The 115,343-nt window shown below is 71.3% G+C and carries 77 protein-coding genes and 4 pseudogenes (1 of these 81 running past the window's edge); 25 read left to right on the top strand and 56 right to left on the bottom strand.

The window, feature by feature from the left end; genetic code table 11:
• Positions 1-2,393 carry the 3' portion of an AfsR/SARP family transcriptional regulator gene (locus tag JQN84_RS24210; protein WP_204960856.1) on the top strand. 757 nt of this gene lie to the left of the window's left edge, so only the last 2,393 of its 3,150 coding nucleotides appear in the window; its start codon lies off the left edge, out of view; the stop codon is at positions 2,391-2,393.
• A gap of 17 nt (positions 2,394-2,410) precedes the next feature.
• Here the strand turns inward: JQN84_RS24210 and JQN84_RS24205 are convergent, their stop codons facing one another.
• From JQN84_RS24205 to JQN84_RS24165, 9 genes are all read right to left on the bottom strand, one after another.
• The gene (locus JQN84_RS24205; RefSeq protein WP_307821432.1) at positions 2,411-2,932 is read right to left on the bottom strand and encodes a nucleotidyltransferase family protein; all 522 of its coding nucleotides are present in this window, start codon (positions 2,930-2,932) and stop codon (positions 2,411-2,413) included.
• A gap of 139 nt (positions 2,933-3,071) precedes the next feature.
• Positions 3,072-4,058, bottom strand: a complete 987-nt coding sequence (locus tag JQN84_RS24200) for an XdhC family protein (RefSeq protein WP_204960854.1) — start codon at positions 4,056-4,058, stop codon at positions 3,072-3,074.
• Positions 4,048-6,162, bottom strand: coding sequence for a xanthine dehydrogenase family protein molybdopterin-binding subunit (locus JQN84_RS24195; RefSeq protein ID WP_204960853.1), 2,115 nt, complete (start codon positions 6,160-6,162; stop codon positions 4,048-4,050). The genes JQN84_RS24200 and JQN84_RS24195 overlap by 11 nt, the downstream gene beginning before the upstream one ends.
• Positions 6,159-7,154 carry an FAD binding domain-containing protein gene (locus tag JQN84_RS24190; RefSeq protein ID WP_204960852.1) on the bottom strand — a complete coding sequence of 332 codons (996 nt, stop codon included), beginning with the start codon at positions 7,152-7,154 and terminating at the stop codon, positions 6,159-6,161. Before JQN84_RS24190 ends, JQN84_RS24195 begins: the two co-directional genes overlap by 4 nt.
• A complete protein-coding gene (locus JQN84_RS24185; protein ID WP_204960851.1) occupies positions 7,151-7,690 on the bottom strand; it encodes a 2Fe-2S iron-sulfur cluster-binding protein in 540 nt (179 codons plus the stop codon). Before JQN84_RS24185 ends, JQN84_RS24190 begins: the two co-directional genes overlap by 4 nt.
• A gap of 62 nt (positions 7,691-7,752) precedes the next feature.
• Positions 7,753-9,030 carry a low temperature requirement protein A gene (locus JQN84_RS24180; RefSeq protein WP_204960850.1) on the bottom strand — a complete coding sequence of 426 codons (1,278 nt, stop codon included), beginning with the start codon at positions 9,028-9,030 and terminating at the stop codon, positions 7,753-7,755.
• A gap of 28 nt (positions 9,031-9,058) precedes the next feature.
• Complete coding sequence (locus JQN84_RS24175) at positions 9,059-9,688, bottom strand: class I SAM-dependent methyltransferase (protein ID WP_204960849.1); 630 nt, start codon at positions 9,686-9,688, stop codon at positions 9,059-9,061.
• Positions 9,685-10,674 carry an alpha/beta hydrolase gene (locus JQN84_RS24170; RefSeq protein ID WP_239486093.1) on the bottom strand — a complete coding sequence of 330 codons (990 nt, stop codon included), beginning with the start codon at positions 10,672-10,674 and terminating at the stop codon, positions 9,685-9,687. The genes JQN84_RS24175 and JQN84_RS24170 overlap by 4 nt, the downstream gene beginning before the upstream one ends.
• 53 nt (positions 10,675-10,727) lie before the next feature.
• On the bottom strand, positions 10,728-11,033 hold the full coding sequence (locus JQN84_RS24165) for a putative quinol monooxygenase (protein ID WP_204960848.1): 306 nt from the start codon (positions 11,031-11,033) through the stop codon (positions 10,728-10,730).
• A 330-nt stretch (positions 11,034-11,363) separates the two neighbouring features.
• Between JQN84_RS24165 and JQN84_RS24160 the strand changes: the two genes are divergently transcribed.
• Positions 11,364-11,966 carry a ferritin-like domain-containing protein gene (locus JQN84_RS24160; RefSeq protein ID WP_204960847.1) on the top strand — a complete coding sequence of 201 codons (603 nt, stop codon included), beginning with the start codon at positions 11,364-11,366 and terminating at the stop codon, positions 11,964-11,966.
• Here JQN84_RS24160 and JQN84_RS24155 read toward each other — a convergent pair.
• The 3 genes from JQN84_RS24155 to JQN84_RS24145 form a co-directional block, all read right to left on the bottom strand.
• Positions 11,902-14,667, bottom strand: coding sequence for an ATP-binding protein (locus JQN84_RS24155; RefSeq protein WP_204960846.1), 2,766 nt, complete (start codon positions 14,665-14,667; stop codon positions 11,902-11,904). The genes JQN84_RS24160 and JQN84_RS24155 overlap by 65 nt on opposite strands.
• Before the next feature lie 139 nt (positions 14,668-14,806).
• Positions 14,807-15,724, bottom strand: coding sequence for an AraC family transcriptional regulator (locus JQN84_RS24150; protein WP_239486092.1), 918 nt, complete (start codon positions 15,722-15,724; stop codon positions 14,807-14,809).
• Between the two features lie 140 nt (positions 15,725-15,864).
• Positions 15,865-16,713: a helix-turn-helix transcriptional regulator gene (locus tag JQN84_RS24145; RefSeq protein ID WP_204960845.1), complete on the bottom strand. Its 849-nt coding sequence runs from the start codon at positions 16,711-16,713 to the stop codon at positions 15,865-15,867.
• 129 nt (positions 16,714-16,842) lie between these two features.
• Between JQN84_RS24145 and JQN84_RS24140 the strand changes: the two genes are divergently transcribed.
• The 4 genes from JQN84_RS24140 (at position 16,843) to JQN84_RS24125 (ending at position 19,999) form a co-directional block, all read left to right on the top strand.
• Positions 16,843-17,829 carry an aldo/keto reductase gene (locus JQN84_RS24140; protein ID WP_204960844.1) on the top strand — a complete coding sequence of 329 codons (987 nt, stop codon included), beginning with the start codon at positions 16,843-16,845 and terminating at the stop codon, positions 17,827-17,829.
• Between the two features lie 55 nt (positions 17,830-17,884).
• Positions 17,885-18,574, top strand: coding sequence for a TetR/AcrR family transcriptional regulator (locus JQN84_RS24135; protein WP_307821418.1), 690 nt, complete (start codon positions 17,885-17,887; stop codon positions 18,572-18,574).
• Positions 18,571-19,485 (top strand): alpha/beta fold hydrolase, encoded by a 915-nt coding sequence (locus JQN84_RS24130; protein ID WP_204960843.1) that lies wholly within the window; start codon positions 18,571-18,573, stop codon positions 19,483-19,485. The genes JQN84_RS24135 and JQN84_RS24130 overlap by 4 nt, the downstream gene beginning before the upstream one ends.
• A gap of 97 nt (positions 19,486-19,582) precedes the next feature.
• Positions 19,583-19,999: a hypothetical protein gene (locus JQN84_RS24125; protein ID WP_204960842.1), complete on the top strand. Its 417-nt coding sequence runs from the start codon at positions 19,583-19,585 to the stop codon at positions 19,997-19,999.
• 23 nt (positions 20,000-20,022) lie between these two features.
• On the opposite strand, the gene JQN84_RS24120 is transcribed toward JQN84_RS24125, so the two are convergent.
• Complete coding sequence (locus JQN84_RS24120) at positions 20,023-20,667, bottom strand: O-methyltransferase (protein ID WP_204960841.1); 645 nt, start codon at positions 20,665-20,667, stop codon at positions 20,023-20,025.
• Positions 20,668-20,764: 97 nt separating this feature from the next.
• Between JQN84_RS24120 and JQN84_RS24115 the strand changes: the two genes are divergently transcribed.
• Entirely contained in the window at positions 20,765-21,382 is a 618-nt protein-coding gene (locus JQN84_RS24115) for a TetR/AcrR family transcriptional regulator (RefSeq protein ID WP_204960840.1), read from the top strand.
• Positions 21,383-21,623: 241 nt separating this feature from the next.
• Positions 21,624-22,889: a prolyl oligopeptidase family serine peptidase gene (locus JQN84_RS24110; protein ID WP_204960839.1), complete on the top strand. Its 1,266-nt coding sequence runs from the start codon at positions 21,624-21,626 to the stop codon at positions 22,887-22,889.
• Between the two features lie 79 nt (positions 22,890-22,968).
• Here the strand turns inward: JQN84_RS24110 and JQN84_RS24105 are convergent, their stop codons facing one another.
• Entirely contained in the window at positions 22,969-23,907 is a 939-nt protein-coding gene (locus JQN84_RS24105) for a LysR substrate-binding domain-containing protein (protein WP_307821417.1), read from the bottom strand.
• A 109-nt stretch (positions 23,908-24,016) separates the two neighbouring features.
• On the opposite strand from JQN84_RS24105, the gene JQN84_RS24100 reads away from it, so the two are divergent.
• From JQN84_RS24100 to JQN84_RS24090, 3 genes are all read left to right on the top strand, one after another.
• Positions 24,017-24,934, top strand: coding sequence for an NAD(P)H-binding protein (locus JQN84_RS24100; RefSeq protein WP_204960837.1), 918 nt, complete (start codon positions 24,017-24,019; stop codon positions 24,932-24,934).
• Complete coding sequence (locus JQN84_RS24095) at positions 24,924-25,289, top strand: darcynin family protein (RefSeq protein WP_204960836.1); 366 nt, start codon at positions 24,924-24,926, stop codon at positions 25,287-25,289. Before JQN84_RS24100 ends, JQN84_RS24095 begins: the two co-directional genes overlap by 11 nt.
• Positions 25,290-25,809: 520 nt before the next feature.
• The gene (locus JQN84_RS24090; protein WP_204960835.1) at positions 25,810-28,449 is read left to right on the top strand and encodes an IPT/TIG domain-containing protein; all 2,640 of its coding nucleotides are present in this window, start codon (positions 25,810-25,812) and stop codon (positions 28,447-28,449) included.
• Positions 28,450-28,548: 99 nt separating this feature from the next.
• On the opposite strand, the gene JQN84_RS24085 is transcribed toward JQN84_RS24090, so the two are convergent.
• From JQN84_RS24085 to JQN84_RS24070, 4 genes are read right to left on the bottom strand one after another with little or no spacing between them, the layout of a single operon-like run.
• The gene (locus tag JQN84_RS24085) at positions 28,549-29,274 is read right to left on the bottom strand and encodes a glycosyltransferase family 2 protein (RefSeq protein WP_204960834.1); all 726 of its coding nucleotides are present in this window, start codon (positions 29,272-29,274) and stop codon (positions 28,549-28,551) included.
• Between the two features lie 5 nt (positions 29,275-29,279).
• The gene (locus JQN84_RS24080) at positions 29,280-29,906 is read right to left on the bottom strand and encodes a class I SAM-dependent DNA methyltransferase (RefSeq protein WP_204960833.1); all 627 of its coding nucleotides are present in this window, start codon (positions 29,904-29,906) and stop codon (positions 29,280-29,282) included.
• Positions 29,903-30,640 (bottom strand): PIG-L deacetylase family protein, encoded by a 738-nt coding sequence (locus JQN84_RS24075; RefSeq protein ID WP_204960832.1) that lies wholly within the window; start codon positions 30,638-30,640, stop codon positions 29,903-29,905. Before JQN84_RS24075 ends, JQN84_RS24080 begins: the two co-directional genes overlap by 4 nt.
• On the bottom strand, positions 30,634-31,593 hold the full coding sequence (locus JQN84_RS24070) for an acyl-CoA dehydrogenase family protein (RefSeq protein ID WP_307821415.1): 960 nt from the start codon (positions 31,591-31,593) through the stop codon (positions 30,634-30,636). Before JQN84_RS24070 ends, JQN84_RS24075 begins: the two co-directional genes overlap by 7 nt.
• A gap of 322 nt (positions 31,594-31,915) precedes the next feature.
• On the opposite strand from JQN84_RS24070, the gene JQN84_RS24065 reads away from it, so the two are divergent.
• The 3 genes from JQN84_RS24065 (at position 31,916) to JQN84_RS24055 (ending at position 38,656) form a co-directional block, all read left to right on the top strand.
• Complete coding sequence (locus tag JQN84_RS24065) at positions 31,916-33,382, top strand: hypothetical protein (RefSeq protein WP_204960831.1); 1,467 nt, start codon at positions 31,916-31,918, stop codon at positions 33,380-33,382.
• 276 nt (positions 33,383-33,658) lie between these two features.
• The gene (locus JQN84_RS24060) at positions 33,659-36,499 is read left to right on the top strand and encodes a PQQ-dependent sugar dehydrogenase (RefSeq protein WP_204960830.1); all 2,841 of its coding nucleotides are present in this window, start codon (positions 33,659-33,661) and stop codon (positions 36,497-36,499) included.
• Positions 36,500-36,550: 51 nt separating this feature from the next.
• Positions 36,551-38,656, top strand: a complete 2,106-nt coding sequence (locus JQN84_RS24055; RefSeq protein WP_204960829.1) for a ThuA domain-containing protein — start codon at positions 36,551-36,553, stop codon at positions 38,654-38,656.
• A 174-nt stretch (positions 38,657-38,830) separates the two neighbouring features.
• On the opposite strand, the gene JQN84_RS24050 is transcribed toward JQN84_RS24055, so the two are convergent.
• From JQN84_RS24050 to JQN84_RS24040, 3 genes are all read right to left on the bottom strand, one after another.
• Positions 38,831-40,423 (bottom strand): MFS transporter, encoded by a 1,593-nt coding sequence (locus JQN84_RS24050; RefSeq protein WP_204960828.1) that lies wholly within the window; start codon positions 40,421-40,423, stop codon positions 38,831-38,833.
• A 79-nt stretch (positions 40,424-40,502) separates the two neighbouring features.
• The gene (locus JQN84_RS24045) at positions 40,503-41,141 is read right to left on the bottom strand and encodes a class I SAM-dependent methyltransferase (protein ID WP_204960827.1); all 639 of its coding nucleotides are present in this window, start codon (positions 41,139-41,141) and stop codon (positions 40,503-40,505) included.
• Positions 41,138-42,097 carry an NAD(P)/FAD-dependent oxidoreductase gene (locus tag JQN84_RS24040; RefSeq protein ID WP_204960826.1) on the bottom strand — a complete coding sequence of 320 codons (960 nt, stop codon included), beginning with the start codon at positions 42,095-42,097 and terminating at the stop codon, positions 41,138-41,140. The genes JQN84_RS24045 and JQN84_RS24040 overlap by 4 nt, the downstream gene beginning before the upstream one ends.
• Positions 42,098-42,195: 98 nt before the next feature.
• Between JQN84_RS24040 and JQN84_RS24035 the strand changes: the two genes are divergently transcribed.
• Positions 42,196-42,792 carry a helix-turn-helix domain-containing protein gene (locus tag JQN84_RS24035; protein ID WP_204960825.1) on the top strand — a complete coding sequence of 199 codons (597 nt, stop codon included), beginning with the start codon at positions 42,196-42,198 and terminating at the stop codon, positions 42,790-42,792.
• Positions 42,793-42,950: 158 nt separating this feature from the next.
• On the opposite strand, the pseudogene JQN84_RS24030 reads toward JQN84_RS24035, so the two are convergent.
• The 27 genes and pseudogenes from JQN84_RS24030 to JQN84_RS23900 form a co-directional block, all read right to left on the bottom strand.
• Positions 42,951-43,241 (bottom strand): annotated as a pseudogene (locus JQN84_RS24030) (helix-turn-helix domain-containing protein); the annotation flags it as partial.
• A 521-nt stretch (positions 43,242-43,762) separates the two neighbouring features.
• A complete protein-coding gene (locus tag JQN84_RS24025) occupies positions 43,763-50,206 on the bottom strand; it encodes a polymorphic toxin-type HINT domain-containing protein (protein ID WP_204960824.1) in 6,444 nt (2,147 codons plus the stop codon).
• 449 nt (positions 50,207-50,655) lie between these two features.
• On the bottom strand, positions 50,656-53,457 hold the full coding sequence (locus JQN84_RS24020) for a LamG-like jellyroll fold domain-containing protein (RefSeq protein WP_204960823.1): 2,802 nt from the start codon (positions 53,455-53,457) through the stop codon (positions 50,656-50,658).
• A gap of 638 nt (positions 53,458-54,095) precedes the next feature.
• The gene (locus JQN84_RS24015; RefSeq protein WP_204960821.1) at positions 54,096-55,325 is read right to left on the bottom strand and encodes an MFS transporter; all 1,230 of its coding nucleotides are present in this window, start codon (positions 55,323-55,325) and stop codon (positions 54,096-54,098) included.
• A gap of 1 nt (position 55,326) precedes the next feature.
• On the bottom strand, positions 55,327-56,688 hold the full coding sequence (locus JQN84_RS24010; protein WP_204960819.1) for a condensation domain-containing protein: 1,362 nt from the start codon (positions 56,686-56,688) through the stop codon (positions 55,327-55,329).
• Between the two features lie 5 nt (positions 56,689-56,693).
• Entirely contained in the window at positions 56,694-59,156 is a 2,463-nt protein-coding gene (locus tag JQN84_RS24005; RefSeq protein ID WP_204960817.1) for a tetratricopeptide repeat protein, read from the bottom strand.
• 1,782 nt (positions 59,157-60,938) lie between these two features.
• A pseudogene (locus tag JQN84_RS31640) lies at positions 60,939-61,316 on the bottom strand (AAA family ATPase); the annotation flags it as partial.
• Between the two features lie 96 nt (positions 61,317-61,412).
• A complete protein-coding gene (locus JQN84_RS23995; RefSeq protein WP_204960814.1) occupies positions 61,413-61,724 on the bottom strand; it encodes a hypothetical protein in 312 nt (103 codons plus the stop codon).
• 142 nt (positions 61,725-61,866) lie between these two features.
• Positions 61,867-62,532, bottom strand: coding sequence for a hypothetical protein (locus JQN84_RS23990; protein WP_204960813.1), 666 nt, complete (start codon positions 62,530-62,532; stop codon positions 61,867-61,869).
• A gap of 128 nt (positions 62,533-62,660) precedes the next feature.
• Complete coding sequence (locus tag JQN84_RS32615) at positions 62,661-62,900, bottom strand: helix-turn-helix domain-containing protein (RefSeq protein WP_204960812.1); 240 nt, start codon at positions 62,898-62,900, stop codon at positions 62,661-62,663.
• A gap of 27 nt (positions 62,901-62,927) precedes the next feature.
• The gene (locus tag JQN84_RS23980; RefSeq protein WP_204960811.1) at positions 62,928-66,599 is read right to left on the bottom strand and encodes a hypothetical protein; all 3,672 of its coding nucleotides are present in this window, start codon (positions 66,597-66,599) and stop codon (positions 62,928-62,930) included.
• Between the two features lie 5 nt (positions 66,600-66,604).
• Positions 66,605-69,346 carry a hypothetical protein gene (locus tag JQN84_RS23975; RefSeq protein WP_204960810.1) on the bottom strand — a complete coding sequence of 914 codons (2,742 nt, stop codon included), beginning with the start codon at positions 69,344-69,346 and terminating at the stop codon, positions 66,605-66,607.
• A 40-nt stretch (positions 69,347-69,386) separates the two neighbouring features.
• Positions 69,387-73,958, bottom strand: coding sequence for a DUF6603 domain-containing protein (locus tag JQN84_RS23970; protein ID WP_204960809.1), 4,572 nt, complete (start codon positions 73,956-73,958; stop codon positions 69,387-69,389).
• Positions 73,959-74,001: 43 nt separating this feature from the next.
• Complete coding sequence (locus JQN84_RS23965; RefSeq protein WP_204960807.1) at positions 74,002-75,675, bottom strand: ComEC/Rec2 family competence protein; 1,674 nt, start codon at positions 75,673-75,675, stop codon at positions 74,002-74,004.
• 533 nt (positions 75,676-76,208) lie between these two features.
• Positions 76,209-77,354 carry a hypothetical protein gene (locus JQN84_RS23960; protein ID WP_204960806.1) on the bottom strand — a complete coding sequence of 382 codons (1,146 nt, stop codon included), beginning with the start codon at positions 77,352-77,354 and terminating at the stop codon, positions 76,209-76,211.
• A gap of 257 nt (positions 77,355-77,611) precedes the next feature.
• On the bottom strand, positions 77,612-78,877 hold the full coding sequence (locus tag JQN84_RS23955; RefSeq protein WP_239486091.1) for a S8 family peptidase: 1,266 nt from the start codon (positions 78,875-78,877) through the stop codon (positions 77,612-77,614).
• Between the two features lie 415 nt (positions 78,878-79,292).
• Entirely contained in the window at positions 79,293-79,571 is a 279-nt protein-coding gene (locus JQN84_RS23950; protein ID WP_204960805.1) for an AMP-binding protein, read from the bottom strand.
• A 150-nt stretch (positions 79,572-79,721) separates the two neighbouring features.
• Positions 79,722-80,429 carry a VOC family protein gene (locus JQN84_RS32375; protein ID WP_204960804.1) on the bottom strand — a complete coding sequence of 236 codons (708 nt, stop codon included), beginning with the start codon at positions 80,427-80,429 and terminating at the stop codon, positions 79,722-79,724.
• 26 nt (positions 80,430-80,455) lie between these two features.
• Positions 80,456-82,243, bottom strand: coding sequence for a putative bifunctional diguanylate cyclase/phosphodiesterase (locus JQN84_RS23940; protein ID WP_204960803.1), 1,788 nt, complete (start codon positions 82,241-82,243; stop codon positions 80,456-80,458).
• A 286-nt stretch (positions 82,244-82,529) separates the two neighbouring features.
• The gene (locus JQN84_RS23935) at positions 82,530-82,868 is read right to left on the bottom strand and encodes a PadR family transcriptional regulator (RefSeq protein ID WP_204960802.1); all 339 of its coding nucleotides are present in this window, start codon (positions 82,866-82,868) and stop codon (positions 82,530-82,532) included.
• A 7-nt stretch (positions 82,869-82,875) separates the two neighbouring features.
• Positions 82,876-83,367 carry a hypothetical protein gene (locus JQN84_RS23930; RefSeq protein ID WP_204960801.1) on the bottom strand — a complete coding sequence of 164 codons (492 nt, stop codon included), beginning with the start codon at positions 83,365-83,367 and terminating at the stop codon, positions 82,876-82,878.
• A 21-nt stretch (positions 83,368-83,388) separates the two neighbouring features.
• The gene (locus tag JQN84_RS23925; RefSeq protein ID WP_204960800.1) at positions 83,389-83,658 is read right to left on the bottom strand and encodes an alpha/beta hydrolase family protein; all 270 of its coding nucleotides are present in this window, start codon (positions 83,656-83,658) and stop codon (positions 83,389-83,391) included.
• A gap of 158 nt (positions 83,659-83,816) precedes the next feature.
• Positions 83,817-86,588 carry a cellulose binding domain-containing protein gene (locus tag JQN84_RS23920; RefSeq protein WP_204960799.1) on the bottom strand — a complete coding sequence of 924 codons (2,772 nt, stop codon included), beginning with the start codon at positions 86,586-86,588 and terminating at the stop codon, positions 83,817-83,819.
• Between the two features lie 90 nt (positions 86,589-86,678).
• Positions 86,679-87,962, bottom strand: coding sequence for a CE1 family esterase (locus JQN84_RS23915; RefSeq protein ID WP_204960798.1), 1,284 nt, complete (start codon positions 87,960-87,962; stop codon positions 86,679-86,681).
• Between the two features lie 112 nt (positions 87,963-88,074).
• Positions 88,075-89,397: a CE1 family esterase gene (locus JQN84_RS23910; protein ID WP_204960797.1), complete on the bottom strand. Its 1,323-nt coding sequence runs from the start codon at positions 89,395-89,397 to the stop codon at positions 88,075-88,077.
• Between the two features lie 79 nt (positions 89,398-89,476).
• On the bottom strand, positions 89,477-90,841 hold the full coding sequence (locus tag JQN84_RS23905; protein WP_204960796.1) for a glycoside hydrolase family 43 protein: 1,365 nt from the start codon (positions 90,839-90,841) through the stop codon (positions 89,477-89,479).
• A 14-nt stretch (positions 90,842-90,855) separates the two neighbouring features.
• On the bottom strand, positions 90,856-92,265 hold the full coding sequence (locus JQN84_RS23900; RefSeq protein ID WP_239486090.1) for a glycoside hydrolase family 43 protein: 1,410 nt from the start codon (positions 92,263-92,265) through the stop codon (positions 90,856-90,858).
• A gap of 576 nt (positions 92,266-92,841) precedes the next feature.
• Between JQN84_RS23900 and JQN84_RS23895 the strand changes: the two genes are divergently transcribed.
• The 3 genes from JQN84_RS23895 (at position 92,842) to JQN84_RS23885 (ending at position 98,164) form a co-directional block, all read left to right on the top strand.
• Positions 92,842-93,900: a LacI family DNA-binding transcriptional regulator gene (locus JQN84_RS23895; RefSeq protein WP_204960795.1), complete on the top strand. Its 1,059-nt coding sequence runs from the start codon at positions 92,842-92,844 to the stop codon at positions 93,898-93,900.
• Between the two features lie 854 nt (positions 93,901-94,754).
• Positions 94,755-96,224 carry an arabinofuranosidase catalytic domain-containing protein gene (locus tag JQN84_RS23890; RefSeq protein WP_204960794.1) on the top strand — a complete coding sequence of 490 codons (1,470 nt, stop codon included), beginning with the start codon at positions 94,755-94,757 and terminating at the stop codon, positions 96,222-96,224.
• A gap of 50 nt (positions 96,225-96,274) precedes the next feature.
• Entirely contained in the window at positions 96,275-98,164 is a 1,890-nt protein-coding gene (locus JQN84_RS23885; RefSeq protein WP_239486089.1) for an alpha-L-fucosidase, read from the top strand.
• 221 nt (positions 98,165-98,385) lie between these two features.
• Here the strand turns inward: JQN84_RS23885 and JQN84_RS31625 are convergent, their stop codons facing one another.
• Both JQN84_RS31625 and JQN84_RS31620 read right to left on the bottom strand, forming a co-directional pair.
• Positions 98,386-98,583 carry a hypothetical protein gene (locus tag JQN84_RS31625; protein WP_239486208.1) on the bottom strand — a complete coding sequence of 66 codons (198 nt, stop codon included), beginning with the start codon at positions 98,581-98,583 and terminating at the stop codon, positions 98,386-98,388.
• Between the two features lie 31 nt (positions 98,584-98,614).
• Positions 98,615-98,932 (bottom strand): annotated as a pseudogene (locus JQN84_RS31620) (methyltransferase); the annotation flags it as partial.
• Between the two features lie 242 nt (positions 98,933-99,174).
• Between JQN84_RS31620 and JQN84_RS32610 the strand changes: the two are divergent.
• Together JQN84_RS32610 and JQN84_RS23870 are read left to right on the top strand one after the other, a co-directional pair.
• Positions 99,175-99,219: pseudogene (locus JQN84_RS32610) on the top strand (hypothetical protein); the annotation flags it as partial.
• A gap of 412 nt (positions 99,220-99,631) precedes the next feature.
• The gene (locus JQN84_RS23870) at positions 99,632-100,762 is read left to right on the top strand and encodes an FAD-dependent oxidoreductase (protein WP_204960792.1); all 1,131 of its coding nucleotides are present in this window, start codon (positions 99,632-99,634) and stop codon (positions 100,760-100,762) included.
• A gap of 74 nt (positions 100,763-100,836) precedes the next feature.
• Here JQN84_RS23870 and JQN84_RS23865 read toward each other — a convergent pair whose 3' ends face one another.
• On the bottom strand, positions 100,837-104,079 hold the full coding sequence (locus tag JQN84_RS23865) for an AfsR/SARP family transcriptional regulator (protein ID WP_204960791.1): 3,243 nt from the start codon (positions 104,077-104,079) through the stop codon (positions 100,837-100,839).
• A 121-nt stretch (positions 104,080-104,200) separates the two neighbouring features.
• On the opposite strand from JQN84_RS23865, the gene JQN84_RS23860 reads away from it, so the two are divergent.
• Both JQN84_RS23860 and JQN84_RS23855 read left to right on the top strand, forming a co-directional pair.
• Entirely contained in the window at positions 104,201-104,845 is a 645-nt protein-coding gene (locus JQN84_RS23860) for a DUF998 domain-containing protein (RefSeq protein ID WP_204960790.1), read from the top strand.
• A 166-nt stretch (positions 104,846-105,011) separates the two neighbouring features.
• Positions 105,012-105,455 carry an ester cyclase gene (locus tag JQN84_RS23855; RefSeq protein ID WP_204960789.1) on the top strand — a complete coding sequence of 148 codons (444 nt, stop codon included), beginning with the start codon at positions 105,012-105,014 and terminating at the stop codon, positions 105,453-105,455.
• 58 nt (positions 105,456-105,513) lie between these two features.
• Here the strand turns inward: JQN84_RS23855 and JQN84_RS23850 are convergent, their stop codons facing one another.
• Entirely contained in the window at positions 105,514-108,216 is a 2,703-nt protein-coding gene (locus JQN84_RS23850; RefSeq protein WP_307821413.1) for an AAA family ATPase, read from the bottom strand.
• A 157-nt stretch (positions 108,217-108,373) separates the two neighbouring features.
• On the bottom strand, positions 108,374-109,015 hold the full coding sequence (locus tag JQN84_RS23845) for a DJ-1/PfpI family protein (protein ID WP_204960788.1): 642 nt from the start codon (positions 109,013-109,015) through the stop codon (positions 108,374-108,376).
• A 211-nt stretch (positions 109,016-109,226) separates the two neighbouring features.
• On the opposite strand from JQN84_RS23845, the gene JQN84_RS23840 reads away from it, so the two are divergent.
• Positions 109,227-109,667 (top strand): hypothetical protein, encoded by a 441-nt coding sequence (locus tag JQN84_RS23840; protein ID WP_204960787.1) that lies wholly within the window; start codon positions 109,227-109,229, stop codon positions 109,665-109,667.
• A gap of 16 nt (positions 109,668-109,683) precedes the next feature.
• Positions 109,684-110,721: a medium chain dehydrogenase/reductase family protein gene (locus tag JQN84_RS23835; RefSeq protein WP_204960786.1), complete on the top strand. Its 1,038-nt coding sequence runs from the start codon at positions 109,684-109,686 to the stop codon at positions 110,719-110,721.
• Here JQN84_RS23835 and JQN84_RS23830 read toward each other — a convergent pair whose 3' ends face one another.
• Both JQN84_RS23830 and JQN84_RS23825 read right to left on the bottom strand, forming a co-directional pair.
• Complete coding sequence (locus tag JQN84_RS23830; protein WP_204960785.1) at positions 110,722-112,224, bottom strand: multicopper oxidase family protein; 1,503 nt, start codon at positions 112,222-112,224, stop codon at positions 110,722-110,724.
• A gap of 72 nt (positions 112,225-112,296) precedes the next feature.
• Entirely contained in the window at positions 112,297-112,764 is a 468-nt protein-coding gene (locus JQN84_RS23825; protein ID WP_145920637.1) for a VOC family protein, read from the bottom strand.
• 100 nt (positions 112,765-112,864) lie between these two features.
• On the opposite strand from JQN84_RS23825, the gene JQN84_RS23820 reads away from it, so the two are divergent.
• Entirely contained in the window at positions 112,865-113,665 is an 801-nt protein-coding gene (locus JQN84_RS23820) for a helix-turn-helix transcriptional regulator (protein ID WP_204960784.1), read from the top strand.
• Between the two features lie 39 nt (positions 113,666-113,704).
• Here the strand turns inward: JQN84_RS23820 and JQN84_RS23815 are convergent, their stop codons facing one another.
• A complete protein-coding gene (locus JQN84_RS23815; RefSeq protein ID WP_204960783.1) occupies positions 113,705-115,189 on the bottom strand; it encodes an NF041680 family putative transposase in 1,485 nt (494 codons plus the stop codon).
• Positions 115,190-115,343: the final 154 nt, after the last annotated feature.

The raw sequence follows: 115,343 nt of genomic DNA, 5'->3' as shown, positions 1-115,343 counted from the left end.
CACCGGTCCCCCAGACCGGAACCGGTCTGCGGCCCGCCCAACTGCCCGCCGGCCTGGCCACCTTCACCGGCCGCGGCGACGCGCTCGCCGCGCTGGACACGATGCTGAGCCGGGCCCGGGACAACGGCGCCCTGGCGGTCGTCGCGGTCATCGGCACGGCCGGGGTGGGCAAGACGGCGCTGGCGGTCCAGTGGGCGCACCGGGTACGGCCCCTCTTCGACGACGGTCAGCTCTTCCTGGACCTACGCGGCTACTCGCCCGGCGTGGCGGTCGCGCCGCTGGACGCGTTGTCACGCTGCCTGCGCGCGCTCGGTGTGCCACCCACCCAGGTGCCTGACGACGTCGACGAGGCGACGGATCTCTACCGCAGCGTGCTCGCCGACCGGCGGATGCTGATCCTGCTCGACAACGCCCGCGACACCGCACACGTCCGGCCGCTGCTGCCCGGCGGCGCCGGCTGCCTGGTGATCGTCACCAGCCGTGACCGCCTCGGTGGGCTGGCCGCCCGGCACGACGCGCAGCGGCTGTCCCTGGACGTGCTCGCGCCGCACGAGGCCACCGAGCTGTTGACCCGCGTCGTCGGCGCGGAACGGGTCGCCGCGCAGCGGGACGCCCTCGCGGAACTGGCCAGTGACTGCGCGCACCTGCCGTTGGCCCTGCGCATCGCCGCAGCGGACCTGCACGGCCGGCCCAACGAGAAGGTCAGTGGGTACCTGGCACGGCTTCGGGCGGGCGACCCGCTGACCGTGCTGACCGTCCGGGACGACGAGCAGCTGGCGGTACGTTCGGCGTTCGCCGCTTCCTACCGGACGCTCCCGCCTCGACTCCAACGGCTCTTCCGGCTGTTCGGGCTGGTGCCCGGCTGCGACGTGACAGCGGAGTCGGCCGCCGCGATGCTGCGGTGCGGGGTCGACGAGGCGGCGGACATGCTCTCCCGTATCGCCGACGCGCACCTGGCCCAGGAGCGGACGCCCGGCCATTTCGGCACCCACGACCTGCTCGGCCGGTACGTGACCGAGCTTGCGAAGATCGATGACGATCAGGAGACACTCGTCGAACTGCTGTCCTGGTACCTCTTCAGCGTGTACGCCGCAGCCGACCGGCTGTATCCACAGGTGTTGCGCGTGCCCACCCAGCTACCCGCGCCCGCCAGCCCACCGATGCGGTTCACCACCCACGTCGACGCCCTCGCCTGGCTCGACGCGCACCGGCACAACCTCGTCGCCGTGACCCGGCACGCGGCGCACCAGGAACTGCACACCGTCGCCTGGTCGTTGGCGGACGCGCTGCGCGGATACCTGTGGCTGGGAATGCACACCACGCAGTGGTCCGAGGTCGCGAAGACCGGTCTCTGCGCCGCTCAGGCCGACCGGCACGGACAGGCCGAGGCGGCGGCCCGGCTCAGTCTCGCCGCCCTGCACTGGCGGCTGGAACGGTTCGCCGAGGCGATCGACGACTATCGGCTCGCGTTGCGCTGCGCGAACCGTTCGGGATGGCGCGACGGCGAGGCAGCCGCGCTGGGCAACCTGGGCCCGGTCCATCGGATGACCGGCCAGCCGGGTGAAGCACTGCGGGTCATGGAGCAGGCGCTGGAGTTCAACAGGCGCAACGGCCGGACCGCAGGCGTCGCCGTCAACCACAACAACCTCGGACTGGTCTGCGCCGACCTCGGACGGCTGCGCGAAGCCGCCGACCACCACCACGCGGCGCTCACCCTGGCACACCAGGGCGGGACACCCTCCAGCCGGGCGCTCATCCTGAGCAACCTGGGCGTCGTCCATCACCTTCTCGGCCGGTCCGACGAGGCGTTGCGGACGTTGACCGAGGCCCTGGAACTGCATGAGCAGACGGGCAGCCGGGGTCGTGCGACGACGCTGTGCGCGCTGGCCCGGGTGCACTGCGACCGGGGCGACCAGCCACAGGCCGCCGGTCTCGCCCGGCAGGCCCTCGACATGGCGCGTGCGCCGGTCGAGCCCCGGGTCGAAGCGCTCGCTCTGCACGTCCTGGGCGTCGTCGAGGGCAGGACCGGCACCCTGTTGGACGCCCTACGGACCGCGCGCTCGACCGCGGACCGGTACATCGAGGCTGATGTCACCGTCAGCCTCGCCGAGATCGACGAGGCTTCGGCACCGTCCTGGTGTCATGCGGCGCTGTCCATCACCCGGCAGTGCGGCTACCTGCTGCTCGAAGGCCGGGCGCTGGCCGCCCGCGCCGCGGCCGAGTACCGCTCCGGTGACGTGGCCGCCGCCCGGCGCAGCGCGCGGCTGGCGGCACGGTCGCACGCCCGGACCGGCCACCAGCCGGGCACGGAACGCATCGAGAAGCTGCTCGCCCTCCTCGCGGAACCCTCGCCGGACCCCGCAGACGGGCTCGGTCGGCGTCACGAGTGGTGATGGGCAGGGAACGGTCCTTACCGTTCGTCGATGTCGTAGCCGGCGGCCACGTCGGCACACTCGACGACGCTCACCTGGTCGGCCCGCAGACGCAGGTACGCCCGCGCGCCCTGGTCGCCCCGCGCGGTCGCAGCCGCCTCCGCCCAGTGGTCGCGGCCCAGCAGAACCGGATGGCCCGGCTCGCCGTCGTAGCAGGCGCGGGCCAGACAGCCCGGGTGTGTGTGGGTCAGCAGCCGGGCCACCGCCGCTGCGGTGACCCCGGGCATGTCCACCAGGTGCACGCACACGGCGGAGATCCCGGGCAGGCCGGCGACCGTGTTCAGGCCGAGCCGCAACGACGAGGACATCCCCGCGGCCCAGAGCGGATTGTCGACGATGTGGACGCCGGTCAGGTCGACGGCCGACCGGGCCTGGCGGGCTCCGGCGCCGAGGACCGCGATGAGCGGTTCGCACCCGCCGTCCCGGAGCGCGCGGAGCGCCTGCCCGAGGAACACCGGCGCCTTGGGCGCTCCGTAGCGGCGTCCCGCCCCGGCGGCCAGGACCAGTCCGGCGACGGGGTTCGCCGCGCTGTGGGGGTTCGTCCCCGCCCATGGGACGTCCGTCGACCCGTTGGGGCGGATGAGGTGGTGGGAAGGGGTTGTCCGGCCGGCCGACGCACGGCCGACCGGTGGCCGGACGTCAACCATGGGTCGTCGTCGCCGGGTGGACGCCGATGGGGAGCCGGGAGTCGCGCAGCCGGCCTCCGGCCCGGCCGTTCCCCGCCGCGACGACCTCGGCGAGGATGGACAGGGCCGCCTCGGCCAGGGACGCGCCGCCCAGGTCCAGTCCGGCGGGACCGGCGAGTCGGTCCAGGCCGGGTGTGCCGGCGAGACGTCGCAGGCGCTGCGCGTGGGTGGCCCGGCTGCCGAGCGCCGCGACGTGTCCCGCGCCGCCGGCCAGCGCTGCGCGGATCGTCCGGTCGTCGATGCGGGGGTCGTGGCTCAACGTGACCACGGCGTCGCCGGGTCCGAGCGGGTGACGGGTCAGCCATTCGTCCGGCCAGGCGCGCACCACCCGGGCGCTGGCCGGCAGCGCCCCGGATCCGACGTGGCCGGGGCGTGGGTCGATGACGGACACCGCCAGGTCCAGTGGCTCCGCCAGGGTGGCCACCACCGCGGCCAGGTCGGTCGCTCCGGCGAGCACCAGCCGCCGTCGGCGCGGCAGGGCCTCGACGTACGCCGGCTGGTCGCCGGGGAGCTGGTCCGTGGTCGGGGCCACCGACCACCGGTACGGCGGCTGTAGTCCGACGCCCACCGCGACGGGTCTGTCCTGCCGCAACGCCATGGTGATCGCGTCGTGCACCGGCGGGGGTGGTGCCGGCAGGACCAGCACCTGCATGGTGGCGGAGCAGGCGGGCACGTCCTCCCACGGCAGCAGGAACTCCCCCGGTGTCACCGGCAGCACGTGCGCCGCCGCTCCGGCGAGAACGGCGCGGGCAGCTTCCACGACGATGGCTTCCACGCAGCCCCCGGACACCGAGCCGCGCCACGTGCCGTCCGCCGCGATCGCCATCGTCGATCCGAGTGGCCGTGCTCCCGGGCCGTCGCGGGCCACCAGCCGGGCGAGGGCGACGGGGCGTCCGGCCCGGCGGTGGGCGTCGACGAACGACCAGACCTCACGCAGCATCGGGGGTGCCCGGGTCGGCGGGCTCCAGCACCCGGTCGAGGCGGATCGGGAGGATCCGCTGGCGGGTGCCCGTGGCGTGCCACACGGCGTTGGCGATCGCCGCCGCGGTGCCGGCCGTGCCGATCTCGCCGAGCCCGTTGAAGCCCGACGGGTCCTGCGGCTCGTAGTCGGGCACGAAGTCGGCCTCGACGTCGGGCACGTCGGCGTGGGCGGCGACGTGGTAGCCGGCGAAGTCGCCGTTGGTCTGCCTGCCGGTGCGGGGGTCGCGCACGTTCTCCTCGTGCAGCGCCATGGAGAGCCCCATGATCATTCCCCCGATCACCTGGCTGCGGGCGAGCAGCGGGTTGATCACCCGGCCCACGGCGAACATGCCGAGCAGGCGACGTACCCGTACCTCGCCGGTCGACGGGTCGACGGTCACCTCCGCGAAGACGGCGCTGTAGGTCTGCCGTTCCCGGCCGGGCCGGTAGTCGATCATGGTGGTGGTGTCCACCGTCGCGGTCACCGGCCGGGCCGGGTCGCCCAGGTTCTCCCGCAGTTTCCTGGCGGCCTCGGTGATGGCGAAGGACCAGGACGTCGTGCCCCGGGAGCCGCCCGCGCCCCAGGCCATGCCGAGGTCGCTGTCGCCGATCCGGATGCGGACCAGCTCCGTGCCGACCCCGAGCGCGTCGGCGGCGACCGCCGTCAGCACGGTACGGGCACCCGTGCCGATGTCGCTCGCGCCGACCGACACCGTGAACGTCCCGTCCGCCTCGGCCGTGATCGAGGCCGTCGACGGGAACACCCCGGCACCGAAGGAGGTGGTGGCCATGCCGGTGCCGATCAGCAGTGGACCCTCGCGCCGGCCACGCGGACGCCGGTCGCGCGTGGCCCAGCCGAACCGGCGCGCTCCCTCCCGCAGGCAGGAGACCAGCCGGCGGCTGCTGAAGGGCAGCCCCGACACGGGCCCGACGGTGGGCTGGTTGCGCAGGCGCAACTCCAGCGGGTCGATGTCCAGCCGCTCCGCCACCTCGTCGATCGCCGATTCCAGGGCGAACGAGCCGGGCGTCGCGCCCGGCCCGCGCATCGAGGCCGGCGGCAGGATGTCGAGGGGTACGGCGGTCAGCTGCGTGCGGATCGCCGACGCCGAGTACAGGATCTTGGCCTGCTCGGTGCACCACTCGATGTACTCGGCGAGCGGCGAGAGGGCGTACGCCGGTCGGTGGTGGATGGCGCGTAGTCGGCCGTCGGCGTCAGCGCCGATGCGGACCAGCTGGTCCGTCGGAGGCCGCGACGCGGTCGCCTCGAAGACCTGCGCCCGGGTCAGGACGACCCGCACCGGGCGTCCGAACCGCGCACTGGCCATCGACCCGAGGATCACCTGCGGGCCGCAGGCGCCCTTACCGCCGAAGCCGCCCCCGACATGCTCGGCGCGGATGTGCACCCGCTCCCGGTCGATGGACCACAGCGCGGCCAGCACCTCGGCCACGCTGAACGCGCCCTGGTTGGCGTCCACGGCGTACACCTGGCCCCCGTCCCACCACACGGTCGCGGCATGCGGCTCCAGGGCGCTGTGGCTCTCCTCCGGGGTGCGGTACCGCTCGTCGACCACGACCGCCGACGCCGACAGTTCCGCGTCCACGTCACCGGTGTCCGCCTCCGGGCCGAAAGCGGTCGATGCCGGCCGGGCCGCCGGGTGCTCCAGGCTGAAGTCCAGGTCGTGCGGCTCGACGTCATAGGTCACCCGCAGCGCCGCCGCTGCCGCCCGCGCCTGCTCGGGCGTTTCCGCCACCGCCAGCGCTACCGGCCGGCCGGCGTACGGGATCACGTCGTCCTGGAGCAGTTGCATGCTGCCGTCCGGGCCGAAGTAGTTGCCGGCCCGGGGGTTGAGCCGGGGCGCGTTGCGGTGGTCGAGCACCCCCAGCACACCCGGCATGCCGAGCGCGGTCGAGGCGTCGATGTCGCGGATCCGGCCCCGGGAGATGGGGGCGGTCACCAGCCAGCCGTGGGCCAGGTCCGGCATCGGCACGTCCGCGGCGTAGCGGGCGACTCCGGTGACCTTGAGCGGGCCCTCGATCCGGGGGCGCGGGGCGCCGACGGCACCGGGGTCGAGGTTCGTGCTCATCGGTTTCCCTCCGTTGCGGCGAGCCCACCGAGCACGGCCTCGACCAGGTTTCGCGCCAGGGCCACCTTGTATCCGTTGTCGCGCAGGGGCTTCGCGGCGCTCAGTTCCGCCTCGGCGGCGGCGCGGAACAACCCGGCGGTGGGCCGGGCGTCGCGGAGCACGGCCTCGGCGGCGCGGGCCCGCCACGGATGCGACGCCACGCCGCCGAGGGCGATGCGCACGTCGCGTACCACGCCGTCGCGGACGTCGAGCGCGGCGGCGACGGAAACCGTCGCGAAGGCGTACGACGCGCGCTCGCGGACCTTGCGGTAGCGCGACCGGGGGATCCGCGCGGAGGCGGGTAGGGCGACGGCGGTGATCAGCGCGCCGGGCGGCAGCGCGGTCTCCCGGTCCGGACGGTCACCGACCGGCAGGTAGAACTGCTCCAACGGGATCTCCCCGGTGCCGTCAAGCGTCTCGTAGCGCACGACCGCGTCGAACGCGCAGAGCGCCACCGCCAGGTCCGAGGGGTGGGTGGCCACACAGTGCGCGGAGTGGCCGAGGACCGCGTGGTTGTGGTGGATTCCCTCGATGGCGGCACATCCACTGCCGGGGATCCGCTTGTTGCAGGGCGAGCAGAGGTCGGTGAAGTAGCCGCAGCGGGTCCGCTGCAACAGGTTGCCGCCCACCGTGGCCATGTTCCGCAGTTGGCCGGATGCGCCCGCCAGCACGGCCTGGGCCAGCGCCGGGAACCGGCGGCGCACCTCGGGGTGCGCGGCTGCGTCGCTGTTCGTGGTCGTCGCACCGATGACCAGCCCGCCGTCCGGTGCGTCGTGGACGCCGTCGAGGGGAAGCCGCCGTACGTCCACCAGCCGGGTCGGCTCCTCGACCCCGCACTTCATCAGGTCGACGAGGTTGGTGCCGCCGCCCAGATACCGGGCACCGGCATTCCCGGCGACCGCGGTGAGCGCCTCGTGGACCTGCGTGGCGCGCTGATAGGCGAACTCCCTCACCCCGCCACCCCCTGCCGGGCGGCGGTCTCGATCACCGCGCGGACGATCGACGGGTACGCTCCGCAGCGACACAGGTTGCCGCTCATCCGCTCGCGTACCTCGGCCTCGTCCAGTTCCGGCGCGCCGTCCGGTGGGTCGTCGACGGTGACGGCGCTGGGCCAGCCGGCCGCGTGCTCGGCGAGCATCCCGACCGCCGAACAGATCTGCCCCGGCGTGCAGAAGCCACACTGGAAGCCGTCCAGGCGCACGAACGCCTCCTGGATCGGCTGCAGCCTGCCCTCGACGGCCAGCCCCTCGACGGTGGTGATCGCGGCAGCGTCGGCGGCGACCGCGAGGGTCAGACAGGAGACCACCCGCCGGCCGTCGCGCAGCACCGTGCAGGCGCCGCACTGCCCGTGGTCGCACCCCTTCTTCGGCCCGGTGACGTCCAGGTCGTCCCGTAACACGTCGAGCAGCGTCCGACGGTTGTCCACCGACAGCCGGTGAGTCACGTCGTTCACCAGCAGCGATATCGTGCTGTGTGTCTGATCGGTCATCGTCGTCGCCTCCCGCTGATTGAATTCGGGTATCGCGTCGTTCGCAAGAAGTGTTCAGGTAATCAGTTATCGGATGCCGCATCCATCTCGATCCTCGCGATTCCTTGCTCGATCCTCCGCGATTCCGGTTTGCCGACGATCACCGTGGCGTCGACCAACGGAATCGTCGGACGTGAATTCCGACGGGACTGGCGGGTCTCGACGACGATCAGGACGATCAGGACGGCGACCAGCCCGGCCAGGCCGGCCATCGGGGCGAGCACGGCGGCAGCCGGACCGGCGGCGGTGAGCACTCCGGCCGTCACCAGGCGCGGCAGGCTCGTGGCACGGTGCACGAGCCGTTCGAACAGCAGGTGACCGGCCAGATAGAGGGCCGCACCGCCATAGAGGGACAGCGCATAGAAGGCCCCCAACGGCCCTGTCCCGTCGGCGTGGGCCACCACACCCTCCACCCCGAGCGCGGTGAGCACGATCCCGGCGACCAGGGGAAAGTGGCCGTAGGTGTACGCGTCGACGGCCAGGCTGACCCGGGCGGCGTCGTGCGCTGCGACGAGGCGACGCCGGGCCTCGGGTGCCACCACGTCGAAGTACAGCCACCACAGGCAGACGGCGGTCCCGACGCCGAGGACGGCGGCGGTCAGCAGCGGCACGCCGACGGGCTGGCCGGCGGCCCCCACCCCGATCGCGACAGTGGACTCACCGAGGGCCAGGATGATGAACAGGCCGTGCCGTTCGGTGAGGTGCGCCGGACTGTGCAGCCGCCAGGCGCCGCGCCGGGCCGTGAGGTAGATGCCGGCCCAGTCCACCAGCAACGCGACGCCGAACAGCAGCACCTGGGCCCAGCCACCCGCCAGCGCCCCGCAGAACAGCAGCGCCGCGCCGGCCAGCAGGGGTGGCCAGGTGACCGCGATCTGTTGCCGCAGGCCGGTGTCGCCGGTCGCGGCCACCGCGTAGACCGCGAGGTGCACCCACCGGACGAACAGGTAGGCGCAGACCAGGACGACCGGTCCGGGCAGGCCGCCTGGAGCGTCCCGCCAGGCCTCGGGAATGGCCAGGGCCACCACGAACATCGCCGCCATCGCGCCGACCATCCCCGCCCGCAGCAGGCCCTCGTCGGCCCGGGAGTGGTTGCCCAGCCAGGTGTAGCCGGACCACGTTCCCCACAGCAGGGCCAGGATCAGCAGCCCTCGCAGGACACCGTACGGGCTGTGCTCGTGGGCCAGGTAGGCGGTGATCTGGGTCGTCGCGAAGACGTAGACGAGGTCGAAGAAGAGCTCGAACGGCGTCGCGCGGTGGTCCTCGTCGACCGGCCGTACGGCCGGGTCGGGCCGGTTCCCCATGGCCGGTCCTCCTCTCGGGTTCCGTCGCTCAGGGGGCCAGGGACAGCAGCGTGCGGGGTCGCGCCGCGGCCCGGGGTCGCCGGCAGAAGTACACGAATGCCGGCGGCAGGTTCGCCCACACGGTGCGGCCGGTCACGACCTCCTCGAACCGGTCGCCCAGCGCCCACCGCAGCCGCCGGGCGGGCGGGGCGCTGCGGGCGAGCGTGTAGCCGAACGTGGTGAACGCCCCGTCCGGGGTGAGCGCGTCGGTGACGGCCTGCAGCAGTTCGTCCTGCTGGTTCCCGGCGAACGCCGCCCACGGCAGGCCGCTCACGATCACGTCCGCCCGGCGGTGGCCCCGCCGCGCCAGCACCTCGCCGAGGTCGCGTGCGTCGGCCACGGCGACGTCGAGCTGCGGGTACCGGGTGGCCAGCAGGCCCGCGAACCGCCCGTTGACCTCGACGGCGAGATGGTGGCCCCGGCCGGCGAGCCGGCGTTGGATGGCGGCCGTGAACGCCCCGGTGCCGGGGCCGAGTTCGACGACCAACGGCTCACCGACGTCGGGCACGGGTGCGGTGACGAGGTCGGCCAGCGGGCCGCCGCTGGGGGCGACCGCGGCGACGGTGAACGGGTCACGGAGGAACTCGCGCAGAAACTGCGCCCGATGGTTGTCGCTCATCGCCCGGCCCGCCGCCCGGCGAGCTGCGGCCGTGGGGTCAGCACCCGGGCGAGCCAGTCGGTGCGGGCGCGGCGGGCCTGGGCCGAGATCAGCGCCTGCGGGTACAGGGCGTCGAACCCGTGGAAGCCACCCGCCCAGACGTGCAGCTCGGCCTGGCCACCGGCGGCCCAGAGGCGGGTGGCGTAGGCGACGGCCTCGTCGCGGAACACCTCGGCGGTGCCGGCGTCGACGTAGGTGTCCGGGAGGCCGGACAGGTCGCCGGCCGTCGCGGGAGAGACGTGAGCGGGTACGGCGTCGTCGGCCAGGTCACCGAGCACCGACCGCCAGCCGAATTCGTTCATCTCGCGCGTCCACACGCCGGGTTCGCCGGCGTACTGGCGGCTGGAGGTGGTGTCGTTGTGGTGGTCGAGCATGGGGCAGATCAGCACCTGGGCGGCGAGCGGCGGGCCGCCGCGGTCGCGGGCCAGCAGGGCGACCCCGGCGGTGAGGCCACCACCGGCGCTGACCCCGGCGACGATGATCCGGCCCGGATCGACGCCCAGCTCGTCGGCGTGCCCGGCCACCCACAGCAGACCGTGGTAGCAGTCGTCGACCAGGCTGGTGCCGGTGGCCTCGGGCGCCAACCGGTAGTCCACGGAGACCACGACGGCGCCGAACAGGTCGAGCCACTCCAGCGGGATGTCGAGCTGGGAGAAGCGGTCGCCCATCACCATTCCGCCGCCGTGCATCCAGTAGACGCACGGGGCCGGGGCGGTGTGGTCCGGGCCGGCGGGGCTGAAGACGGACAGCGGGATGTCCGCGCCGTCGGCACCGGCGATGCTGACCTCGCGCCGGTCGACCGCCCGGCCTTCGAGCAGCGGCTCCACGGGCGTCGACGAGAACTGCCGGATCTGCGGGAGCACCTCGCGGTTGAGTTCGGGCACGAGCGGCATGTCGGCGAGCAACGCGCGCAGCTCGGGGTCGAGAGGGGGACGTGTCAGTGCCATGAGGGGTTTCCTGTTCGTGTTCGGTGCGCAGGGGCGGATGTCCGTGCCGGATCTCAGATGGCGGCCTTGCCGCCGATCGGCACCTCGTCGAGGTATGCCGGCTCACCGGCGAGCAACGGCTGGAGCCGGTTGACCAGGGCCTGTGCCTCGTCGGTGGCGAAGAACCGGTGATGCGCCTCCTCGGTGGTCCAACCCTCGGTGACGTGGACGACGTCGGAGTCGGCGGCGGATCGGCCGATCAGGAAGACGACGCAGTCCTCATTCGTCAGCGACGGCGAGGCGAGCAGGAAGTCGACCAGTTGGTCGCCCTTGCCGGGGCGGGCGGTCATGGTGGCGTGAAAGCCGTAGCTTGCGGTCATCGGGCACTCTCCTCGGCGGCTGCCACCGGATGTCGGCGGCGACGGTGTTGCCTGGCTGGGATCAACTTTCGGGGCCGCCCGGTCGCCCCTCTTCAGTCATCCGACTTCCGGGATCCGGGCCGCACCCTGCCGATGACCTAGCCGGTGGTGCTGCAATCGGGCAGCCCCGTGGCCGGGTGTGACCGGCGACGTGAGCGGAGTCGCCGGCGCACCGCGCCCCGGTGCCCTGGTGCGGGGGCTGCGGGCTCCGCCCACCGCCGGCATGTCGGCCCCGGGGTTAGGTCATTCGACAGATGCGCGGGCCGACAGCCGCGCCGCACCATCGACGGTGTGACGCCATCAGGACGGGAACACCCCGCATCGCCGCCCACCGTGCTGCGGATGCGCGAGGTCCGCGACCGGGCCCTGTTCGACCTCGACGACGGGCCGGTCACGCCGTCGAACCGGGCCGACCTTCCGGCGACCACGCGCCTGCTCAACGTGCTGCTGGCAAGCCTGGTCGTGTCCTCGTTGCAGTACGAGCAGCATGCGCTGGCCGTCCGCGCCCCGTCGGCCCGGCCGCTCGCGGAGCTCCTGTTCGCCGGGGCCGACCGCGACCGTGGTGACGCGCGGCTGGTCGCGACCCGGATCCGGCAGCTCGGGTGCGTCGGCGACTACGACCCGCAACACCTCGGCGCCCGGTCCCGGGTCGCCTTCCGGGCGTTCCCCGACGGTGACGTCGTCGGCATCGTGACGCAGAACCTCGTCGGGGCACGGGTCCTCGTTCAGACGTTGCAGGAGGCGGTGCGTTGGATCGGCGACGACGACCCCACCACCCGGCGGCTCCTGGAGCGGCTGCTCGAAGCGAAGGAGACGCAGGCCGACGAGCTCAGCGCGCCGGCTGCCCGGCAGCAGGCGGCGACAGCGCGTCCCGGAGCGCGGCCCGGGACGTGACGCCCAGCTTGGGGAAGATCCGGTACAGGTGGGCGCCGACGGTCCGGTGGGACAGGTACAGGCGTTCGGCGATCTGCTTGTTGGTCAGGCCGCTCGCCGCCAGCTGCGCGATCTGGAGTTCCTGCGCCGTCAGCGCGGTCAGGTCACCCCGCTGCCGGAGGGCCGGACGGTGACCGCAGGCGCGCAGTTCCCCTGCCACCCGGTCGAGCCAGGGCGCTGCGGGCAGGGCGGCGAATCCGTCCCGTGCGGCCAGCAGGTGCGGCCGGGCCTCCACCGGCGACCGGGTCCGCCGCAGCCGCTCACCGAGGGCCAACCGCACCCGGGCGGCGTCGTACAGCCACCGTCGGGTCGCGGCGTCGGCCAGCCGGGCCTCCACGCGGGTCACCGACTCGTCGTCGTCGAGGACGAGGGCCTCCGCGCCGGCCTGGAGCAGGGCCATCCGGGGCGACAAGCCAGCCACGTCCGCGTCCCGCATCGCCTGCACGTGGGCCCGGGCCTCGGCCGTCCGCCCGGTGCGTACGGCCGCCTCGACGAGGTCGAACATGACCCAGGTGCAGTGCGGCACGTGGGAGGCGAGCACGCCGGGCGGGCTCATCGCAGCGGCGTGGCCGAAGGCGGCGTCGTAGTCGCCCTGCCCCATGGCGGCGAGCACCCGGGGATGCTGCGCGAACAGCGCGGCGGCGGCGACGCCCCGGGGCAGCGCCCAATGGGTGATCTCGTCGGCGAGCGCATACGCCTCGTCGAACCGTCCCCGGCCGGCGGCGAGGATCGCCCGGTTGTACCTGAAGTACCACGCGAAGAACGAGAAGCCGCTGGTGTCGCAGGTCCGCTGGCCCTCCGCGGCGAGTTCCTCGGCCTCGTCCCACCGGCCGGTCAGGAAGTCGTCGAGGCACAGGTGCATCAGGGCCCCGAGGTGCCGGCGGGGCGCCCCGCCGTTGCGCCCCTGCTCGACCAGCCGCCAGGACACCTCCCGCGAGTCGCCGAGACGATCGAGGTACACCGAGGCCGTGCCGATCCGCATGATGCGGGTAGGGTCCTCGTTCTCGGTCAGCGTGCGGAGCACCGCGTCGATCCGGTCCAGCGCGGCCTTCCCGGTGCGCACCGGGTCGGCGAAGCTGTCGCTCGCCAGCGCGAGCACGTCCGGCGGCCGGGGCCGGATCCGGCGCAGCATCGCGAAGAACGGTTCCCAGTACTCCGGCGTGCTGCCGTACCAGCACAGCAGCAGCAGGGTGTGCATGGCCTCGACGAGCGCGGGGTCGTCGGCCCGGTAGCCGTGGTCGCCGGTCTCGATGGCACCCGCCAGCAGCCGGTGGGCGGTGTTCACGTCGCCGTCCCCGTTGATCATGAGGAAGGCGGTCGCGTTGGCCGCGTGCAGCGAACCGGCCGAGTCGGGAGCCGCCCGACGCGCGTCGGTCAGCAGGATCTTCGCGTCGTCGATGGTGCCGCTGGCCTCCGCGCCGATGTACGCGGCCTCGGCAAGCCGCCGCCCCCGGCCGGCGCTCGTGGCGCTCAGCTCGGCGGCGCGGACCAGGGCCGCCACCGCCGCGAACCCGTCCCCGCGCCGCATCACCCGGTGCGCCGCCTCCTCCAGGAGCTCCGCCACCGCCTCGTCCGGGCCGACGGCCGCCGCCGCGAGGTGCCAGGCGCGGCGTTCCCCGTCGTCGACCAGGGCTCCGGCGAGGGCGACGTGCGCGGTGCGGCGCTCCTCGTGGGTGGACATCGCCACGATCGCCGAGCGGATCAGTGGATGCCGGAACGCGATCCGGGCCGTGGCGTCGTCCACCCGGACGAGCTGCGCCCGCTCGGCGGGGGCCAGGTCGGCCAGGCTGGACTGGTCGGGCAGCGCGGCACGGAGCACCCGGACGTCGCCGGTGCCCTCGAAGGTGGCCAGGAGCAGCACCCGCCGGGTCGCCTCGGGCAGCCCGGTCAACCGGGCCGCGAAGATCGCCTGCAACCGGTCGCTGAGGGGGACCACCTCGGGCTGCGTCTCCGTGCGCCGCACGGAGCCGAGCAGCGCGGCGGGCAACTCCATCAGCGCGAGGGGGTTGCCCTGGGCAAGGTCGAGCAGGCGTCGGCGTACCCGCGCCGGCAGTTGCGGGTGGCGGGCATCGACCAGCCGCCCCGCGGCCTCGTCGTCGAGCGGCCCGACGACGTGCTCGGACAGCCCCCGCAGGTCGAGGAAGCTCACCGATCCCGCCCTGGTCGACGCCAGCAGCCCGGCCCGGACACCCGCCAGCCGCCGGGCGACGAAGCCGAGGACGACGGCGCTCGCGCGGTCGAGCCAGTGCACGTCGTCGACCACCAGCAGGACCGGCTCGTCGGCCGTGAGCTCCGTGACGAGCAGCAGGGCGGCGTTGCAGACCAGGAGGACGTCCGGGGGCGTGCCGACGCCGAAGCCGAGCGCCACCGACAGCGCCTCGCGCGAACCGGACGGAAGACGGTCGAGGGCCGCGTACGCGGGCAGCAGCAGCTGGTGCAGGCCGGAGTAGCTGACGTCGGCCTCGAACTCCGACCCGGACGCCCGCAGCACGCGCATCCCGTCCGCGAGGGCGAACTCCATGGCGGCGGTCATCAGGGCGGACTTGCCGACCCCCGGCTCGCCGCAGATCAGCCGCGCGCCGCCACCCTGGCGCACCACGTCGAGGAACTCGGCGAGCTGCGCCAGGTCGTCGTGGCGTCCGAACAGTTCGCTTCCGGCCACCCGCACCTCACGCGCCCGTCGTTGTCCGTCGGCCCCGGCCGACCTCGCCCTTTGTCCGGGCAGGCTACCGGGGTGTTCCGCCACCGGGATCGTCCGTCGGGCAGTCAGGCAGGAACGGGCAAGACAAGGCGAGTTCTCGTCAACTGTCGCGACGCGCCGCCCGCGTGGCGGTCCGGGCGTGCAGGCGGGCCGCGTCCTGGCGGGGCGGGCCGCCGAACTGCCGGCGGTACTCGCGGCTGAACTGTGCGGCGCTCTCGTAGCCGACGCGGCGGCTGACCCCGGCGACGTCGCCGGGGTTGGCGGCGAGCAGCAGCCTGGCGCGTTGCAGGCGGATCTGCTTCTGGTACTGGATCGGGCTCATCGAGGTGGCGGCCTGGAAGTTGCGGTGGAACGCGGAGACGCTCATCCCCGCCTGCTGCGCCACGTCCTCGACCCGGAATGGCTGCGCGTGGTTGTCGCGGATCCACTGGACGGCCCGGGCGATGTGGCTGAGGCTGCTGTCGGGCAGGCCGAACTGGCGCAGGACGCCGCCCTGCTCGCCGGTCAGCAGCCGCCAGATGATCTCCCGCTTGATCAGGGGCGCGAGCATGGGGATGTCGCGGGGCTGATCGAGCAGGCGCAGCAGCCGCACGGCGGCGTCGAGCAGCTCGACGGGGGCCCTGCTGACGGCCAGGCCGGCTGGTGGATGGGGGGCGGGCGCCGGCAGGTCCGCCGGGTCCGCCTGGAGCAGCACCTCGGCGACGGCGGCCGGGTGCAGGGTCAGGCCGAAGCCCAACGCCGGCTCCTGCGGGCTGGCCCGGGCGAAGTACGCGGTCACCGGCAGGTCGATCGAGGCGATGAGGTAGTCGCCGGCCTGGTACTCGTACACCCGGTCGCCGAGCGCGAACCGCTTCGTGCCCTGGGCGACGAGGGCCAGCACCCGGCCGTAGGTGGTCGGCGTCGGCGGGGTGGGCCGGTCGGCGCGGAAGATGCGGACGTCGGCGATGCCGGTGCCCAGATCGGGCCGAGCATGCCGGGCCAGCAGAACACGCAACTCGTCGAGCGGCATGCCCACCATTCAAGCACCGCGACCCGCGTGCCCAGGCAAAGGTCGCCGTCGGGGGGCCGCCCCGGGGTCGACCGCGCCGTCGCGACCCCACCCGGTCGGGAGCGAGTTGCCGCTGTCCCGGCGTACCAGGGTGATGTCCGAGGAAGCCGTCAGTGGGGCATGCCGGTCGCAAACTCCTCGACCCCCAGCACACGCAGCAGCTCAAGCCGCTCCCGGGCCTCGGCGTCGGCCGGGGTCAGCACCAGCAGCTGCTGGCCGAGATCGGGGGTGACCAGGGTCTCGCAGTCCATCGTGATCCGGCCCACGCGCGGGTGGATGAACGTCTTGCGGTCGGCCCGGCGTACCGCCACCTCGTGCTCGGCCCACAGCCGCCGGAAGTCGTCGCTGGCCGCCCGTAACCGGTCGATCAGGCCGGTCACGGTCGGGTCGCCGGCCCGCCGGCCGGCCACCGCGCGCAGGTCGGCGACCTGCTGGCGGGCGTGCCGCTGCCACTCCCCCGGGTCGTGCAGGTCGCGGACGGTCGGGTCGGTGAAGTAGCGGTAGGCGACGTAGCGGCGGTCGCCGGTCAGCCCGGTGTGGTCTCCGCTGAGCAGGACCGACATGCGGTTCTGCGCCAGGACCTCGCTGAGGTCGGACAGGACCATGGCGGGGGTGTCGCCCACCAGGTCGAGCAGCCGGACCAGGCCGGCCCGGGCCAGGCGGGCGACGCCCTCGGCGGGCGGCGGCTGGTGGCCGGCAAGGTGGAACAGGTGACTGCGCTCGTCGTCGGTCAGGCGCAGGGCCCGGGCCAGGGCGCCGAGCAACTGGGTCGACGGCTGGCTGCTGCGGCCCTGCTCCAGGCGGACGACGTAGTCGACGGACATGCCGGCGAGCATGGCGACCTCCTCGCGGCGCAGGCCGACGGTGCGGCGGCGGGGGCCGTCGGGGATGCCGACCTCGGCGGGGCGGATGGCCTCGCGTCGGCGTCGCAGGAAGTCGGCGAGCTGCTCACGCTGCATGCCTCCATGCTGCCCGCCGAGGCTGGCACCGAGCCAGGGAGTGGCGCTCCCACGACAAGCGCTCCGCTGCCGGCGGGCCGGGAAGCGGCGCAGGGTGGAGCCGGGATCGACCGACGAGGGAGAGTTTCGATGCAGACACGCAGGTTGGGTGACACGGGTCCCACGGTTTCCGCGGTGGGGCTGGGGGCGATGAGCATGTCGGGCACGTACGGCCCGGCCGATCGTGGGGAGAGCATCGCCACCGTACGGGCCGCGCTGGACGCGGGGGTCACGCTCATCGACACGGGCGACTTCTACGGCATGGGGCACAACGAGCTGCTGTTGGCGGAGGCGTTGCGGGGACGCGACCGGGACAGCTACCTGCTGAGTGTGAAGTTCGGGCAGCAGGTGGGGCCGGGCATGCGGTTCGCCGGTCAGGACTCCCGCCCGGATTCGGTGCGCAACTTCCTGAACTACTCGCTGACCCGGCTCGGTGTCGACCACGTGGACATCTACCGGCCGGCCCGGCTCGACCGGTCGGTGCCGGTCGAGGACACGATCGGCGCGATCAAGGACATGATCGACGCCGGTTACGTACGGTACGTGGGGCTGTCGGAGGTCGACGCGGCCACCGTCCGCCGGGCACACGCCGTACACCCGGTTGCCGATCTTCAGATCGAGTATTCGTTGCTGTCGCGGGCGGTCGAGGCCGAGGTGCTGCCCACGCTGCGGGAGCTGGGCATCGGGCTGACCGCGTACGGGGTGCTGGGCCGTGGTCTGCTCTCGGGGCACTGGGTGCCGGGGCGGGCGGACGATCCGCGTAACCACGCTCCCCGCTTCGCTGCCGAGAACGCGTCGCACAACCTCGCCCTGGTGGCGGCGTTGCGCCGGGTCGCCGAGGCGAAGGGGTGCACGGTGGCGCAGTTGGCGATCGCGTGGGTGGCGGCGCAGGACCCGTCCATCGTCGCGCTGGTCGGTGCGCGTACCCGGCAGCGGCTGGCCGAGGCGTTGCCGGCGCTGGAGGTGGAGCTGTCGGCCGGTGATCTCGAAGAGATCGAGGCGGCCGTGCCGAAGGGTGCCGCGCGCGGTGACCGTTACCCGGCGGCGTTCATGGCCAGCCTCGGCGTCGGCAACTGAGGGTGTCACGGGGCCCCGGTCGACGGTGCCGACCCACTGAGATACGATACGGTGCGTGTCGTATCGGAATGAAGAACCACCAGGGGCCCGGGGACGGCCGCGCGATGCCGAGCTGGAGCGGCGGATCACCGCGGCCGTCCTCGGGATCCTCGCCGAGCACGGGTACGAGGACGTGTCCTTCGAGGCGGTGGCCCGACGCTGCCAGACGTCGAAGGCCAGCCTGTACCGGCGATGGGGATCCAAGCGGGACATGGTCATCGCCGCGGTGAAGGCGGGGCCGGCCCGGCACTCGACGTCCCCGCTGCCACCGGGGGACACCCTGCGCGAGGACCTGCTGGCCCTGGCCCGGCGGCTGGAACGCACGATGGCCGCCTCCGACACCGGCACCGCGTTGATGCTGCTCCAGGCCGGGCTGAAGGACCCCGAACTGTGCGACGCCATCGAGAACTCCACGGGCCCCACCGGGGCCCGGCTGCCGCAGGCGGTGATCGACGCCGCGGTCGCCCGCGGCGAACTGCCCGCCGGGGCGAGCCCGTTCGCCTTCGAGGAGGTCGTCGGATCGGTGCTGCTGCTCCGGCACGCGAACGGCCTCGCGGTCGACGACGCCTACCTGTCCGCACTCGTGGACACCGTGATCATCCCGGCCCTCGTCGCCTCCGCCACCAGCGGGACCACGCTGCCCGCCGGCCTCTTCTCCGGCCATCCCGAAATCCGCACCACCGACCCGACCCGGGAGAATTCGTGACCACGCCATTCGTGATCGACAACTTCACCTACCACACGATCGCCGGCGACGGCGGCGTCGACCTCACCGTCGCCGTCGGCGGCCACGGGCCGGCCGTCGTGCTGCTCCACGGCTTTCCGCAGACCCACTACATGTGGCGGCACGTCGCCGCAAAGCTCGCGACCGACCACACCGTCATCGTCCCCGACCTGCGCGGCTACGGGGCCAGCGGCAAGCCCGTCGCCGACGACCCGGGCACCTACTCCAAGCGCACGATGGGCAACGACGTGGTCGCCGTCACCCGTCAGCTCGGCTTCGACCAGTTCGGGCTGATCGGCCACGACCGGGGTGCCCTCGTCGCCGTCCGCGCCGGGCTCGACCACCCCGAGGCGGTACGCTACCTCGGCATCCTCGACGTCCTGCCGACCCTGGACACGTGGGCCGTCCTGCACGGCGTCGACGCCAAGGTCGCCTGGCACCTCTATCTCATGGCCCAGCCGGCCGGCCTGCCCGAGAAGATGATCGCCGCCGTCGGTCCCGAGTTCTTCGGTTCCTTCCTCGACGCCTGGGACCCCACCGGCACCACCTTCACCCGCGACGAGCGTGACCACTACGTCGACAGCTCCGTCGCCGCGATCGACTCGATCGTGGCCGACTACCGCGCGACGGCCAGCGTGGACCTCGACATGGACGTCGCCGACCGTGAGCGCGGCGCGCAACTCACGATGCCCGTCGGCGTCATCTCCCAGGACTGGGGCGCCCAGCTCGGTTTCGACGCCTCCGCGCTCTGGCGTGCCTGGGCCCCGGACCTCACCTACCGGGCCACCGGCAGCGGGCACTTCATGGCCGAGGAGAACCCCGACGAGATCGTCACGTTCATCACCGCGTTGGCCGGGCGCGCTCCCGACACCGGGCACCGGAGCACGCGATGAGATGTTCGACCTACCCCGCCCGGTCGTGCGAAGGAGGCGGGCGTCGTCGGTCGTGACGAGCAGATCGACGGCACCGAGTTCGCGGGCGTCGTCGGCCTTGCCGTTCGACGCCGTCATCGCCGACCAGCTCATGAGCGCGGTCGCGTTCGACGCGGACGACCTGCCCGGATCGGCGGTGGCGATGTACGACGCGAACCTGCGCGATCCCCGACTGGTCCGGCTGCTGACCTGGCTACGCCTGGAGCGGCAGCCCACCGGCAGCCTGGGCCGGGCCGTCGACCACGAGCCGAAGCTGGCGGCGACCGCCCGGGCGCAGGCCGCCGGCCGGGTGCGCCCGGGCGATCCCTTCGACCTGTTCACCCTGGTCCTGAGCATGGCGTTCGCGTGGTCGGCGGCCAGCATCGGCTACGCCGCGACCGCCGACGAACCCGACGAGGAGCACGAGCGGCGGCGCAGGCTCCTGGCCGCGTGCGTCCGGGGCGCGATCTCACCGGGCACCGCGCCGCTGGATTGACCCCGGCCACCCCGGTTCCCTGGTCAGCGGCCCGTCCAGCAGCTGAGTTCCATGCCGTCCTCGACGGGGAAGTCGATGCTGACGTAGCCGTTGCCCGGGTCGCGGACGTAGGCCAGGTAGTCACCCATCGACGCGAACGTGGAGTCGTCGCCGACGACCAGGGCGCCCGGGGCGAGCCGGTCCTCGATCAGGCGCAGGACGGGCAGGCACAGCTCCTTCCAGCCGTCGAGCAGGGCCAGGCCGATCGGGCCGCCGACCGTGCCGAGGGTGGTCGACGCGTCCCCCTCGATCACGGTCACCAGGTCGCCGAACCCGGCCGACTCCAGGTTGGCGCGGGCCGCCTTCACCTTGGTCGCGCTGAGCTCGGTCGTCGTGACGTGCCCGACCCCGTTGTCCCGTACGGCCGCGGCGAGGTAGAGCGTCGAGATCCCGTACGAGGTGCCGAACTCGACCACCGTCTGCGGTCGGGCCGCGCGAACCAGGGCGTAGAGCAGGTCGCCGCCCCGGGCCGAGATCGGCATGTAGACGTCTTCGAGCAGGTCGGAACGCTCCTGGGCGGTGGCCGTGGGCGCGGGCCGACCCGGCGAACGCTCGTCGTCGCGCTCGGCCTCGGTGAACAGCCGGTCGATCAGGTCGCGGACCGCCGGGTCGTGCAGTGTCGTCGTCATGGGTCGTAGGCTAGACGCAACGTTGCGTCTATGGAAGATGTGGGTCTTGTAGCGTCGTCGGGGACGTGGAGGACACCGCACGGGGAAGGAGCGTCCGATGCACCGCGGCAACCGGCACGGCCGCAGCGAGGCGGCCCGTGAGGCCGTACTCCAGGCGGCGGACGACCTCGTCGCCGAGATCGGCTACGCCAGGGTCACCATCGAGGGCATCGCCGCCCGGGCCGGCGTCGCCAAGCAGACCATCTACCGGTGGTGGCGCTCCAAGACCGACATCCTGGTCGACGCGTTCGCCGCCGACAGCGCCCAGGAACTCACCCTGCCCGACACCGGCGCCTTCCACACCGACCTCCGAGCCCACCTCGACGAACTGGTCCGCTTCCTGGAGGTGTCCGACTCCGGCGCGGTGTTCCGGGCCCTGGCCGGCCAGGCCCAACACGACCCCGAACTGGCCGCCCGGCTACGCGCGGAGGTCCTGCCACGGCTGCGCGCCCGCGACCGGGTGCCGTTCGACCGGGCGGCCACCCGGGGCGAACTACCCGCCGACGCGGACGTCGACCTGCTCGTCGACCAGGTGGTCGGGCCGATCCACTTCCGGGTGCTCGTGACGGGCGAACCCGTGACACCCGCGCTGCTGGACGTGCTGGTCACCCTGGCGGCCCGACAGCAGCCCGAGGCGTCGCCCCGGTCGCAACAGCCGGGCGGGGCAGCCGCCTAGGCACCGGGCGCGTGCTGACGGCTGCACCGGGAACGCCACGGAGCCGCCAGGAACCCGCTGGCACCTTTTCGACCTTGTGCACGACGCCCGAGGCCGGGTGTTCCTCGCCGACTGCCCCACCCGCCTGGCCGTGGAGATCATCGCCGGTGGTGGGGTCACCCGTACACCGGTTGCCAGCGGATCTCCCCGGCGCTAGGTTGACACTCTATCGACAGATGTCTACGTAGTTGTCGGGGGTCGCATGTCCGCGTCGGTCTCTCGCCGCACCGTCCTGGCCGGTGGCGCCGGCGTCGCCCTCGGTCTCGCGCTGCCCGACCCGGCCGCCCACGCCGACGGCCACCACCCCGTGAGCGTCAGCTTCACCCTCGACGCGACGACGCTCGACGGCGGCGAACAGGTCACCTCGGTCACCCTCCACACCGGCCGGCTGGGACCGATCGACCCCGCCGGGCTGCACGCCGACACGTTCACGGTGCACGCCAGGGCCACCAGCCCGATCCCGATCGCTCCCGGCGACCTGATCTTCAGCGAGTACGACCTGGACCGTACGGTGACCGCAGCCCGGCTCGACAGACGGGGCGACATCGTGCTGGACCTGAGCCACGCCGAAGGTCAGCTCGGCGGCGGCACCCTCGGCTACATCCTGAGCAAGGGGCGCAACGTCCGGCTGGACCTCGTCTACACCATCACCCAGAACGCCCCGCTCGTGCGGCGTCACGGCCCGCCCGTCACCATCACCGGCTTCGTGCAGGGGCGGCTGTCCAACCCCGAGGTGGACGCCTTCAGCCACCACGTGTCGGGGTCGGGCCTGAAGTACCGGTTGTACTCCCCGACGCGTTCACCGGGTCGTGGCCGGCGACCGCTGATCCTCTGGCTGCACGGTGCCGGCGAGGGCGCCTCCCTGCCCGACGGCTACTACGACAACGAGACCACGCTGCGCGCCAACCGGGGCGCGTTGGGCTTCGCCACCCCGCAGGCCCAACGGATCTTCTCCGGCGCGTACGTCGTGGCCCCGCAGAGCACCTCCTACTGGATGGAGGACGGTCCCCGGTTCGCCCCGCTGATCCGCGAAATCGTCGACGACCTCGTCCGTCGTGAGCACGTCGACCCCGACCGGATCCACGTGGTCGGCTGCAGCAACGGCGGCTACATGTCCCTGAAGATGACCGTCGCCTACCCCGACCTGTTCGCCGCGTCGGTGCCGATCTGCGGCGTCGTCGAGCCGCTCGGTGGTGAGGGCCCGCCGCTGGTCACCGACGCGGAGCTGGCGGCGATCGACACCCCGACCTGGCTGGTCACCTCGCGTGACGACGACACCGTGCCGCCGGAGACCAACACGGTCCACGCCCACGACCTCATCCCGGGATCACTGATCACCCTGTACGACCACGTCGTCTGGAACGGCTACCGGTTCCCCGGCCACTTCTCCTGGATCTACGTGGCCCGCAACGACCCGAGCGTCGACGGCACCCACCTCTGGCAGTGGATGTCCCGCCGCCGCCGGTGATCAGCCGCATCCGCGAGTTCTCCCCCAGCGGTGCGGCCCGCCCCGACGGACACGTGTGCGCGGTCCTGACGCGCAGGTTCTACTCCGCTCGGGCGGGGCGGAGCACCTGACGCACGGCGGCACGCAGCCACTGGTGGGCGCCGTCGACACCGTGCCGTGGGTGCCAGGCCATGCCGATGGTCAGCGGTGGCAGCGGCAAGGGAATGTCCAGCAGGCGCAGCCCCAGCGTGTGTGCCGCGTCGCTGAGCCGTGACGGAGGTTCGCCCGGCAGCGCGGTCGGCACCAGGCAGACCACGTCCTCGGCTGCGGCCAGCATCATCGCGGCCAGGTGTCCGGGCAGGACGGCGCCGACCCGCCGGCTGAGCCCCTGCGCGGCCAGGGCCGCGTCCAGCGGTCCGCTGAAGCGTCCGCGACGGCTGACCGCCACGTGCTCGGCCGCCGCGAGCCGGGCGGCCGTCAGAGTTCCCTCGGTGAGTGGGTGCCCGGCCCTGACTCCGGCCGCCATCCGCAGGGTGACGAGTTCTTCGACCTGGGTCTCCGGGTCGACATGGTCGATGGCCCCGATTTCCAGGTCGATCCGTCCGTCCCGCAGCGCGGGGCCCGCCTCCCACTCCTCGGCCAGCACCCGCAGCGAAACGCCAGGTGCCCGCTGTCGGGCGAACCGGAGCAACCCGGGCGCGACCGCGGCACCGACCAGGTCCGCGGCCTGGACGGTGAAGGTGCGCCGCAGTGCCGCGGGATCGATTCCGCCGCTCGGGGCGAGCAACGCCTCCAGCCGGCGTACCACCGCGGCAGCCTCGTCGCGCAGCGCCTCGGCGCGCGGCGTGGGCACCATCCGCTGTCCGGCCCGGACCAGGAGTGGATCCCGGAGCACCCGGCGTAACCGGGCCAGGGTACGGCTCATCGCCGCCGGGGAGGTCTGTAGCCGCGCGGCGGCGCGGGTGACGCTCTGCTCGGTCAGCAGGGCGTCGAGGGCGACGGCGAGGTTGGCATCGAGGTTCGGGTATGGGCTGCTCACCGCAATGGTTCCACTTCGGGCAATGATTGGATGCTGAAGTTCCCATTGTGGCAATGCGGTGCCGCTCCGCACGATGGCTGAGTCCTGCCGATCCGACAATCGAGGTTTCATGATCGTCATTACCGGTCCCACCGGGAACATCGGGCGGCACCTGCTGTCGCTGCTGATCGAGGCCGTACCCGCCGGCCGTGAGGAGTTACGGGTCATCGTCCGGGATCCGGCCCGGCTACCCGGAGGCGTCCGTGGCCGGGTCGAGGTGGTCGTCGGCTCGCACGGCGACGCCGCGACCGTCGAGCATGCCTTCGCCGGGGCGGACGCCGTGTTCTGGCTGGTGCCACCGGACGCTTCCGTTCCGCCCGACGACGCCTACAGCGGCTTCACCCACCCGGCCGCGCGGGCTTTCGCCGCCCAGGGCGTCGGCCATGTTGTCGGCGTCTCGGCGCTCGGCCGTGGCACCCCGCAGGCCACCCGCGCCGGGCTGGTCACCGCCTCCCTGGCCATGGACGACCTGATCGCCGGCTCCGGCGTCGCCTACCGCGCCCTGGCCTGCCCGTCCTTCTTCGAGAACCTGCTGGAGGAGGTCGACGCGATCCGCGACGACGGCGTCTTCACCGACACCGTCGCCCCGGACCGTCGCGCTCCCATGGTGGCCGTCGCCGACATCGCCGCCGCCGCGGCCGGGCTGCTGCTGGACCGCTCCTGGAGCGGTGTTGGCGACGTCCCGGTGCTCGGCCCGCAGGACCTCTCGCCCGACGACCTGGCCCGCATCATGACCGAGGAACTGGGCCGTCCGGTCCGCTACCGGCGTCAGCCGCTCGACGAACTGCGCTCCACCATGCTCGGCTACGGTCTCAACGAAGCGTTCGTCGAGGCCATGGTCGACATGAAACGCGCCAAGGACGAGGGCCTGGACTCGGGCGTCGCCCGCTCACCGCAGGCGGGGCCGGCCACCACGTTCGCGCAGTGGTGCGACCGCACGCTCCGGCCCGCCGTCCGCACCACCCAGGGGGCCGTCGGTGCCCGCTGACCGATCCGGGCCGCCGGTCACCGCTTTCATGCTCGTCAAAACCACTCCCGAGTGGCTGGCGATGACCGTGGCCGAACGCGTCCAGGCCTTCACCACCCACGTTCTGCCCGCCATCGAGGCCCGCACCCGTGGTGTCCGCTCGCGCTTCTACGACACGGAGTTCTACTCGGCGCGGGTCACCGACATCTGGGTCTGGGAGGCGGACGACCACGACGCCTACCGGCTGCTGATCGACGCCCTGCGCGAGACCCCCTTCTGGGACCGCTACTTCGAGGTCGTCGAGCTGCTCGTGGGCACCGAGAACGGCTACGCCCACACCTACGGCCTGAAGCCGCTGGCCACCGTCGCCACCTGAGGCGCCGCCAGGGCCGGTGCCGCTGTCACCCGACGGCGGCACCGGCTCGGCGGCCGACGATCGGCCGGATGCCCTGGCGCAGCAGCCAGGCGAGCACCACCTGGTTGCGGGTCGCCCCCGTCTCGACGGTGATCCCGTCGAGCACACCGAGGACCCGGCTCGTCCCGGGTGGTCGTAGGCCTCGGGCAGCGGCTTGTCGGGGCGGACGTAGCCACCGTTGATCAACGGGGTGTTGGCCACACGTCCAGGCCCTCGGTGTGCGCGTAGTCGAGGTCGTCGGCGGTGAGGAGCTGGTGCCCCTGGTCGGGCAACCCGGCACCGGGCCGGGGTTGCACCAGCGAGTGCTGCGGTCCACCCTGACCGGTCGACCGGGGGCTTCGGGTACCACGCCGACACCGCCCATGGTTGCCAGACCCTAAGAATAAGAAATGCGTAACTTGACCGATTTGTCCTCGTTCACTCGTTGACGCCTGCCGCCACATCACGCAGGACCGTCATTCCATCTGAACGGGGGAAACTGGTGAGGACCGTCCTACGAAGAACCACGAGCGCCGCCACGGCGCTCCTGGTCGCCAGCCTGGCAACCCTGACCCTGGGGACGCCGGCACTGGCGGCACCTGGCGACGCGAGCGCCCGCGGTGTCGTCGTCGACCTGTCGGCCGAGGTGGCCGGGATAGCCGTGATCAGCGCCGACGCGACCATCGGTACCGCCACCGCGCCGGCCGGCGGGGGCACCGACACCGAGACGCTGCTGGCGATCTCGGTGCCGGGGGCGGTCGGCGTGACCGCCAGCGGCACCGTCGAGGAGGTCACCGCCACCCGGGCGGCCGACGGGTCGTCGGCGTCCTCCAGCGTCAACGGGCTCAACCTGGCCGTGCTCGGCATCGACGTGCTCGACGCCGCGGAGGTCACCGCCACCGCGGTCTGTCCGCAGGTCGGCGCGACCAGTGCGGACACCACGCTCGTCGGGCTGGAACTCTTCGGCTCGGCGGTGACGCTGACCGCGAACACCCCCGCCGTCGTGGGCAGCGCGGCGGTGGTGGTGCCGGGACTGCTGGACGCGAGCCTGAACGCCTCGTTGACCCGCGTCGAGACGACCACCGCCACCGGCGCCACCGCGATCACGGTGCGGGCCGTGCTGACCCTGTCGGGCAGCATCCTCGGTGTCCCGACCACCATTCCCGTCGGCACCGTCATCGTGGCCGAGGCGCTCTGTGAGCGTCCGCCGGCGGCACCGACCACCGCGACGATCACCCCCGACGAGGGCCCGCAGTCGGGCGGCCAGACCGTGACGATCACCGGCACCGGCTTCATCCCGGGCGGCACCACGGTCACCTTCGACGGGGTGCCCGCGACCGACGTCACCGTCGCGCCGGGCGGCACCTCCCTGACGGCGGTCACCCCGCCCGGCGCGGTCGGACCCGCCGAGGTCGTGGTCGGCACGGTGAACGGCACGGCCGCACCGCTGGGCTACACGTACCTGGCCGACGGCAGCGGGGCCATCATCACCGGCCTCACGCCGACCTCCGGGCCGACCGTCGGCGGCACCACCGTGACGATCACCGGCACCGGCTTCACCGGGGCCGCCGGTGTGGACTTCAACGGCCTGCCCGGCACCGGGTTCACCGTCAACCCGGCCGGCACCACGATCACCGTGGTGACACCGCCGAACCCGGCGGGCCCGGCCCTGGTCGAGCTGGTCTTCCCGGACGGCCGGGTGACCGCGCCGACATTCACCTACCTCCCGCCGACGATCACCTCGATCGTGCCGGACACCGGACCGACCGCCGGCGGCACGACGGTGACGATCACCGGCACCGGCTTCACCGGGACGACCGGAGTGACCTTCGGCGACACCCCGGGCACCAACGTCACCGTCAACCCGGGCGGCACCTCGCTGACCGTGGTCACCCCGCCCGGTCAGGTCGGCCCGGTGGACGTCACCGTGCTCCTGCCGGGCGCGGACGCGACCGCCCCGGACGGATTCACGTACGTGGCGGCGCCACCGACCGTCGCGTCGATCACCCCCAACGCGGGTCCCCAGTCGGGCGGCCAGACGGTGACGATCACCGGCACCGGCTTCGTCCCCGGTGACACGACAGTCACCTTCGACGGGGTGCCGGCCACCAACGTCACGGTCGCCCCGGGCGGCACCTCCCTGACGGCGGTCACCCCGCCCGGCGCGGTCGGACCCGCCGTGGTGGTGGTAACCACCGGCGGCGGTACGGCGGCACCGCTGGGCTACACCTACCTCGCCGACGGCAGCGCCGCGACCGTGACCGGGCTGACCCCGACGAGCGGACCGACCTCGGGCGGCACCACGGTCACCATCACCGGGACCGGGTTCACCGGCGCGACAGGCGTGACCTTCGACGGGGTGCCCGGCACCGGGTTCACCGTCGACCCGGCCGGCACCACGATCACCGTGGTGACCCCGCCGAACGCGGCCGGGCCGGCAGACGTGCGACTGGTGTTCCCCGCGGGCACCGCCGCCGCGCCGGTATTCACGTACGTCGCACCGACGATCACCTCCATCGTGCCGGACACCGGACCGACCACCGGTGGCACCACGGTGACCATCACCGGCACCGGTCTCACCGGCGCGACAGGCGTGAACTTCGGCGGCACACCCGGCACCAACCTGGTCGTGAACCCGGACGGCACCTCGCTGACCGTGGTCACCCCGCCCGGCTCACCCGGGGCGGTGGACGTCACCGTCCTGCTGCCCGGTGACGACGTCACCGCACCTGACGGGTTCACCTACCAGCCCGTCCCGCCGCGCATCGACACCGTCAGCCCCGGACAGGGACCGACAGGTGGCGGCACGACCGTGACGGTCGGTGGCTCCGGGTTCGTACCGGGCGGCACCACGGTCAGCATCTGCGGCACGACCATCCCGGCCGACCAGGTCACCGTGGCGTCGGACGGTCGCTCGCTGACCTTCCGCACACCGCCCTGCGCGGCCGGTGACACCACGGTCGTGGTGAACACCGCCGGTGGGACCTCCAACGGATCCACCTTCCGCTACGTCGGGGGGATCCTGCCGGTGACCGGTGACGCCATGCTCGCGCCGCTGACCGTCGGGGTGCTGCTCGCCCTGCTCGGCACCGTCCTCGTCGTGCTGACCCGCCGCCGGCACCGCGCCGGCCGCATCGGCTGACCGGACGCTCCCGGCCAGGGTCCGACCGGACCCTGGCCGGGAGCGACGCCGCCCTTTCCGGGGCGCGCGCTTCGCGCGCCGCCGGTGCAGGGCGGTTCGTCACGCCACGGTGCACCCGCCGCACGGCGTCCGCTCCGGCTGCACCGTCGAGGGGGCCGTGGGCCGGTCGTCGAGGGCATCGAGGTAGCCGGCGAAGCCGTGCGGGGCCCGGCCGTCGTGGCGGGCACTGGTCCACACCGCACAGCCGGCGTCGGCGACGACCCGCATGGCCTGTCGACGACCACGTTCGACGAGATCGTGGTCCTCACCGTGGCGCAGGTCGGCGAAGCCGCCCAACCGCTCGTACGCGGTGGCGGCGCAGCCCAGGTTCGCACCGTGCACATGCCGGTGGCCGGTGCCGGTCAGCCCCTGCCGGTACCGGGTCTCGTACCGGTCACGGACCGGGGTGGCGCGGGACGCCCAGTCGGTGACCCGTACCGTCCCGACCAGCAGGTCGGTGCCGGCGCGGGCGTGCCGCAACTGCCAGCCGCCCCACCGCCGGGGCACCCGGCTGTCCGCGTCGGTGGTGGCGAGCCACAACCCCTGCGGGCCGTCGCGCAGCGCGTACGCCATGCCGGCGGCCCGGGCCCGGCCGACGTTGTGGGCCCGTACCGTCAGCACGACGACGCCGGCCCGTGCGGCGACGGCGGCCGTGGCGTCCCGGCAGTCGTCGGCCACCACGATCACCTCCGAGCGCACCGGCAGGTGCCGCAGCGCGTCGAGGACGGAGGTCAGACAGCCGGGCAGCAACGCCTGCTCGTCGTGGGCGGGCACCACGACCGCCATCCGGTTCACCACAGACCGTCGGCCTGGGCGACGGACCTGGCCGGCGGCGGCACCCGCAGGAACACGTCGAGGAGGAAGTCGGCCTCCTCGTGCCGGGCCGTCCGCGCCAGGGCGTCCACACCGGCGAGCAGCCGGTGCACGTCGTCGCCGCTGCGGGCGTGCTCGGCCACCGCCGGGCGCCAGTGCACGGCCACCAGCGTGCCGCCGGGTTCGAGCGAGTCCACCGTACGGGTCACCAGCAGATCCAGCCCGGCGTCGTCGAAGTAGTAGCCCAGCTCGGAGAGCACGATCAGGTCGAAACCGTCGTCCGCCACGGCCGGCCACTCGTCGGGGACACGCATCCGTTCCACCCGGACGTGCGGCTGCTCCGCCAGCCGCCGTCGGGCGCTCGCCACCGGCGCGGCGGCGATGTCGACCGCCAGCAGCCGGTCGCACCGCGGGGCGAGACGGCGGGTGAGCATCCCGGTCGAACACCCCGGCTCGAAGGCCGAGCGGTACCGGCGGCGCGGCAGGCAGGCCACCGTCATCTCGTGCTTACGCTGGTCGTACCAGCGGGTTTCGAAACTCCACGGGTCTTCCGCCCCGGCGTACATGTCGTCGAAGTACCCGGCCGGGGTGCCGCCTGAGGTCATGGCACGAACACCGTTTCGTAGGGACGTGCGAAGCGGGCGAGCACGTGCGGGGGCAGGATCGCGGCGTCGGCGGGTGCCGGCCCCAGCGGCAGCACCTGGCTCCGGAAGGCGTCGACCGCCGCGAGCTTGGCCGATCGGGCCGCCCCGGTCAGGTCGATCCGGCGTGCCCGGTGCCACGGCACGTCGGGATGGTCCGGCCGGGCCCAGTGCCACGTCCACACCGGGAACTCCAGCAACGTCGCACCCGTACGCCGGCAGGCGACCTCGGCGGCCCGCCCCACCGCCTCGTGGTCCGGATGTCCGTCGCCGCGCCATGTCGTGACACACCACCGCCCCGGCCTCAGCCGGCCGGTCAACGCCTCGACGAGCGCCCCCTCGTCGACGCGGCCGTCGGGATGCCCGAGATGGTCGATGGCGGTGGGGGCGACCCCGAGCAGCGCGCAGGCCGTGACCGTCTCGGCCCGCCGGATCGCGGCCAGCGCCGCCCGCGAGTGGACCGTGGAGTCCGGATGCGACGCCTCCCCGTCGGTGACGACCGCGATCTCGACGCCGCCGGCGAGCATCGCGACCAGGCCACCCACCCCGAGCACCTCGTCGTCGGGGTGCGGGGCGACCACCAGCGGCGGCACCGCCCGCACCCGCTCGTCCAGCGTCAGTACGGGCCAACCCGCCGGTGCCGGCCAGGCACGCCAACTGCTCTCGTCGGTGCCCGCGTCGACGATCGGCCTCACCATCCGGGGTCCCCGACCGCCGCCACCAGCTCACCCAGATGCGCCAGGTCCGCCTCCGCGTGGCTCTGCCGCAGATACACGGTCAGGTCGGCGACCCGGCGGGCATGGTGGGCGTCCTGACACAACGGGCCGGCCCCCAACGCCCGGCCGACCCGGTCGACGACCGTGGTGGCCGCCGCCTCGACGGTGGCCCGCACCTGGTGCGCCAACCGGTCCGCGTCCCCGGTGGGGTTCGCGTCGATCTCGTCGGCGGCGGCGAACAGCACGCCCCGGGCGGCGGTCAGGGCCGCGTCGACCGCCCCGAGGTGCGCGAGGGCGTGCGGGCCGAGACTACGGTGCCGCGCTGCGGCGTACAGCGTGTCGGCGACCCCGACCGCCCCGCCGTACCAGCACGCCGCCACCCCCAGCCCGCCGTGCCAGAAACCCGGCCGCGCGGTGTAGCAGCCGGGTCCACCGACCGGCAGCGCGGTCACGCCGTCGAAGCTGACGGTACGGCTGTCGCTGGCGGCCATGCCGACGGCCGGCCAGGTGTCGGGCAACGCGGTGACCCCGGCGGCGTCGACCTCGACGGCGAACAGCCGGATGCCGTCGTCGGCGGTCGCGGTGACCAGGGCGCGGGCGAGCAGACCCGCCCCGGAGCACCAGGGCCGGTCACCGGTCAGCCGCCACCGGTCGCCGTCGCGGGTCGCCGTGACCGACGCCGGCACGGCCGCCCAGACACCCCACGGCTCACGACGCCGGTCGGGGTCGACCGGCACGCCGAGTTCGGCGAGGATCGCCAGGGCGTCGGCGTGCCCCTCGCCCAGCCGGGCCAGGGCCAGGTCGGCCCGGCCGAGTTCGACGAAGCGCAGGAACCGGTCACGGGTGCGTCCGCCACCGGGCAACGGCAGGTCGAGCAGCCCGGCGTGGACGGCCGACCGGAACGCCGTCCCGGGGTCGTCGGCTCCGGGGGTCACCACCGGGTGCCCGCCGGACGGGACGGTCTTCCGGACCGCAGCCGCCCGGCACGGCCCGATCCGCCCTCGACCACGGGCAACGTTTCCGGACGACCGGCCGTCATCGGGGACCTCCATCAGTGCGACGCGCGGCCCGCACGGGTCGCCGCCGGAAGATGCCCCTCTCCCCCGGGACGAAACATGGCACGGCCCACAGCGCGTGACATCGGAGCGCCGGCAGGTGGCACCGCATGGTGACAGCTACCCGGCGATCTGCGGTGGTTGGACCTGTCCCGCAGGTGCCAGACTCGTGACGGTGCCCGTAGGTCGAGAGGAGCAGCGCATGGCGGTGGGCCCTCCGATGCCGGTGCACCTCACGCAGGTGCTCGACGGCCTCGCCGAGAACCCGGCCCTGCCGGCCGGGTTGATCCGCCGACTGATGCGCTACCGGCGCGGCCACGGCCACGTCGCCATGCGCGCGGACCTGACACCGGACATGATCGAGGAAATCCTCGCCTCGGACCATTACTGGCTGCTGCACTCACTCGCGCTCAACCGTCGTCTCCCACACGCTGCCCGGATGCGGCTGGCCGTCCACCCCGATGCCGCCATCCGGGCCGCCCTGGCCGTGGGTGCCCAGGACTCATCCCGCGATCTGTACCAACGGCTTCTCGACGATCCAGACCCACAGGTGAGGAAGTACCTCGCCGAGCGCGACGATCTGTCGGCCGATCTGCTCGCCCGGCTCGTCCAGGACCCGGACCCGACGGTCCGGGCCACCCTCGCACGATGGTGGACGCAGGCCCCCGAAGCGGTCCGACGGGCCCTGCTCACCGACCACGTCGACGAGGTACGCGCCGCCGCATGCTCGACCTACTACGCGCGGCTTCCCCACCCGACGCCACCACCCGACCTCGTCGCGGGTCTCCTCGCCGACCCGGTCACCCGCGCCGGGGCCGTACGCCACGCCGTCCTGACCCCGGAACTGGCCGCACGGCTCGCTGGCGACCCCGACTACCAGGTTCGCCGCCAGGTCGCCGAGCACCCGCAGTTACCCCCGTCGGTACGGGACCTGCTCGCCGAAGATCCCAGCGCGAACGTCCGCGTCGGTGTCTTCGGCCGTCAGGACACTCCCGAGCCGGTACGCCACCGCATCTACACCGACATCCAGCAGGGTCACCTCCGGCTGACCGACCTACCTGACGAACTCGACGATGTCGCGCTGCTACAGCACATCGAGGATCACGTGGCCGTCGCCGAGCTACGCCACCTGTGCCTGGACTGGGTCACCGCCAACCCGCTGCCGTACGTGACCTCGCCGTATACCTGCTTCCGACGCTCCGCGGCACGGAACCGGACGCTGCCCACCGATGCCGTCCTCCGACTGCTCGACGACCAGGACAGCGGCGTACGCACCACGATGGCCACCCACGCGCCACACCTCGTGGACCCGACGACAGCCGAACGCATCGACCGCGAATTCCGACCGGACAAGAAGACGGCCTGGCGCCCCGCCGACCTGCTCACGCTCCCACCGCATACCCTCCGCCGCCTCGCCAGCGACCCGGACCCACGAATGCGATGCCTGGCACCCCGGGACCCGGACCTTCCCGTCGAGACAGCCGAACATCTGGCCACCGACCCCGACAGCACAGTCCGCCGAGCCGTTGCCGGGCATCCCCGCCTTCCGGTCCACGTGCGTCGTGCGCTGCTCGCCGATCCAGCTGAACACGTGGCGAAGGCAGCAGCCGCCGCAGCGGCCCTGCCCTTCGACGACATGGACCGACTACTCGCCCTTGCCGGAGTCTGACCGCATCGGGCACCAACACGAGAGACCGTTCCCGTCGTCTCGGCCCGTGCCGCCACGACGGGACTTTTCGTGGTTCGAGCGAAAGTTCACCGTGGTTCAACAGAAGCCGTAGACAGCGGGATCGAAACAGCTTAATGTCTTCGCCATCACGAAGGTGTTTCGGCGAGGTGAACCGGCGGCGCGGTGATCCATCGACCCCCTCCCCCGCTACGGCATCCGGCGCGACGGCGCGCGCCCCGCCCTGGCAATCGAACGTCAGGAAGGGACGGACAGCCAGTGTCCTCACACCATGGCGCGTTCGGCCGGCGAACGACGTCGGTCAGCTCCGCACTGCTTCTGGTCGCCGCCGCCGGGCTGGTCGCCCTCGGCAGCCCGGCCCCCGCCCAGGCCCACACCATCAACCCCACCGACTTCCAGCAGGTCACCCTGGCCAGGGGCGAGCCCGAGGTCGGTGAGCCGATGACCATCGCCGTGCTGCCCGACCGGTCGGTGCTGCACACCGCCCGCAACGGCACGCTGCGGCGCACCGACGCGGCCGGCACCACCACCGTGGTGGGCACCATCCCCGTCTACACCCACGACGAGGAGGGCCTGCAGGGCGTCGGGGTGGACCCCAACTTCACCACCAACCGGCACGTCTACCTGTACTACGCCCCGCCGCTGTCCACCCCCGCCGGGGACGCCCCGGCCACCGGGACGGACTTTTCCGCCTGGCAGGGCGTGAACCGGCTGTCCCGGTTCACCCTCAACGCCAACTGGACGCTGAACACGTCCAGCCAGGTCACCATCCTGGACGTGCCGGCCGACCGGGGCATCTGCTGCCACGTCGGCGGGGACATCGACTTCGACGCGGCCGGGAACCTGTACCTGTCGACCGGCGACGACTCCAACCCGTTCGACTCCGCCGGCTATTCGCCGATCGACGAGCGGACCAACCGCAACCCCGCGTACGACGCGCAGCGCAGCGCGGCCAACAGCAACGACCTGCGCGGCAAGATCCTGCGGATCAGGGTGAACGCGGACGGCAGCTACTCCATCCCGGCCGGGAACATGTTCGCCCCGGGCACCGCGCGGACCCGCCCGGAGATCTACGCGATGGGGTTCCGCAACCCGTTCCGGATGAGCGTGGACAGGGCCACCGGCGTCGTCTACGTCGGGGACTACGGCCCGGACGCCGGCACCACCGGCACGCGCGGCCCCAGCGGGCAGGTCGAGTTCAACCGGGTGACCGGACCGGGCAACTACGGCTGGCCGTACTGCACCGGCACGAACACCGCCGCCGAGACGTACGCGGAGTGGGACTTCACCGCCGGCACCGCGGGCGCCAAGTACAACTGTGCCGGCGGGCCGACCAACAACTCGTTCCGCAACACCGGCCTGCCCACCCTGCCGGCGGCCCAACCGGCCTGGATCCGGTACGCCGGTGACGCCGGCAGCCCGGCGGAGTTCGGCGGCGGCTCCGAGTCGCCGATGGCCGGCCCGGTCTACCGCTACAGCGCGTCGAACCCGTCCACCACGAAGTTCCCACAGTCCTTCGACGGGCAGTTCTTCGCCACCGAGCTGGGCCGGGGCTGGATCAAGCCGATCCACGTGAACGCCGACGGCTCCCGGGGCGCCATCGACGCGTCGTTCCCGTGGAACGGCAAGCAGGTCATGGACTCCGCGTTCGGCCCGGACGGCGCGCTGTACGTCCTCGACTACGGCACCGGCTACTTCAACGGTGACGCCAACTCGGCGCTGTACCGGTACGACTACGTCGCCGGTGGCAACCGCGCGCCGACCGCCGCCGCCACCGCCGACAAGACCTCCGGGGCGGCCCCGCTGACGGTGAACTTCTCGTCGGCCGGGTCGTCGGACCCGGAGGGTGGGGCGCTGACCTACTCGTGGGCGTTCGGTGACGGCACCACCTCCACGGCGGCTAACCCCAGCAAGACGTTCACCGCCAACGGCACCTACACCGTCACCCTGACCGTCCGGGACCCGCAGGGCGCGACCGGCACGGCCAGTGTGCGGATCGGCGTCGGCAACACCGCCCCGACGGTCACTATCACCGGCCCGGCGAACGGCTCGCTGTTCTCCTACGGCGACACGGTGCCGTTCAGCATCACCGTCACCGACCCCGAGGACGGCACCATCGACTGCGCCAAGGTCAAGATGACCTACGTGCTCGGCCACGACCAGCACGGCCACCAGATCACCTCGACCAGCGGCTGCTCCGGCACGATCACCATCCCGGTCGACGGTGAACACGACGACGCGGCGAACATCTTCGCCATCTTCGACGCCGAGTACACCGACGCCGGTGGGCTCACCACGCACACCCAGCACACCCTCCAGCCGCGCAAGCGCCAGGCCGAGCACTTCAAGACCTCGTCCGGCGTGACCCTCTACGACAAGACCCCCGCCGAGGGCGGCAGGACCGTCGGCAGCATCGACAACGGCGACTGGATCGCGTTCGAGCCGTACCGCCTCGACAAGGCCACCTCGTTCAGCGCCCGGGTCTCCTCCAACGGCGTCGGCGGCACCCTCCAGGTGCGGACGGGTTCACCCACCGGCACCGTGCTGGGCCAGGCGACCGTCCCGGTCACCGGCGGCTGGGAGACCTTCACCACCGTCACCGGCACCATCTCCGGCGCGCCGGCCAGCACCGGCACGCTCTACCTCACCTTCGCCGGGGGCACCGGAGCGCTGTTCGACCTCGATGCGTTCACGTTCGTCACCGGCGGCACCACCGCAGGCACCGGGCCGATCGTCGGGCTCGGCGGCAAGTGCCTGGACGTCCGCAACGCCGCCACCGCCGACGGCACCCAGATCCAGATCTACACCTGCAACGGCACCGCCGCGCAGACCTGGTCGGTCACCCCGAACAGCACCGTCAAGGCACTCGGCAAGTGCCTGGACATCTCCGGCGGAGGCACCGCCGACGGCACGAAGATCCAGCTCTGGACGTGCAACGGCAGCGGTGCCCAGAACTGGTCCGCCCAGACCGACGGCACCCTGCGCAACCCCCAGTCCGGCAAGTGCCTCGACGTGTCCAACAACAGCGCCACCGACGGCCAGGCCGTCCACCTGTGGACCTGCCTGGCCGCCGCCAACCAGAAGTGGACCCTGCCGTGACCCGGCAAGCGGGGCACCCGGCACCCTCCTCCACCCGTTCGGGAGAGTGACATGCGCAGACTCCTTCGATCCGTCCTCGGCGCGGTGACCGCCGCCGCCGCGATCCTCGCCGTCCCGACGTCGGCCGGTGCGGCCGACGCCCCGTACGACGTGCTGGTGTTCTCCAAGACCGCCGGGTTCCGGCACGACTCGATCGCCGTCGGCATCCAGACCATCCGGGAACTCGGTACCGCGAACGGTTTCACCGTCACCGCGACCGAGGACGCGTCCCGGTTCACCACCGCGAACCTGGCCCCGTACGAGGCGGTGGTCTTCCTCAACACCACAGGTGACGTCCTGGACGCCGCACAGCAGTCCGCCTTCGAGTCGTACGTCAACAGCGGCGGCGGGTACGTCGGCGTCCACGCCGCCGCCGACACCGAGTACGGTTGGTCGTACTACGGCAGCCTGGTGGGCGGCTACTTCGCCTCGCACCCGGCCATCCAGCAGGCGACCGTCCGCGTCGAGAACCGGGCGCACCCGGCCACCGGGCACCTGCCGCAGACCTGGACCCGCACCGACGAGTGGTACAACTACCAGACCAACCCGCGCTCGGGTGCCCGGGTCCTCGCCACCCTGGACGAGTCGTCGTACTCGGGCGGCTCGATGGGCGGTGACCATCCGATCTCCTGGTGCAAGACGGTCAACTCCGGCAGGTCGTTCTACACCGGCCTGGGGCACACCCAGGGGTCGTACGCGGAGGCGGCGTTCCGCAGCCACCTGCTCGGCGGCATCCGGTACGCGGCCGGTCGGGCAAAGGCCGACTGCCGCCCGGAGACCGGCTACGTCACCCTCTACAACGGGTCGACGACCGGCTGGTCGCAGGCCGGTCCGGGCAGCTTCGGCAACACCGACGCCACCCTCACCTCCGTCGGCGGCATGGGCCTGTACTGGTACAGCGCCAAGCAGTTCACCAACTACTCACTGAAGCTGGACTGGCGGATGTCAGGCGACGACAACTCGGGCGTCTTCATCGGCTTCCCGCCGTCGACCGACCCGTGGTCGGCGGTGGACAACGGCTACGAGATCCAGATCGACGCCACCGACGCGGCCGACCGCACCACCGGTGCGGTCTACACCTTCCAGTCCGCCGACCTGGCCGCCCGGGACGCCGCCCTGAACCCGCCGGGCGAGTGGAACAGCTACGAGCTGCTGGTCGAGGGGGAACGCCTCCAGGTGTTCCTCAACGGACGGAAGATCAACGACTTCACCAACACCGACCCGGCCCGCTCGCTCGCCGGCCACATCGGGCTCCAGAACCACGGTACGGGCGACGATGTGTCGTTCCGCAACGTCCGGATCAGGGAGCTGGGCGGTACCCCGGGCGGCACCACGACCGTGCAGGCCGAGGCGTTCAGCTCGGCCAACGGGGTCAGCGCGTTCACCAAGGCCGGGGCCAACGGCGGGCAGACCCTCGGCTACGTCGACCCGGGCGACTGGGCCGCGTACCCGGGTCTCGACCTGACCGGGGTCACCTCGCTGCGGGCCCGGGTGGTCTCCGGTGGGGCGGGCGGCACCATCGGCGTCCGGACCGGCTCGGCCACCGGCCCGCTGCTCGGCCAGGTGGCGGTGCCCAACACCGGAAGCTGGACCACGTACGCCGACGTCAGCACCACCCTGGCCGGGGTGCCCACCGGTACGCAGACCGTGTACCTGACCTTCACCGGTTCCGGGACCGGCCTGTTCGACGTGGACGACTTCACCCTGGTCCGGGGTGGCGGCACCCCCGGCACCCCGGGTACCGGGCCGATCGTCGGGCTCGGCGGCAAGTGCCTGGACGTCCGCAACGCGGCCACCGCCGACGGTACGCAGATCCAGATCTGGACCTGCAACGGTTCCGCGGCGCAAACCTGGTCGGTCACCCCGAACAGCACGGTGAAGGCGCTGGGCAAGTGCCTGGACGTCTCCGGTGGGGGCTCGGCCGACGGCACGAAGATCCAGCTCTGGACCTGCAACGGCAGCGGTGCGCAGAACTGGTCCGCCCAGGCCGACGGCACCCTGCGCAACCCACAGTCCGGCAAGTGCCTCGACGTGTCCAACAACAGCGCCACCGACGGCCAGGCCGTCCATCTGTGGACCTGCCTGGCCGCCGCCAACCAGAAGTGGACCCTGCCGTGATCCGGTAGGTGGACAGCCCGTGCCCCCGCTGCCGGTCCGGCAGCGGGGGCACGTCGGGTCCGACGGTGGCGTTCACCGCCGCCGCGATCCGCGTACACCGGTGGTTCCCGGGTGGTGACCGGCCCCGGACCCGCACCGCCGCGCGGACGACGGGCCGGCCCTGTCAGGCCGTTGTCATCCGACGGTGACGTCGCCCGGCGACGTCGGCACGGTCACCGGTGTTCCGGGCGCGGTCCGTCGCGGGCCCCGGGCCAGGACGTATCCGAGCAGGACCGCCATCACGGCGGTCCCTACCCACATGGCCTGCTGCCAGCCATCCACGAAGGACTCCTGGGCGGCGCGGACCAGTGCGGGCGCCTGGGCACCGGCCGTGTCGGCGGTGGCGATGGCGGTGGCGATGCCCTCGCGGGCGGCTTCGGCGGTGCCGGCGGGGACCGTGTCGAGGTGGGTGTCGACGGCACTGCGGTAGCCGGCGGTCAGGACCGCGCCGAGCAGTGCGACGCCGAGCGCGGTCCCGAACTCCCGGGTGACGTCGTTGAGGGCGGACGCGACACCCTGCCGTTCCCGGGGCAGGGCGGAGGTGATGGCCTCGGTGGAGGGGGTCTGGGTGAGGCCCATCCCGAGTCCCATGGCGAGCATGCCGGGCAGGATCGCCAGGTAGCCGCCGTCGACGGAGACGAGGGTGGCCATCATGGCCAGGCCCGCACCGCCGAGCACGATGCCGGTGGCCATGGTCACGCGGGCTCCGGCGCGGGCGGCCACCCGCGGGGCGAGGCCGGAGGACAGCATCATCATCGCCGCCATGGGCATGAGCGCGAGGGTGGCGCGTAGGCCGGACCAGCCGAGGACGGCCTGGAAGTAGGGGAACAGGACGACGAAGATGCCCGCCTGGACGCCGAAGAGCGTCAGCAGGGCCAGCGAACCGCTGGCGAGGCGTCGGTCACCGAACAGGCGGACGTCGAGCAGGGGTGCCGGGTGGCGTAGTTCCCACCCCACGAACCCGACGGCGGCGACGGCACCGACGAGCAGGCTGACCATGGTCACCGGCGCGGTCCAGCCGTGCACCGGGCCTTCGTGCAGGACGTAGATGAGGGCGGTCACGGCGATCACCGACGTCAGCGACCCGGTGACGTCGAAGCGGTGCCGCGCCTTCTCGCGGGAGTTCGGGACGGCGCGCAGGGCCAGAACGGCGGCTGCGGCGACGAGGACGACAGGCAGCAGGAACAGCCACCGCCAGTTCGCCCAGTCGACGAGCACCGCGGACAGGTACATGCCGAGGATGCCGCCGCCACCGGCGACACCGGTCCAGATGCCGATGGCCTTGGAACGGTCCCCGTCGGGGAAGGTGGAGGTGATGACGGCGAGCGTGACCGGCATGATCATCGCAGCGCCGACGCCGGCGAGCAGCCGGGCGGCGATCATCATCGTGGCGGAGCCGGCCAGGCCGGCCGCCGCGCTGGCCACGCCGAACAGGGCCAGGCCGGCGAGCAGGACCGGTTTGCGGCCCACCCGGTCACCGAGCGCGCCGAGCGGGAGCAGCAGCGCGGCCAGGCTGAGGGTGTAGATGTTGATCATCCACAGGACGGTGCTCTGCGACGCGTCGAACTCGACGGCGACCTGTGGCTGGGCGACATTGAGCCCGGAGACGGAGGCGATGACCGCCATCAGGGCGACACACACCGCGAGCAGGATCGCACGGCGTCGACGCGGGTCGTGGACCGTCGCGTCGGGGCCGTTCAGGTGGAACGAGCTGTCGGGCGAGGACATGCGTGGGTTTCCTTTCGAGGGCGCAGTTCGGTACGACGCCGGGGGTGGACCTCGGTCCCGGCGTCGCGGCGACGGTGGGTCAGGGGCGGCGGGTGGCGCGTACGACGACGTCGTGCAGGGTGACCGTGCGTCCGCCGGGTCCGGGGATGCCCCGGTGGTGTTCCTCGGCGGTGTGGATCTCCCATTCCGCCACGTCCAGGCCGGCGGTGATGTCGGCGAGGGTGACCGTCGCCTCGGCGGGATGGTGGTGCCCGTGGCCGCCGGAGTGCGGCGTGTGCAGGTGGCCGACGATCAGTAGGGTGCCGCCGGCCGCCACCCATCCGCCGATGCGCTGGTAGAACGCGAGGTGCGGCATCGCGGGGTGCGCGTAGTGCGTGGCGACCAGGTCGAAGCCGACGCCCGGCTCCCAGTCGGTCAGGTCCGCCTGCACCCACCGGATCGGCGGTCCGGTCAGCCCGGCGGCGCTCGCGCGGTCGGCGGCCCGGGTCAGCGCCTCGGCGGCGATGTCGACGGCGGTGACCCGCCAGCCACGGGTGGCGAGCCAGATCGCCTCCGCGCCGGCACCGCACCCGGCGTCCAGCGCCGTGCCCGGTGCCAGGCCGGCGGTCTCCCGGGCGAGGTACGGGTTCGGCGGGTTGCCGACCATCGAGCCGGGCCCGTGCCCGGCGGTGGGCTGCCAGTGGCGTTGCCAGTAGTCCCGGTCGAAGCTGTGCGTCATCGGACGACCCCCGCGTCCAGCAGGCGGGCGACCGCCCGGTCGGTGTCCTCGGCGACCAGGTCGGCGTTGAGGTGAGCAGCGGCGCGTGCGCCGTCCGCCGCAGCCGCTCCGACCTGGGCCGACAGGTCCCTGGCGTTGCCCGCCACCCACACCCCGGGCACCGGGGTGCGGCCGGTCTCGTCGGCGGCGATGTAGGAACCCGCCGGGTGCGGTGACGCGGTGACGCCGATGCCGGCGAACACGTCGGCGCGGGCTGCCATCCGCGACGCCACCGCCACGGTCTCGACCGGTACGATCCGGTCGTCGTCGAGGCGGACCCCGGTCAGGCGGTCCTCGACGACCTCCAGCCCGGCGACGCGGCCGGTGACCACGGGGATGTCGAGCGCGTCGAGTTTCATTCGGTCCCGTTCGTCGATCTGCTGGTCGTTGCCGAAGAACCGCACGTCCTCGCTCAACTGCCGGAACAGCAGCGCCTGATGCACCGACATCGGCCCGGTGGCGAGCACCCCGATCGCCCGGTCACGGACCTCCCACCCGTGGCAGTACGGGCAGTGCAGCACGTCCCGTCCCCACCGCTGGCGCAGGCCCGGGATCTGCGGCAACTCGTCGACCAGGCCGGTGGCGATCAGTAGTCGCCGGCCGTGCAGCACGGCCCCGTCGCGCGTCCGCAGCGTGAACCCCCGTGGGGTACGCGCCACGTCGTCCACCTCGGCCGCGACGATCTCCGCGCCGTAGCGGGTGGCCTCGTCGCGTCCCTGCCGGAGCAGCTCCCGCGGGCTCAGCCCGTCCAGCGCCAGCAGGCCGTGCACCGCCTGCGCCGGCGCGTTACGCGGCGTTCCGGCATCCAGGACCGTCACCCGCCGCCGCGACCGCGCCAGGATCAGCGCCGCGCTCAACCCGGCCGCGCCGCCACCGACCACCACGACGTCCCTGACGTTCTCCTTCGGTTCGGCCATCGGACCTGTCCTTTCCGCGTCTTCGCCGGTCATGACGTGATCCTGCGACCGCTACCCGAAAACCCGCAAAGGTTCTTGCCAACTGGCAAAATAGCCGGGTGGACGAGAACGTGAACCGCACCCTCGACGCGGTCGGCCCCCGGTTGAAGCAGCTGCGGCTGCGCCGCAACATCACCCTCACCGACCTCGCCGACGAGACCGGCATCTCCGCCAGCACCCTGTCCCGGCTCGAAGCGGGCCTACGACGCCCCACCCTCGAACAGCTGCTCCCGCTCGCCCGCGCCCACAGCGTCACCATCGACGAACTCGTGGACGCGCCCCTGACCGGTGACCCCCGGATCAACCTGCGGCCCATCGCCGCCGCCGACGGCGTGACCATCCTGCCGCTGACCCGCCGGCCCGGCGGCATCCAGGCCTACAAGTTCGTCCTGCCGGCGGGCGACGACGACCGCGTGCCCGACCTGCGCACCCACGAGGGGTACGACTGGGTCTACGTCCTCAACGGCACCCTGCGCCTGGTCCTCGGCGACGACGACCTCATCCTGCACGCCGGGGAGGCCGCCGAGTTCGACACCCGCACCCCGCACTGGTTCGGCGCGACCAGTTCCGGGCCCGTCGAGTTCCTGAGCCTCGTCGGCAGACAGGGCGAACGCGCCCACGTACGCGCCGCACCACGACCGGGCACGACCGCGTGAAAGATCCAGCCGGGACGGCGACGCGGGTCGAACAGGGCCGCGGCCAACACCTGGCCCTCGACGTCACAGCGGCGACTTCAACAACACGGTCACCCGCAAGCTCCTGCACCTTGGCCACGGCAGCCCTGACGCCATTGAGGAAGTGGAACGGCGCCCCCTGGGGTGAGGGCGAGCAGGGAGCCGAGGGTGTCGATGACCCGGTGCACGGCGGGGTGCGACACCCCGAACAGGGGGCCGATTTGCCGCATCGTCAGGTTAGTGCGCCAGTACGCGGCTACCAGCAGCACTCGGTCGGCGAGGTCGAGAAACCACTGCCGGCCCAACCGGCCGTCAGCGATGGCTTCTCCGCCACGCTCGGCGACCAGCCTGACCAGTCTGCGGAACTGGGCGGGCTGCAGCCCGGTGAACGGGACGATCCACTCCGAGCGAGCCGCACTGATCACCTGCACCCGGACATGATCCACCATGGACCACCGACGGAGTTACGAGACATCCTTTAGTTCTTGGATACGGCAGAAATTCCACCCAGAGCGAGTGTGAACACGCTTGCCAGAGCCTCTCTCACATCCGGATCCCTATCCAACCGCGCCAATAAATCGAACTTCTCTGGAGCAATATCGATAGTCGCCAATCCGCCCCCACCCCCTCCGCTAACCATAGAGAAAAGCACGGCACATCGGTAAGCACGGATCTGACCATCCCTAAACTCCCGCATAAGTGGCGAAACCAGGACATTCGCCTCCTTCACCTGAGCACGAAGAGCATCGAGCGACGTCCACCTAGCGGCGAATCCCCTCCCCTCCGCGTCCCGCTGCATCTCCAGCAATGAATCGAAGCTGACGCAGCACACGCGAAAATCCGGGTCTTGTTGTCTCACCATCGACATCAGACTTACAAATCCTCTCACCAAAAATCTCGACGATGCGCTCGGGAAATCAGCTATGCAAAATGTTTAATATCCTAATCCGATTCAGTCGCATGAGCATGGGTGGCGTTGGATCGTAATCGGCGTGTCGGGATCCAAGCGGCCGTCTTTCACACGCCTGATCACCTCATCCAACCTGTGATGTCCGCCGAGAATGAGCCCGTCTCTCGACACCAAGATCCCGTCACCATGTTCAGCACTGTTAATTCCACCCAGAAGGTCGTCATTTTCAAGCATCTCGTGATACCACTGCGAGGCGGGGTCGCGAGTCAACTGACCGGGAGTAAACAGACCTTCGAGATCTCCGGCTTTGATCGTTTCACCGCAGTTGTGCACCAAGATCGGAGTATTGCCGGCGAAGACATAGTACGTGTCTATCTCACCTACGGTGAGGTTGTAGGCGATGTCGAGACGCATTGGAGCTGCCGCAACCCCGTCGCTTGCGACTTCGCGACCCTCCGTCGAGGACAGCTTCTGACCCATTTTGATCTTGCCAGCGCCGATCCAGCGCTTCTCTGAGGCGACCCAGAAGGGGTGGTCCTCAGTCGTGGCGACCGTCGATCCGCCGACTTTCAGCTCACGCAGTCCATCTTCATGGATCCAGGTATGGGTGACCGGTCGCGCACTCGTTTCGCCCGTTTCTGGGTCGGTGGCCAGGACCTTGTCCCCCACCCGCACGTCGCTGATGGGCTTGGACGATCCGTCGGCCATGAGGACCTGCGTCTCGCCACCGAAGCTGCAGAGCGTCTTTCCGGATTTGTAGAGCGCCTCACCGATGGTGCCGGCTGCCTTGAGTTTTCCGATCGGCACGAACCCGATGACGGTCCAGGCACAGGCGGAGACGCTGCCGTGGACACAGTCGACGGCGTCGGTGATGCCGAGCAGGTCGCCCAGGAACTTGTTCTGCGCGGCGATGGAGTCGTCGAGCTCCTTCTTGCAGATTTCGGAGAAGTTGTAGCAGAAGACGTCGCGGCGCGCCTTGTCAAGCTCCATGGCGTTCAGGTTCGACACATGCGTGCCCATACCGTTGGCACCGTACAGAAGCTGGGCCCAGACCTGGAGCGTTACGTAACCCTTGCTCGGCACCTTACGGCCGTCGGGCATCTGCTCGGTCCAGGTTTTCGGGTTGAACGGGTCCTGACCGCCGTTGCCTTGGGGGCTGCACTTCGCTGGCCAGCACGGGTTACCGCCGGGTCCCTTCCCCTGCTGGTTGGCCGGCTCGTTTCCGGGGTGGTAGTCGGGGCAGCCGCCAGCGATCACGGCGCAGTCGGAGTCGATGAGCCCGGTAGGGTCGCTGAAGGTGGCGGGGTTGTTGTGGGAGTACCCGTAGCCGTTCCACTGCTGCGGATCGCCGTGGTCCATGACGGGGTCCACGGAGATGAACTTTCCGATTTGTGGGTCGTATTCTCGGGCACCGAGATGGGTGAGCCCGGTGTCGTCGACCGTGCCGCCGAGGAAGCCCTTGTCCATGGCGACCGGCCAGGTGGACGGCGTGGTGCCGCGAGGAGAGCCGAAGGGTGTGCTGCGACGGCGGGTAGCGCTGAGATCGGTGTTGCTGATGGCCGCTTCGGCGGTGCCGTGGTGGTCACTGACGAGCCAGTCGAGACTGCCGGCGGAGGTACGAACGGCGATGACACCCTGCGCGCCGGTGTAGTAGCGGGTCGCGGTGGCGGGGCTGCTGGTGGGTTTACGGACCTCGGTGCCGCCGGGGAGGTAGAGGGTGGCGCCAGCGGGGTCACGGCGGATGAGGCGATTGCCGTCGGCGTCGTAGACGTAGCTGGTGGTGCCGGCGTTGTCGGCGGAGGCGAAGAGCTTTCCCTCGTGGTCCCAGGTGAGGGTCTGGGTGCCGTTGGGGCCGAGCCGGGAACTGGTGTTGCCCGTCTCGTCGTAGCCGAAGGTCTCGGTCTTGACCGTGGTGCCGGTCAGTTCGACGCTGGTCTTGACCGTGTTCACCGCGTGGGGGTGGCTACCGGACACCCCGGGCTGGCCGAGATAGGCGTAGGTGCGGATGGAGGTCTTGGCGGTGGGGCCGAGCTGCGTGGTCTTGGATATCCATTCGGTGTGCCGGTTGTCCGTGCCGGGGTAGTAGGTATAGGCGTGCCAGTACGGTGAGGGGCCGCCGAGGTTGGTGTTCAGGCGTTGGCTGACCGCGCAGTCGCCGTTGGCGGGCGTCCACGCGTTTTCCAGACGGCGCAGTCCGTCGTAGCTGTAGCACTGTGTGTCGGCGGTGCCGCCGGCAGGCCGATCGGCGATCTTCTCGACATTGCCGGCGTTGTCGTACTCGTAGCCGAAGTTGAACACGTCCGACCTGAGTTCGGGGATGGCGTTGGTGTTGGTGGTACGGCCGGTGTTCTCGTCGATGATGTTGGTGGTCCAGGTCCGCTTGCCGTACGGGCCACTGATCTGCTGGGTGAGCTGGCCGAGTTTGTTGTAGACCGTGTCGTAGAGGTAGATCTGGCCGCCACCCAGGATGCCCTGGAGCAGGCCGACCTCGTTGTAGAGGTAGCTGAGCTTCTCCTTGGGCAGGCCGGCGGCGGCGGGTTGCTCGGCGGTGGCCACGGTGCCGTTGTCGCGGTAGGTACTGGTCCAGGTGTAGGTGCACGGGGTCAGGGTGCCGGCCTGGCACAGGCCGCTGTCGGCGGCCGGAATGGTGAGGCGCTTCTCGGTCGGTCGGCCCGCGCTGTCGAGTTGGGTGGTCTCGGTGACGTAGGCGTTGGTGGTGCCGGCCGGTTCGTAGCGCGTGCTGCTGGTGAGGTGCCCGATGCCGTTGGTCAGGGTGTCGTAGGTCCACTCAGCGCGCAGGGGGCCGGTGGTGGTGTTCTCGCGGAGGCTCGTCTTGCGGCCGAGGTTGTCGTAGCCGTAGACGAGGGTCTTGGTGCGGCTGTCGGTGGTGCTGATGAGCTGGCTGGCGTCGTCGTAGGTGAAGGTGGTGACGCCACGGTCGGGGTCCTCGTCGCGCTTCTTGCGACCTCGCTGGTCGTACTCGTACCGCCAGACGTTGCCGGCCGGGTCCGTCAGTGAGGCGATCTCACCACGGTCGGTGTAGCGGTACTGGGAGGCGTCGAAAGTGGTGGCGGTGTCGCTGCCGGCGTTGGCGCGGTCCTTGTACTGCCGCAGGGTGACGGCTCTCCCGCGGGCGTCGGTGATCGTGGTGGTGGCGATAGCGCCCTTGGGTGGGATGACCGTGGTCTTCTCACCCTCGTACCTGGTGGTGGTGCGCCACTTCTCGTTGAGGGTCTCGTTGACGCCGACCTTGAAGATGGCGTCGGTGAGGCGTCCGGCGCCGTCGTAGACGTTCTGGGTCAGCGCGGGGACGGCCGGGGTGCCGGCGCCGCCGTAGACGGTGGTGTTCGGTGGGGTGTTGGTCTTGTCGTAGTAGGGGGCGGTGGACCAGTCGAGCAGTCCGCGGGAGTCGTAGACGGTGTCGGTGAGGACCCGTCCGCCGCCGAGGGTCTGCTGCTGCACCTGCCGGGGGCGCAGCAGCCCGTCATAGAGGGTGATGGAGGTGTTGTAGGTGGTGTTCGACGGCAGCAGGGTCTTGGTGGTGACGGCCGTCGCGGCGGTGTTCCGCACTTGGTAGATGTGCTCGACGCTGGGCGCGGTGGGGTTGGCGGCCTTGGTGCGGCCGGGGAGCCACGCCTTGAGCAGACGTCCCAGCCCGTCGTAGGTGAGGTCGGTGCGGATGCCGTTGGCGTCGGTGACGGTGACGGGCTTCTGCCAGGCGGTTGAGTAGGTGGTGGTGCTGCTCTGGTTGAGCGGGTTGGTCGTCGTGATGGCGGTGACCGGTCCGGTGACGTCCGGCGTGATGCCGATCTTGGTCAGTCGGCCGAGGGCGTCGGTGCTTTCGCGGACCCGTCCGACGGCGTCGTACTTGTACGTGCCGGTGGTGATCCAGGTCGGGGTGGTGCCGTTCCAGGCGTCGATCTCCTCCACCTTGGCGACGTTGCCGGCGACGGGGAGGTAGGTGTCCCAGTTGTTGTCGGCGGCGTCGTAGGTGGTGCGGAACGCGGACAACAGATCGGCCGGAAGGGTGGCGGTGGCGGCGCAGGCGACGCCCACCATCTCCGTCTTCTTCGGCAGGTTCAGAAGCCAGAGGCTCGGGTTCCGGGCGTACCAGGTGCGGGTGCAGGTGTCGTCGGTGGTGGTGCTCTCGTCGCCCTGGTCGTCGATGGAGGTGGGCAGGTTGTCACTGTTGACCGTGGTCACGGTCTTGGTCCAGCGGGTGGTGCCGTTGGCGAGCTTGGTCCGGTTGCGGACGGTCTCGCTGTTGACCATCCAGGCCTTGAGGTTGCCGAAGGTCGCGGTGGGGCCCTGCCTCGACGGGGTGGTGATCGTCCCGGAGATCCAACCGCCGCCGGCACCGAGCAGGGTGGTCTCCTCACGGATCATGCCCGCGTACGCCTCGTGGTCCTCGACGCGGACGTTCTGCGAGTCGGTGATCCACACGTCACGGGAGCCGGTGGGTGGCTTCTCCCCTGCCGAGGCGGGTTGCTTGTCCTCGTCCATGCCGCGGAAGTAGAGGAACTCCGTGGCGGTCTGGACGCCGGATTCGAGGCCGGTGCGGACCCGGACCTTGCCGTAGCCGCGGAACTCGCCCCAGGTGCGCTTCTTCTCGTCGACCAGTTCGGAATCGTCGTAGTGCCAGGCCGGGGTGTCGAGGTAGTCGTAGTTGGTCTGCTGGTGGGCGAAGCCGCCGGTGTTGTCGTACACGTCGATGCGGTCGACACGGTACTTGTGGAACCAGTCGAGGGTCGGTTCCTCACCCTTCGGGCCGTAGTACTGCGGGTAGCAGCGTTTCGTATTGCTGTGCGCCGTCGGCAGGGCGTTGCGGACGCACTCCGGTGCGGAGTAGCTGACCGCGATCTGTGCGCCGGTTTCGGTGGTGATGGTGTTGATGCGTGAGCGGAACAGGTTGGACCGGCCGTCGGCCATCGCGTCGACCCGGTTGGGAAGGGGTTCGGTGCCCGGGTCGAAGACGATCTCGGGGTCGCTGGCCTCGGCGCCTCCGGCGGTGGTGACCTTCCCGGTGCGGGTCACCCCGGCGAGCCACATCGGCTTGCCTTCGTTGTCGCCGGCCTGCAGGTAGGTGTGCCGCAACGTCCAGGTGGTGACGTCCTGGTAGGTGTCGCCGGTGCCGGAGTAGACCTGGGCGCGGACGGTGGCCAGGCGCTTCGCCGTCCAGAACGTGGGCGACAACTGGTCGGTGCAGGGGGCGGTCTTGCAGTACTGGTCCCACGGGGTGTCCGGCCAGGACGCCTTTACCGGGTCACCGTCGTTCCAGCAGTTGCTGGCACACCGGTCGGCGGTGTCGAAAACGATGCGCGCGGCGGGACGGACGGTGGCGGCCGCGGTGCTGCGGTTGCCGTACTCGATGCGGGTCAGCCAACCGCCCCGGTGGTAGGTGGTGCGCTTGTCCTTGTCGCCCTCCCGGCCGTAGGCGCCGTCCTCCCGGTCGTAGAAGTAGGTCATGGTGTTGCCGCGCCGGTCGACGACGTAGTCGAGGTTCCACCGCCAGGCCTGGGTGGTGCGGGAGGCGGCGAAGTCACCTGCGGTGTAACCGAGTTCGTCGGGGTGGTTGCCGTACACCGGCAGCGTCCACGTGGACTTGGTGGCGGTGCCGCCCGAGGAGCCGCCGGGGCCGTAGTTACGGCCGAAGTAGTACTGGGTGCCGTCGGGCTTGGTGGCCTTCCAGTACTCGCCGTCGGCATCGCCGTTGCCGAGGCTGGTGTCCGTCAGCAACTCGATCTTCGTGCCGTCGTCGGAGACACCCTTCCAGGTGTTGCCGGACGACTTCGCCAACTCCACGGCGCTGCCGTTGAGCGAAATGGTGGCGTTGCCCTCCGGCTTGTACCAGCACTGGTCACCGCCGTAGACGGTCTTGTTGTTGGGCTCCCCACCCCGCATGGCGTCCTTGTCGTCCGCGCACGCCTTGTACTTGCGTTCGATGAACCCGGGCCACAGGTTCCAACCGTCTCCCACCCACGAGCCCTGGGTGTTGGTGCTCGCCGACAGGCCGTCCACCGCTCCCGAGGAGTAGGACATGTTCAGACCGGGCTCGGGGCCACCCACCGCCGGCGGATCGTTGAGGGCGTACGACCAGGAGAAGGCGCCGGTCTGCGCCGACACCTGCCAGGTAGCCGCAGGCGACAGGCTGGTGGCCGAGTAGTCCCCGTTGTCGCCGGAGGCGCCGCCGGCGAGGGCGATCAGGCTCGCCGATCCGCTCCCGGGAACGGGCACTGCCGCCGTCACGGTGTGGGTCTTCAGGTTGTTGCGGCTGTTCAGGGATCTTCCGTCGACCACCCGCGTCAGGCGCAGCCGGGAGGCCCAGTCCCCGCCGTACGCCGCAGCGAACCGGGAGTAGTCGACCTCGATGGTGACGAGTCCGTCCTGGGACGAACCATCGGCCCGCGATACCTTCAGCAACAGTCCTGAGACGCCCGCCTTCGCGGTGACCGTCCGGTTCGCGATCTCGACTCGCGCACGCGTCACCGGGGCGGCCTCGCGGTGCGGGGTCTCCTGTGTCGCCGGGGCCGCCACTGCGCCGGATGACACCCAGACCGGCAGCTTCCCTGCTCGGGTTCTGGCGGCGGCGATGCTCCGTGCACCGGCGGGTGACAACTCAACCGTCTCGTCGCCGACAGGCCAGGTGACCGCGCCGGCCGCGCCGACCTCCCGCCCACCGGCGGTCCAGGACGGGCGCACCGTGTGCTTGAGCGGCTTGACGGCCACCCCCGTGACGTCCTTCGGCCTGGGCTGTCGCCAGGCCGCCGACGCTTCGCTCTCGGGCACCTGCGCGAGTGCCGTCACCATGACGACAGCGACAGCGGCGGCGACAGCGCGGACGCCCCGTGCGGTGGTGGGGCGGCGGGCTGAACCGAACGACCTCACAGAGGTTCCCTTCTTCGTACGGCCGGCGAGCACAGTGTCCAGAGGGCGGATCACGAGTCGAGGTAGTTGTCGACGTCGGTGGTGTTCCAGACGCGTCTGGCGGCCTTGACGTGGTCGATGTCACCGATCCAGCGGTCGGTGGGATCGTTGCCCCGGCCGATCAGAAGTGGGCTGGTGGAAGCCCAACCGCCCACGATGTTCGTGGTCGCCTCGGCACCGTCGGGTGCCGTTCCGTTGACGTAGAGGCGGATCGTGCCGGTCGGCTTGTCGTAGACGCCGACGAGACTCACCCAGTCGTCCGCCGCGACGAACTGACTCGTGCAGGCCGTGGCTTCGGGTGCGTTGACGGCGTCCGCGGCCGTGGCGGTGAAGCACCAGGCGGAGTCGCTGATCGTGTCGCCGTCGAGATCGACGTCGTTGCGGTAGCCGAGCCGGAACATGGCGTTGGCGGCACCCAGCTGCGACACGGCAGTACGGGAGGTGGTCAGGTCCGTCAGCCGCACCCAGGCGGCGACGGTGAATCCGCCGGGGTCGGCTGTGTTCAACACCGGAGCGGACGTCGAGAGGTACCCGCTTCCGTCCAGGTACACCGCCCCCTCCCCGATATGACCGGTCGTTGACGGTGTGACTCCGGTGGGAGTGTAGGCGGCGGTGAATCCGGTCGGGGCGGACACCGCGGCGGCGGCGGTGTCCTGGTCGAACGTCCACGCCCATTCGCCGTTGGTGGGCATCACGAGGAACTGGTAGATCCGGGGATCGGAGGTGGCACCGGCCGAGTTCCGGGACTGCACCGACAGGACGTTCACGCCGTCCCTGCTCGGGGTGATCGACTCTGTCGTGCTGGTGCCGACGACCTCCCTGACCGACAGGTCGTCCCAGTACACGACCTTGCTGGCTTGGCCGGAGGGGAAACCGTTGTAGAGCCGGACGAACGCCTCGGTCGCGCCGACAGGCACCGACATCACGAGTGACAACTGTTGCCAGCCGTCGACCACTGTCGCCTTCGGCGAGGTCACCTCGACGTTGAGGGAGCCGACCTTGTAGAACGCGGCGATTCGCAGCCCCCGGCTGGTGCCGTAGGTGCCGCTGGTCCCCAGGCCGGTGGCGGCCGGCACGTAGATCCAGCCAGTGATCCAGTACCGCCTGCCGCCGGTCATGCCCAGCCGCAGGCCACCGTAGTCACCGCCGAGGTCGGCGAAGGTGTCCCCCTGCGGTGCGGTGGCCGTCCCACCGGACGCCAAGGGCGCGATCTTCAGCGACTGACCGCTGTTGTGGCCACGACCGGTGTCCCGGGTGAGGGTCGCGTTGTGCCCGCCGAAGCCGGTCAGGTCGGTGGATACCTGCTGCTGGTTGGCCGTGAGGATCTGCCCCTGTGCCGTTCCGGCGGGCACGGTGACCGCGTTGGCGCCGTTCAGGTCGTAGATGTACTCCTGCACGTCGGACGCGCCGTTGGGCCCGAAGGTGAATGTTCCCGCCTGCCCTGGACCACCGCTCCACGCCCCGGTCGACTGCTCCGCATACGTGACACCGGCGATGGTCGGCAAGGCCGGGTCCTGGGTGTTGACGGTGAAGGTGAACCAGCCGGAGTAGCTTCCACACTGATAGCTGTCGCAACCCCGGACCCGGAAGTGGTAGGTCCCGTCGGGCAACGTCGTCGTCACCCGCCACGGCCTCGCCGTGCCGGAGGTGACACCGGTGACCGCGGTCCCGGACTTGGCCTTCAAGGTGGTCTTCGCGTTGTCGTACACCTCGTACTCGGCGCGCATCGTCCCACCGTCAGGGTCGGAGACGATCGCCGACAGCGTCGGGCGACCGGATCGGACCACCGCCGGGGACTTGCAGACCGAGTAGCACGAGTCGATCGCCAACTGCGTCGGCACGTTCGGGGCACGGTTGTACACCACCGTCACGTACGGCCGGTTCGACGACGCCTCGGAGGAGTTGAACTTCTTCCATCCGCTGTTGCTGGACTCGTTGGACGCCCGCAGCCCCACGTTCGCCGTCGCCGAATTGCCCGAGAAGCTCGTCTGGAACGTCTCCTTCACCGACGCCGACACCCAGCCGTCACCGCACCCGGAGTTGTACCCCTTCGTGCCGTCGGAGGTGCCGTCCTTCTCCCGCCAGGTGGGCTGGTTGCCCCAACGTACTGATGACGAGACCGAATCCACCCGCCAGGTCTCCCAGGATGCCTTCGTGCAGGAGTACGAGTGGTAGTTCCACAGGAACAACTCCGCCGAGACGACTGTCGCCCCCGAGTAGCCGCCGAGGTTGTGGAAACTGAGGAAGGACCGCGCTAGGCAGGCCGACGAGCAACCTTCGTTCGGATCCACGATGTAGCCCAGACGCAACTCGTCGTCGCCCGACTTGTCGGTGCTGGAGATGGTGTTCTGCACGTACGCGTCGAACGACGGGCTCAGGTTGACCGACGGATCGATCGTCACCGGGAAGACCAGACCGGGACTGTCGAGGAACTCCCGGTCAGGGGTCATCACCAGACTGTTCTGACCATCGATGACAGCAGCGGCGACACCCACGTTCGCACGGTGCAGAGGCTCACCACTGCTGGACACCTGCGCGTCCCACATCTCGCCCTGCGACACCTCCACCGATCCCGCACCGGTCAGCCGGGCGGAAGCGGCTTCACTGCCGGTCGACCAGGGCATCGACACCGACGTCATCCCCGCCGCTGCCGCCGCCGTATGCACCACGAAGGAGTACCGGAAGCCCGTCGGACGGGCCTCCACCACCAGATCGACGCCCGGTTTCACGTTCTGATAGGTCGCCGTCGTGTCCACCAGCAGCGGATCCGGCAGCTCCCCGACCCAGCCGAGGGCGCTCTGCTGCTGCCCCACGCCAACACGTACCAACCCGTCGCTGCCGGCTGGCCGTGCCCCCGACAACCACAATCCGTACGGATGAACCTTCGGCCCCACGGAGCCGTCCGGCTGCCGTGCCAACCTCAGATCGACATCCTCCCAGCCCTCCGGCGTGCGGGCACGCACCGGCGCTGAGTGCATCTGCGCCCGGAACGTCCCATCAGGTTGTGCCCACACCGTCGACGTCGGCGACATCATCCCGGTCACCAGCACCGGCTTGCGATAGCGGTAGGCAAGGGCCATAGCGGCAGCCTCACCGTCCGCCTCCAACGCACCCACTGCCGGCGACGCCGCCCGCGCCACCGGCGTACCCATGACGGAGCCCATGACCACGATGGACGCCGCCGTGGCTACAGCAGCCGTCCACCGCGCCACGCCGCCAAGGCGCGCAGCACCGTACGACCTCACCCATCCCCGCACAACTGCCCCCGTGATCAACGATCGAAGTCACCGGGACCTTAGAGATCACTCAGCTGGCCCGTAAAGAGCCGTCACAACTTGACACCACAAACAACCCGGCCAACGCCGAAACGGACACCCAGATAACCTGATGTGACGGGCCGTAGCAGCGTGGATATCCCACAAGATCCACACCGACCGGGAGCAGACGTCCGCTATGCGGGCCGCCGGTCGGCGGGGACGCGCAGGCGCAGCAGCGGCAGGCAGGACAGGAGCAGACCGACCGCACCCACCCACAGGGCAACCCGGGCACCGGCGGCGGCCCCCAGCACCGTGCCCAGCAGCGCACCCACCGGCATCGCCCCGCCGAGCAGGAACCGCATGGTGGCGTTCATCCGGCCGAGCAGGTCGGGCGGGCACAACTGTTGGCGCAGACTGACCTGGGCCACATTGGAGGCTGTCGCACCCGCCCACAGCACCAGGTAGCCGCCGGCCGCCAACCCGATTCCACCGGCACTGTCGATCAGCGGGGTGAGCAGCGCGAACGGGGCGGTGACGAGCAGGCAGAGCCAGACCGCGCGGTACAGCCCGAGCCGCCGGACCAGCCGCCGGGCGACGACCGCGCCGAGGATGCCGCCGGCACCGCCCGCGCTGAAGTACGCGCTGGCCGTCGCCGGGGACGCGCCCAGCTCGCTGACCAGGCGCACCGGCACCATCGTCTGCACCACCAGGGCGAACATGTTGTACGCGCCGCCGGCCAGCGCCAGCAGGCACAGCACCCGGTGGCGCAGCACGTAGGCCACGCCGTCGCGGATCTGCCCGGCGAGCCGGGACCGGCCGGCGGGGACGGGCCGCGTGTCGACCGCCCGGACCCGGGCCAGGTACGCGGCGGACCCGGCGAACCCCACCGCGATCGCCACGACGGCGGGCCGGGTGCCGGCCAGGTCGACGGCCAACCCGGCCAGCGCGGGCCCCGCGACCTGCGCCACCGCGAGGGTGGTGCTCAGCCGGGCGTTACCCTCGACCAGTTCGTCGGCCCGCACCACCCGGGGCAGGTAACTCTGGTGCGCGACGTCGAAGAACACGGTGAGCACCCCGACGCCGAGGACGACGACGTACACCTGGCCGAGCGCCGTCCCGCCCGACGCCACCGGCACGGCCAGCGAGGCGACGAGCACGGCCCGCCCCAGGTCGGTGCCGATGAGCAACCGCCGCTGCCGCACCCGGTCGACGACCGCGCCAGCGGGCAGGCCGACCACCAGGAACGCCACCGTGCCCAGGGTGCCGACCAGACCCACCTGCCAGGCGGAGGCGTGCATCGGGCCGGCCGCCACCAGCGGCAGCGCCACCAGGGCCATCCGGGCACCGAACTGGCTGGCGACCGCCCCGAGCCACAGGGACCGGAAGTCGTGCTGCCGGAGCAGCCCGCCACGGCGGTCCGTCACGTCAGGTCGACGCGGCCGTGGGCGGGGCGTCGGCCGCCCGTAGCCAGGTCGCGCGCAGCAGGTCGGCGGCCCGGTCGACGGCGATGTCAGGCTGTTCGGCCAGCAGGGCGAGGAACCGGAGCAGGGCGGCACCGAACGGCGCGGCGGCGGGCAGCACCTCGGGGTCGTGGTGCACGGTCACCTCAGGCTGCTCGGCCGACCAGGTCACCGCCAGGTGCAGCGCGTTGTGGGCGGGGAACCCACGCCGGCCTTCCGGCGGGCGTACGCTGCCGCGCAGCAGCCGGTCCGCCGGGCCGATCGTGGCGTCACCGAGGGTGACGGTGGGTTCCGCCGCCACCACGTTGAGCACGAGGCGACGCCGTTCCCGGAGGGCCTCGACCCCACCGAAGTCGGTGAGCCACTGACCGAACAGCGGCGGGGCGGCGGCGGTGGCGGTGGCGAGACCACGGACCCGGTCGGCGAGCGAGGCGGACGCACGCTGGCCCGGCGGCACGCTCACCACCGCCTCGTGCAGCGCGCCGGGAACCTCGATGCTCTCCCGGGTCCACCGGCCGCCCCGCGCGTACAGCACCGGGACGTCCGTCTCGGCCCAGAGTTCCAGCAGGAACGTCAGGGCCGCCAGCAGCAGACCGGAGCCGGTCGCGCCGGTGAGTTCCCGGGCGTACCGGATGGCCTGGGTGGTTGCTCGGTCGAGCCGCAGCGGCCAGGCGGCGCTGGCGGTGGTGTCCGGCCACGGTTTCCACCGCCCGCCGGGGAAGGCGACCGCCGGGACGTCCCGGCTCATCGCCGCCGCCCAGAACTCCCGGGACGCCGCCCGCCGCGGGTCGGCGGCGACCTCGGCCGCGTGCGCGAAGAACGACGGCAGTGGCGGCGGCGTGCGCCGCGGATGCTGGTACGCCGCAGCCGTGCGACGCACGAACCGGGTGTGCGTCGCGTGGTCGGCGAAGCCGTGGTCCACCACCAGGGCGAGCGCATGGTCGTCCGGGGCCAGCCGCACCAGGCAGGCCCCGGCCAGCGGGTCGTGGCGCAGGTCGATCGGCGCGTACACCGCGTCGCCGAGGGCCGCCCCGGCCTCCTCCAGCAGCCGGTCCGCCGGCACGTCGGCACAGTCCACCGTGGTCACCGGGAAGGGCTGCCCGGGTCCGTACACCAGCTCCGGGCCTGCGGCGAACCGGGCCCGCCAGACGTCGTTGCCGGCGGCGACGGCCCGCATGGCGGCGGCCAGACGCGGCACGTCCACCCCGCCCCGGATGCGCCACAGTGTCCAGGCCCGGGGCATCGGGTTGTGCCGGGGCAGGCCGGCCGGGTCGGTGTCGCTCAGCAGCAGCAGTTCGCGCTGCGCCCCGTAGGGCGGCACCCGCACCCCGCTCACCCCGGGAACGCGGGTAGCTGCGACCACGCCGGCTGGCCCGCCAGCCAGGCCGCCAGCACTCCCCCGTCGTCGGGCAGCCGGCCGCGCAGGTGCAGGTCACGCAGCCGACGCAGCGGCGACACCCCGGTCGGCCAGTGCGCGAGCGACAGACGGTAACACTCGGCGGCCAGGTCGGCCCGGCCGAGTTGCTCGTGCACCTGACCGGCATTGAACCAGGAGATCCGCCCGTACGGGAACTGCAGGTGCGCGGCCCGCAGGTACGCCTCAAGCGCGCCACCGTGGTCGCCGGCCTGGTACCGCAGCTCCCCGGCGGTGAGCCAGGTCTTCGGGTCGATCGGGTCGATCCGCTGTGCCAGCTCGTCCACCAGGGCCAGCGCGGTGTCGCGTTCACCGAGGTGGGTGTGGGTGCGTACGGCGGTCTCCACGGCCGGGAAGTAGTTGTCGGCGGCGATGACCCGGGTGTGCCCGTCGTGTCCGGTCACCTCCCGGGCGATGCCGAGCCACCGGTCCAGGTCCGCCCGCAGCAGGTCACGGTCGCCGGTGAGGAACGGTAGGAACCCCATGGCCCGGAACCATCTGCTGGTCATGATCGCGGCGTCGAACTCCGACACCTCGGGCAGCGCGGTGTACCGGGCGAGGTCCTCCTCGCCGAGCTTGCGCCACCGGGCGATGGTGTCGGGCTCCCGGCGTCGGGCCGCGTTGACGGTGGCGTTGATGGTGGTGACCACCCGGGTGCGGGCGTACCTGACGTCGTCGCCGAGCTGGTCGTACAGCGTGCGGAAGTGCGGTTCCAACTCGGCCGCGTGCCCCGTGGTGAGCATCTGCTCGGCGAAGATCCAGCTGGCCAGCGCGTACGCGTCCACAGGGTCACGGACCGGCACGTCCGGCCCGGGAAGGATCCGCTTGGCCTCGGCGTGGAAGCCCAGCGCGGACAGCAGCCGGCCCAGCAGCGCCCGGTCCAGCAGCGGCAGGTCCGACACGTTGGCCAGCCGGTCCCGCACCCCGGGCGGGCAGCCGTCGGACGCCGCCAGCCACGTCGCGTAGTCGGCCGAGGCGGCATCGGAGGCGTACCCGTACACCGCCGCCGTCGCCTGCATCTCGTCGCGGAACATGGCGGCCGTGGCCCGCTGCGGGTGGATCTCCCGGAACCACGGCTCACGACGTTCCAGCACGGCGGCGTACGACATCAGCGGCGTGTGGATCGCGACCGGCGGGGTGTCGACCGGGTCGAGGAGCGCGCTCGGGTTCAGGTCGAGGAACGGCCGGTAGCGCTCCAGCGGAAGCGGACGCGCCCCGGCCGCCGGACCGCCCTGCGCCGCGACCGCCCACCGCACCGCGTCGGCGCAGGCCGTGCCGGCCAAGGCCGGACGCCGCGCCACGAGCACCGCCAACCGGTCCCGTTCGGCGCGGCGATCCGTGGCGAGCAGGTCGGCCAGCGCCCCCACCAGTTCGCCGGTGTCCGTTGCCGGAGCCGACCCGCCGGTGGACTCGTGGTTCGCGCCGGGCGCGGCGGGGGTGGCCAGGTCGAGCAGTCCGGCCAGCGCGGCGGTCCGCTCGGCCAGGCCGGTCCGGGCGGCCACCCGGTAGTGGGTGCGGGCCGCCTCCCGGTCGCCCGCCGCCAGGGCCGCGTCCGCCGCGAGGAGCCGGGTCGCCGCGCCGGTCGGATCGAGGGCGAGGGCGACGCCCGCGAACTCGTACGCCGAGCAGGCAGCGGTCCCGTGCGGGGCGGCGAGGGTGGCGGCCCGCAGCAGCGCCAGCGCGGCGTCGCGGGCGAGGAAGTCGTTCCGGTCCTTGCCCAGGTCGTGGACGACGGCGCGGACCGTGTCGGCCTCGGGTGCCGGCTCACCCGGGCAGCTCAGCCGCACGGCGAGGATCCGGGCCCGGGCGATCACCCCGAACCGTTCGCCGGCGAGACCGGCGGCCAGGGACTCCGCCCTGGTGAGCGCCTTCCCGGCCGGCTGGCCGGCCGTCCCGGCGGACCGGGCGTGGGCGAGTGCGGTGGTGAGCCGGACCGGCAGGCCCGCCACCTCGGGCGGCACCGGGGGAGGTGGTTGCCGGCCGTCCTCGGTGAGCAGCAGAGCACGCCAGGCGTACACCGGGGGTGGCGCGTCAGCTCCGATGCGCCGCAGCAGTTGCGCGGCATCGTCCCAGCGGCCCAGCGCACGCATCAGTCGGGCCGCCCACAGCAGACCGGCGTGGTCTCCGCTGGCGAGCCGCTCCGCCACCCCGGGTGGCGCGACGAGTGGGTCCGTGGCGTCGAGCAGGCCGGCGCGGCACATCGTGCGACGCAGGTCGGCGGGGGCCGCGTGGGCGGGCAGCCAACCGCAGGGGTCGGCCTGGGCGGCGCAGAACAGGGCCGCTTCGGCGACCAGGGACGGCGCGACCGTGGGATCGGCGGTCAGGTCGATGAACGGGCGCAGCGGCAACGCCGCCGGATCCCGCCAGGTGAGGTCGGCCATCCCTGTCCTCCCGCGCCGGTCCGTTGGTTCGGTGCCGAGGGGGCGGACACGCGGTGATGGGACGACCCGTGCCCGCCCGGTTGGTGACCGGCGCGTCAGTTGATGACGGCGTTGATCAGGCCCACAGCGGTTCCTTCGAGGTCCTCGTAGCGCTCCATGCTCGACACCTCCTCCCGACCGGACGAGGAAGACGGGCGATGACGGCCCCTGATCCCGACATTCTCGTCCAACAATTGATCCAAATCAATCTCTTGGAGCATGGTCGGCGACGGAGACCCGGCTGATCACCTCGTCGTGGTCAACGGGTTGGGCCCGAACCGCATGCCATCATCCGCAGGACGACGCCGCCAACTACCCGCTGCTGACGGCGCAGCCGGAGCCTGCTGGGGATGCCGGCGGACCGCCGGGGGTCAGGCCGCAGGGGGTGTCGAGGTAGGCAAGCATCGCCTCCCGGCTGCGCGGCAGGCCGTAGTCGCCGACGAGCGAGGCGAAGTTGCCGAACGACACGCCGTCGATCAGCCACGCCCCGGGCGACCGGGCCAGCACCTCGACGAGCCGCCGTTGCCGGGATGTCAACGCAGCGCGGGCCACCCCGGCGGGCAGCCGGCCGTCGGGGAACGCCAGGCGCAGCGCCTCGGCCGCCACCGGCAACGCCTGTTCACCGACGGCGACGGTCAGCCGGTCGAGTAGCGCGTCGAACGCCCGACCGGTGTGCCGGGGACCGAGCAGGCGCAGGGACAGCCCCGCGTACCCGTTGAGGTCGCCGCCGAGGAAGGGCACCTCGACCCCGCCGGTGGCCGGCCGGGTGCCCGGCTCGGCGGCGGCCGTCCAGGCGAGCAGCTCGTCGACCGTCGCCTCGTCGGCATCGACGCCGAGCACCCAGGCCCGACCGATCGCGGCGGCCCAGCGGATCACCGGCCGCGGATCGGCCAGCAGCCCGACGTCGGGCGCGGCACCGAGCAACCCGGCCGCCACCAGAGCGGTCGCCGCCTCACCCTCGTCCACCTCCCCCGCGACCCCGGCCGCCGCGACGAGCGCCGGGATGCTGCCGGCCGCGTCCTGCGGGAACCAGGCCAGCGCGTACGCCGCACCGACGCGCAACCCCGGGTCGGCGTCGGTGAGCAGCTCACGGAAAAGCGGCACACCGGCCCGCACCGCCTCGTAGACGGCCAGCTCGATGTACGCCCACAGCCGCCGCTGATCCGCCTCGTCGAGCGACTCCACGTACGCGTACTCGACGTACTCCTTACCGGTCTCGTCGTCGCCGTGCCACGGGGACGGTTTGGCGGCGAGCAGTTCCCGCCCGCCGTCGGCCGCCCGACGCAGCTCGACCACCGGGACGCCCTGCGGCAGCCACCTCGCGTCGTGGCCCACCGCAAGCACCGTCACCAGGTAGAGCACCAGCTCCCGGTCGGGGGTGGCCGGGTCGGCGAGCAGCTCCAGCAGGAACGGCACGGCGTACGCCGACGCCTCGTAGCGGGTGCCCTGGTGGAAGATGCTGGCGTAGAGCCCCCCGAAGGCGGCGTGGCGTTCCTCCTCGTCGGGCGAGCGCAGGGCACGGAGCAGGCCGGGCACATCGCCGGCCGAGCCGTAGGCGTGACCGAGCCGCACCCAGTCGATGTCGTCGATCCCGTCGAACACGCGCCCATCCTCGCGCACCACACCGACGATCCCGCCACGCCGACCGGCCCGCATCACCCTGACCATGGCCCTTCGGCCCTGAATCCGGTCGGACCCGCACCTGTGCCCGCCGATGCTGGTTTCAGGACGTCGAGAATCGCCTGCGGGCAGGATGCGTTCGCTCTCCGGTGTGATCACCGCGATGACCAGTAGATCGAGCGTCGCGAACGCGGGGCGCAACGTGGAGACGTCAGCCTCCTGCGCCGGGTCCGCTCCGTTCGCGGCCAGGTAGGCGAGATAGTCCAGTGGTGTGCGGTCGAAGACGACTTTGGAGGGTGACGGCGACCGCATGCTCCGCACCGAACACGCCAACATCGCCCGGTAGTCCTGCGGCGACGGCGGGAAATCGAACTCGTACCCCTGCTCTTCCAGGAGGTAATACGGCTCGTCGACCATGACGTGCCCCGGCAGATGCGCACACAACGCATCGACAAGAGCGGTCTTTCCGATTCCGTGCGTCCCGGAGATCGCGACCCTCATCGGCCCCCACCCTTCACGATCTCGCTGATCACAGGCTCGCACCAGCACAGCCGAAGCGTCGGACCGGCAGTCCAGAACGTCGAACGTTCCTGGTGCTCAGTCGTCTTCGAGGTATCCGGTGCCGGCGTCGACGGTGTCCAGAAAGTCACGGATGTTCGTGGTGTGCTCGTCAAGCGACAGGTCCGCCGTCGGGCTGACGCCGAAGCCGTAGCCGGGGTTCGGCCCACTGAGCCACGTGTAGTCGGTGCCACCGAACGCGTTCGCGCGGAGAACAAAGGTCTCCCCATCGACCTCGAGCGTGCGGGACGTAGGGTCGGCCAGGCCTGCGGTCGCGGGGCGCAGACCGGGCACGGCCCCGGGATCCGCCGCTCGGTCGCCGTCGCCATCGTCAGGGTAGATCGCCTTCACGCAACCATCATCGCGGGCCCACCCGCCCGGCGTACGCGTTCGGCCGCAGAGCGGACATCACCGTGAGGGTACCGGGCAGGCCTCCCAGGCGGGAACGACGGCCTGGCCGCAGCGCCACGACCGATGTCACTCACCGTCCTGGTCAGCACCACCGCCCCGGCTCCTGGCCGTCACCTGATGACAACTCCTCGCGCTTCTCCGCCTCGATGCTCCGCTGTGCTGCCATGTATTCGGCCAGATGTGGGTCGGCTCGGACTTCGTCCCCGCGCATGAACCGCGCAACGACCCGCTTCGCCGCCCGGTGCTGAAGGTATTCCTGCGCGTCGACCCTCCCGCCGCCGTACCGCCGCAGAACTGCAATTACCTCTTCCGGTTCGATGGTGAAGTCTTTCAATTCGAGCAACGAGTAGATCCGTCGTCCGTCTCGCTTAGTGGCCACCCGACCCCCGAGCTTCACCTCAGGAGCCAGGCACATCTTGATGGTCGGTGCATCCCACGACTCCCCCACCCTCGTTATGGTCAGCGACTCCACCGACTCCCAAGGCAGTCGGGTCGTGATTCCCCGCAGCCGAAGTGTCAGACCACCCGCGTCAACTTCAATCACAAACGGCCAGAGCAGCATCAGCCAGGAAAGGAGAGAAACAGCGACTGTAGCCAGGCTGACGACTTCGAAGAAGGACGCCTTGCCGTGATAGAGGTGATCAGGGTTGGCCCCGACCCACCGCGCCGCCAACCAGGCAAGCGCCCCGAACACCCCCCAGGCGAGGCAAGTCTTGCGCAGTTTCGTCGTGTTTCGATGCAACTGCACGCTTACCCTCCTGACAAGACGAATGCCCCACAGATTCGGCAGCTGACCTGGCACGGTACCGCAGCTCGTCACGTTGCCCCAACTCGCGTATCGATGGGCTTGCGCCACTGTCAATCCCTTGGGGATATTCACGATCGGTATGACGGGCTTCGGTCCCGGTGATTGGGTGGCGGTTGACCGATCAGGGCGATTTTCGGCCGGTGTGGCGCCATGTTGGGGTGTGCTTCGGTGTTCCGACTGACATCTTCGGTGAAGTATCCCGGGTCGTGGTAGCCGATTCGGGCCGCGATCTCGCTGATCGGACGGTCTGGGTCGGCGAGGAGTCGGCGCGCTTCGCGCAGTGGTAAGTCCTCCCCGCTCGGTTCCACAAGGAGTCGAGCCGGCTGTGCCCGTCGCTACCGGGGCGGGCGCACGCCGCCGTGCAGCCGCAGCCAGCCGCTGCGTACGGTCGGTGGGGTGCCGGGGAAACGGGCGACGCCGTCGGCCGGGGCGATGTCGAAGGTGGTGACGCCGACGCCGTCCCGTTCGGACCAGGACCAGGTGCCGTCCACCTGCGGCGGCCGGGGAAGCACGATCGCGGGCCCCGCGGCCGAGGGTTGCAGGTCGGTCAGGAGCGGGCCGAAGCGGACGGTCAGCGCCATTGCCGCCATCGCGTCGGCGACCATACGTTGCGGCAGGGTCAGGGTCGTCACCGGCAGGATGTCGGTGACCAGGTGGACGGGCAGCCGGGGGTCCATCAGCACGATGAGGTCGGTGCGTGACGCGTCATCGAACCTGACCGCCGGGAACGAGTCCGGGCCGATCGGCCGGACGTAGTCGGTCATCAGGCCGGCCGGCCGGTAGGCCGCCTGGAAGTGCCCGCCGTCCGGGACGGAAAGGTAACCGATCAGGCCGTCGCCGCGCAGCGCCGCATCGCCGACCCGCACCCCGAAGTCGTGGGCGGACACCGGCGACGGGACCGGGTCGAAGGTGTGCGGCCACTGCGGGTCGGTGCGCGGCGGCCGGGCCGACCTGCCGTGCAGCGTGGCACAGACCAGGGCGAGCGGGCGGCCGGCCAGGGCCGCCAGGTAGGTCTCGTCGCCGCCGCCGGGCGGGTCGATGGTCCATAGCGTGGCGTCGACGGTGCGCAGCAGGTCGGCGAAGGCCGCCGGGCCGGCGACGGTCAGGCCGTGCAGGAAACCGGCCAGCACCGGGAAGTTCCCGGTGAGCAGGTCGAGGGTAGGGCAGGCCGAGCCCGGGGCGGGCAGCCACGAGACCTGCGGCCCGGTCAGGCCGGCCGTCTCGGTCAGCTCGCCCAGGGCGGTGCCGTCCGGGGCGTAGCAGGCGAGGGCCTCGTCGAGCGGGCTGGGCACGATCCAGGCGCACACCACGTCGGCGGCGGCCGGGGCGTCCTCGCCCGGTCGGCTCGGTCGACCGGGTCCGCCCGGTGCGAAGCCGACGTCGAGCCGCGCCGGTTCCAGCAGCCGCGGCGGCAGCTGGATGAAGGTCGCCACCCCGGTATTGATCGGCTGCTGCGGCACCAGCCCCTGCGCGATGGTCGGGGTGAGCGCGCCGGCGAGACCAATGTCGTATACGTCGATGCTCTGCCCGAACCGGTCGACGACCCTGACCTGTGTGAAGGCGAACTGGCCGGCACGCAGGGCCTGGAATCCGCCGGGCTCGGGCGGGCCGTAGGTCACCGGCCCGTCGACCATCGGCATCGCGACACCGCCGCCGCCGATCAGCTCGGCGATGCTCAGGCCGGTCACCGGGTCCACGTCGGCGGCGTCCGGGGTACGCAGGCTCGCCGGATCACGCAGGGCCAACTTCTCGTTGAAGCCGCTCAGGGCCTGGGACAGCAGGTCCCACGCGTCGACGGAGGTGGCGAAGGACGACAGCGCGGTCCGCGTGGGCTCCGGCAACGTGGTCAGGTAGGTGTCCAGGCGGGCCTTGAAGGTGGCCGAGGGCTGCGGTGTCAGCAGACTTCGGCCGCTGATGCTGAACGGGTGCCCGGGAGTCTGCCCGGGTTGAGGTCCGGGGTTCGTCCAGGTGGTGCGCCAGCTCGCGTCGTACGAGGTCCCGTCGAAGGTCCACAAGGTGTCCAGCGGCAGTGGGTAGTAGGTCGTCTGCCATTCCAGGAACAGCGGCGCCCAGGGCTGCGACCAGCGCTGCGGCAGGATCGCCGGCGGTGTCCCAGTCACACCGGAGCCGGCCGCCATGAGCTGCTCGGCGGCGCTGGTCAGCTCGGCCGTCGCCCACGGCAGCCCCACCCGATCGGCGGCGATGGCGGCGACCTCCGCAGCGTGGGCCGGGTCGAGGAGGTACGCCTCCGTCTGAAGGGCGACGAACGCCGCTGCCACCGGGACCCCGCCGTGCTGCTCGGTGAGGGGCACGATCCCCGGCGCGCCCACGACGTCGCTCGCGTTCACCGGGATCTGCACTCCGGGCGGCGGGGTCGGGCCGGGCACCGAGCCGTCCGGCAGCCGGCCGTCCGGTCCGACCAGCCCGGCCAGCGGCAGGGTCAGCGCGGTGACCAACTGATCGGCGAAGCGGCACGGCAGCAGCCCGTCCGGCCCGGTGCCGAGGTTCTCGTCGAACGTGCCCGCCCGTACCCCCGCGATCACCACCACCGGGTCGGCCGCGCTGCGGAACGACGGCAGGTCGGCGCGCTTGAGCACGGTGCGCGGGGGCAGTGGGTGCCGCGCGGTGTAGGCGTCCATCGCGGCCGCCAGCTCCTGCTGCGAGGTGCCCCACGGCACGTCCGCCCGGGCCCGTTGGACCTCCCGGTGCAGCGCCGCGACGCGGCCAGCCAGGCTCTCCGGCCGGCCGGGGTCGAGCTCTGCGGCAAACTGGTCGTCGGTCAGGCCCTCGGGACGGTGATGCAGGGCGTTGTACCGGCCGCGTTTCCACCACAGCTCGTACAGCTCGCGTTGCAGCGCGGCCAGCCGGCGGGCGGCAAGATCGTAGCGGGCCTGCGCCCGGTTCAGCTCGGCGAGCCAGTCGGGGTCGGCGGTGCCCGGCTCGGCCGGTGGCCCGTTGCCGTCGGGCTGTGCCGCGACCACCTGCCACACCGATCCGCCGGGGCGCGCCGTGAACCAGGCGTCGTGGATGCGGGTGGCGAGCAGCGCCGGGCCGTCCGGGTCGTCGAGGGTGTGCAGCAGGTCGTACTGGAAGGCTTCGAGCAGGTCCGGGTCGAGTCCGGCGTTGGGCTGCCGGGCGGCCCGGTCGCGGATGAGGGCGGACACGGCGTCGACGGAGGTGTTGCCGACGGCCATCGCGGTCGGGGCCGGGCGCGGCGCGGCGAACGTCCGCGAGTAGGCCAGGGCGCGGATCGCGCCGTGGCAGACGGTCGTGCCGGCGACGCGCCCGGCCAGGTCCGGGCCGGCGGACCAGCCCAGCTCGGCCAGCCGGGCGGCGAGGCCGGCGGGCTGGCGGGCCGGGGCCAGTACGTCCGACGCGGCGTCGGCGTACCAGCCGGCGACCACATAGGACAGCATGGACCCGTCCTCGACGTCGTCGGCCGGGTCGTGCAGCGAGAACACCCCGACGGCGTGCGGCTGATAGGCGGCGAACGTGATGTTGCCGGGTGCGACCGCGGTCAGGAACGGCGTCGGACGCTCGGCCGGCTCGCGCCAACCCGCCAGGGGCAGCACCCGGCCGATCCGGGTCGGCGTCGGCGTCCGGGCCGTCGGGTCGAGGTACGGCGAGGCTCCGTCCGGACCGAGGTGGTCGCTCTCGACGACCCACCCTCGGCTGCGGACCCGGTCGCCGGGTGCCCGATCCGCTCGCGTCGCGCTGCGGACGACCAGCCAGCGGTTCGGCACCAGCGGATATGTCGTCGTGCCGCCCGCCGCGTCGTGGTGCCCGGTGCGCATCGCGGCGGGCAGGACCCACTGCAGGTGCACGCCGTCGCTGTCGGCGTCACCGGCCCAGTCCAGCCGGGGCTCGGCAAACGCGTCGGGTTCGGGCGAGCCGAAGCCGGGCAGCTGGGTGTAGTCCATCCGCCACCGCCGGAAGCCCTGGGCGCGCACACCCGGGTTGACCTGGAGGGCTTGAAGCTGGATCGGGACCAGCAGGGTGGTGTCCACCGGGCTCACGTCTCTCTCGGCACTGGGGCGGTGTGGTGGAAGGTGAGCTGATGCGCCGACGCGAGGAGTTCGGTGGCGAACAGAGCGGGACCCATCGGTACCGCGGTGCCGGGCAGCAGTTCCCCCAGCCGGGCCTGCAGGGCGTCAGCGAGGTCCCGCACCCGCAGCACCGACGGATCACCCGGGCGGGTGAAGGCGGCGTGCAGGCCGGGCTGACCGGCGGCCGGGAACCGGGCGTTGAGCTGGGTGCCGTCGGGCCGGCGCAGAACCAGCCCGCCACCGCCACCGTCGTCGTTGTCACCGCCACCGCCGAAGCCGAAGTGCAGGCCGTGCCAGGGTTCGGTCAGCGTCACCGTGTCCGGCACGCTGTCGAACAGCGCCAGCAGCACGGTGTCGGAGAGCCGGTCCAGCCGCAGCAGCGGCACCGGCCGGCCGCCGGCGCTGGCCTCGACGGCCAGGCCGGGCCAGCCGGCGACCACGGCCGAGCGCAGCAGCAGACCCGCGCGCTGCTGCGACAGGGGGACGGCGTCGGGCCCGGGGTCGGGGCGGTCCGGCCGGCCGGGAATGTCCGGCAGGCCACCGGAACCGGGCGGCCCCTGCGGGGCGGGGGGCGTGGGCGGGGTGGCCAGGCCGGCCGCCGTGGAGGCGCCGGTCCCGGCGGCCTCGGCCCCGCCGGTGGGTACCGCCAGGTCCGGCCGGTTGCGGTGGTCCGCGCGTACCGCACCCACCTTCGCCGCGACGACCTCGACCAGCGGCCGGCTCATCGCCTGGTGCAGCTCCAGGTCGCGGCTGCCTTCGACACCGATGCTCAGCGCACCGTCGATCAGGGCCGCGATCCAGCCGCTGTCGAGGTAGAAGAACCGTATCGACTCGACCGGCAGCATGCGCTCGTCCGGGATCAGGTGCCGGAACGGGATCTGGTGCAGCAGTGCCAGTTCGGCCAGCCAGCCGGTGGCCGGGTCGGCGGCCGGGCCGCGCGCGTGGTCGGCGAGCAGGTCCTGGACGTCGGTGCGGGAGAGCAGGTATCGCAGCTGCTCGACCGGGTCGAGCCCGTCCCGGCCGGGCCAGCCGGGTCGGCCGGGGATGAAGCCGGTCGACAGGTCCGGGTCGGACGGTCGCGGCGGGACCGGCGGCTCGGCCGGCGCGGCCGGCTCGACCGGCTCGACCGGAGACAGATATGCCGCATCGAAGCCCTCGTCGAAGCCACCGCCGCCGAGGTACAGCGCCGACGGTGGTGGCAGCAGGCCCGCGATGACCGCCGCGGCGGCGGTGCCCGGCGACACCACCGTCGGCGGGCTCGGCGGCGCGGGTGGGCTCGGCGGCGCGGGTGGGCCGGTGAACGCCGAGGTCAGCTGGTCGCCCATGCCGCCGGCCAGCAGTTCCCCGAACGCGTTGCGGCTGCGGACGGCGAGCAGGTCGGCGGCGCTCACCTGCGGACCGGGTGGCGGCGTGGGAGCAGGCGGCACCGGCAGCGCTGGCGTGAGGTTGGCGAACAGCGGCGAGCCCGCCCGGGCCTGGAGCTTGGTCACGATCTGGAACGCCGAACGGCGGGCGTTGACCATCGCCACGGCAAAGCCACGGTCGGCCAGCGCCGCGAGCCGGCCGGCCTCGAACGCGACCGCGTAGGAGACGTCGAAGACGCCGTCGGACTGCGAATAGACGGTGACCTCGGAGGCGGTCGCGTAGTGCGGGGTGCCGTCGGTCGGGCCGGGCAGCGGCTGTGCCGGGTACGGCGTGAACGGCCCCCGGTACCAGGCGAAGGTCTGCTCGCCGGTGGGCAGCCGGTAGTCCAACGCCGCGAAGCCCTGCCGGAGCCGGGTCAGCGCCGCGGACGGCGGTGCGGACGGCGGCACCGGGATCCGCGGCAGGAGCGCCTCGGGCCCGGCGGACGCGGCAGGGGCCAGACCGGCCAGCAGCCGGCCGATGTCACCGCCGCCGGCCGGGTTCGACGTGAACGACCACGACGCGAGCACCGCCAGCCGCAGCCGGACGTCCCCACCGTCCGCCGGGGCGCCGCCGACACCCGGCAGGTCGACGGCGAGACCTTCGAGCGAGATCAGGCAGGCGAGGTGGGCCGAACCGGTGCCGCCGCTGCCGGGCGGCGGGGTGGGCCGGCGGTTGGCGACGACGACGGCGTGCCAGCCGTCCCGGTCCGCCTGTCCGGCCGCCCGGGACGCGGTGTCCGTGCGCCGTACGTGTGCCAGCAGCCGCGCCTCACCGGCGGCCGGTGCGATGGCGGTGAACAGCCGCCGGTGCAGGCTCAGGCTGGTCATCTCCGTCGCGAGGACCTGCGCGGACAGCGTGTCGGCGGCGATGGCCGGCGGACGTTCGTGGGGGTCGGAGGCGTCCAGGAACTGCGCGACGGTCCCCGTGTGCAGCGCCGGGCCGGGCGGCAACTCGTCGGCGCGCAGCACCAGCAGCGCCAGCCAGGGCTCGGCGCTGTCGCTCGAGTCGGCGTCGAGGTGCCGTTCCCAGGGCAGGGTGCGCCGGTTCAGGACGATCGAGGGCAGGGTGGCGCCGAAGTCGCCGGAGCTGTTCGCCGGTGGGTACACCTCGCCGACGTCGCCGGCGTCGAGCACGAAGCGCGGGGCACCGACGGTGAACGTCTGGGTGCGCGGCCCGAAGTACGTTCCGGTGTCCACGTCGTCGACGCTCTGCACGGCCGACAGCTCGTAGGTCCCCGCGTCCAGACCCGGGCGGTACCCGTCGTAGAACTGCACGGAGCCCGGCGGCAGCGGCTCGCTCATCGACGTTCCTCTCTCACACGGGGTCGCCGTGCCGGCCCGTTCAGGGTGCGGTCCCGGTCAGCATCGGCTCATCGGTGAACAGCGTCCCGGCGTCCGCCGCGAAGGCGTCGACCGGGCCGTCGGCCGATGGCGCGGCGCCGAGGATGCCGAGCGCGGTGAACAGCGCGGCACGCGCCGCCTTCGCGGCCGGGCCGGCGATCTGTGCCGCGATCGCGCCGACCGCGCCGGAGTGCGTCGCCACCGCACCGACCGGCTCGGCGGCGGCGCTCAGCGGCAGCGCGTCGTCGGCCGTGATCCGCGCGACGCCGAGGGTGCCGGCCGCGTCGACCGGGCCGCCGGTCCACCCCGCGACCGCAGGCGGTGCGGTGAGGGTCAGGCCGGTCAGCCGATCAGGGACCAACTGTGCGCCGCCGGGGTCGAGGGTCGAACCGTCGCCGGTGCCCCACAGCGCTGCGGGAACGTCCGCGGTGACGCCGGCAGCGTGCCACCCGGTCGCGGTCAGGTCGATCTCGCCGGCCGGGCCGCCGGCCGTGCGCCGTAGCGTCACCCGCTGCCGCACCGTCAGGCCGGTGCGGCCCAGGGGCCTGACGTCCACCGGCGACCCGGACACGGCCGCGGTCTGCGTCGTGGAGCCGAGCAGCACCCGGCTGACCGGCACCGCGTTGCGCAGCGTCACGGCGAAGCCGTCGGCGCGCACCGGCCAGGGCTCCGGCTTGGCTGAGTCAGTCGAACCAGCCGAGCCGTTCGAGCCGGTCTGTGGCGCGGCCAGGCCGGCCGCCGCGGTGAAGGTGGTGCTCGCCGTGGCGGCCGGCAGCAGTTCCTGGAACCCGGCCCAGTCCAGCCGGGTCACCGCCGGATCGGCGGTGTCAGCCGTCGCGCCGAAGGCCACCGTGAAGGTGACGACCCACAGCCGGACGGTGACCGTCCCGCCGGTCGGCGGACCCCACAGCTCCAGCTCCGCGCCCGCCTCCAGGTGCAGGGTCTTCGCCGTGAACAGCAGGTTCGCCGTGTACTCGATCCCGACGCTGACCCCGATCCGGGTCCGGAACCGGAACGGCGCCCACGCGACCAGCAGATCGGCCTGGGCGGTGAACCAGGCGGTCAGGCTGCCGTCGTGATAGCGCACGTCCAGCGTCCCGCCGGCCATGATCGCCGACGGGGTCAACGCGAAGTAGGCGGTGCCGGAGATGCGTACCGCCGCGTCCAGCGACCAGGTGAAGCCGACCCGTGGTACGACCGGGTAGTGCTTCGGCGCGTCGAACGCGGGGTGGTAGCCGCCGACGGTGACCGCGAAGTCGCCGGCGTTGCGGTGCTCACCGAACCAGGCGTAGAACGCGAAGCCGCCGGTGAGTACGCAGGCCGGGTCGAGCAGGTACGAGTTGCGGGTCAGCGCCGCGGACAGGGCGAAGATCCCCTCGCCGGGCCGCAGCACGCTGCGGAGCTCGAGCTGCAGCTGCGCGTACGGGCGGGCCGCGCCGGTCGACGGGAAGCGGGCCGTGGTCACGCCGAGCAGCAGGACCGTCAGCGCGTTGCCGAACTCGACGGCCAGCAGGGCGGTCGTGTCGAACTGCCGGTACGTGTGGAAGCGCACCCCGACGGCCAGCCAGGTCTGCCCCGGCGCAGGGCTGAGCCAGGGCTGCGGCCCGCCGGTGAGGGCGGCCAGCGCCTGCGCCGGTGAGCCGTCCGCCTCCTGCGCGCCGAGCCCGGCGACCAGCGGGAAGCCGGCCACCTCGGTGACCGCGGGCAGCCGGATCGTGGAGTGGTAGCCGAAGCCCGCCGCCAGCGCGGTGACCGAGAACGCGGGCGGGCCCCCGAACGTTCCGGCGGCCCGCAGGAACAGGAACATCGACGGTTCGCCGTCGACCTCGGTGTACGAGCCGTAGGCCAGCGCGCCCCAGGACGGCATCGAGACCGCGGCACCGCCGTCGTACCGGAACGTGGCACCGTCCGTCGGCGGGACCGAGGTGAATCCGCCGAGGATCGCCAACGGCGCGTTCACATAGGACAGTGCCAGGCCGCGCACGTCGAACCGCGGCACGAAGCCGGCCACCGGCACCACGATCGAGGCGCCCTGCAGGGCCAGGGACAGGCCGTCGGCCTCCAGCGAGCCGTCCAGGACGAACCAGAGGGCCGCGTCGCGGTACCGGGCGCCGACCCGGCCGATGGTGAGCGGTCCGAACGCCTTCTGCACGGTGAGCCATACGGTGCCGTCCGCGTCGGTCGGCGCGGCGGCGACCACGCCACCCCGCCCGGACGACTGGCCGACGGTGGAACCGACGGGCGCGGTCGCCGGATCCGTGGGGGTGCCGGGTCCGGCGGCCTGGCCGGCGCCGAGGGCGATCGGGATGCGCTGCGCCCCGAAGCGCAGCACGGCGGAGAAGGCGAGGGCCGCAGCAGTGCCCTGCTCCGGGAACCTCGGATAGCCCTCCCGGATGAGCCCGTTCGCCTCGACCGCGGTCTGCGGGAGAATCCGGGCGTCGGACACGATCACCTGGAGCTGCTCGACCGCGCAGGTTTCGGCGTCCCCGAGGGCGACGCCGATCACCGGCAGGTCGGACAGCCCGATCGGGTCCCCGACGGACACCGTGGCCAGATACCGCGTCGACCCGTCGCCATCCGGTGCGGCGGGCAACGCCACGAAGACCGCTGCGCCGTGGGCCGCCGACCGGGCGCCGATCATCAGTTGCCGGGAGGTCGGGTCGTAGGTCAGGTCCGCGGCGGTCAACGTCAGGTCGAGCCCGGGCGGAAGTTCCGGCACCGGCAGGTCGAGGCCCGCAGCCACGTCGGTGAGGGACAACGGGGGCTGCTGCGGGTCGGCCGTCCAGCGCGCGTCGATGCTCGTGCTGCTCCGGCCGTCGCGCAGGTTGAGCGTCACCGCGCAGGCCATCCGACCGATCGTCAGGGTCGCGCTGTACCGGGCGGCGAATCCCGCGGTGCCGACCGTGGTCGCCGGGTCCGGCGGTGCCGCGCCGCCCGGCTGGCCCGCCGGCACCGGGTCGAGCGCGACGTCAACGCGCAGCTGCGCCGGGGCGCCGGCCACGGTGAAGGCACCGGTGCAGGAGAACGTGAATGCGCCGGTGCCGGTCGTCACACTCGCCGCCACCTCGACGAGGGCGAGGTGGCGCAGCACATCGGGCACCTCGGTGATGCCGAAGTCGGCGGCGAGGGAGCTGAGGAGGTCGCCGACCGGGAGGAGGTCCCCGGTGCCGGTCGACCCGGCGAACCGCCAGCCTTCGGTCGCCCCCTCGTACGCGGCCCCCAGCAGTACGTTGATCGACGGCCCGAAGCTCAGCACCGCCTCGACGTACCCGGACAGGCCCGACGACGACTGGTAGGCGACGCCGACCGAGACCCGGCGCAGCGCCACGGGGCCGATCCGCCACACGTCGCTCAGCGTGAGGTCGACCGCGTACCGCCCGGCCCGGGGCCGGGCCAGGAAGAAGGCTTCGCTGACGGTCAGCGCCCGTGGCAGGTCCGCCGAGGGCAGCCCGAGCGAGTCGAGCAGATCGGCCACCCCGACCGGCGTCTGCTCATACAGCTGCCCCGTTATCTCCAGGCCCGGCAGGCTCGCCGTGACGTCCAACCGCAGCACACCGAGGGTCAGCAGGCTGACGACCTGCACCGACGGCAGCTGCCCGGTCGCGGCGTCGAACGTCATGGTGACCTTGCGGATCGCCGCGTCCAGCCCGCCGACGCCCAGTCCCGGTCCGTCGCCGCGCAGCGAGGCCAGTTCACCGGCCGCCGCCGCGCCGCGCTGCGCACCACCGAGCCATCCGGCCAGTGCGGCCAGGCCGGGGAAGGCCGTCGTCCCGGACGGCCGTAGCGAAGCGGTCCACCGTCTGCCCGGAGCCACCCCGATGGTGACCTCGACCGGCAGGTCCCCGATCGTGACGAGGCTGCTGAGCATGATCTGGTACTGGGCCGGGCCGATGTCACCCCGAACGGTGACGTTGTCGAACGCCAGGACCGAGGGTACGACCGTCCACCGGGCGTCGGGCAGGCTTGCGGTGAACACCAGTCGCGGCCGGTGTGCCCGGCCCGGGTAGAAGGTCAGGTGCAGCTGCGCGGGCTCGACCGAGGCCGTGCCGACCAGCGTCTGCGGTGGGACCGGCAGGACCGCGGCCCGACCGCTTCCACCGACGCCGAGAGCCAGCAACGTGGGCAGCGGTAGCCGTGTCGTCGCGGGCACGCCGAGCCGCCAGGCCGCTACGGTGCCGGCGGCGGACTGCTCCCGGGTCGACGCCAGCGTCACCTCGACCGGCCGGTCGAGGTCCAGGACGCCGGACGCCGCGCCGCTCACCTTAAGGCCGGCAGTGCCGGTCGCGCCGGTCGCGCCGGTCAGGGTGACCGAGGCGTGGGTCAGACGCACCGGGCCGGCACCCGCCGGGCCGAGACCCTCGATAGGCCAGGACGCCGAGGTGCCGCCGGAGATGGTGAGCACCTGCCCGGACAGGCTGATCCCGTCGTCGCCCGCACTCAGTTCCAGGACGCCGTTCGGCATCGTGCGTAGGAACTCGGCCAGCTGCACGGGCAGTGCGGAGTCGTCCGCGGCGAGGGTGACCGTGCGCCCCATCGACTCCAGGTGCCGGTACAACGCATCCAGGTCGCTCACGCCGCGCTCCTCCTCCGCGCGTCCGCGAGCCGGCGCGGCGTGCTCACCACTGGGTCGTCACCACCGTCGGGCCCGCGACGGCCATGGCCGTCGGATAGTGCTCCCAGTACGTCGTGGTGTACGTCCGGTTCCCCACCATCGCGGTGCTGCCCGCCTGGTTGATCCGCAGGACGATATTGCCCCTGTCCCGCCCGAGGGCACCGTTGTTGTCGTTGTTGTCGCCCGAGATACGTGACCAGTTGTGTGGGACGTTCTGTTCGTACGCAGGCCCGGGCACCCGGGCCGGGCCTCTGTCTGCTGCCGGCGATGCCCGGATGCCCACCCGGGGATAGCGGCAGTTCGTCAGGAAGTAGAACTCGATCGTGGCGTTGGGATCTTCCAGCCGGTCGATCATCGCCTGGAACGGGTGTCCGTACTCGCGGCCACAGGAGATGATCGCGGTCTTCGGTCCCAGGAAGTTCAGGAAGTTGTCGCTGGTGGACGTGTCCGCACCGTGGTGGCTGGCCTTGAAGGCCGTCACCCAGGGCGGTGCCGCCAGCGCCGGCAGCAGGCCGCCGGCACCGTTCGGCAGCGGCTGGCCCGCCACCATCAGCGCCATCGCCAGCTGATCCTCGCTCTCGAGGGGCAGGTCACCCGCGGTGAAGTAGCGGAAGTCGTTGAACTGCACGACCAGGCCGATGCTCATCCGGTTGTCGAGCTGCCCGGCGTGGATGATCTGCGGCGCCACACCGACCCCCTGCCACACGCTGGCGGTCGCCCCGGAGTGCGGTAGCGGACCCGAGACCAGGACCGCGTACGGGGCGTTGGCGGGGGCCACCGGGGGCGCGACGCCGTTCCAGAACAGCTCATCGCCCAGCGTCGGAGCGAAGCCGGTCCGCTGCCGGTTCACGCCGGGTACCTGCAGGTGCACCGACGTGCTGCTCACCAGCTCACCAGCGACCGCTTTCGCATACGCGGCGGGCGCGGTGCGCGCATCGCCGATGTCGACAACCCGCGTGTTGCGGTAGATTCCGCCCGTGTCGAACCGTCCATCGTTCGGGACCGTCCGCGCCAGTGCCGGGAACACGGCGGCCGCGACCGCTGCACGCACCTGGGCGACGGTCGGTGGATTCGCCATGGCGAGCAGGGCTGCCACGGCCGCGCCGGCCGCCAGGCCGGCGTCCTTGCGCCAAGCTTTGCTGGTAATCAACGTGACGTGGCCGCCCCAGCCGGCCCCAACCGCCTCCGCCCTGGCCACTCCCCGCTCGGCGGCCTGAACCGGGTTCAACAGGCTGACGTTCGCCGCGGTGAGGGCGTTCACCGTCGCGTCGATGGAGTTGACGTTGACCCCCCACGACCCGTACAGGATGCCGACCGTCGCGCAGGCCGCCTTGGCCGCGGCCTCCTGCTGCGTGAGCGCCGCACCACCGCCGACCAGTGCCCCGACCGTCGCCCCTACAACGACGTCACACAGGACGGAAAGGTTGTCGGCAAACAGGAGGCTGGAGATCCCGTGCGAATGGTCCTTGTCGTAGTGGGTGACCAGCAGGACATCCGGACCGGCCCCGGGCGGCAGGGTGGCCACGACATACTGGTGCGTCAGAGCCGCCGCCGCCGACAGCCCGCCGTCGATCAGGATCGACCTACGCGAGCCGGGTACCGCCGGGTCCTCGGCGATGATCAGGCTGGCCTCGCCCACACCGATGTCGATCGTGTGGATCTCCAACTCCCACGGCACGCGGCGTCCCCTTCGGATAGTCGCCCACATCGGACGGTGCACGCCGTCGCGGTCTCGCTCGGGGCGCCGTAGTGTATCGGCAACCACACCGGTTGCCGTGCCTCCCGCGTGAGTAACCTCCTGCCGCTACAGCGCTCACGGTGATGTACAGCTTGCGGCGATCTCCCGGTTGGTCAGACCTCGCGCCGCGCAAGCCACAAGAGAGACCAGCCGTTGAAACGTGACCAGCGGTCAAGGAGCGCTACTCGCCGCCAACCTGACCGATCTTGGTCCCCAGAACGCCAAGAAGGGCCGATCCAATGTTCGGATCAGCCCTCTGACCTGCGTCGGGACGGCCGGATTCGAACCGACGACCCCTTGTTACGGAACGTAGCCATCCCGGCCTTGTCGTTGGCTGTCAAAAATAGGCGTTGAGCTGCTCAGACATGAGCAGGCAATGATCGCCGCTTGTCACTGATTGTCAACCGCTAGCGGGGGTTTTCGAGGGGTAAACGGGGGGCCGACAGGACGTCGCCAGGTCGTCGGGCGACGTGTCAGATTTCCCAAACTGCGGCCGAGGTGTTGGCTCCGGGTTGGAGGGATACGGGAGGGCGGAGCATGTAAGGCTCGCCGTACCAGGGAGGCGGGGGTGGAGGCGGGACGAGTTTACGCCAGCGAAGCCACCACCACAGAGAGTCGTTGCCGCACCACGCGACATACAGGTTCTGGTCGCCTGAGTCCGACGCGATTGACAATGCGGCTCCGGGACGGGCCATCCCGGGCGGCGTTGTGGCCGCTGGTGCCAGCCATCCCGATCCCAGGTCGGCGGCCACTGTGATGGCTCCGTTCGTGGCGGCGAAGAACACCGCCGCACCCTGCCATGGATCAGGTCGGGGGCCGAGATGGGTAGCGGCGAGTTGGGCGCCGGGTGTGATGGCACCGGCTGCGGAGATGGCCTGTGGCTGCCACGGCTCCGGGTGAGGATGGCCGGCGGTTTTCCAGAGGACGGCGTCGTTGCCGGCGAAGAATGCCGGCATCGGGTCCTGGCCGGGCAGGACGGCCACGCCGCCGCCGGGCGGGGCCACCCCGGGAGGGCTGACCGTGGACGTGGTCCAGCCGGTCGGGCTACGTCCTACCGAATACAGTGCGCCGTCGAGGCCGACGAATAGCGCGCCGGGCCCGGTCGAGTCCCAACCGGCCGCGATGCTCGCCGACGACGGCGCCAGCCCGGGCAGGGATACCAGGTATGGCACCGGTTGAGGCTTGACCTGGCTTCCGAACGAGACGTCGTAGATGCCGCCGTTAAGTCCGGGGAAGAACACGTGCACACCGTCGGGAGCGGTGACGGCGGAGACCTTGCCACCGGGCATCGCCAAGCCGCCCGGCCCGACGTTGAAGAAGGTCAGACCGGGCGCGGTGGCTCTGTTCGTGGCCGCGACGAGCCCACCCTGGGCTCCGATGAGGAACAGGGCGGGGGCGCCATTCGACTGCCGTGCGGTGCTGATGGCGGCACCGGGCGGCCCCACGACCGTGCTGCTGACTTGGGTCAACCCGCCGCCTGACGAACCTCCGGGAGCGGGGGCGCGGTAGAGTCGCCCGTCATTGGCCACCACGAACCCGGCCAACGGGGTTGTCGCAGCCGTGGCCGCGCCCTCGGCCGGGGCGGCCGTGGCCGGTGTCAGGGCGAGTAGGAACGTCACCGCTGCGGTGAATGCTCGCCGCCGTGTCATACCGGGATCCGACATAGGTAACCCCTGACGAGCGCCGTGATCGACCTCCAGGTCGACCAAAACATAATTGACATTGTCCGATTTCAATGGGGCCAACGGGTACGAGGGAGCTTGCCGCGTAACCCCTGATAGAACACTTACGCTAGGCAGCGCAGAGTCGCGGACGCGCGAACCTCGACTTCCTCACCGTTCCGGCGGCCTGAGCGAGTCGGGCCGCCGGATGCTGTTCAGAGGGTTGGTGATCCGTAGAGCAGGCGGTTGGGTGAGCCGCTGCCGGAATTGGTCACCACCCCTGGGGTTGCGTTGTCGACCAGGTAGGAGTGCACCTGTGCCGGGGTCCAGGTCGGATTCTTGCTCAGTACCCGGGCGGCCATTCCGGCCACGTGCGCGGAGGCCTGGAGGGTGAGGTCGAGGGACGCGACGGCGGTGTCGGAGGCGGGTGAGGCCGACACGATGCCCACGCCGGGTGCGAAGAGGTCGACGCAGGGGCCGAAGTTGGAGTAGGACGGCCGGGCGTCGTTGGACTGGATGGAGGCGACGGTGATGACGGTGGGCACCGAGCCGGGCGAGTCGAGGCAGGCGTCGTGGTTGACGTCGCCGGCCGGTGTCGTGATGACGATGCCGTCGCTGACGGCGTTGGCGACTGCGGTGTTCAGTGCGGTGCTCATGCCCCCGGCCAGCACGAAGTCTCCGACGGCGGGTGGGCTCCAGGGGGTGTTGTCGGCGACCACCCAGTCGACGGCGCCGATCAGCGCGCTGAGGGTGCCGTTGCAGGTGGGCAGGCCGACCGAGACCAATGTGACGTCCTTGGCCACCCCGTACGTTGTTCCGCCGATGATGCCGGCCACGTGCGTGCCGAGCGTCGTGAAACAGCTGGCGGCGTAACCATGGTATGCCTGACCGCCGAATTCCTGGTGGGTGGTGCGGATCCCGGGGCCGATGACGTAGACGCGGACTCCGGTGCCCTTGCTCACGAAGTTGTAGGTGGTGTCGAGCCCGACCGGTGCATCGATCCGGTCCAGGTTCCAGGGTGCGTTCGGCTGGGCGATGGTCGTCCGCGCCGCCGTTTCGGGCACCTTGACGGTCTGGTTCTGCTCCACGTACGCGACGGCGGGATCGGCCGCGAGTCGCCGGGCGACCGACTCGGAGGCGCGTACCGAGAAACCGTTGAGGGCATCGTCCCACACCTGCTCCGGAGCGGTGCCGAATCGACCGGCCAGGGTCCGGGCCATGCCGGTCACCGTGGACTGCCGGCTGCCTGCGGGGCCGCCGACGGCACCGTCCTTGAGTACCACGATGTATTCACCCGGTACCGCGGTCGCCCTGCCGGCACCGAGGATCTGGCCGACGGCACCCCGAGCCGTTCTCGGACTGGCGGCCGAGGCCGCAGGCGGAGTGAACGTGACGGCAGCCAGCATGGCGGCGACGAGCGCGATGCCGGGGAATCTAGGTTGACGTACGTGGATAGACGAAAATCTGATCGGCAATTCCATCCGTAACTCCCTATTCCTCGCCGCGAAACAATGCCAAGAACTTTAGCGCTCCACCCGGCCGCCATGCCGGACTCTACAGCAAGCGATAAATTATAGAGAGATCCATCGATCGAATTAGACGTCATTAGCGACAGTTTTGACCATGACTGAAAAAATCTGTTCCAGATGTATCAAAGGAGGATCCGGCGACTCATCCAAGATCGACGCTTGCAGGCTATCCGAAGTCGACTGGGGTCCACGCCTGCTGGCAACCCGGTGATGCTGGGCTCGCAGCCACCGCTATGGCGATCGACATGCGCACCGTCTCCGAGGAAAGCAAGATCAAGGAAAGCCGCTGATCGAGGACCAACCTCGGCGAGGGGTTGGCCGTTGCGATCAGGAACTGAACGGATGCCATTGCCAACAGCGGAAAAGTCTATTTCTTTAGATCATGTTCGGTGTCGGCGGGCCTCGTAACGCTGTTCCTCGATCCGTTGAACAGCCCCCACAGCTCCAACGTCGCCGCGTCGAACGAGATCGTCGCGCCATGCATCACCCGCTCGCCCGGGCCCAACTCCAGGAACAGATTGTCCACCGCCGTCCGCAGCACGGCGCGATGCGGAACGACCACCGCCTTCGACCGTCCGGCGGTACCCGAGGTGAACATCAGATACGCGGGATCGGCGCCGGCGTGAGCCGGGCGCGTCGGGGTCACGGGTCGGTGCGCCGTGAGACCGGGTAGTCGACGCAGCGCACCATGTCGTCCACGACGTCCCGGCTGGCGTGGCAGGCCGGGTCCCGCCGTGCCTCGGTACTGGTCTCGGAACGTCAGGGTGACGACGAGCTGCGGGAGAACGCCTGGCAGTCAGCTACCGGTGTGGGCCGGTCGAATGACGGTGAAGACGGCTCCCGCCGGGTCGGCGAGCGCGCAGACCCGACCGGTCACCACGTCGCGCGGCGGCACCAGCAGTCGGCCACCACCCCGCTGGGCCCGCTCGGCGACGTCGTCCGGGTCCGCCACGGCCAGATAGACCATCCAGCCGGCGGGTAGCAGGGTATCCAGCGGCGCAGGCGTGGCGAGCCGGCCGGCGACCGGCGCGGCGTCGCCGACGAGCAGGGCGTACGAGTCGTCGGGGGCGCCGGGTGGCACGCTGGACCGCAGGCCCAGGGCGGCGGTGTGGAACCGGTCCGCTCCAGCCGGGTCGGTCGTCATGTACTCGTACCAGCAGGGCCGACCGAGGCCCGGGGCCACCGGGGCCGGTGCGGTGCGTAGCCGGAAGCTCCCGCCCAGCGGGTCGTGCACCTCGTCGCCGGTCAGCCGGGCACCGGCGGCGCCGGCGGCGGCCCGGACGGTGGCCTCGTCAGCGGCACCGAAGACAGTCCACCAGCGGGCCGGGGCAGGACCGAACCGCAGATCGGCGGCGGGGACCCCGTCGGCGAACGCGGTGCAGCCATCGGCGGTCACCTGGTACGTCCAGCCCAACAGGCCCTGGTAGAAGCTACGGGCAGCGTCGAGGTCGCTCGTGACGAGTTCGGCGCCGGTGGGGAACGGCCTTGTCCGGGGTGCGTTCACCTGAGTCTCCAAAACGGGGCGGTTGATCAGGGTTCAGGATGCCCCACGACCGTCCCGGCCGCCCCGCCGCCCTGCCGCGAGTCGAACGTTCGACCGAGTAGTTCGTCCAATGGGGCCGGTCGGCCCAGGTGGTAGCCCTGGCCGGCGTCCACGCCCAGCATCCGCAGCGCCGGCACCAGCGCGGCGCGCTCCACCGACTCGGCGACGGTGCGCATGCCCAGGCCGTGCGCGGCGCGGACGACCGCATCGATGAGCACAGGATCGGCGCCGCCGTGATCCGCCTGGCGGACGAAGTCGCCCGCGATCTTGACCGTGCTGAAGGGCAGGTGTTTGAGGTACGCGAACGAGCCGAACCCGGCGCCGAAGTCGTCCAGGCTCAGCCGGCAACCGGCGTCGCGCAGGGTGCTGGCGAGGTGCCGCACCGCGGCGACATTGGTGATCGCCGCGGTCTCGGTGATCTCCAGGCCGAGCCGGCTCGCGTCGATGCCGGCAGCGCGCAGAGTGCGCACCACCCAGTCACCGAAGCCCGGCGATTCCAGGGATCGAGCCGAGATGTTGATGTCGAAGCACATTCCCGCCGTCATGGCCTTGGGGTGGGCCAGCGCCTCCGTGGCGGTGGACACCACCCACCGGTCGAGCTCACCGATGAGGTCGTCCCGTTCCACCGTCGGCAGGAACTCCGCCGGTGACAGGCTGGGCTCGCCGCCGTCGCGCAGCCGGATGAGCAGCTCGTGGCTGACCACTTCCCCGGTCGACAGGTCGATGATCGGCTGGGCGTACAACCGCATCCGGTTCTCGTCGAGGGCCTTGCGGACCCGGGTCACCACGTTGACGCGCTGCACGGCGTGCCGGTACTGCTCCGGCAGGTAGAGCCTGGCCCGGTTGCGGCCGGCGTTCTTCGCCTCGTACAGGGCGAGGTCGGCGTGGGCGAGCACGGTGTCGCGGGTGTCGCCCGGTTCCAGCGACGCGGCACCGATGCTCAGGGTCACCCGCAGCCCGGTGCCGGCCAACGGCACGGGCGTGCGGACACTGGCGTCGCAGAGCCGCTCGGCGACGGCGAGGGCGTCCTCGGCGTACGTCCCCGGCAGGACGACCGCGAACTCGTCGCCGCCCAGGCGGCCCAGCACCGTGCCGTCGGGCAGCTCGTGCAGCAGCCGCCGGGCCAGAACGCGCAGCACGTCGTCGCCGACCGCGTGCCCGTGCACGTCGTTGATGTCCTTGAAGTTGTCGATGTCGATCAGCAGCAACGCCGCGGACCGTTCCCGCAGCTCGGCGATCAGGTCGTCGAGGCGGGCCAGCAGGGCACGGCGGTTCGGCAGATCGGTCAGCGGGTCACGTTCGGCCAGCTTGGTCAGTTCGTCCTGTACTCGCCGCATCTCGGTGATGTCGTGGGCGGTGCCCAGGACGCGCGTCGGCGCCCCAGTGGCGTCGGGGAAGACCTCGCCGTAGCACTCGAAGACGCGCAGTGTCGCGCCGTCGGCGAGGTACATCCGATGCGTGTAGGAGAACGAGCCGCCGTCGCGCAGGGCTTTCTCCAACGTCCGTTCGATCATCGCGACGTCGTCCGGGTACAACATCTGCCGGTAGGAGTGGTAGTCGAGGTGCGCGTCAGCGGGCAGGCCGAACATCTGCAGCAGCACGTCGCTCCAGACGACCTCACCGGTCAGTACGTTCCACTCCCAGGTGCCCACCTTGGCGAGTTGCTCAAGGTGGGCCAGCCGCCACCGGTAGTTGCGCCCACGGTCGCGTTCCTGCCGCTCGGCGCTGACGTCACGCAGCTCGTACAGGCGCAGCGGTTGCCCCTCGTGCTCCATGCCGTGACATCGCACCCGTAACCACCTGGTAGCCCCGTCGGCACCTCGCACCGGGTGGTCCACTGCGGGCTCGTCGGGCCCGATCTGCCCCAGCGGCAACTCTGCCAGCACGACACCCAACCGGTGACCGGCTGGGTTGCACCAGAGAAAGCGGCCGTCCGGGGCCATTATCGCCAAGGCGGTGGAGGCGGTGTCCGCCGCGAGTCCCGGCAGCGTGCTCACCTGGGGCCACCACTTCCCTTCGCCGAGCAGGGCGCAGCACGGCCACGGCTGACAGACGGTCATCCTATCGCGACGGGCAGTCTAGCGGCCGTCTGGAGGGTCCGCTCAGGCGTCGGCGGCGAGAGCGGCGGGACCGGTCGCGATGCTGGTCTGTCGAGGGACTGTAAAACACGAACAGACCCGCTTCGGTGACCGCGTAGGTGTTTCGTTCGGGTCCGCAGCGGCGATCTCGTCGCGCCAGGCGGATGAGGCCGTCACGTTCCAGGCGGTGGAGGGTGGCGTAGACCTGTCCGAGGGCTAAGGGTTTCACGCGCGGAAATCGCTGGCTGTGCAGGGTCTTCACGTCGTAGCCATGTCGCGGCTGGTTGGCCAGAAGCCCGAGTATCAGGTGTGCCGTTGCCATGGGGTGATCAATTCACCAGCTCGGCGTTCGTCGTGGTGTCAGGGCGTCTGACTAGTGCCGCCGCGAGGACCGCCGCGCTGAGCAGTCCTGCGCCCACCGCGGCGGTGAGCTCGCTGAGCTGCACGTTGTAGAGAACGTTGTGCTCCCAGCTGATCAGGCCTGGGCTGCTGAACAGGATCACGAGGGTTAGGGTGGCGGCGAAAGCGGCTGAGGCTGGCATGACGGCCGTGGCCAATAGGTAGGTGCCGAGCACGAGCGACCACGCCGCGAGGAAGGCCACCTTGTTGATCTGCGCTTGGAGCAGCGGGGTGATCAGTAGAGGGCTGGCGGCCCCGAGCAGACAGACAGTGACGGCCCAGAGGAACTGGCCGGGTTGGCGGCCGCGCGAGCGTGTGGCTTCGAGGCTCTCCCCTACCAGCGCCCAGGCAGTCGGCTGATACCTCTCGTCGATGAAACTGCGGACCGCTGGCAGATCCTCAACCTGCCCGGCAATGGTCATGTCCCGGTAGCTGCCGGTGCTTTAGCCGCAGCCGCGAAAGTCGAAACGCACGGAAGCGATTCCGGCAGCGCCGAGACGCTCAGCAAGGTCGACGTAGAGGTCAGCCGGCCCGTCCTTCTGCCCACCCGGGCCCCCGTGCAGCATCATGACCATGCGTTGCGGTGACCCGATGGTCGGTGTCGCGACGACGGCAGCAAGCTCGTCATTGCCCACGCCGATCCGGCCGCCGGCCCCGGTGACCACGACGGCTGTCACGGCCGCTAGGCCGAGCCGGTAGCGGGTGCGCTGCATGGAAATCCTCCTACCAGGTGGATCGATCATGAGTGGGAATGGGTGCGCTGCCCGGACGCGCCGACAGGTCGGTCGGTCGCTCACAGAACCCCGGCCATCACCGCAGGCGCTCTTGGGCATGCCGCTCGGCCCGGCCGACGGCGGGGGCAGCCGCCAGCTCAGCGCCAGAGCACCGCGTTGCCGAAGTTGGCGGGTTCGGTTTCACCACCGGCGCCGACCGTGTCGGTGGTGGTGATGGTGATGGTGGCGTCGGGCAGTCCGGCGGATCGGGCGGTGATGGTCGTCGTGCCGGCGTAGTAGGAGCGGAACTCGATAGCCGCCTTGCCGTCGAAGGTCTGGGTACCCGGGGTGAAGGTGTACGACTTGCCGCCGGGCAGGATGCCGGGACCGCTGGTGACGGTCAACGTGACGGCGCGCGTGTTGTTGACCCATGCGCCTGCGGCGTTGCGCATCGTCACCACGAGTTGGGTGTCCGTGGTGCCGTCGTTGGTGATCGTGGTCGGGGCGTACCGTCCGGGCTCCAGGGTCATCCGGGTCGCGGTCCCGCTCGTGGATTGTTCGCGGGCGGCCGGTGTGGGGTCGGCGAGGTTGGCGCTGCTCGACCAGCGTGCCTTGTTGGCTCGGTACCAGTACCACTGGTTCTTCGGTAGCCGGTAGAAGTCGATCATGCCTATCCGGGCGAAGCTGGCGTCCATGATCGTGCCGTGGTCGAAGCCCGCCCAGATGGCCAGTCCCGCGCTGCCGGTGGTGAGCTTGAACCGGGTGCCGTCGGTCGGGTCCTTGACGTCCCCGTACGTCGGGTCGTAGGTGCCGGGCCGGTCGGAGGTGTACGACCCGTACTCGGAGACGACGTTCGGCATCCAGGTGTTGGTGATCTTTCCACCGTCCCCGTTGTAGCCGGCGATGTCGCAGACGGAGAGTTGGTCGAGCGCGCTGCGTTGGACGCCGCCCATCCCGGCCTTGCGGGTCGGGTCGAGTTGGTGGGAGTAGTCCCGCATCCGGCTTACCAGGGCCTTGGCCTTGCTCAGGGTGCCCGAGGCGGTGAAGAACACCTCGTTGCCCATGGACCAGTTGATGATCGAGGGGTGGTTGCGGTTGACCCTGATCATGTCGCGTAGGCCGTCCAGGGCGCTCTGTTCGAAGGTGGCCTGGTCGGTCGTCTTCTGCGGGTAGCCGTCCGCCAGGTAGTCGCTGTACCGGCCGGTGGGGGTGGGTTCCCGGCCAGCGGTCGCGGTGGCCCAGAAGGTGCTCTCGGACCAGAGCATGAGACCGAGTCGGTCGGTGGCGTCGGCGAAGGACGGGTCGTGCGGGTAGTGCGAGCCCCGGACGAAGTTCATGCCGGCCTCGCGGAGGTAGCGCACGTCGCGGTCGAATCCCGAGTCGGTGACGGCGTTGCTCCATCCACCGTGGTCCTGGTGGTCGTTCGCCCCGAACAGCAGGGTCTTCGTGCCGTTCAGATAGAAGCCGTCGACCTTCCACTGGGCGCTGCGGAACCCGAACGTGGCCCGGTAGGTGTCGACGACCGTGCCGCTGCCGATCACCCCGTCCGCCGTGGTGTCGATTACGAGCGAGGTGGTCACGGTGTAGAGCGCCGGATTGTTCGGCGCCCACAGATCGAGGCCCTGCACCATGGCGGCGGTGTTCGACAAGGTGCCGCTGAGTGCGTCGAGGGTCGTCGAGGCCGCCGCGCCGAGGGTCCGCACCGGCGAGCTGAAGGTCGCCAGCACGGTGTTCGCCCCCTGCCGGCGTATCTCCTGGCGGGCGTAGACGTCGATGGGCGAGGCGTTGTCGTTGCGTACCTCGGTCTGCACCCTGACGTTCGACCGACGGGCGGCGAGGTTGGCGCGCAGGTCCGTCTCGCTCGGATACTGCGACGGGTCGATGTTGCGGTAGTAGGCGGCGTTGCTCGTGTCCCAGGTCGGGTTGGTCAGCGCGGGCGTGGTGACGAAGGTGCCGTACCAGGCGACGTGGACGTTGTTCGTGACGTTCAGGAAGACGTCCCGGTAGATGCCGCCGCTGAACTGGTGGTCACCCGTGCGCGGGGCCAGGTCCGCCCGCCAACCGTTGTCCACCCGTACGGCCAGCACGTTGTCGCCGGTGCGCAGCGCGTTGGTGAGGTCGAAGGTGAACCCGGTGAAGCCACCACGGTGGGTGCCGGCCCTGGTTCCGTTGACCCACACGTCGGTGACCGAGAACGAACCCTCGAATTCGATCTCGACCCGCCGGCCGCTCCACGACGTGGGCACGGTCAGGTGCCTGCGGTACCAGCCGACACCGACGTGGAAGGACTGTCCGTTGGTCGTGCCGCCCACGTCGTAGGGGGCGTCGAAGTCGTGCGGCAACGCCACCGGCACCCAGGTGCTGTCGTTGAAGTCAGGGTTCTGGGCTCCGGACACGTCCGCACGGATGAACCTCCAACTCCGGTTGAGGTTGATCTTCTCCCGTGCGACCGACCCGTCCGGTGGGGCGGTCGGGGACGGGGTGGTGGGGGTCGGGGTGGGCATGGCCGGTGTCTCCGGTGGGGTGGGCGTGGCCACCCCACCGGTGCACACGGTGCCGTTCAGGGTGAATGCCGTGGGCACGGGATTGCTGCCGGGCGTCGAGCCGTTGAAGCCGAACGCCGCGTTCCCGCCGGTGGGGATAGTCGCGTTGTAGCTCACGTTGGTGACGGTGACCTGGGCTCCGGACTGGCTGACTGTGCCGTTCCACAGTTGGGTGACCGTCTGCCCGGCGGCGTACGACCAGGACAACCGCCACCCGTCAATCGGATCACCGAGGTTGGTGACGGTGACCGCCGCGCCGAAGCCACCCGGCCAGGTACTGGTGACCGTGTAGTCGACCCGACAGCCCGCGGCGGCCTGGGCGGCGGTCGCCACCAGCCCACCCGTGCCCGCCAGCACGGCGGCGAGGACGAGACTCCTGATCTTCATTGCTACCTCCTTCGTTGACCGGGACGGGTGGGACGACATCCCGACCTCGCCGGGGTGACCGGGGCGAGGTCGGGCTGCGCCTGCGGTCTGTCAGGTCGTGGTGCAGGTGAGGATGGGTGTCGTCGCTGAGCCGCCGGCGGTGAAGCCGAACGTGGTGGATGCGCTGGAGGCGAGGTTGCCGTTCCATGCCTCGTTGGTGACGTTCTGGGTGCTGCCGGCGGGGGTGTTGCGCCCGCCCCAGAGTTGGGTGATGCTCTGCCCGTTGGCGAGCGTCCAGCTGACCCGCCAGCCGGTGATAGCGCGGGTGCCGGCGGTCACCGTGACCTCACCCTGGAAGCCACCCTGCCACTGGCCGACGGTCTGGTAGCTGGCCGTGCACCCGCCCGGCCCGGGGCTCGTCGGCGGCGTCGTGGGTGGCGTCGTCGGCGGAGTGGTGGGGGGCGTGGTCGGGGTGGTGCCGGCGAACTGGGTGAAGAACCGCCACACCTCGCCCGGGACCCAGGTCCGGCTGCCGCTGTCACCGCCGGCACCGTCCTGCGGCGCGGCGATGTGCCCACCGTCGAACGCCGCCCACACCACCGGGTAGCCGGATCGGCAGCCGGAGTAGCTGTAGACCGTGTGGGTCAGGCTCCCGGCCCTCGGTTCCGGCGGGCTCGCCGCCGTGCATCCGTTGTTGCGGACGAAGCGGTCCCGCAGCGCCCGTCCGCTGGCGATGTTGTCACCGATACCGTGTACGCCGAGGTAGGCGATCGGCTGGGTGCCGCCGCTGCATCCGCTGAGCGTGCCGGGGGACGACTGGACCGCGACGGCGCGGAAGACGTTCGGCCGGGCACAGGCCAGGGCGTAGCTCATCCCGCCGCCGTAGCTGAAGCCGACCGAGAAGCGTTGTGTCGTGTCGACGCACAGGTCGCCCTCGATCCGGCGGAGCATGTCGTCGACGAAGGTGACGTCCTCACCGCCGGTGTTGGCCCAGCCGTTGCCGATGCCCTGCGGTGCCACGAAGATCGTGCTGTTGTTCGACAACCGCAGCAGGCCGTAGTACGCCCAGACGTCACGCTGCACCGTCTGACCGGTCGCGACGTCGACGGCGGTTCCACCCCACCAGTGGAATCCGAACACCAGCCGGTACTGGCGGTTGCGGTCGTACCCGTCGGGGAGCTTCAGGATGAAGCTGCGGTTCTTGCCGCCGCTGGAGATGGTGTAGGTGCCGTTACCCAGACTGGGAGCCTTGCCGCAGCCCGCTGTCGCGGCCAGTGGGCTGACCCCGGCGGCGGACGCGGCACCGGGGCCACCGGTCAGTGCGGCGCCGGCCAGCGCGGCGACGAGTACCGCCGCAGTGGCCAGCGCGCCGACGATGGACGAACGTCTTGCCATGTCATGACTCCTCTATCGGTCCTGTGCGGGGTCCCTGCTCAGACGGCTGCCTCCCGGACACCGGTGAGGTCGCGGGCGGGCCGGGACAACCCGCCCGCGACCGGTACGGCGGCTACCTGGTGCAGGTGACGCCGTTGAGGGTGAACGCCGTCGGTGCGGCGGCGTTGCCGGTGTGGTTGGCCTGGAAGCCGATGCTGACCGAGGCGCCGGGGGCGATGGTCTGGTTGTAGCTGACGTTGCGGGCGGTGACCTGGCCGGAGGCGGGCGTGTAGGTGGCGTTCCAGCCGGAGGTGATGCTCTGCCCGCCGGGCAGGGTGAAGACCAGCGACCAGCCGTTGACCGGGGTGCTGCCGGTGTTGGTGACGGTGAGGTCCTCGGTCAGGCCGGTGCTCCACGCGTTGACCGTCGCGGTGACCGCGCAGCCCCCGCTGGCCGGCGGCGGGGTGGTCGGGCCGGGCGTGGTCGGTGCGGGGGTCGTCGGACCGGGGGTGGTGGGCGCGGGCGTGGTCGACGCGAACTGGGTGAAGAACCGCCACGTCTCGGCCGGCAGCCAGGTGCGGCTGCCGCTGTCACCGGGTGCGCCGTCCTGCGGTGCGGCGATGTGCCCCTCGTCGAAGGCCGCCCACACCACCGGGTATCCGGCCCGGCAGCCCGAGTAGGTGGTGCTGCGGTGGGTAAGGCTGCCCTGGCTCGGCTCGGGCGGGTTCTGCGCGGTGCAGCCGTTGTTGCGGACGAACCGGTCGCGCAGCGTGCGTCCGCCGGCGATGTTGAGGACGCCGTCGCGGATGCCGTGCGCACCGAAGTAGGCGATCGGTTGGGTGCCGCCGCTGCATCCGCTGAGCTGACCGCCGGAGTAGACCGCCACAGCCCGGAAGACGGTGGGCCGGGCGCAGGCGACGGCGTAGCTCATCGCGCCGCCGTAGCTGAAGCCGAGGGCGAACCGCTGGGTGGTGTCCACGCACAGTCCGGCCTCGACCCGGTTGAGGATGTTGTCGACGAAGGTGATGTCCTCCCCGCCGGCGTTGCCCCAGCCGTTGTTCAGGCCCTGCGGCGCGACGAAGATGGTGCTGTTGTTCGCCAGTCGTTGCAGGCCGTAGTAGGACCACACGTCGCGCTGCACGGTCTGGCCGGTGGCGACGTCGGTGGCGGTGCCGCCGACCCAGTGGAAGCCGAGCACCAGCCGGTACTGCCGGTTGGCGTCGTAGCCGTCGGGCACCCGCAGGATGAAACTGCGGTTCTTGCCGTTGCTGGTGATGGTGTGGGTGCCGCTGGCCAGGGTCGGGGCCTTGCCGCAGCCGGCCGTCGCGGCCGTCGTCCCGACGTCCGCGGCGCGGGCGGAGGCGCCCAGGCCGCCGCTGACCATCGCGGTGCCCAGGCCCAGGGCCAGCAGCATCGCCGCGGCTACCGACCCGAGTCTCGATCTGCGTCCTGTCATCAGGTGTCTCCTCGTACATGGGGGTGGAGGTGGTCGCCGCCGGCCAGGGTGGGACGGGCGGCCGGGGCGGAGCGGGGCGTCAGCGGAACTGCCACCAGTTGACGTTGAACAGGTTGCCGCTGCCGCCGGCGAACCGCAGGAACACGTCCTGGGTCCCGATGGCGCCGCTGACCGGGCAGGTGACCGTGGTCCAGGTCTGCCAGCCGCCGGTCACCGGGACGGTGCAGGTGCCCACGGTGGTGCCGGTGGCGCTGCCCAGCCGTACCTCGATGCGGCCACCGGTGGTCGCCGACGCGACCCGGGCGGTGAACGAGGTGGCACCGGTGCCGAAGGCGACCCCCTTGACCTTGATGTAGTCGCCGTTGTTGAGCCAGCCGACGTTCATCCCGCCCTCGCTGGACGGCTCGGTCTCCACCCCGACAGACCAGGCGATCGTCTCCGCCTCCTGGCGGACGTACGGGTTGAGCGTGCCGACCTGCGGTGCGCCGGAGGTGGTCATGGTGATGGTCGGGATGGTGCCGTCGGCCCGGTAGCTGAACTTCTCCACCGCCACCGAGCGGGTGAAGCCGCCGCCGCCCGGCAGCGCGCCGTTGTGGTAGAAGAAGTACGAGCCGCCGTTGAAGTCGACGACGGCGGCGTGGTTGGTGAAGCTGGCCCCCTGCCGGGGCATGATCGTCCCCCGGTAGGTCCACGGCCCGGTCGGGCCGGGCGCGGTGGAGTAGGCGATGAACTCCGAGCAGCACTCGGCCGCGAACACGTTGTAGTAGACGCCGTTGCGCTTGTAGACCCAGGGCGCCTCCTCGTACAGCGTGGGGCGGCTGGCGTTTCCGCTGCGGGCGCCGAAGCCGGCGGTGGTCAGCGGGATCTGGGTCGGGCTGCCCGAGAACGAGGTCATGTCGGTGTTGAGCCGCACGTACCACAGGTTGGGGTTGCCCCAGTACAGGTACGCCTGCCCGGTGTCGTCGACGAAGGCGTGCGGGTCGATCTCGCCGTTCTCCACCAGTGGCCGGCCGATGGCGTCGCGGAACGGGCCGGTGGGGCTGTCGGCGACCGCGACGCCGATCGCCATCCGTCCGGTCGCCCGGTTCTTGACCGGGACGTACCAGTAGAAGCGGCCGTTGCGGTAGACGGTCTGGCCGGCCCACGCGTCGGCGCTGGCCCAGCTGAACGTGGCCAGGCTCATCGGGGAGCCGTGGTCGGTCCAGTTGACCATGTCGGCCGACGAGTAGACGCGCCAGTCCTTCAGCGTGAAGTACGTCGATCCGTCCTCGTCGTGGCCGGTGTAGAGGTAGACCCGGCCGTTGTGCACGAGCGCGGCCGGGTCGGCGGTGTAGATGGTCTGCACGACGGGGTTGTCCGCGCGGCTGACCGCCGGCGTCAGCACCACCAGGCAGAGCAGGCCGGCGAGTAGCGCGGTGCCACGTCGCAGCAGGTTTCTCGTCACGGTGCTCTCCTCGCTCAGGACGTGATGCGGAAGGTGGCGTCCTGCCGGTCGGTCACGCTCGAACCGGCGCTGAGCGGGTCGATCCGCAGGACGTTTCCGGCGTGCCGCAGATACCGGTCGGGGAAGTTGGCGGACCGGAGCGACGTCCACGCCGCGTCGGCCAGGCCGGCGGTACGGTGGAAGGTGGCGTCCGCCCGGAACGTCGCCGACCCGTCGTTCGGGTCGAGTCGGATGGCGTAGTTGCTGTGCCGCAGGAAGTTCCCCGGTCGGTTCACCGACTCGAACGAGACCCCGGCAGAGTCGGACAGACCTGCCACCATCCGCCACAACTGGTCCTGGTACGGGTCGAACGGGAACGGGTCGATCCGGCCGACGCCGTTGCTGTGCCGCACGAAGTAGTCCGGCAGGTTCGACGACTTGAGCCGCACCCAGTTCGGGGTGCCCCACCGGGACACCATCGCGTCGTACTCGGCGTCGCTGATCCCGACGACCGAGCCGTGCTTGGCGTTCAACGGCGGGGTGTAGTCCCGCTGGTTCAGCGCCGTCCACGAGTTGCCGGCGATGTTGGAGGTGGACCAGATGTAGTAGTCGGCGTTGACCGGGCTGAACGAGTCACCCCAGAGCCGCCAGCCACTGCCGTCGTTGTTCTTCACCAGCAGCGGTGCCTCGATCGCGTTGCCCATCCGCAGCCCGCTGGTGTAGGTGGTGAAACTGTTCGGCGCCCCGGTCGAGGAGCGTGCGCCGTGCAGCAGACCGGTGGAGAGGTTCTTGTAGTACAGGTACGTGGTGCTGCCGTCGACGACGACGTCGCCGTCGAGCACGCCGAAGCCGGGGCTGAAGAACACCTGCTGGGGGCCGATGTTGACGAAGTCGCTGGTGTAGTTGACCATCAGCACGTCGCCGCCGCTGTTGCACGAGTAGACGATGGCGTACTGCCCCCGGGCGGCGTCCCAGAACGCCGTCGGTGCCCAGGTGTGCGAGTTGGGCAGGGTGTGCATCCTGATCCGGCGGTAGCCGGTGAGGTTCGTCAGGTTGGTCGAGTCCCACACGTGCAGGTACTGGCTGTTCAGGCCGAAGTTGGTGCCCTTGAGGTCGGTGGCCAACACCACGAAGGTGCCGTCCTGCTTGCGGAACACGAACGGGTCCCGCAGGCCCAGTTGCCCCTGGGTGGGGGTCACCACCGGATTGTTCTGGTTCAACGGTGTCCAGTTCAGACCGTCCCGGCTCACCGCCAGGTGCAGACCGTAGTCCGCGCCCTGGAAGCTCGGCGTCTCGGTGAAGTAGGCCATCGCGTACGCGGTGTTCGCCGCCCACGCAACACCGGGCAGCCCAGCCACCGATGCCGCGGTGAGCGCACCGGACGCGGCCACGGCCTTGATGAGTGCTCGTCGACTGATCGCCACGATACGGAACCCTTCTGCCATCGTTTTGGTCGTCCATTTGCGAAAATGCAGTACGTCTGAGCGGCGGAGCGACAGCGGGGCAGGGTGCGGCCGGCCGCCACCATCGCGACCCTGGTCCCGCTGGAGGAGGTGCGGACGCCGGCTGCCATCGATACCGGCAGCCATCAGCCCGGATGCCAACGAACACCGGTTCGCGCCAGGCGGAACCGCCATTCTGTTAGCGTTCACAGGATGCTGCCCAGGCATCCTCACCCGAGGGTCTTCCGACGCCCGGGCTCCCGACCGCGCATCACACTCCCTGACATTGACTCTCGTGGATGGCTGTCTCAGCCGTCAAGATGTGACGATCAGATTTCGCGAAAGTTCCCAGCCGTTGACGTTCGGTCGAAACCCCCGAAACCGCCGCCCGCACGGTGTCCCACCCTCTTTCACCTGCTACGAACCGATTCGAGGACGACGCGATCCACCATCGGGACTTTCGAATGTTATCGATAACGGTTTCGCGCCTGCCGCAGTCGTCGACAGACGACAAGGCGGCGGTCCGGCGGCCTGAGCGGCACTGGTCAACCCCCGCACCTCGACCCATAGACTTCCTTCGTGATTGAGAAAGGCCCCGAGCAGCCAATCCGCAGACTCCGGCGAGGTGACCTGCCCATCGCCGCGATCGCCGAACTCGCCGGCGTCTCCCCACCCACGGTCTCCAAGGTCCTCAACGGCCGTCGCGGCGTGGGCGAACAGACCCGGCAGCGGGTGGAGGCACTGCTCCGCGACCACGGCTACCGACGGCGGGAGACCACCGGCACGGCCCTCTGCATCGAGGTGGTCTTCCACCAGATGCTGTCATCGATCGCCATGGAGATCCTGCTCGGTGTCCAGGGGGTCACCTCTGCCAGCGGCTACACGGTCGGCTTCACCGATGTGGGTGAGCACCTGAGAGCGGGGCAACCCTGGGCGGCGCCGCTGCTGCTGCGGCGGCCAGCCGCCGTCATCACGATGTTCTCCCTGTTCACCGCCGAGGACGGCGAGCAGTTCGCGGCGGCCGGGACACCACTCGTCGCGGTCGACCCGATCGGGAGCCTGTTTCCCACCCCCGCCGTCGGGTCGAACAACTGGAGCGGTGCCGTCGCCGCCACCCAGCACCTTCTCGACCTCGGTCATCGGCGGATCGGAGTGCTCACCGGGCCGGTCAGGGACCTGCACGCACGGGCTCGTCTGGACGGCTTCCGGGCCGCGTTGGACTACGCCGGTGTCCCGTTCGACGCAACCCTCGAACGACACGGGATGTTCACCGTCGAGGACGGCCGCGACCTCGGCGCCGAGCTGCTCGCCCGCCCGGATCCGCCGACTGCCGTCGTCTGCGGCAACGACCTGCAGGCGATGGGCGTCTACGTGGCGGCGCGGGAGGCGGGGCTGCGGATCCCTGACGATCTCAGCGTCGTCGGCTTCGACGACGTCGAATCGGCGGCGTGGCTGGCTCCGCCTCTGACCACGGTGCGGCAGCCGTTCGCCGAGATCGGTGCCACCGCCGCCCGACTCGCGCTGACCATGGTCGATGGCCGGTCGCTCAGCCAGGAACGATACGAGGTCGGCACGACTCTCGTCGCCCGTGGCAGCACCGCCCCGCCCGGCTCCGGATCGTCGGCTCCTCCGACGTGACCGAAGAACTGCGCCGGGCAGCGGGCCACCCACCGTGGCTCGTCCTGGATCACTGCCAGGACGGGACCGTAGTCCGCGCCCTGGAAGCTCGGCGTCTCGGTGAAGTAGGCCATCGCGTACGCGGTGTTCGCCGCCCACGCAACACCGGGCAGCCCAGCCACCGTTGCCGCGGTGAGCGCACCGGACGTGGCCACGGCCTTGACGAGTGCTCGTCGGCTGATCGCCACGGTGCGGGCCCCTTCTGTCGGCGTGCTTGTCGGTTGGCTTGGTCGAAAAGTGCAGTAGGTCTAACGAGCAGGACCGCATCGGCACAGGATGAAATCGGAGCAACCTAGCCGTCAGCGCACTCTGGAGCTGCTCGACGACGGCAAACCGCCCGCCGGGGGCACCTCGGCCCGGCTTCCGAGCCACACGGGACACTCCGATCGGCACGATGTCGCACGTCCGGCCCGCCGCCGATGCGGCACACCCACCACTCGCGAAAGCTGTCGTTCTTCCCGATCAGCTCTAGGACGCAGCGCCATCGTCATTCGTTTTCCCTGGTGGATGGGTCTTTCGCTCCCTAGCAGGCGGTCGAGAGCAGGGTGGACCCCGGTCGCCATATCCATTGACATGCTCGTATGTGAACGTTAACTTGCTCATCAGTGCAGCAGTGTGGGTCACGCCCTCTGCCGCCGATTCGGCTGACCGTTGGCCCTGGCGTCCGGGCCCGCCAGCCCCAACGGCACCGACCAGCGGACTCGCCAGGCTGCACGGTTGCTCCTGCCTGCCGGAGTTCGGGCCCGACAGGCGGCGCACCGTAGGGACCCACCCCGAGTGGGCCCGTGAACTCTCGTCCACATCTGGAGGACTCCATGAAACGTGGCACTGTCTGGCGTCAAGCCTCGGCATCGGTCGCGGCCCTGGCTACGCTGGTGCTCATCGGCAGCGGCACAATCGGGACGCCCCAGGCGTCCGCGGCGGCCGCCGGCTGCCAGGTCACCTACACGGTCAGTTCACAGTGGCCCGGCGGCTTCGGCGCGGGCGTCACCATCACCAACCTGGGCGACCCGGTCAGCAGTTGGCGGCTCACCTGGAGCTTCGACGCCGGACAGACCGTCACCCAGCTCTGGAACGGCTCCTACACCCAGTCGGGCGCCCAGGTCGCCGTCACCAATGTGTCCTACAACGGCAGCATCCCGACCGGGGGCAGCACCTCGTTCGGCTTCAACGGCGCGGCGACCGGCAGCAACCCGGCACCCACCACGTTCACGCTGAACGGCACGACCTGCACCGGCGGCGTCACCCCCACCACACCGCCACCCACCACACCGCCGCCGACCACCCCTCCGCCCACCACGCCCCCGCCCACCACGCCGCCGCCGGGCACCCGCCTGCCCTGCGACCTCTACGCCGCCGGAAACACCCCCTGCGTGGCCGCGCACAGCACCACCCGGGCCCTGTACGCCGCGTACACCGGCAACCTTTACCAGGTCCGTCGCGCCTCGGACAACACCACCCGTAACATCACCCCACTGGCCGCCGGCGGGGTCGCCAACGCCGCCGCCCAGGACACCTTCTGCGCCAACACCACCTGCCTGATCACCATCATCTACGACCAGAGCGGTCGCGGTAACCACCTCACCCAGGCACCCCCCGGCGGCTTCCCCGGCCCTGCCCCCGGCGGATACGACAACCTCGCCAACGCCACCGCCGCCCCCACCACGCTCAACGGCCAGAAGGCGTACGGGGTGTTCGTCGCTCCCGGCACCGGCTACCGGAACAACACCACCAACGGCATCGCCAAGGGCGACCAACCCGAGGGCATGTACGCCATCCTCGACGGCACCCACTACAACGGCGGCTGCTGCTTCGACTACGGCAACGCCGAGACCAACAGCCGGGACAACGGCAACGGCACCATGGAGGCCATCTACTTCGGCAACAACAAGGTCTGGGGCTACGGCGCCGGCAACGGCCCGTGGATCATGGCCGACCTCGAGAACGGCCTCTTCTCCGGGGTCAACCAGAAGTACAACGCCAACGACCCCAGCATCAGCCACCGCTACCTCACCGCCATCATCAAGGGCGAGCCCAACCACTGGGCCATCCGTGGCGGCAACGCCCAGTCCGGCAGTCTGTCGACCTTCTACAACGGCGCACGCCCCAACGTCCCGGGCTACAACCCGATGAAGAAGGAAGGCGCGATCATCCTCGGCATCGGCGGCGACAACAGCCACGGCGCGGCCGGCACCTTCTACGAGGGCGTGATGACCGCCGGCTACCCCACCGACGCCACCGAGAACGCCGTCCAGGCGAACATCGTCGCCGCCGGCTACCGGTGACACCTTTCGCGGCAGGTCATCCCACCACCGTTCGACCAGGAGAGCGTCCAATGTCCTCGTCCCCCCTCCGACTGACCCGCCGCGGCCTGCTCGTCGCGGGCGGCGCCACCGGCGTCGCCGCCGCCACCGGCCTGCTCGGCGTCCGCAACGCCCTGGCCACGGCGGGGCCGCAGAGCTACACGCCCACCTGGGCATCGGTCGACCAGCACCCGCCGGCCGCCGACTGGTTCCAGGACGGCAAGTTCGGCATCTACTACCACTGGGGGGCGTTCACCGTCCCCGCGTTCGGCAACGAGTGGTACCCGCGCAACATGCACAACAACGGCTCGTCCGAGAACAACCACCACAAGAGTGTGTACGGCGATCCGGCGGCCTGGCCGTACCACAACTTCATCAACGGGGCCCGCGACAAGGCGGGCAACTGGGTGCAGTTCGCGCCGAAGCTCAGGTCCGCCGGCGGCAACTGGGACCCCAACGAGTGGGCCCAGTTGTTCGTCGACGCCGGGGCGAGGTTCGCCGGGCCGGTCGCCGAGCACCACGACGGCTACTCCATGTGGAACAGCAGGGTCAACGAGTGGAACTCCGTGGCGACCGGCCCGAAGCTGGACCTGCTGCGGCTGCACGCCGACGCCATCCGCGCCAAGGGTCTCAAGCTGTTCGTCTCGCTGCACCACCAGTGGAACTTCGGCGGCTACTACCAGTACGTGCCGCAGCAGTCCACCACCACCCTGCGCAAACTCTACGGTCAGCTCGACAACGCCACCGAGCAGCAACTGTGGACCGACAAGCTGCGGGAGGTCATCGACGGCTACCAGCCCGACCTCATCTGGCAGGACCTCTACATCGGCCGCATCGACGAGGCACGGCGGCTCGACTTCCTGGCGTACTACTACAACAAAGCCGTCGCGTGGAACAAGGACGTGGTGGCCACCTACAAGGACGGGTTCAACAACCGCGGTGAGGTCTACGACTTCGAACGGGGCGGCCCGGCGGGCATCCAGTCGCCGTACTGGCTGACCGACGACAGCGTCTCCAGCAGCAGCTGGTGCTACACGCAGGGCATCGGCTACTACTCGACCACCGCCCTGCTGCATGCGTTGATCGACCGGGTCAGCAAGAACGGCACCATGGTCCTCAACATCGCCCCGACGGCCGACGGCGTCATCCCGTCCGGGCAGCAGACGATCCTGCGGGGCATCGGCGACCACCTCAAGCGGTTCGGCGAGTCGATCTACGGCACCCGGGCCTGGTCCGTCTACGGCGAGGGACCCACCCAGATGGGCGGTGGGTCCTTCGTCACCCCGCGCGCGGGCACCAACCGGGACATCCGGTTCACCCGCAACAAGAACAACACCGTCCTGTACGCGACGGTGCTGGGCTGGCCGGGCAGCACCCTGACCATCTCGACGATGACATCGAGCCGGGTGAACCTGGGCAACCTGACCGGCGTGCAGCTGCTCGGCTCCACCGCCGGCACGTACGTCAACCTGCCCCGGCCCACCCAGGACGGGGCCGGCCTGCACGTCACCATGCCCTCGGCGAACGCTCCGTACAGCGCGCTCGCGTACGTGGTCAAGCTGACCTTCGTCGGCGCGACCCCCACCGCGACGCCGACCGGCACGACCGCACCGCCGGCCGGCCAGGCGACGGCGAGGTACACCATCACCAACTCCTGGGCCGGTGGCTTCCAGGCCGACGTCACCGTCACCGCCGGCGCCACGCCGGTCAACGGGTGGAAGGTCTCCTGGAGCTTCCCCAACGGCCAGGTGATCACCCAGATCTGGAACGGCAGCCACACCCAGAGCGGGGCGAGCGTTACGGTCGCCAACGTCGCCTACAACGGCACGCTCGCCGCAGGCACCTCCACCACGTTCGGTTTCACCGCGACGTGGAACGGCACCAACAACCCGCCGGCCAGCATCACCTGCACCACCAGCTAAGCCCCGGGTCGTCGTCCGGGATTGGGCGGCTGGGGGCGAGGTTCGTCCTGCGCGGTCCGCGCGGAGTCTCCGGTGCGTCGACGTGCCCGGCTTTCCGACGACGGACCCCACGGCGCTGCATGCCGTGGGGTCCGTCGGGATGCGGCCGTCCGGGCCGGCCAGGCTGTTCTACCCACCGGGATCGGACGGTGCGGGCCAGGGCCCGGCCATTGCCCGGCCGCTCAGCGCGGCCGGCCTTCGATGATCGACAGCCAACCCGGCTCCGGTTTGGCGATGACCCGGGTCAGCCGGAGGCCGGCCGCGGCGGCGAACTGCGCCATGGTTCGCTCCCGGCCGGTGAACGAGGCCAGGATGACCAGGTCGATGCTCTTGCCCGGGTGGGCGGCGTCGCCCTCGGGCAGGACGGTGTCCAGTGCCAACCACCCCGGCCGTCCGGGTGTTCCTGGCCCGCCGGCAGTCGCGCAGGATGCGCACACACCGGTCGTCGTCCCAGTCGTGCAGGATGTACTGAAACGCGTGGATGTCCCCGCCGGCCGGCACCTCGTCGAAGAAGTTCCCGGGACGGTCGCCCAGCGGTGATCGGCGTCCAACGCGGAAAGTTCGTGTCGGCCGAGGCCCGGCACAGCCGCCTGGCCCTAGGCCGGATTTCGCAACTTTGCTTCTGACGTTTCCGAGACGCAGCCGAGTGCGCTGGCCCGAGCAGCTCCAACTCTCGGCGATCCACGGCGGCGCGGCCGGTAGCGTGTAAGGAGCATCCCTCTGGTCCACCAGCAGTGTCAGTGGCAACTCGTCGATGGTGACCAACCAGCGGGACTACACCCCACCGCTGAACAGCAAGCACGGTTCGATCACCGGCATCACCGATGCCGGGTACAGTGCCGCCACCAGCAGCTGGGGTACCCCGAACTGGGTCCGGCTGAAGTCCTCCGACTTCCCCGACTACTACGGTCGGCACTCCAACGGATCGGTCCGCATCGACCCGTACGCCTGTCGACCCCTGCCAGGACCAGATGTGGCGGATGGTCCCCGGCCTCGCGGATTCCGCCGGGGTGTCGTTCGAGTCGGTGAACCGCCCGGGCAACTACCTGCGGCACAAGCGGTTACGTGGCAGGGCTCGCCGCCAACGACTAAACCGCCCTCTTCCGGGCAGACGCCACCTTCTACCGCACCGCCGGGCTGGCCGACAGCTCCTGGTCCTCGTTCCGCTCCTACAACTTCCCCGACCGCTACCTGTACACAGCAACTACGTGCTGCGCATCGACTTCCTCAGCGCGAGTTCGCTGGCGACGGACCGCCAGAGCGCCACCTTCCCCGGGTCACGTCCTAGTCGTTCCGCCCGGCGGCCGAGCGGAACGGTCCGGTGACCGCAGGACGGCTGGTGGTGCGCCGTGTCCGCGCCGTGAGAGCCGGACGTCAGCGGCAGTGGCGACTGTTGGCGAGCAGCGATCCGCGCACCGGGAGGGCATCATGAACAACCCAGTCACCATCATCGGCGCCGGGCTCGGCGGTCTCGTCCTGGCCCGAGTCCTGTCCGGGCACGGCATGCCGGTGGAGGTCTACGAAGCCGAGGCCACGGCCGCGGCACGGTCGCAGGGCGGAATGCTCGACATCCATGACTACAACGGGCAACTCGCCATTGAGGCCGCCGGGTTGACCGACGAGTTCCGCCGCATAGTGCTGGCGGGCCGCCAGGCGATGCGGTTCCTCGGCACGGACGGCACGGTGCTGTTCGAGAAGGGCGACGACGGCTCCGGCGGACGCCCCGAGGTACAGCGCGGCGACCTGAGGCGAATCCTGCTCGACTCGCTCCCGACTGGCACGGTCCGCTGGGGGGCGAAGGCCAGGACCGTACGCGGTCTCGGCCACGGTCGTCACGCGGTCACCTTCGCCGACGGCTCGACCATGGAGACGGAACTCCTGGTCGGTGCGGACGGCGCCTGGTCACGGATCCGGCCGCTGCTGTCCGACGCCGTTCCGGAGTACACCGGTGAGTCGTACGTCGAGACCTACCTGTATGACGCCACCACCCGGCACCCGAGGGTGGCGAAAATGGTCGGTGAGGGATCGATGTACGCGCCGTCGGCCACCGAAGGGATCGTCGCCCACCGGGAGAGCGGCGGCACCCTGCACGCCTACATCTCCCTCACCCGCCCGCTGGACTGGTTCGACGACATCGACTTCACCGACCGCGCCACGGCCGCCGCCCGGGTCGTTCAGGAGTTCCAGGGCTGGGCCCCCGAACTCACCGCGCTGATCACCGACGCCGACGGCGGACCGGTCCTGCGCCCGTTGCACGCACTGCCGCTCGGCCACCGATGGGATCGCGTCCCGGGCGTCACGCTGCTCGGTGACGCCGCGCACCTGGTCGCCCCGAACGGCGAGGGCGCGAACCTCGCCATGCTGGACGGCGCCGAACTCGGCAAGGCTCTCGCCGCCCGCCCCGGCGACATCGAGGCCGCCATCGCGGAGTACGAACAGGCCATGTTCCCGCGTACCGCCGAGGTCCCGCAGGACGAGGAGCTGATGGCCAGCATCTTCGGCGGCACGCCACCCGACAGCGTGCTCGCGCTTCTGGCCGAAGAAGGTGAGCGCCCGTGAGCCGGTCCGGCCGGACGCAAGGCTTACCGGTCGACAGCAGGTCCGGCCGGTCCGCGACGGCGTGACGCGCCGCGCTACCGGTCGCTGTCGGTCACGGTGCAGGTGGCAGCCGCCACCTGCACCGTGGTCTGCTGCACGCAGCGACGACCCGCCGCGTACGCCGCGTCGAACCCGTCCTCGTCCAGCGCAGTCTTTCCCCTGCGGGTCAGCTCCCTGACCTGCGGGTCGGTGTGGTCGTGCGCGCCGCGCAGGCGGGCGGCGACACCGAGGAGCGCGGCCGATTCGTGATGTCTTCCCCGCCGGTCGGCAACCGCGGCCATCTGTACTGTCACCTGGGCGAGGACCGGTAGCTCCCGGGTGGCCCGGGCCGCCTCGTGCGCTACCGCCAGCGCCTCGTCGGCACCGGACAGGTCGCTCAGTTCCAGAAGGAGCGCCGCCCTGGTGCTACTCACCAGCGCGCGGGCGTGATCGGCCGGGTAGGCCGGGATGACGGACAGCCCCCGCTCTGCGGCGTCGATCAGGTCACCCGCACGGTCGAGGTCGCCGAGCCGCACCCTCAGGGCCGCCTCGTGTACGTCGATGAGGACCAGCATCTCCGTCGAGGACGCGCGCCGGGCGCGCGCTCGTGCGGCGTCGAGCAGGTCTGCCGCCAGGTCGGTGTCACCGCGGCGCAGGTGCAGGTCGATCCAGCGCAGGTCGCTGTGGAACTGGTCGCTGACGCCGAGCGCTCCGAATCGGCCGGTCAGCGTCCGGGCCTCGGTGAGGTCGGACATGGCGCCGTCGACGTCGTCGTACCGCCGCAGGGCCGCACGCATCGGTAGCACGGCAGCCGTGGCCCACTGGTCACCGATGCGCCGGAAGTGGTCCAGCGCCACCTCGACGTGACGGCGCATCCGGTAGAGCGCCCCTTCCTTTTCAGCGATCTCGGCCTGGAACATGTGCGCCAGCCCGGCCGACCACCGGTCGTCGCCGTCGGTGAAACGCGTGAAGGTCGCGAGCGCGGCTGGCTCGTCCTGGAGAAACAGAAGGATCGAACCCAGCAGACGGAAGTGGCCCGGCAGGTGCGGATGGGCGAGCAGCCGACCGGCCAGCTCCCGCACCGTCGTTTGTTCGTCGACCTCATACCGCGCGGAGACGCCGGCGGTGATGTCCGCTCGGTTGAGTAGATAGGCGGCACGGGCGCAGTCGCGTGCGACAGTCCATTCGCCATTCGCCACCGCCAGTGCCTGCCCCAGCCAATGGATGCCGTCGGCATGGCGGCCACGCATCTGCCAGTACCAGGTGAGGTCGAGAGCGAGAGCGATCGCACCCGTGGCGTCCCCGGCGACGCACAGATGGTCGAGGGCGGCGAGGATGTTGTCGTATTCTGCGTCGACGATCCCGATCGCGGCCAGTTGGTGGGGTCCACGCAGTCGGGGATCCTGCTCGGCCATCAGCGCGGCGAAGTGGGCCGCGGCCAGGTCACGAGCCCGCCCGAGCGTGCCAGCCTCGGCCAGCCGCTCCCTGCCGTACTCCCTGATTGTTTCCAGCATGCGGTAGCGGCCGGTGGTTGGATCTAGCTGGAGCAACGACCGGTCGACGAGTGTGGCAAGCACGTTCGGGACATCGGCGCTCCCCTCGCAGACTGCGGTGGCGGAGCTGGCCGTGGCGCCGCCGGGCAGGATGGCGACGTGTTCCGCGACGGCCCGTTCGCCGGCGTCGAGCAGATCCCAACTCCACGCGATCACCGCGCGCAGGGTGCGGTGCCGCAGTGGTGCGGTGCGGCTGCCCCTGCCGAGCAGGTGGAACCGGTCGGCCAGCCCCTCCGCGAGGTCGAGCAGCGACAGCGTCCGAAGCCGGGCGGCGGCCAGCTCCAATGCGAGAGGCATGCCGTCAAGTCCACGTACGAGGCGCACGACGTTGGACAGCGTCGTCTCGTCGACATCGAAGCCCGGGCGTACGGCGGCAGCGCGAGCGGTGAACAGGCGTACCGACGCGGTCTGTCGGGCCTGCGCGACGTCGGCGTCCGGGCCGGGCAGTTCGAGCGGAGCCAATGGGACGAGCCCCTCGCCGTCGACCGCGAGGGGTTCACGGCTGGTGGCGAGCACCCGCAGGCTGGGACAGCGGGGCAGCAGCGAGGAGACGACGCGCGCCACGGCGTCGATCAGGTGCTCGCAGTTGTCCAGTAGGAGGAGAATCTCCCGGTCGCTGAGTTCGGTGAGGAGGACGTCGGACTCGTCGTCGCCGGTCCGCCCGAGCGGGCCGCCGGTCCGCAGACCGATCGCGGCGAGCAGAGCCGATATGATCTTGGTGGGGTCGGTGACGGATGCGAGGTCGACCAGCCGTACACCGTCGTGGTAGTCGTGACGGTGGCGGCGGCCGGCTTCCAGCGCGAGGCGGGTTTTTCCGGCGCCGCCCGGTCCGACGACGGTGACCAGCCGGCCGGCCGTGAACAGGGCGGAGATCCGGGCAAGGTCGTCGTCGCGGCCGACAAAGCTGGTCAGAGGCACGGGCAGGTCAGCATTCGGCCGCCCGGCCCCGAGGCTCCCGGCCGGGAGCCCGGGCACGACCGGGTCGGCCGTCGAGGCGCCGGGCGCTGGTCGGGGCGGCTCGGGTCGCAGCAGTCGCAGATGACGCTCACGCAGGGCGGTGCCGGGATCGGTGCCCAGCACGTCGGCCAGCGCCTCGCGGACCCGCTCGTAGACGGCGAGGGCCTCTGCCTGTCGCCCCAGACCGGCGAGCGCGTCCATCAGCAGGGCGGCCGCCCGCTCATGTCCCGGCTGCTCCCGTAACAGCACGGACAGCCGGGCAGTCGCGGCTTCGGCCCGTCCGGAGGACAGTTCAGCACCGGCGAGGTCGGCGACCACCTCGATCGAGGTTTGCGCCAGGCGGGTCGCGACGGTGGGCGCGACCGCCGCGATGATTGCGGGCTCGACGCCGGGCCGGTCGCCCCACAGCGCCACCGCCTCGGCGAGTGCCGCCTCTCGGCCGGTCGCGGCGAGTTCCTCGAACCGCACGGCGTCGACATCGGATGCCTCCACTGCCAGCCGGTATCCACCCGCGACCTGTCGGACCACCGTGGGATCCGGGGCGTCCGGGGAGAGCGCGCGGCGTAACCGGGAGACGAGTCGCTGGAGCGCCTGCGTGGGGTCGGACGGCGGGTCCTCCCCCCAGATCGCGTCGACCAGCACGGCCGGTGTGACCGGCCGGCCGCCAGCGAGCGCCAGCCGGACGAGCAGATTCCGCAGGCGCGTTCCGGGTACGGCCAGGGTGGTGTCACCGCGGGCGACCCGGAAGGCGCCGAGCAGGGTGACCCGTAGCCGTTCGCCTCCGTCCATCCCCCGATCCTCCCGCGTTTCCCCGTCCGGTCCGGCGGCGGGGCGGTGTCCGCGCGGTGTGTGCCGCGTGTCAGCGCCGCGCCGCAGGCTGACGCCACTGATTCATCTACAGGAGGACGTCGTGACCGACATCAGGCAGCGCACCGCGGCCGCAGTGGCACTCATGGCCAGCGGAATCATCTACTTCACCGGCGAGTTCGTCGCCGCTGCGGCGTGGACGGATCCGCCCTACAGCTACACCCACCACTTCATCAGTAATCTCGGAGTCCACGGGCCGCTCACCGCGTTCGGTCAGTACATGTACTCTCCGCTGGCCCTGGTGATGAATACCGGACTCGGGCTGACCGGCCTGGCCGCGCTGGCCGGAGTCGCGATGCTGAAGGGCTTGCCGGGTGGGCGGCGGGCGGCGACGGTCATCTCGGCGGTCGTGCTGGCGGTTGGCATGGTCCTGGTGGGGCTGTTTCCGGGGGACGGCGGCACTGACGGCACCGACTACCACGGGATCGGCGCGATCTTGGCCTTCGTCGCCGGCAACGTGCTCGTCATCCTGCTCGGTCGAGCGTATCGGCTGCTCGGAATGTCGTCCGGGCTGGGCCGTCTGTTGACCATGTCCGGGACGTTCGGCCTGCTCTCGCTCGTGGTCTTCGGGACCATGGTGGCCTCGGGTGCGGGCGTACTCATCGGCCTCTTCGAACGCGGGATCATCTATCCGTTCCTGATCGGCTTCGTCCTTGCGGGAGCGGCACTGCGCAGACGCCGTGCATAGCCGCCGGAGTATTCCGGAGTACGTAGGTTCTGCCGACGCGGACGCGACAGTCGCCAGGGCACGGTGATCCCGTGCGGGACCGCGACATCGGCCGGGTGCCCTGTCGCGTGGGCGCGCGCCCGGTGACGCCCCTGCGCGGTTTGACCACGAGAGACATGGAGATGACATGAGCGACGACATCACCCGCCTGGTCGGTGCCTGGAAGGCGTTGTGGAACGGAGACTTCAGCGACGTCGATGAACTGATCGCACCTGGGGTAAGGGTACGCGCGGCCCTGGCCGACGGCGGCGACGGCAGCGCGATCGACGACGCCGAGGCCATGACCGGTTGGGTGGCACAGCTTCGCGGTCCACTACCCGACCTGGTGTTCGACATCGAGGTCGGTCCGATCGTCCAAGACGACCTGTTGGCCCTGCGTTGGCGTGCCACGGGCACCTACGGCGGAGGCTTCCCCGGCGCCGGGGCACCGGTCGGCACGCCTGTCGACTTCACCGGCGTCGACCTCCTGCGCGTCCACGACGGTCAGATCATCGAGTACTGGCTCAACTCCGACATGCTGCTGCTCCTTACCCAGCTGCGCGTGCAGTCGGTCGAGCCTTCCGCTGTCTGACCGGATTCCCCCAGTTGGGCCGGCCGGCGCCGTGCGGCCGCCGGCCGGCCCGGCGATGTCACGCGCCGAGATCGGAGCGGTGCCGGAGTTGCCGCCGAGAGTTGATGCCGAGCTTGCGGAAGATGTTGCGCAGGTGGGTGTCGACGGTGCGCGGGCTGATGAACAGCTGGGCGGCCACCTCGCCGGACGTCGCGCCGGCGGCGACCAGCCGGGCGATGTGCAGCTCCTGAATCGTCAGCTGGTCGTACGTTTGTGGTGACCGTTGGCGTGGCCGTTCCCCGCTGGCGCGCAGCTCGACGGCGGCGCGTCGGGCGAACGCCTCGAATCCGGCCTCGGACAGCAGGCGGTGTGCCGTGCGCAGGTGCGCTCGGCAGTCCCGCCGGCGGCCCTCGCGTCGCAGCCATTCTCCGTACACGAGATGGGCTCTGGCCCGGTAGGCCGACAACGGGCTCCGTTCGAGGTGCGCGACGGCGGTCCGGTACTGCTCCTCGGACCCGGTCACCATCCCTCGGGCGTATGCGGCGATGCCCAGACCGGTGGCGGTCCCGCTGGCGTCGGCGCGTTCCACGAGCGATTCCAGCGCCGAGCTGGCGGCCTCGGAGTCACCACAGCGGACCGCCGCTTCGACCAGTTCGGGCAGGGAGAAACTGGCGAGGAAGAGGGTGCCGTCCGCGACGGCCCGCCGAGCGGCCGCCAGCGCGGTCGGATAGTCGGCGAGGCCGTTGAACAGCACCGCCGACGCCCAGTCGATGTTGCCGGTCAGGAGACCACTGCCGCTGGTGGTCGCCGCGACCGTGGCCTTCTCGAACAGCGCGAGCGCTTCGGCGCGGCGACCACGCAGGGCCGCCAGATGGATCCGGTGGTAGGGCATCGGCGGCCCGCCGATCGCGTCGGCGATGGCCTCTTCCTCGGCGATCGAGGCCATCGCCAGGCCGGGGTCGGCGGTGAGCGCGCCGTACGACCCCGCTTGCGCGAGCCCGAGACGCAGCAGCAGCGGCGAACCGGACTCGCGGCCGGTCCGCACCAGCCACTCGACGATCGCCGCATACCGATGGGGATCCCAGATCTCTGCCGCGAGCATGAGGGCGAGCGCGGGGTGCTTGATCCAGCCGGGCCTGCCGGAACCGTGGCGGCCGTCGAGAACCTGCCGGATCAGCGGGATCGCGCTGCGGTGGCCCGCCGAGTTCAGCAGGCCCAGCGCATCCAGCATGTCCGGCGGACGCGACGCGGTCGCCGGCACTGACCGCACGGCGGCCAGCACCAGATCGAGCACGCCGCTGGCCCGGCCGACGAGCAGACTCGTCTCGATCGCGTCCAGGAAGCACCTGCGGGCCCGTTCCGGATCCAACCCGGCCAACCGCCTTCCCGCGTGGATCATGAACTCTGGGCCGTTCTCGTCCCGGTGGCTCTGGAAGGCGACCTGTCCCCGCAGCAGGTCGGCGTGGGCGAGCTGGAACTCGTCGAGCCCGGTGTGCTCGACGGCTCTGACCAGGATGGCGGCTCGGTCGGGACGGCCCGCGACGAGGGCGGCCTGCGCCGCCGCGAACGTTCGTTCGAGCCGGCCGGCGGGGTCCAGGGAAAGCTCGGCCGCCCGTTCCAGGAAGGCTGCTGCGGCCACCACGCCCCCGCGCGACCGGGCACGGGTGGCCGATCGGACGAGTTCCGCGGCGACGTCGTCGTCGGGGCCGACGGTGGCCTGGGCTCGGTGCCAGGCCCGCCGGTCCGGGTCGGTGCCGGCGTTGGTCGCCTCGGCCAGTGCCCGGTGGGCCCGCTGTCGTTCCCGCGCCGACGCGGCCCGGTAGACCGCGGACCGGGCCAGCGGGTGGCAGAAGCGAATGTCGGCGGCGAACTCGACAAGGCCGGTCGCGGCCACGCCGGCGCTGGCGGTCGGCACGTCGATGCCCAGCAGCTGCGCGGCCGGCCACACCAGGGTGGCATCGCCCGTGGGGTCGGCGCTCGCCGCGGTCAGCAGGAGACGGGCGTCGTCCGGCAGTGCCGACAGCCGGTCCCGGAAGCTGCGCTCGATGCGGGTCGGTACCGGGGAGGTGTCCGGGGGCCCGAAGCCGCCCGCCTCGGGCAGTTCGAGCAATGCCAACGGGTTACCCCGGGCCTCGGCGAGCAGCCGGCTGAGCACCTGCTCGTCGAGGACGAGGTGCCGTCGGCCCGCGAGCACCGTCCGCGCCTCGGCGTCGGTCAACCCGGTGAGGTCGAGGCCGGGCAGTTCGTGCAGCTCGTCCGAGGCGGGCGACCGCAGCGCGAACACCATGGCGATCGGCTCGGTGGCCACCCGCCGGCCGACGAACGTCAACGCCCTCGCTGACGCCGCGTCCAACCAGTGGGCGTCGTCAACCACGCACAGCAGCGGGCGTACCCGGGCCGCGGCGGCGAGCAGACCCAGCGTCGCCACGCCGATGTGGAAGAGGTCGGGCGTGCCCTTCGCCAGTCCGAACGCGATCCGGAGCGCGTCGGCGTGCCGGGGGGGCAGGTCCGCGAGGTGACCCAGCACCGGCACGCACAGTTGATGCAGCGCGCTGTAGGGCAGTTCCCGCTCGAACTCCGCCCCGGCCACGTGGATCACACGTACGCCGGACGCCGCGTCGCGGGCGTGTGCCAGCAGCGTGCTCTTGCCGATGCCGGCCTCGCCGCGCACCACCAGCGCCCCGCCCCGCCCCGCTTGCGCCTCCCCGGTCAGCTCGTGGAGAACCTTGAGCTCGACCGACCTGCCGACCAGTGAGCCCCGGGAGCCAGCCGCGGATCGCACGCCGGCCAGGCTACCCCCTGTCCGGTCCGGAGTTAGCAGCCGGGAAGTCACGCTGTTCGCCTCCTGCAGTGCGCCAGACGGTTGCCGCTTCCCGCTGATGTGAGACCGAGTCAGCGGCCGGGTGACCGACCGCTGACGATCGAGCGGACGACGCGGGTCAGGAGGTCCAGACGGTGCCCCGGGGCTCGTACTCCAGGATGCGCGTCACCAGATCGGCGGCATCCGCGCCGAACTTACGACGAACGAGGTGCAGTCCCAGATCGAGTCCGGAGGTGACGCCGCCGCAGGTGACCAGGTCACCGTCGTCGACCACGCGGGCCTCGGTGACGAGGCCGCCGAACGCCGCGAGTGTGTCCTTGACCATCTGATGCGTGATGCAGCGCCGACCACGAGTCAGACCCGCCGCGCCGAGCAGCAGCGCTCCGGTGCAGACCGAGGCGACGACCAGGCCGGGGCGCGGTGCCGCGGCGAGTGTCCGCGGTAGGTCACCCTTCGCGATCTCCAGTTCGACACCGGGCCGGGTCGGGCCGGTCAAGCCGCTGCCCGGCACGATCAGAAGATCCGCGTCCCACGGCGACCAACCCGTGCCGACCTCGACCCGGGTGCCGCCACCGGCGGTGATCGTCCGCGGGACGTCGGCGGTGACGTAGTCGATGGTCAGCGGCGCACGGGCGGCACTGCGGGCGATGCTGAAGACCTCGTACGGCCCGACGAAGTCCTGCTCCTCGATGCCGTCGTACAGGAGAACCTGCACGCGCAGCGGGCCGGTCGCCGCGTCGGGCCGGTGGTGAGCTGTCATGCCCCGTTAGTCGTCCCGATCGAGGCTCGGGTTCCGGCTCGATCATCTGTCGTCGACATGCCGCCGGGGCTGGGCGAGCCACCCGACGTCACCCGGAGCGTCCGCGACGACCGGAACGGTTACGCAATTCCCACCGACGCGACGCCGCTCTCCGATGACCGATGGTCTCCGTGTCCACGCGCACGAAGTGATTGAGCAGACAGGAAATCTCATGGCAGTCCGCACCCATGTCGTCGCGGAGGCACCAGTCGCGGCACCGACACGCTGGCAGGATCGGACCGGCCGGATCCTGATGGCGATCACGGCAGCCGCCACCCTGGTGCCGTTCGTCGAGGGCGTCTCCCGCCTCGGGGGTCTCCCCGACGACCTGATCCTGACCGAGTACTGGCGAACCTGTGCCTACATCGTCTTCGCCGGGATGTGGGCCATGCTGGCGGTCGCGCCCCGCAAGCAGCGCGGCATGTGGGAACTCCTGCTCTTCCACAAGCTCGCGGTCACCGTCCAGGCCGCATTCATCCTCGACGTCCCGCACGCGCTGCGGACCCTGTTCGCCGACGGGTTCGTCTCGGCGACCACCATCGCCGCCTACGTGCTGTGCCGTGGCTGGCACACCTGGCGCCGCGGGGCGCTGGGCCCCGACGACAACCGCTGACCGGAGGGACGCCGTCATGACCAACCCCGTCACCACGAGCACGACCGAGATAGTCCTACCGGGCGTGGTCGATCCGAGCGGGCTGCAGGTATGCGCCCGCGAACTGCCCGCGCCGGTTGCGGGACAGGTCGTCCTGCGGATGGAGGCGACCGGTGTGTCGTTCGCCGAGCAGCAGATGCGCCGGGGCAAGTACTACGATCAGCCGCCGTTCCCCTTCGTACCCGGATATGACCTGGTCGGAACCGTCACGGCCGTCGGACCCGGCGGGGACACCGACCTGGTCGGACGCCGGTTCGCCGCCGTCACCAAGATCGGCGCGTGGGCCACCCATGTGCTGGTCGAGGCCGCCGACCTGGTTCCGGTGCCGGACGGGGTGTCCCCCGCCGCCGCCGAGACCGTGGTCGTCAACGGCATCACCGCCTGGCAGATGCTGCACCGGCTGGCCAAGGTCCGCTCCGGGAACGTCGTCGTCGTGCTCGGGGCGAACGGCGGGGTCGGCTCCACGCTCGTCCAGCTGGCCCGGCACGCCGGCGTCCGCGTCATCGGCACCGCCTCGCCGCGCCACCACGACGCGGTACGCGCGCTGGGCGCCACCCCTGTCGACTACCGCGAGCCCGGCATGTACCACCGGATCAGGGCGTTGGCCCCGGACGGTGTGGACGCGGTGTTCGACCACGTGGGCGGCCCCGGTGTGGAACGGTCCTGGCAGTTGCTGCGCAGGGGCGGCACGCTGGTGTCCTACGGCACGGCGGCGACGAAGGACGAGGAGGGCAACTCGCGGCTGCCCGTGCTGAAGCTCTTCGCGCAGCTGAAGCTCTGGCACACCCTGCCGAACCACCGAAGCGCCTACTTCTACAACTTCTGGGCGGGCCACCGTAATCTGGCGGCTTTCCGGCGCAACCTGGCCGAGGACCTGACCCAGGTGTTCCGTCTACTCACCGACGGTGTGCTGGACCCGCAGATCGCCGCGGAGATCCCCTTGGCCGAGGCCGCGTCGGCGCTGACGCTCGCCGAGTCCCGCACCGTCGCCGGCAAAATCATCCTGGTGCCCTGATCACGGATGCCGGTGATGGCCCGGCGGAACGCCGACCTGCTCGCCCTCGCCCAGGACGACGAACTGACCCATCATCCCGTCGTCCTCGTGGGCGAGCAGGTGGCAGTGGTACATGTACGGCGTGTTCGGATCGGTGTGGTCCCGAAAGCGCAGCGCCAACCGGTAGCGCTTCCCCTGGACCAGCAGGACGGTGTCCTTCCAGCCGCGCAACGGTGGTTCCGGCATACCGCCGTCGACCGTCAGCACCTGGAACTGCACGTCGTGGATATGGAAGTTGTGCAGATACCCGTTGTCGTTCGTCACCTCCCACACCTCCGCGGTGCCCTCCCGGACACCGAAGTCGATCCGGTCCATGGCCATCGAGCGCCCGTTGATCCGATTCGACGCGAGCACGAAGGAGCGTTCCTGGGCGACCGCGCGGCCGGCGAGGTCCGGTGCGGCGCCGAGCACGGCGGGCACGGCGGCGTGGCCGGACAGCGAACCCACGGCCCGGAACTGGCAGATGTCGAAGCGGTCGTCGAAGCCGTCGAGCCGTCCCAGCACCCCGCCGTGCGCCGCCGGGTAGGAACGCAGCTCCACCCGCTCCCCCGGCTCGAAGGCCACCACGATCTCCGCGCGTTCCCCCGGCGAGAGGTAGAGCCGGTCGGTCTCCCACGGCGCGGCGAGCAGACCACCGTCCGTGGCGACGAGCGAGAAGCGCCGATCGTCGGAGAACCCGAAGTGGTACAGGCGCGCGTTGGAGCCGTTCAGCATCCGCAGCCGCACGAGCCGGGTCGTCACGTCGAAGTACGGCCCGATCGTGCCGTTGACGAGGATCTCGTCGCCGATCACACCCAGCGAGCCCGCCAGCGGTTCCCGCTGCACGAACTGCTGTTCCTCGTCGAACGCGCGGTCCTGCACGATCATCGGGACGTCGTCGACGCCGTACTCCGACGGCAGGTTCAGCGCCTCGACCCGCTCGTCGTCGACGAGGAACAGCCCGGCCACGCCCCGGTACATGTGGTCGGCGGTCGCGCCGTGTACGTGCGGGTGGTACCAGAGCGTCGCGGCGGCCTGGTCGATCGTCCACTGCGGCGTCCAGGTGTCTCCGGCCCCAATCGTCTGGTGCGGGCCGCCGTCCATCACCGCCGGCAGGTGCATGCCGTGCCAGTGCAGCGACGTCGCCTCGTCCAGACCGTTGTGCACCGCGAACTCGACCCGCTCGCCGCGCCGAGCCCGGATCGTCGGGCCCAGGTACGTGCCGTTCACACCCCAGGTGCGGGTGGCCTTCCCGTCCTTGAACCGGGTCTCACCCGGCTGGATGCCGAGCGTGAAGATACGGGCGCCCGAGGCGCCACTCGTCGACCGGGCCAGGGCAGGAATCGACAAGGCCGTGTCGAAGGCGAGCTTTCCCACGGTGTCCCGCTTCACGCTCAGGTAGTAGGCGCCGAAGCCACCGCCACCCAGGGCGACCGCGCCCCCCACTCCCCACCCGAATGCCTTCAGCACCGTACGACGTCTCATGGCACAACTGTTTCGCAGCCGGCGATTCCATCGCGTCGGCGACAACTGCGTAGCCATGAGATCAGCCCCGCGCTACGAGAGCAGCTGGAACAGCTCCAGTTGAATGCCATCGGGGTCGCGGAGGTAGAGGATCTTCGTCCCCGCCAACGCCCCCGCTTCGACACCGTCGCCGTCCTCGAGCACGACCGGATCGGCGTTGACATGCACGCCCCGCTCCACCAAGTCCCGGTGCGCCGTGTCGAGGTCGTCGACCTCGAAACACAGGTGCATCACCCCGACGTCACAGTTGCGTCCGGTGAAGGGCTTCGGCTGCGGGCTGTCGTACTGGATGAGTTCCAGGAGGACGTTGTCGCCGGCCAGCGCGAACGATGCCCGCATCGACGCGTTTTCGACCTCGACGACCGCACCGATCGCCGGGTTCGTGGCGGAGATCGTCACGCCGCTCGGCGCGATGCCGAGGACGTCCTCGTACCACCTCAACGATCGGGCCAGATCGCTGACCGGCACGCCAATATGGTTCATCCTCGTCACTCTGCTCATGAACCCATCCTGGCGAGCGAGCCACGGTGGTGGAAGGCACGGATCTTCCGCGTACCGCTGATACCACCCAATCCCCTGACCGTTGGCGGATCATGTGTTCATGAATGACCTCGGCGCTACGCTGCGGGCCTGGCGGGAGCGTACGGACCCGGATGCGGTCGGTCTCCCGAACGCATCCCGTCGCCGCGTCGCCGGGCTTCGACGTGGCGAGCTGGCGACGCTGGCCGGCATCTCCTCCGAATACGTGGCACGCCTCGAACAGGGCCGGGCCGGCACGCCGTCGGCGCAGGTATGCGCCGCCCTGGCCCGCGCATTACGACTCTCCGACGACGAGGAGGCGCACCTGATGCGCCTTGCCGGCTTCGCCGCGGCCCCGGACCGGATACCCTGCCGGATCCCCGGCAGCATGCGCCGCGTCATCGACCACCTGGGCGACGTCCCGGCGGCCGTCTACGACGCCGCATGGCGACTTCTGCACTGGAACCGGCTGTTCGCGGCCGTCTTCGGCGATCCCGCGCACTGCTCCGCCGACGACCGCAACGCGCTGATCGTCCAGTTCGAATCCCGAGATACCCGCGTCCGCCAGACCGACACCGAGCGCGCCTACTTCGAACAGTCGCTGGTGGCCGACCTGCGCGCCACCAGCGCCCGCTACCCGAATGAACCCGACGTGGCGGCGCTGATCACGCGCATGGCGGGCAACGACCGGTTCCGCCGACTCTGGGCCCTCGGCACGGTGGCCCTGCACGAGAGCGCACACAAGACCGCCCTACATCCGGACGTGGGCCCAATCCCGCTGGACTCCAACGTCCTGACTACTCGGAACACCGACCTTCGCCTCGTCGTCCTCACACCCCGGCCCGACACCACAGCCCGCGAGAAGCTGGACCGACTGGGTTGACGAGGGCCGGTTCCGCGGCAAGTCGGGCTAGTTTGATCTTTAACCTGTGCGGCGTGGCCGGGGATTGGCCGACTTCTTCTTCGAAGGGGTTGTCTTCCCGGTCGTGCTGGTGACGATGTGGACGTCGTAGCGGCGGGTGGGATGGCGGTTGGGTTGTCCGGGTGGGCGGCCGGGTCCTGGTCGGGTGGGTTTCGGTGCACCGGCGGGACAGGGGCTGTTGGCGCGCAGGTGCCGGAATCCGCGGCGGACCCGGGCGGGGGTGAGCCGTTCGGGTGGGGCGGGTCGTTCCCAGGGGCGACGCAGGTCGGCGGCGAGGGGGCGGGCCAGCCGTAGCTGGGTGTAGGCGGCGATGATCAGCCAGGTCCAGCGGTCGGCGGCGTGCGGGTCGCGCAGTTTCGGCACGCACCAGCCGAGGGTCTGCTTGAGCAGCCGGAAGGTGTGCTCGATGTCGAAACGGCGTAGGAACGCCTGCCACAGCAGGTCGATCATGGTCGGGTCGGGGTTGTCGCCGCCGTGCTGGTGGCCGAGGCCGGTGAACCACCACAGCCAGACCGGCTTCGCGGTCGCGCCGGAGGGCAGTCGTTGCACGTCCAGGCGGATGAGGGTGCCTTCCAGGATGGGCAGCTCGGGGCAGCCGGCCCAGGCGGCGCGGCGGGTCAGCCTGGGGTGCAGCCGGTGCCAGGCACGGGCGGTCGCGGTGCCATAGAGACGGGTCTCGGTCACGGTGGTGACGTCCGGGGTGCCCCAGCTGGCCGGGTCGCCGAAGATGAACTCGCTACCATGCCGTGGTGGCCGACCGCGCTTGGGGCCCGGTATCCATGGCCCCGGCGGGCGGCGCAGCACCCGGTCGGATCGCATCCGGGCCAGGACGCGTACCGGTAGGTCCCGTAGCAGCCAGGCCAGCCGGGCCGCGTCGTAGCCGGCATCCATCACCACCCAGACCGCTGGGTCACCGGGCTGCCAGTGCCCGGCGGCGATCAGCCGGTCCACCACCGCGCGCAGCTGCTCGGCGGTGACCGCGGCCAGCTCGGTGCCCGGGGCCAGCCGGACCGCGTCCAGCGGCGCGGTCCACGAACTGCGCCCGGACTCCAGGGCCACCACAAACGAGTACGGCCAGCCTGGCACCCCGATGTGCTGGTCTTTGCCACGGCCGTAGGTGTGGCACAGGATCCGCTCCGGCACGGTGTGCGCTTCCGGCCGCAGCCAGCAGGTGACATCCACGGCCAGGACGATCCGCCGGTCGGCGGCCCGTGGAATCGGCATCGACGCCACCACGGTCCGCAACCGCTGCACATCGATCCGACCGGCGCCAAGCGCGTCGTACAACGCGCCGTGACCTCGACGGTGCTCCGCCACCAGGGACAAGGCCGGCAGCGACCGTACCGGCCCGTCCGCGCACAACACCGCGTCGGCCAACTCGAACAGCGCATCAGCTCTGGCGCTCAGACAGCGATGCAGTTCCGTACGAAACGTCGCAAGGTCCCCAACCGCGCTTCCACGCTCGGCGTCATGCACACTGATCATCCCGCAGCCCTTGGTCCCGATCTTCTTCCCTAAGGGATGTCTCGTAACTCGGTGGCGGGTCCATGGTGGATCATGTTGTGGTGCAGGTGATCACGGCGGCGCGCTCGGAGTGGATCTTCCCGTTCACCGGGCTGCAGCCCGCCCAGTTCCGCAG

The sequence above is a fragment of the Micromonospora humidisoli genome, from assembly GCF_016900955.1.
Classification (GTDB): Bacteria; Actinomycetota; Actinomycetes; order Mycobacteriales; family Micromonosporaceae; genus Micromonospora; species Micromonospora wenchangensis.
Note: the sequence above shows the minus strand (reverse complement) of the source record. Positions and strands in the feature narration are given on the sequence as shown.

Coding starts and splice junctions, on each gene's coding strand:
- JQN84_RS24200 (WP_204960854.1), bottom strand. CDS start 4,058: ATGCTGCGTGAGGTCTGGTCGTTCGTCGACGCCCACCGCCGGGCCGGA.
- JQN84_RS24195 (WP_204960853.1), bottom strand. CDS start 6,162: ATGAGCACGAACCTCGACCCCGGTGCCGTCGGCGCCCCGCGCCCCCGG.
- JQN84_RS24185 (WP_204960851.1), bottom strand. CDS start 7,690: ATGACCGATCAGACACACAGCACGATATCGCTGCTGGTGAACGACGTG.
- JQN84_RS24180 (WP_204960850.1), bottom strand. CDS start 9,030: ATGGGGAACCGGCCCGACCCGGCCGTACGGCCGGTCGACGAGGACCAC.
- JQN84_RS24175 (WP_204960849.1), bottom strand. CDS start 9,688: ATGAGCGACAACCATCGGGCGCAGTTTCTGCGCGAGTTCCTCCGTGAC.
- JQN84_RS24170 (WP_239486093.1), bottom strand. CDS start 10,674: ATGGCACTGACACGTCCCCCTCTCGACCCCGAGCTGCGCGCGTTGCTC.
- JQN84_RS24165 (WP_204960848.1), bottom strand. CDS start 11,033: ATGACCGCAAGCTACGGCTTTCACGCCACCATGACCGCCCGCCCCGGC.
- JQN84_RS24150 (WP_239486092.1), bottom strand. CDS start 15,724: ATGGTGGGCATGCCGCTCGACGAGTTGCGTGTTCTGCTGGCCCGGCAT.
- JQN84_RS24145 (WP_204960845.1), bottom strand. CDS start 16,713: ATGCAGCGTGAGCAGCTCGCCGACTTCCTGCGACGCCGACGCGAGGCC.
- JQN84_RS24140 (WP_204960844.1), top strand. CDS start 16,843: ATGCAGACACGCAGGTTGGGTGACACGGGTCCCACGGTTTCCGCGGTG.
- JQN84_RS24120 (WP_204960841.1), bottom strand. CDS start 20,667: ATGACGACGACACTGCACGACCCGGCGGTCCGCGACCTGATCGACCGG.
- JQN84_RS24115 (WP_204960840.1), top strand. CDS start 20,765: ATGCACCGCGGCAACCGGCACGGCCGCAGCGAGGCGGCCCGTGAGGCC.
- JQN84_RS24110 (WP_204960839.1), top strand. CDS start 21,624: ATGTCCGCGTCGGTCTCTCGCCGCACCGTCCTGGCCGGTGGCGCCGGC.
- JQN84_RS24100 (WP_204960837.1), top strand. CDS start 24,017: ATGATCGTCATTACCGGTCCCACCGGGAACATCGGGCGGCACCTGCTG.
- JQN84_RS24085 (WP_204960834.1), bottom strand. CDS start 29,274: ATGGCGGTCGTGGTGCCCGCCCACGACGAGCAGGCGTTGCTGCCCGGC.
- JQN84_RS24080 (WP_204960833.1), bottom strand. CDS start 29,906: ATGACCTCAGGCGGCACCCCGGCCGGGTACTTCGACGACATGTACGCC.
- JQN84_RS24075 (WP_204960832.1), bottom strand. CDS start 30,640: ATGGTGAGGCCGATCGTCGACGCGGGCACCGACGAGAGCAGTTGGCGT.
- JQN84_RS24065 (WP_204960831.1), top strand. CDS start 31,916: ATGGCGGTGGGCCCTCCGATGCCGGTGCACCTCACGCAGGTGCTCGAC.
- JQN84_RS24055 (WP_204960829.1), top strand. CDS start 36,551: ATGCGCAGACTCCTTCGATCCGTCCTCGGCGCGGTGACCGCCGCCGCC.
- JQN84_RS24050 (WP_204960828.1), bottom strand. CDS start 40,423: ATGTCCTCGCCCGACAGCTCGTTCCACCTGAACGGCCCCGACGCGACG.
- JQN84_RS24045 (WP_204960827.1), bottom strand. CDS start 41,141: ATGACGCACAGCTTCGACCGGGACTACTGGCAACGCCACTGGCAGCCC.
- JQN84_RS24040 (WP_204960826.1), bottom strand. CDS start 42,097: ATGGCCGAACCGAAGGAGAACGTCAGGGACGTCGTGGTGGTCGGTGGC.
- JQN84_RS24005 (WP_204960817.1), bottom strand. CDS start 59,156: ATGGCCGACCTCACCTGGCGGGATCCGGCGGCGTTGCCGCTGCGCCCG.
- JQN84_RS23975 (WP_204960810.1), bottom strand. CDS start 69,346: ATGAGCGAGCCGCTGCCGCCGGGCTCCGTGCAGTTCTACGACGGGTAC.
- JQN84_RS23955 (WP_239486091.1), bottom strand. CDS start 78,877: ATGGAATTGCCGATCAGATTTTCGTCTATCCACGTACGTCAACCTAGA.
- JQN84_RS23940 (WP_204960803.1), bottom strand. CDS start 82,243: ATGGAGCACGAGGGGCAACCGCTGCGCCTGTACGAGCTGCGTGACGTC.
- JQN84_RS23935 (WP_204960802.1), bottom strand. CDS start 82,868: ATGGCAACGGCACACCTGATACTCGGGCTTCTGGCCAACCAGCCGCGA.
- JQN84_RS23930 (WP_204960801.1), bottom strand. CDS start 83,367: ATGACCATTGCCGGGCAGGTTGAGGATCTGCCAGCGGTCCGCAGTTTC.
- JQN84_RS23925 (WP_204960800.1), bottom strand. CDS start 83,658: ATGCAGCGCACCCGCTACCGGCTCGGCCTAGCGGCCGTGACAGCCGTC.
- JQN84_RS23920 (WP_204960799.1), bottom strand. CDS start 86,588: ATGAAGATCAGGAGTCTCGTCCTCGCCGCCGTGCTGGCGGGCACGGGT.
- JQN84_RS23915 (WP_204960798.1), bottom strand. CDS start 87,962: ATGGCAAGACGTTCGTCCATCGTCGGCGCGCTGGCCACTGCGGCGGTA.
- JQN84_RS23910 (WP_204960797.1), bottom strand. CDS start 89,397: ATGACAGGACGCAGATCGAGACTCGGGTCGGTAGCCGCGGCGATGCTG.
- JQN84_RS23900 (WP_239486090.1), bottom strand. CDS start 92,265: ATGGCAGAAGGGTTCCGTATCGTGGCGATCAGTCGACGAGCACTCATC.
- JQN84_RS23890 (WP_204960794.1), top strand. CDS start 94,755: ATGAAACGTGGCACTGTCTGGCGTCAAGCCTCGGCATCGGTCGCGGCC.
- JQN84_RS23885 (WP_239486089.1), top strand. CDS start 96,275: ATGTCCTCGTCCCCCCTCCGACTGACCCGCCGCGGCCTGCTCGTCGCG.
- JQN84_RS23870 (WP_204960792.1), top strand. CDS start 99,632: ATGAACAACCCAGTCACCATCATCGGCGCCGGGCTCGGCGGTCTCGTC.
- JQN84_RS23865 (WP_204960791.1), bottom strand. CDS start 104,079: ATGGACGGAGGCGAACGGCTACGGGTCACCCTGCTCGGCGCCTTCCGG.
- JQN84_RS23855 (WP_204960789.1), top strand. CDS start 105,012: ATGAGCGACGACATCACCCGCCTGGTCGGTGCCTGGAAGGCGTTGTGG.
- JQN84_RS23845 (WP_204960788.1), bottom strand. CDS start 109,015: ATGACAGCTCACCACCGGCCCGACGCGGCGACCGGCCCGCTGCGCGTG.
- JQN84_RS23840 (WP_204960787.1), top strand. CDS start 109,227: ATGGCAGTCCGCACCCATGTCGTCGCGGAGGCACCAGTCGCGGCACCG.
- JQN84_RS23835 (WP_204960786.1), top strand. CDS start 109,684: ATGACCAACCCCGTCACCACGAGCACGACCGAGATAGTCCTACCGGGC.
- JQN84_RS23830 (WP_204960785.1), bottom strand. CDS start 112,224: ATGAGACGTCGTACGGTGCTGAAGGCATTCGGGTGGGGAGTGGGGGGC.
- JQN84_RS23825 (WP_145920637.1), bottom strand. CDS start 112,764: ATGAGCAGAGTGACGAGGATGAACCATATTGGCGTGCCGGTCAGCGAT.
- JQN84_RS23820 (WP_204960784.1), top strand. CDS start 112,865: ATGAATGACCTCGGCGCTACGCTGCGGGCCTGGCGGGAGCGTACGGAC.
- JQN84_RS23815 (WP_204960783.1), bottom strand. CDS start 115,189: ATGATCAGTGTGCATGACGCCGAGCGTGGAAGCGCGGTTGGGGACCTT.